Here is an 87,300-nt window from a genome sequence, read left to right on the forward strand (position 1 = left end):
GGGGACGCGGCGGGACCGCCGCAGATACCGCTCAACCTCGTCGGCGACTTCGGGGGCGGCGGCTGCTACCTCGTGATCGGCGTGCTCGCCGCCCTGCACGCCGTAGGGCGCACGGGAGTCGGTCAGGTGGTCGACGCGGCCATCGTGGACGGCACCGCCCACCTCCTCGCGAGCACCTTCGGGAAACTCGGGCGCGGGGTGTGGACGGACGAGCGCGGGACCAACCAACTCGACGGCGGCTGGCCGTTCTACGCCGTCTACGAGACCAAGGACCGCCGGCATGTCGCCGTCGGCGCCCTTGAGGCCAAGTTCTACCGGCGGCTGATCGAGCTGCTCAAGGTGGACGTAGATCCGGAGCTACAGCACGACCGGTCGACCTGGCCGGAGTTGCGCCGCCGCCTGGCGGAACGGTTCGCGGAACGCACCCGCGACGAATGGGCGGCCCTGTTCGAAGGCACCGACGCCTGCGTCGCCCCCGTCCTCGGCCTCACCGAGGCGGCGGCACACCCCCAACTCGCCGCACGCGCCAGCCTGTTCACCCGGGAAGGCGTCGTCCAGCCCGCCGCGGCACCCCGTTTCTCGGCGACCCCGTCGAGCCCCGGGCCGGCCGCACCACCCGTAGGCGCAGACACCCGCGCCGTGTTCCGGGACTGGAAGATCGCCGGCGTCGACGCACTCGTCGACAGCGGCGCCGCCGTCCAGTTCCCCCACTGACCGAAAGGACCCCGCCATGCCAGAGGCCGTCATCGTCGACGCCGTCCGCACCCCCATCGGCAAGCGCAACGGCTCCCTGGCCGCCGTGCACGCGGCCGACCTGTCGGCCCACGTGCTCACCGCGCTGGTGGAACGCACCGGCGTGGACCCCGGCACCGTGGACGACGTGATGTGGGGCTGTGTGACCCAGATCGGCGACCAGTCCAGCAACATCGCCCGGTTCGCGGCACTGGCCGCCGGCTGGCCCGAGCATGTGCCGGGCGTCACGATCAACCGGGCCTGCGGCTCCAGCCAGCAGGCCGTCGACTCCGCCGCGCACGCCGTCATGGCCGGACAGTACGACCTCGTGGTGGCCGGTGGCGTGGAGACCATGACCAGGGTCCCGCTCGGCTCGCACCGCACCACAGGGCAGCCGTACGGGCCCGCCGTCCTGGCCCGTTACGACGGGTTCCAGTTCAGCCAGGGCGTCGGCGCCGAGATGATCTCCGAGCGGTGGGGCCTCAGCCGCACCCGGCTCGACGAGTTCGCGTCCGAGTCGCACGCCAAGGCCGCCGCGGCGATCGACTCCGGGGTCTTCGACGACCACATCGTGCCCATCGAGGTCGACGGCACCAAGTTCACGGTCGACGAGGGCCTGCGGCGCGGCACGTCGGTCGAGACCCTCGCCAAACTCAAGCCGTCGTTCAAGGACGACGGAGTGATCCACGCCGGAAACTCCTCCCAGATATCCGACGGCGCCGCCGCACTCCTCATCACAACTCCCGAACGGGCAAGGGAGTTGGGGCTCAAGCCGATCGCGCGCTACCACTCGGGCGCGGTCAGCGGCGCGGACCCGATCATGATGCTGACCGGGCCGATCCCGGCGACTGAGAAGGTGCTGCGCCGGTCCGGTCTCGCCATCGGGGACATCGGCGCGTTCGAGGTCAACGAGGCGTTCGCACCGGTGCCGTTGGCGTGGCTGGCGGAGACCGGAGCCGACCCCGAGCGGCTCAACCCCCTCGGTGGCGCGATCGCGGTCGGCCATCCGCTCGGCGGGTCCGGCGCCATCCTGATGACCCGCCTGCTCGCCCGCATGCGGCAACGGAACCTCCGCTACGGACTCCAGACGATGTGCGAAGGCGGCGGCACCGCCAACGCCACTATCGTCGAACTGCTTTCGTAGCCCCGGTCAGCGGCGGTCAGCGGGGCTCGCGCGGCAGCCCGAGCCCCCGCTCGGCCACCTGGGTGCGCAGCACCTCGTTCGCCCCGCCGGCGATCGTGTAGGCCCGCGAGTACAGATGCGCGTCCTGCCACCAGCCGTCCGCCACCACGTCCTCGTCGCCCTCGACGAGCAGCCCGTCGGTGCCCTGCAGACTCAGGCCGAAGTCGACCAGGTCGTGGTTGAGTTCGCTGAAGAAGATCTTGCCGAGCAGGGCGTCGGCGGGCCCTTCCGTGTCGTGCAGCATCCGGGACTGGGCGAGACCCAGCATCGCGGCGTTCACCTGCACCCGGGTGGCCAGTTCGCCGATCGCCTGCCGGGTCGCCGAGTCGTCGAGCGCGGGTCCGCCGCCGACCGAGGTGCGGGCGGCGAGGCGCAGCAAGTCGTCGAGTACGGCGACCAGTTCGACGCCGCGCGCGCCCACGCCGGACCGCTCGTGGCCGAGGCTGCTCATCGCCACCCGCCAGCCGTCGTTCACCCGGCCGATCACGTTCGCGGCCGGGATGCGGACGCCGTCCAGGAAGACCTCGTTGAAGTCGGTCGTCCCGGTGATCTCCCGCAACGGCCGGATGTCGACACCCGGGCTGCGCAGATCGAGGGCGAAGGCCGTGATGCCCTTGTGCTTCGGGGCCTCGCGGTCGGTGCGGGCGAGCAGATAGCCCATGTCGGCGTGCTGGCCGTTCGTCGTCCACACCTTCTGGCCGTCCACGACGTACACCGCGTCGTCGCCCTCGCCCTCACGGACCGCCCGGGTTCGCAGTGCCGCCAGGTCGCTGCCCGCCTCGGGCTCGCTGAACAACTGGCACCACACGTCCTCGCAGGCCCGGATACGGGGCAGGAAGCGCGCCCGCTGGTCGTCGGTGCCGAACTCCAGCAACGCGGACGAGGCCAGCGAGGCGGCGCCGATCGGCTGCCAGGTGCGGGCGCGGGCGATCTCCTCGGCCACGACGGACGCCTCCAGCGGATGCGCGTCGGGACGGCCGCCGTACTCGGCGGGCCAGTCGATCCCGAGGAAGCCCGCCGCGTACAGCTTGGCGGTCCACTCCCGGATCGCCGGCATCAGTTCCGGCTCAGGTGCGCGCACCCCCGCATGGGTCTTGACGCCCGGGGCGTGCTCCGCGACGAAGGCGCGTACCTTCCTCCGGAACGCTTCGAGCTCGGGCGTGGACTCAAGTCGCATCGCTGTCGGCTCCCTGTTCTCGTGCCGCGGCCCATAAATGAGGTTACTTTAACCATGCCGATCACTCGGTTGCCAGGGCTCAGGTCCAGAAAAAGTGGCCTTATTTTGGTTCCAGGTGCCCGAACCGCACGCCTCCGGCCCAGGTGACCAATAGACTGGGGATCCGCAATATCCGCCCCAGAGGAGTTGGCCATGGCGACTGCCGTCGACCGCGAGCCCGCCGACGGCGAGACCGGTGTCCCGGTCGGCAAGCTGGCCGCGCAGACCGCCCGCCGTATCGAGTCGGCGGTGATCCGTCAGGGCTGGCCGGTGGGCGAGTCTTTGGGCTCCGAGGTGGATCTGCGGGAGCGCCTCGGGGTGAGCCGGGCGGTGCTGCGCGAGGCGGTCCGGCTGGTCGAGCACCACCAGGTGGCCAGGATGCGGCGCGGCCCGAACGGTGGCCTGATCGTCTGCGCGCCCGACGCGGGTCCGGCCACCCGCGCCATGGTGATCTACCTCGAATACGTCGGCACCAGCGTCACGGACCTGCTCCAGGCCCGCCTCCTGCTGGAGCCGATCGCCGCAGGTCTGGCCGCCGAGCGGATCACCGAGGAGGGCATCGAGACCCTCCGGACCACGCTCGACGCCGAACTCGACCACTGGGACGACCCCGGTGTCCACTCGCAGGACCCGCTCCACCCCGTGCTCGGCCAGTTGTCGGGCAACCCGGTGCTGCACCTGTTCGTCGACGTGCTCACCCGGCTGACCGCACGCTACGCGCACACCTCCCGCCGGGTCTCCAAGGCCGAGATGCACGCGGCCAAGGACACCTCGCACCGCGCGCACAAAGCCGTCGTCGACGCGGTGATCGCCGACGACGGAGCCCGCGCCCAGACGGAGCTGACCGCGCATCTGGAGTCGGTGGCCGGCTGGATCGAGAAGCACCGGGTGCGGCGCGGGCAGCGGATCGCGGGCCATGTCGTCGAGCCCGAACTGGTCGAGGGACCGCGGGCGAAACTCGCCGAGGTGGTCGCGGCCCGCATCCATGACGACATCGCCGCGCGCGGCTGGCAGACCGGCATGGTGCTCGGCTCGGAGGCCGACCTGCTCGCCCGCTACTCGATCAGCAGGGCCGTACTGCGGGAAGCCGTACGGCTGTTGGAGTACCACTCGGTCGCCCGGATGCGCCGCGGCCCCGGCGGCGGCCTGATCGTCACCGAGCCCGAGCCGCAGGCCAGCATCGACACCATGGCACTGTTCCTGGAGTACCAGGGCGTCACCGCCGACGACCTGCGGATCGTCCGCAACGCCATCGAACTCGGCATCGTCGCCCGGGTCACGGCCCGGGTCGCGGAGGGCGACACGGCGGTGGCCGAGCGGCTCGCCAAGGCGGTGCGCTGGAGCACGGAGGGTCCCGCCGACGACCCGCGCAAGGCCGACCTCTTCCACACCGAACTGGCCGCGCTCTCCGACAATCCGGTGCTGTCGCTGTTCCTGTCGATCATCACCGAGCTGTTCCGCCGCCATGCCTCCGGCCACGACCGGCCGCTGCCCGGCGACACGGCGGCGGACGAGGTGCAGCACGTCCACCAGCGGATTCTCGACGCGATCGTCGAGGGCGACGCCGGGGTGGCCCGGCACCGGATGCGCCGGCACCTGGACGCCCTCATCCCCTGGTGGCACTGATTCCCTGACACTCAACAGCGGATCGCCCCGTGCGGCCTTCGGGCTCACGGGGCGTTCTGCTGGATCGGGCTGTGTCGGGCGGGCCTAATTAGGTATACTGAATAGGTCGAGCCGAAGGAGATCCGATGCGCCGGACCCTGTTCGAAGAGTCCCATGAGGACTTCCGTCTGCTGGTCCGTGACTTCCTCGCCCGTGAGGTGGTCCCGTCGTACGAGGACTGGCGGCGCGCCGGACTCGTACCCCGGGACCTGTTCACCGCGCTGGGCAAGCTCGGGATCATCGGCACGGCCATCCCCGAGGAGTACGGCGGGGGAGGCCAGGACGACTACCGCTACAACGCCGTGATCCAGGAGGAGTGCGCCCGCGCCTGCGTCACACTCGGCGGTCTGCGCACCCACCTCGACATCGTCGTCCCGTACTTCACGGGCCTCGCCAACGCGGAGCAACGGGCGCGCTGGCTACCGGGGTTGGCCTCGGGCGAGCTGTACACCGCGATCGCGATGAGCGAACCCGCCACCGGCTCGGACCTCGCCGGCATCACCACCCGCGCGGTCCGCGACGGCGACCACTTCGTGCTGAACGGATCCAAGACCTTCATCACCGGCGGCCACCATGCCGACCTCGTGATCGTGGTCGCCCGCACGTCGGTGGACCCGGACAACCGGCGCGCCGGTCTCTCCCTCCTCGTGGTGGAGAAGGGCATGCCCGGCTTCACCGTCGGCCGCAAGCTGGAGAAGATCGGGCTGGCCGTCCAGGACACCGTGGAACTCTCCTTCGACGAGGTCCGCGTGCCCGCCGCCAACCTCCTCGGCGAGGAGGGAGCGGCCTTCACCCTCCTCGGCCGCAACCTCGCCCAGGAACGCCTGGCCATCGCGGTCGGCGCGGTCGCCCAGGCCCGTACGGCGATCGACCTGACCGTCGGCTACGTCCGCGACCGGACCGTGTTCGGGAAACCGCTGGCCCAGTTCCAGAACACCAAGTTCGAACTCGCCGCGCTGGACGCCGAGGTGACGGCCGCACAAGCCCTGCTCGACGCGGCGATCACCGCGCTCGTCGCGGGCGAACTGGACCCCGTGGACGCGGCGCGCACCAAGCTGTTCTGCACCGAGACACAGGGCCGCGTGGTCGACCGCTGTCTCCAACTGCACGGCGGCTACGGCTACATCCTCGAATCCCCGATCGCCCGCCTCTACGCGGACGCCCGGGTGACCCGCATCTACGGCGGTACAAGCGAGGTCATGAAGCTCATCATCAGCAAGTCCCTGGGCCTTTAAGACCATGAAGACCATGAGGAGTTGGGTGTGAACATCGACGGTTCAGCGGCACTCGTCACCGGCGGTGCCTCCGGGCTCGGCCTGGCCACCGCGCGCCGCATCATCGAACGCGGCGGACGCGTCGTCCTCGCCGACATCTCCGAGGAGCAGGGCGTCAAGGCGGTCGCCGACCTCGGCGAGGCCGCCCGCTTCGTCCGTACCGACGTCACCGACGAGACCCAGGTCGCCGCCGCCCTCGACGCGGCAGAGCAACTCGGCACCCTGCGCTGCGTCGTGCACTGCGCCGGACGCGGCGGCGACCGCACCCGGATCATCGACCGCGACCGCAAGCCCGGGGAACTCGACACGTTCGCCGAGGTCGTCCGCGTCAACCTGGTCGGCACCTACAACGTGCTGCGCCTCGCCGCCGCCCGCCTCGCCGGCAACGAGGTCGTCGACGGAGACCGGGGTGCCGTAGTACTCACCGCGTCGGTCGCCGCGTTCGACGGCCAGATCGGGCAGACCTCCTACACCGCCGCCAAGGCCGGCGTCCACGGCATCACCCTCGTCGCCGCCCGCGACCTGGCCAGTTGGCAGATCCGGGTGAACACCATCGCCCCCGGCATCATGGACACCCCGATGCTCGGCCGCCTCCGTGCCGACATCCGCGACGGCCTCGCCGCCACCGTGCCGCACCCCAAGCGACTCGGCGACCCGGACGACTTCGCCCGCCTCGCCGTGGAGATGCTGGAGAACCCCTACCTCAACGGCCAGACGATCCGTCTCGACGGCGCCATCCGCATGGCTCCGCGATGACGGATGACGAGACCGACGAGCGGTTCCGCGCCCGCCTGCGGGCCTTCCTGACCGAGCAGCACCCCGGCCGCCGCCCCAAGGACCCCGTCGAGCGGGTCGCCTGGCAGAAGAAATGGCTGGCCGCGCTCTACGACGCCGGATACGCGGGACCGAGCTGGCCGCGTGCCTACGGAGGCATGGAGCTGTCCTTCGCGCGCCAGGTCGTCTACCAGGAGGAGTACGCGCGCGCCCGGGTCCCCGGACCCCTGGGCACCGGACTGGGCATCGCCGCCCCCACCATCGTCAAGTACGGCACCCCCGAGCAGAAGGAGCGCTATCTGCGCCCCATGCTGCGCGGCGACACCGTGTGGGCCCAGGGCTACTCCGAACCGGAGGCGGGCTCGGACCTCCCCGCGCTGCGCACGACGGCACGGCGCGACGGGGCGGTGTACGTCGTCAACGGGCAGAAGGTGTGGAACAGTTCGGCCGACATCGCCGACATCTTCTTCACCCTCGTCCGCACCGGACCGCCCGACTCCCGCCAGGACGGCATCAGTTACCTGCTGATCGACGCGCACGCCTCCGGGGTCACCGTACGGCCCCTGCGCGACCTCACCGGCGACGCGCACTTCTGCGAGATCTTCTTCGACGACGTACGCGTACCGGTGGCGAACCGCGTCGGCGAGGAGAACGGCGGCTGGCCGCTGGTGCGGACGAGCCTGGGACACGAGCGCGCGGCCGGCGCGATGAACCAAGCGGCCCTGTACCGCCGGGTGTTGGACGAGTTGATCGAACTCGCCCGCGAACGCGGCGCGACCGCCGATCCCCTCGTGCGGGACCGGCTCGCGGACTTCGAGATCCGCGTCCGCGTCATGCGGCTCACCGGCATGCGGACCATCGCCGACATCATGGCCAAGGGCGAGCCGGGGCCCGCCTCCTCGACCGCGCGGCTGTTCATCGTGACCTTCGAGCAGGAGCTGCACGAGTTCGCGCTCGACCTGCTCGGGCCGTACGGCATCCTCGGCCGCCGCGATCCGCATGCCGTGCAACGCGGGCGCTGGGTATGGGGGTTCCTCCGTACCCGCGCCTCGTCGATCGGCGCGGGCACCGCCGAGATCCAGCGCAACACGATCGCCGAGCAGGTGCTGGGGCTGCCCCGGGACCCGGCGATGCCGACGACCACGGGAAGGACGTCATGAGGGCCGCACGCTGCACGGAGTACGGGCCGCCGAGCTCGCTCTCGGTCGTCGAACTCGACGACCTCCACCCCGGACCGGGCGAGGTCCTGGTCCAGGTCCACGCGGCGGCGGTGAACTTCCCCGACGTCCTGATCGTCGCGGACCGCTACCAGGTGCACGCACAGCCGCCGTTCACGCCGGGCAGCGAATTCGCCGGTGTGATCGCCGAGTTGGGGCCCGGAGTGGACGGCCCTCCCGTCGGCTCACCCGTGGCCGGGGCGGCGTTCACCGGGGCGTTCGCCGAACAGGTCGTGGTGCCCGTCGCGAGCCTGCGCCAGGTGCCCGAGGGCCTCGACATGGTGCACGCGGCCGCGTTCCACGTCACCTACGCCACCGCCTACCACTCGCTGGTCACGGTGGGACAGGGCCGCGCGGGGGAGTGGGTGGCGGTGCTCGGCGCCGCGGGCGGGGTCGGCTCGGCGACGGTGGACATCGCGACGCGGCTCGGGATGCGGGTGGTCGCTGCCGCTTCAAGCCAGGAGCGGCTGACGGTCGCCCGCAAGCTCGGAGCCGAGGCCGGAGTGGACTACGTCCACGAGGATCTCAAGCTCCGCACAAGGGAGTTGACCGGCGGCGAGGGCGTCCATCTCGTCATCGACCCGGTGGGCGGCGACCACGCGGAGGCCGCCCTGCGCGCGCTGCGCCGGGGCGGCCGGTTCGTCACGGTCGGGTACGCCGACGGACAGATCCCGCGGATTCCGCTGAACCTGGTGCTGCTCAAGGACCTGGTCGTGCGCGGCTTCGAGATCCGTACGGTCCGTCAGTACGCCCCGGACGCCGTGGCCGCCGCCGACCAGGCCCTCGCCGGGATGGTCCGGGACGGGATGAGCCCGTACGTCTCCCGCGTCCATGCCCTCGACGAAGTCGCGACCGCCCTGACCGATGTCGCCGAGCGCAGGACCACCGGCAAGGTGGTCCTGGACCTCACCTCGTAGCGAAGACCGGTCAGAATGTGGGGAGTTGGGGACGCTTGCGGACGTAGCCGCCGGCGTCCACCCGCATCTGCATGCCGGTGACGTAGCGGGACTCGTCGGAGACGAGGAAGAGCACGGTGTCGGAGACGTCCTCGGGCTCGACGTAGGGATTGCCCATGCCGGTCGTCGCGGGGAACGAGACCATGGCGTCCTCGCGGGTCGGGCTGTCGAGGTCGGGCCGGAACGACCGGTACATCAGGTCGTTGTGGAGCATGTCCGTGTTGACGTTGGTGGGGTGCAGCGCGTTGACGCGGATCCGCCGGGGCAGCAGCACCGTCGCCAAGTCGTGGACGAACGCGGCGACCTGGCGCTTGGCGAAGGAGTAGCCGAGCCCGCCGGGGCCGTTGGCCGGGTTGTCGACGGTCGCCGGGGTCAGGGCCGCGATGGACCCGGTCGCCACGATCGAGGCGCCGTCCGGCAGATGGGGCAGGGCGGCCTCGACGGCGTGCACGACACCGACGTAGTCGACGGTGACGGCGTCGATGAAGGCCTGGGCGCTCTGCGGCCCCAGCGGGGCGATACCGGCCTGCGCGACCACGGCGTCGAGCCGCCCCAACTCGGCCACCCCGTCCGCCACGGCGGCCTTCAGCGCCGCCGGATCACGTACGTCGGCCTTGCGCGCGACGATGCGCCGGCCGAGCTTCTCGACCTGGCGCGCGGTCTCGTCCAGGTCGTCCTGGGTGGCCAGCGGATACGCGTTGGTGGCGATGTCCGCGCACAGGTCGACGGCGATGATGTCGGCACCCTCCGCGGCCAGCCGCAGCGCGTGGGCGCGGCCCTGTCCGCGGGCGGCCCCGGTGATGAAGACGACCTTGTCCTGTACTCGGCCCATCGTGGGGCTCCTTCCGCCGGAAATAAAAGAGTAGCCTGAATAGTGTCCGATGGAACTGTTCGTGATCCATGATCGGTGTCAACTCCGCTGACTGTTGGCCGGTTTCCGTTCAGTGGGACGCGAACAGTGCACACAATCCGGCCGGTGCTAGAGAGTCCATGAGATCGAGGGAGCACATCGATGCCATTGCAGCCATGGATGAAGTTGCTGTCCACCGACGACCACCTGATCGAGCCGCCGCGCCTGTGGACGGACCGGCTCCCGGCGAAGTACCGCGACCTCGGGCCTCGGATCGTCGAGCAGCCGCGCGGTGAGGGCCAGGCCCCGGCCGAGGTGTGGAACTACGAGGACCGCATCTACCCCTACATCGGCCTGAACGCCGTGGCGGGCAAGTCGCCCGAGGAGTTCGGCCTCGAACCCACCCGCTACGACGAGATGATCCCGGGCTGCTACGACCCGAAGGCCCGGCTGCGCGACATGGACCTGGACGGGGTGTGGGGCGCGCTCTGCTTCCCGTCCTTCCCGCGCTTCGCCGGCACGGTGTTCCTGGACGGCAAGGACCGCGAGCTCGCCCTGCTGTGTGTGCGGGCGTGGAACGACTTCGTGCTCGACGAGTGGTGCGCCACCGCCCCCGGCCGGCTCATCCCGCTGGTCATCCTGCCGCTGTGGGACGTCGACGCCTGCGCGGCCGAGATCCGGCGCACGGCGGCCAAGGGCGCCAAGGCCATCTCGTTCCCGGAGAACCCGGCCCCGCTGGGCCTGCCGTCGTTCCACACCGACCACTGGGACCCGGTGTTCACGGCCGCCGAGGAGACCGGCATGCCGCTGTGCCTGCACTTCGGCACCTCGGGCTCGGCACCGAAGACCGCCCCGGAGGCGCCCTTCGCGGTGACCATCTCCCTGTTCGCCTGCAACTCCATGTTCGCCACCGCCGACCTGCTGTTCTCCCCAGTGTTCCACAAGCACCCCGACCTCAAGGTGGGGCTGTCCGAGGGTGGCATCGGCTGGATCCCGTACCTGCTGGAGCGGATCGACGGCACCTGGGAGCGGCACCGCTTCTACCAGAACGTCAACCAGTCCGTGCGGCCCTCCGACCTGTTCCACAAGCACATGCACGGCTGCTTCATCGACGACCGGTTCGGCGTGGACGTACGCCACCACATCGGCGTCGACAAGATCACCTGGGAGTGCGACTACCCGCACTCCGACTCGTACTGGCCCAAGAGCCGCGCCTACGCGGCCGAGGTCCTCGCCGACGTACCGGACGACGAGGTGCACAAGATCGTGGAGCTGAACACCCGCCGCCTCTACAACCTCCCGGCATGAGCAGGCGCCCGGAGTCCGAGCGCTCCGACTGGACCGATCTCGACCTGCTGACCCGCGACGAGGCGTACGGCCGCCTCCAGGAGGAGATCGGTCTCACCGCCCGCCGGCTGGCCGAACTCGGCGCGGACGACGCGGCCGAACGTGAACTCCTCGACAGGCGGCTGCGCGCCCTGCGCGAGGCCGCCGAGGATCTGAATGTCCGCTGAAAGAAAGGGAGTTGACGTGGGGCGTATGGAGGGCAAGGTCGCACTCATCACGGGTGCGGCCCGCGGTCAGGGGCGTTCCCACGCCGTGCGGCTGGCGGAGGAGGGAGCCGATGTCGTCGTGACCGACGTGTGCCACGACATCAGCGCCGAGCTGCCCTACTCGCTGGCGTCGAAGGAACAGCTCGAAGAGACCGCGGAGTTGGTGCGGGCGACCGGCCGGCGCTGTATCGCGATGCAGGCCGACGTGCGCTCGGTGGTGGAGCTGCGGGCCGCCGCCGACGCGGCCTGGGAGGAGTTCGGACGGCTCGACACCCTCGTGGCCAACGCGGGCGTGATGAGCATCGGTGCCGCCTGGGAGCTGTCCGAGGAGGCCTGGGACGTCAACATGGACGTCAACCTCAAGGGCCCCTGGAACACCGTGCGGGCCGCGGTCCCCAGGATGATCGAGGCCGGGGAGGGCGGCTCCGTCGTCATCACCAGTTCGGCCGCCGGCATCCGCGGTCATGTGCCGTACGCCCACTACGTGGCCAGCAAGCACGGCGTGGTCGGTCTGATGAAGGCGCTGTCCAACGAACTCGCCCCGCACCGCATCCGGGTGAACACCGTGCACCCCACCGGCGTCAGTGACACGGGCATCACCGTCGGCGTCCCGATCGAGCAACTCGCCGCGCGGGAACCGCTGTTCGCGCTGGTCGCGATGAACCCGCTTGCCCCGTACGTCGAACCGCGGGACGTGTCCAACGCGGTCCTGTTCCTCGCCTCGGACGAGGCGCGGTTCGTCACGGGACTCCAGTTCACCGTCGACGCGGGATCGACGAACAAGCCGTAGCGGAACGGAGAGACGGATGAAGATCACGATCGACTCCGCGCTGTGCTCCGGGCACGCGCGGTGCGCGGCGGCGGCGCCGGAGGTGTTCCGGCTCGACGACGACGGCTACGCGCTGCCCTTCGACGGTGAGGTGCCGCCGGAGCTGGAACAGGCCGCCAGGGACGGGGAGTCGGCCTGCCCCGAGCGGGCCGTCACCGTCGAGCGGTGACACGCGAGAGCCCCACGGCCGTGGACCGTGGGGCTCTGCTCATGCTTGCTCGGATCAGCCGGCGGGCTGCGGCGGCGGGGTGAAGTGGTGGCCCCAGAAGGCGCCGTCGGTGATCTCGTAGACGGGCACCGGCTCCGGCACCTGCAGGCCGTCCCAGCCGAACTCGACGGCGTAGTTCTCCGGCGACCACACGTAGAACGACAGCATGCGGTCGTTGGTGTGCTTGCCGAGCGAGTGCATCATCGGGACATCGAGCTTCGCGGCCCGGTCCAGGGCGCGGCCCACGTCGTCCAGCGTGTTCGCCTCGACCATGAAGTGGAGCAGCCGCCCGGGGCCCGGCGCCGGGGTGACTCCCAGGGTGTGGTGGCGGGGGTTGCAGCCCATGAACCAGGTCGTACCGCCGGGCGAGCGCATCGTGTTGCGCTCGATGAACCCGAGGACGTTGACATAGAAGTCGAAGGTGCCCCGGGCGTCCTCGGCGGAGACGATGGCGTGCCCGAAGCCCATGTCACCGGTCAGGAACCCGGAGACCAGCGGCGTCTGCACCGGAACATGGTCGAGGATCGTGCCGTAGAACAGCTCGACCGGGTTGCCGCCCGGGTCGTTGAACTTGACGAAGCCGGTGACCTTGCGTTCCGTGGCCTCGTCCTCGGTGCCGGCGGTCACCTTGATGCCGGCCTTCTCGACATCGGCGACAACCTTCGCCAGCTCCCGCTCGTCGAGCACCTCGAAGCCCAGGGCGGTCATCCCGTTCTGAGAACCAGGGGAGACCACGATGCGGGCGGGGTAGTCGTCCATCCGGAAGTACAGGGACTCCGGGTCGCCGCCCTCAACAAGCATCAGGCCGAGGAAATCAGCCCCGAACACCTTCCATTTCTCGATGTCGCTGGACTCCAGCCGTACATACCCGAGTGAGCGCACACCCATCAGGTTCTCCCATCACCGTTTGTCAAGACCTGGCGCTTCGACGCTAATCAGCGCGGCGGACCAGGGGCCGGCCACGTCCCACTGATCGGGAGGAGTGCGGCACCCGGCCCGGCCCCGGTGGCACGGTGACTGTCGCCTGTCACCCCGCGACCGGAGGCCACGCACCGTCATGACACTCACCGCTGAGGACACCCTGCGCGAACTGCGCACCGCCGAGGGCACGTTGCGCTACCACGAGGCGGGCGACGGGCCGCCGCTGCTGATGCTGCACGGCTCGGGTCCGGGCGTGACGGGCTGGCGCAACTACCGGGGCAACCTCCCCGTGTTCGCGAAGCACTTCCGCTGCCTCGCGCTGGAGTTCCCCGGGTTCGGGGTCAGCGACCCCACCGACGAGAACCCCATGATGGCGGCCCCGAAGGCCGTCCTGCGCTTCCTCGACGGACTCGGCCTCGACCGCGTGAACGTCATCGGCAACTCCATGGGCGGCTTCGTCGCCGCCGGACTCGCCGTCGCCCACAAGGACCTGTTCCGCAGGATCGTCACCATCGGCGGCGTCGGCCGCAACATCCTCTCGCCCGGCCCCAGCGAAGGCCTCAACCTGCTGGTCGAGTTCGCCGAGAACCCGACCCGCGACAACCTCCTCCAGTGGCTGCGCTCGATGGTCCACGACCCGGCCCTCCTCACCGAGGAACTCATCGAGGAGCGCTGGGCGAGCGCCACCGAGCCCGCGACCCTGGAGGCCTCCCGCCGGATCTACGGCCGCCAGGCCATGGCCGCCATGCAGGCCGCGCAGGCCCACTCCGACCAGCCCATCTGGGCCGCCCTCCACAAGATCACCGCACCGACCCTGTTGACCTGGGGCCGCGACGACCGGGTCACACCGCTGGAGAGCGCGCTGATCCCGATGCGTACGATTCCCAAGGCCGAACTGCATGTCCTGCCCGACTGCGGGCACTGGGCCATGATCGAGCAGAAGGAGGCCTGGGAGAGCACGGTCCTGGCCTTCCTGACCCGCCCCGAGGCATCCTGAGCGTCGGCGGGAGCACCGGACGACATGGGGGACGACGTGGCGAGACCCGCTGAGGGACGGCAACCGGCGGCACCCGTCTCGCGCGGCCAGATCGCCCGCCGGGTCCGCATCCTCCGCGCGGCCTCCGAACTCGGCGCCCGTGAGGGGCTCGCCAGCGTCCAGATGCACGACGTGGCCAAGGAGGCCGGCGTCGCCATCGCCACCCTGTACCGGTACTTCCCGTCCAAGCCGCACCTGTTCATGGCGGTCATGGAGTGGCACATCGAGCAGTTCCTCGGCGACCACGAGACCACCGCCGACGCGGCCGCCGACCCCGCCGCCGAGATCGCGGAACTGCTCATCGCGCTCAGCGTCAAACTGCTCGACAGCCCGCTGCTCGCCTCGGCGGTGGCGACATCGTCGTTCACCGAGTACACCAGCGTCGTCCCGGCCCGCATCGACATCGTCGACAGCGCCCTGGGCCGGACCATCCTGCGCCTCCTCGGCGTCCGCGAGGCATCCGAGACCGACCGCAGCAGGGCGCGACTGCTCATCTACGGCTGGTGGGGCCTGTTCGTGGCCATGCTCACCGAGGAGCTCTCCACCGAGGAGGCGGAGAGCAACATGCGCCTGGCCGCACGGCTGCTCCTCACGCCGTAGCCGCCGCAAGATATGAAGCATTTCTTACGTCCCCCGACAGCTGGGCCTCTTCGCGTATTCCGTAGGTAGGTTGGTTCCCGTCGGCGGCAGCCGGTTCCTATTGGCGGCGGCCTCCATGTCGGCCTCGCCGCAGGCGGCGAAGGCGGCCGACAGGACGGGGATGTTCGCGGGGCTCAACGGAAAGAAGGTGTCCGGCTCCGCGCAGGTGGGCGGTTCGGGCGTCACGCTTTCCGGGTTCTCCTCCGACGAGGGCCCGGACCTGCATGTCTACCTCACCGACGGCACGGACGAAGCAGCCGTCTCGGCGGGCAAGGAGATCGGGGCCGTCAAGTTCGACAAGGCGTCCCAGATATTCACCCTCAGTGGCGCCGACGCGTCCGCCTACAGCACCGTGGTCATCCACTGCGACAAGGCGAAGGCGGTATTCGGCGCCGCGAAACTGTCATGAAGTCGCCGAATTCGCGCATGACTCTGATCGCGGCGGCCCTCGCCGGCGCGATCAGAGTCACCCTGGGTGTGCTGTGGCTTCATGAGGGGACGTTGAAATACCGGGCGCATTTCGGTGCGGCTGACATCCTGCTGGTGGCGAACAGCGCGAAATCCAACAGCAGGGTTCCGGGCTACTTCAAAAGCTTCTCGGATGTCACTCTCGCGGAATGGCCGCATTTCTTCGGCTTCGCGATGCCCCTTCTGGAGACATCACTGGGCGTGGTCCTCGTCCTGGGGGTGTTCTCCCTGCCCGCGTCTTTCATGTCCGCATTCACCTTGCTGATGTACTGGAGCGCGGACCAGCTCATCACGGAGTATCCGATCATGGCCGTCCTCTCGACGGTGGTCGTCGCCTGGCCGCTGCCGGCCTCGCACTTCTCCGCGACGACCGTCGCGGAAAGGGTCGTAGGCAGAAAACGTCCGCATGTGGTGGTGTTCCGGGAGCCGTTCCGTCGCTGGCTCTGACGGGTCAGTCCGTGCCGCCCGCGATGTCCAGCACCGCCAGATAGGAGAACGCCACACTCGAACCGATCGGTGCCCCCGCGCCCGGGTACACGCGTCCCGTCATCGCGGCGGCCGTGTTCCCGGACGCGTACAGGCCCGCGATGGGCTGTCCGTCCGGACGCAGCACGCGCGCGTGCTCGTCGATCTTCAGTCCGCCCTTGGTGCCGATGTCGGAGGGGAGGATGGTGGCGACGTAGTACGGCGGGGTGTCCAGCGGCAGCAGCAGCGGGTTGGGCCGGCCGGGGGTGGGCGGCGCCGGGTAGTTGAGCTGGGGCAGGGCGGGGAAACCCAGGACGTGGAAGGCGATCTGGTCCCAGGGCGTCTCGCCGCGGTGGAACCGCTCGTCGACCCCGGTCTCCGCGTAGCCGTTGAACTCCTCGATGGTCGCGCGCAGGGTGTCGAGCGGTACGTCGATCAGCTTCGCCAACTCCTCAAGGGAGTCTGCCTTCTTGAGGGCGCCGGACTCGAACCACTCGGGGTCGACCGGCTGGTCGTGGGCGCCGCCGAAGCTGTCCCGGTCGAGCTGGCGCTGGTCGATGATCCAGTGGGCGGGGATGTGCGAGACCCCTGTGGTGGTGTGCAGGTGGACGATCTCGCGGCCCGCCTGGTCGTAGGGGCGGGTCTCGTTGACGAAGCGTTCGCCCGCCGCGTTGACCCAGATCCCGCCCCGGGTGCCGGTGTGGAAGAGCGGCAGGCCGTCCGGCCACACCAGGCCCGGCACGTACCAGGCGGCGTCGAGCAGGTCGGTGGCGGCGCCGACCGCGATCCCGGCCCGGAGCGCGTCGCCCGTGTTGCCCGGGCAGCCGTGGGTCCACTCGCTCGCGCGCTGGGGGACCGGCTGGTACTTCTCCCGCAGCTCCTGGCTGCGCTCGAAGCCGCCGGCCGCGAGGACCACCCCACCCGTGGCCCGGAACGTGACCCGCTCCCCGTCGCTGACCGCCTCCACGCCGACGACCCTGCCGTCCTCGACGACCAGGCTCTCCAACGCGGTGTCGAGACGCAGCGAACCGTGGCCCGTCTCCAGGAACGCAGCGAGCGTACGGCCGATCAGCGCGCGGCCACCGCTCAGCACCGGACCCTCCTCGCGCCCCCACCGCTCGGCGGGCAGGCAGGTCCGCACCAGCGGGGCGTGCTCGCCGAGTTCGGCGACGGTGACCTGCGGCGGGAAGATGGTGTGCCCCGTGGGGGAGGCGCCGGCGAGCGCCGGATAGTAGTCCGGCACCGGGGCGTACTCGAACGACCGGAACCACGGGTTCTGCTCCAGCTCGTCGATCACCTGGGCACCGGCCCGCAGATACGCGTCCTGGAGCCGCTCCCGCGACTCGTCGTCGACGGCGTTGCGCAGATACGTCCTGGCGTCCTCGACGCTCTCGTCCAGACCGGCCCGCCGCATCGGCGCCGAGCCCGGGTACCACAGACCGGCACCGGAGTAGGCGGTCGTGCCGCCGACCCGGTCGGTCTTCTCGATGACGAGGGTGCGCAGACCGCGTGACGCCGCGGCGTAGGCACCGACCAGACCTCCGCCCGACCCGACGACGATCACGTCGTAGACGTCCTCGTTGCTGGCCAAGATGACCTCCTCAGGGATGCTGACGTTCTCGACGGCCGAGCGCGGCTCAACGCCACAACCTTCAGCAGCAATGTGTGGGCGACGGTATAGAGCCGACTCCACGACTCCGGCCGGACATCTCGCTGAGCGAGACCGTTCGTCCACACCCGGACCGAGTCCCGGTGAGCGGAACGCGCGGGACCGTGATCGGGCACGGATGCCCAGGCTGGAGACCATCACGAGTTGAGGATGCGAATGACAGACGTATGGGAACCGAGGGCCGTGGCGGACCGTGAGGCGGCGGTGGCCGAGGCGGTCGCACGACTGACGCGCGCGGCCCGTGACCGTCAACCGTGCGCTCCGGTACGGGACTTGCTCGGCGCCACCGACATCAGCCTCGCCTACGCCGTCCAACAACGCGTCGTGGCCGACAGGATCGACGCCGGAGCACGGGTCGTCGGCCGCAAGATCGGACTGACCTCGGAGTCGGTGCAGCGCCAAGTCGGCGTGGACCGGCCCGACTTCGGGGTGCTGCTGGCCGACATGGACGTCAGCTCGCTGCCGGCCGTGCCGAGCGAACGGCTGCTGCAGCCCAGGGTCGAGGCCGAGATCGCGTTCGTCCTCGCCGCCGACCTCGACCGCGAAGACCTCGACATCGACCGGGTCCGGTCCGCCGTCGCGTACGCCGTCGCCGCACTGGAGATCGTGGACAGCCGGGTCGCCGACTGGGACATCGCGATCACCGACACCGTCGCCGACAACGCCTCCAGCGGATTGTTCGTACTCGGCGGCGAGCGGGTCGAGTTGAAGGCGTTCGAGCCGCGGGACGTGACGATGCGGCTGTACGCCGACGGGAAGCTCGCCTCGGAGGGCGACGGCACGGCCTGCCTCGGCGATCCGCTCGCCGCGCTGCTGTGGCTGGCGCGCACCGCCCGGGAGTTCGGGGACCCGTTGCGGGCCGGTCAGGTCGTGCTCTCCGGAGCGCTGGGTCCGCTCGTCCCCACTCCGCCGGGAGTCACCGTACGGGCCGAGATGTCGGGCCTCGGCACGGTGACCGCGACGTTCTCAACCGACTCATCGGACTCGTCGAAGGAAGAGGGATGACGAAGACCAAGGTGGCCGTCATCGGCTCCGGCAACATCGGGACCGATCTGATGATCAAGGTGCTACGGCTGTCCGACACCCTGGAGATGGCCGCCATGGTGGGCATCGACCCGGACTCGGACGGCCTCGCCCGCGCCGCACGCCTGAAGGTGCCCACCACCCACGAGGGTGTGGACGGGCTGATCCGCATGGACGGTTTCGACGACATCGAGATCGTCTTCGACGCCACGTCCGCGAAGGCGCACGTCGAGAACGCCAAGCGCCTGGCACCCTACGGCAAACGGCTCGTCGACCTGACTCCCGCCGCCATCGGACCGTATGTCGTGCCGCCGGTGAACCTCGACGAGCATCTCGCCAACGATGTCGACAACCTCAACCTGGTCACCTGCGGCGGTCAGGCCACCATCCCGATCGTGTACGCGGTCAGCAGGATCACACCGGTCCCCTACGCCGAGATCGTCGCCTCGATCGCCTCGAAGTCGGCCGGACCCGGAACCCGGGCCAACATCGACGAGTTCACCGAGACCACCTCCGCCGCGATCGAGAAGGTGGGCGGTGCCCAGCGCGGCAAGGCGATCATCGTGCTCAACCCGGCCGAGCCGCCGCTGATCATGCGGGACACGGTGTACTGCCTGATCGGTGACGCCGATCACGAGACGATCCGGGCCTCGGTGGAGGGCATGGTGGACGCGGTCTCCGAGTACGTGCCCGGCTACCGGCTCAAGCAGAGCGTGCAGTTCACCCCGATCCCCGCCGGTGATCCGGTGCACACGCTCTTCACCGGCGACGCCTCCGAGGTGACCACGAAGGTCTCCGTCTTCCTCGAAGTGGAGGGCGCCGCCCACTACTTGCCCGCCTACGCGGGCAACCTCGACATCATGACCTCGGCCGCCCTGCGGGTCGCCGAGCGCATCGCCCAGCGCTTCTCCACCGAGGTGACCCAGTGACCCCCAGGCTCTATGTGCAGGACGTCACGCTCCGGGACGGCATGCACGCCATCCGGCACCGGATCACACCCGCGAACGTGGCCGCCATCAGCGCGGCCCTCGACCAGGCCGGTGTGGACGCCATCGAGGTCGCCCACGGTGACGGCATCTCCGGGGGCAGCCTCAACTACGGGCCTGGCAGCCACACCGACTGGGAGTGGATCGAGGCAGCCGCAGGCGCCATCCACCGGGCGACGCTGACATCGTTGCTGCTGCCCGGTATCGGCACCATCGCCGAGCTCAAGCAGGCCTACTCCCTCGGCGTCCGCTCGGTGCGCATCGCCACCCACTGCACCGAGGCCGACGTGGCGGCGCAGCACATCGCCACCGCCCGCGAACTCGGCATGGACGTCTCCGGCTTCCTGATGATGGCCCACATGACCGACCCGGCCGAACTCGCCCGCCAGGCACGGCTGATGGAGTCCTACGGCGCGCACTGCGTGTACGTCACGGACTCCGGCGGCCGGCTCACCATGGACGGCGTGCGCGACCGCATCCGCGCCTACCGGGACGTGCTCGACCCGGACACCCAGATCGGCATCCACGCGCACGAGAACCTCTCCCTGTCGGTCGCCAACTCCGTGACCGCGGTGGAGGAGGGCGTGACCCGGGTGGACGCGTCCCTGGCCGGACAGGGCGCGGGCGCAGGCAACTGCCCCATCGAACCGTTCGTCGCCGTCGCCAACCTGCTCGGCTGGAAGCACGGTTGCGACCTGTTCGCGCTCCAGGACGCCGCCGACGACCTGGTCCGCCCACTCCAGGACCGGCCGGTGCGCGTCGACCGGGAGACCCTCACCCTCGGGTACGCGGGCGCCTACTCCAGCTTCCTGCGGCATGCCGAGACGGCGGCCGAGCAGTACGGCCTCGACGCGCGCACCATCCTCCAGGAGGTCGGCAGACGCGGACTGGTCGGCGGGCAGGAGGACATGATCGTGGACATCGCGCTCGACCTGACCCGCGGCTGCTGACCGCACTCTTCTCCAGCGCCGCTCCCCGGACCGCGCACCGGGGGGCGGCGCTTTCGCGTGTTGATTAGACCGCTCGTACCAATAAACTCGTGCACGCCTCTTGGCCTGCGTCCGACGCCGTTGTACGTTGACGACGGCGCCGAACTAGAATTGATTTCAGTTTTAGCAGAGAGGCATTGACGATGACGTCTGCCCTTCGCCTGGAACCGCGATACGAGGCCGACCGGCATGCGCTGCCACCGTCGATGATGGAGCGCGTGACGTTGATCATGGACCTCTTCGAGCGGCCCCAGACACACCTCACCCTCGAAGTGGTGTCCCGGCGGACCCACCTGCCGCGCTCCACCACCCACCGGATCCTCGACCAACTGGTGCGCCTGGACTGGCTGCACCACACGGTCGCCGGGTACGCGCTGGGACCCCGCGCGCTCGGTCTGGGCGGGCGGGAGATCGGGCACAGCACGCTGCGCGCGGCGGCCGCGCCCCAACTCCTCGACCTGGCCGTCCGCACGAAGATGGTCGTCCATCTCGCCGTGCTCGACGGCCCGGAGATCTACTACCTCGACAAGGTGGGCGGCCGGGCCGCGGTCGACATCCCGTCCCGGGTCGGCGGCCGGGCCGTGGCCCACTGCACGGGGCTGGGGAAGGCCATGCTCGCCTGGCTGAGCCCGGAGGAGATCGACGCCCGGTACCAGCAGTCGATGGAGTGCCGCACCTCACACAGCATCGGCCGACTCGACCTCCTGCACCGGGAGTTGAGCACAATACGTCGGCGCAACGGGCTGGCCATCGACCGCGGCGAGTGCTTCCCCGACCTCGGCTGCGTCGGCCTCGCGCTGCGCGGCCCCGACGGCCCGGTCGGCGCGATCTCGGTCGTCGGCGACGGACGGGCACCGCTGGAACTCGTCGCCCCGCTTGTCGTCAACGCCGTACGGGCCGTGTCTGAGGAGTTGTTCGGGGGCGGGGAGTCGTTCCGGCGGGAAGTGGTGGATGCGGTGGGGTAGTTGGGGGGCGGGCCCGCTACGAGGAAGCGCTAGGAGAAGCGGAGAGCCAGCCGTCGTGGTGCCGAGGTAGGTGACTGGTCCTACGGCGGACCACTCGGCGAGCGTCCTCTCGAAGGCATGTTCCGCGAGGCGGCGCGGAGCAGTTCGTTGCCGGCGATCACTGCCTCCCATGCGTAAGCCATCTCTGAGTGTTTCTCCAGGTCACGCCAACCCGCCGTTGGCGAACAGTACTTGGCCGTTGATCCAGCGGGCCGGCCCCGCCAGGAACGCCACCGACTCGGCGATGTCGGCCGGGGTGCCCAGGCGCTCCAGTGGGGCGGCCTTCGCCAGGATGTCGATCGTGGTGTCGTCCTTGCCGTCGAGGAAGAGCGGTGTGGCGGTGGGGCCGGGGGCGACGGCGTTGACGGTGATGTCCTTGCCGCGGAGTTCGCGGGCCAGGACGAGGGTCATCGCCTCGACCGCGGCCTTGCTCGCCACGTAGCCGCCGTAGGTCGGGAACTTCGTGCGGGTGACGGTGGTGGAGAAGTTGATGATCGCGCCGCCGCCGCGCACCCGGCGGGCGGCCTGCTGGGAGACGACGAACGTGCCGCGGATGTTGGTGCGGTGCATGCGGTCGAGGTCGTCGAGGTTCAGGGTGGCGATCGGGGAGAGGGTCATGATCCCGGCCGTGTTGACGACCACGTCGATGCCGCCGAACTCCGTCTCGACCGCGTCGAACGCGGCGGACATCGCGTCCTCGTCGGCGACGTCACCGCCGACCGGGATCGCCCTGCCGCCGGCCGCGACTATCGCGGCGACCGTCTCGTCGGCCTTCGCCTTGTTGCCGGCGTAGTGCACGCCGACCGCGATACCGTCCTTCGCCAGCCGCTCGGCGACCGCGCGGCCGATGCCGCCGGAACCGCCGGTGACCAGGGCGACGCGCGTGGTGGTGGCGGTGTCAGTCATGGTGAGGGCCCTTCCGTGTGGTGGGGATCTGCGTGAGCCACTGCCCGAGCAGGGCCGACTCCGCTGGGGTGAACGGTTCGGGGGTGAGATCGTCGAGCGAGGCGAGCAGTGTGGTGGCCGCCGCCGCGCGGGCGTCGTGGGCGGCCGGGTCCGAGGGCGGGTCGAGCAGGATCGCCCGTACCATCGCGTCACGGACCGAGGTCGACAGATCCGGGTCCGGATAGAGCTCGGGGCGGGTGATCAGCCCCAGCGCGACACCGGTGGTGGCGGTCATGACCATGCGCGCCGCGATCTCGGGCGCGATCCGCATCCGGCCCTGCGCGGCGAGCCGGTCCAGCACCTCGCGGAGGATCCGCAGGGCCTCCCGCGCCGCCTCCGGTGTGGAGCGCAGCGCCGGGGCGAACATCAACTTGTAGGCGTTGGGATGCGCCAGCGCGAACGCCACATGGCTGTCCCACCCGGCGAGCAGATCCCGCAACGGGTCCGCCGACTTCTCGGCGGCCCGCTTGGTCTCCAGGTACTGGTCCCAGACATGGTCGACCGTCGCCGCCAGCAGCCCGTCCTTGTCGCCGAACAGCCGGTACAGCACCGGCTGTTGCACCCCCGCCGCCTCGCACACCGCGCGCGTCGACACATCGCCGCTCGGCGACTGGGCGATCAGCTCCGCCGCCGCCTCGATTATCAGCGATCTCGTGTTCATGTAATCGACGATAACACCGATGCTTATCGCGCTGACAACGGGATGTTGTTAGCAATGAAAGCAGGGGCGCCTCCCACCGCGTCAGTGCGGTGGGAGGCGCCCCTGCGGTGCCGTGCGGTGGCTCAGGACTGCACGGCGAGTTGGAAGGCCTGCGCGGCAGAGCCGTCGCAGGTCCGCTGAGTGAGCTGGACACTGTTGGTGGCCGCCGCGGCGGCGGTCAGGCACTTGCCGCTGTGCCGGGCGACGAAGTGATAGCTCCCGCTGGTCTCACGTACGGGCTGCCACTGCTGGTTGGTGCCACCGGAGTAGGCCCACAACTGCAACGGCGCGTTGTCCGCCGTCGAGCGGTCGGTCACATCGATGACCTGTGCCGGGTTGCCGCGCGCGGTGATCTCCATGTACCCGCTGTCGGTGGAGCGGAACTGGTACTGCTGCGCCGCCGTACCGTTGCAGGCGTACTGCTGGATCGCCGTCCCGTTCGCGGTGGCCGCCGAGCGGGCGTCCACGCACGTGCCGTTGCCGCCGTTCTGCACGGAGTACCAGGCGGTCTCGGAGATCGGGTCGTCCGTCGGCGGGGTCGAACTGCCGCCCCCGCCCAGCCACTTGAGCCCGTCGAGCAGGAACCGGTTCTGAGTCGCGCTCGCGAACGTCGACGACAGCCGCGTGTTGGTCGTGTAGTTCATCGCGTTGTGGCCGAAGTTCGCGTACAGCATCTTGTACTTCGTGTTGGTCCACAGGATCGGGTAGTACCCGCTGTACCAGGACTGGTTGGGATCGGTGCCGACCGGGAAACTGCTCGGGTCGATCGACGCCAGGATCTTGATGTCCGGGTTCTGCCGCAGGTCGTTGGACCAGCTGTACCACTCGCTGACCGACGAGGTGAACGTGGCCGGCAGGTTCACCGTGGCCGGGTTCGTGTGGTCCTCCACCTTCAGGGTCACCGCGGTCGGGCCCCAGGTGTTCGACACGAAGTTCCCCGAGCCGAGGAACGTGTTGTGGTACCAGGACCAGCTCGCCGCGTTGGTCGTGAACGCCGAGACGTGGAAGCCCATGAAGCCGCCGCCACCCCTCATGTAGGCCTCGAACCCGGTGCGTTGGGCGGCGGTCTGCGGCAGGTCGTCGAGGAACAGGACGACCTGGTAGGCGTTGACCCCGCCGTTGGCGAGCAGGTCCCAGTTGGTGCTGGCCGTGTAGGTGAAGCCGTTCGCCGCCGCCTGCTGCGGGAACCAGACGTTCGCCTCCTTGTCGAAGTCGATGTGCGCCGCGTCGTAGGTCCCGCTGTAGAGCGCGAGGATCTTGAACGGGGTCGCCGCAGTGCTCGCGTGGGCGGCGGGCGGTACGGCCGCGAGGCCCAGCAGGGTCGCCAGCAGGAGCAGGACCCGCAGGAGCGCGCGGGTGGAACCGGATCTGATGGTGTTCATGTAAGTGATCGATCCCTTCCGCGCGGTCTACGGGTAGTTGGTGAGGTAGGCGACGTTGTTGCTGGAGTTGGACGGCCCGCCGGTGCTGTTGATGATGTGGCTGATCGTGCCGACCCCGCCCAGCGAGACGGTCACCATGTCGTGGAACTTGACCCCGGACACGCTCGGCACCTCGAAGGAGTGGTCGGCGACCACGCTGGAGTTGCTGCTGAAGTAGCAGTAGCTGCCAAGTCCCCATGCCTCGTGGGTGGTTACGCTGGCGGCGACCTTGTAGGCGGGGTAGCCCTTGCCGGAGCCGTTCATCCAGGAGGCCTGGTTCGGCGGGTCGTAGGGCATCTCGTTCTGGAAGAAGTACGTTCTGCCGCCGTTGCCGTTCCAGAGGACCTGGGTCTTCTGGAAGTGCTCGACGAACAGGCCGTACGCCGTCACGTTGGCGCCGTTGACGATCAGCCCGGTGTCCGCCGTGTTCGTCGTCCAGCCGACCGTGCCGGGGTTGCCGTGGTCGGCCCGCCAGATCCAGGTGTGGTCGATGATCGTGTTGGCGCTGTTGACCACCAGGGAGTTGGTCGCCTTGCCGACGGTCGCGCCGCCGATCCGGACGAAGAAGTCGGAGAGCTGGATCGGGTCCGCGGAGTGCGAGGCGGTCGAACCGGCCGGCCCGATCTGCACCAGCGTCGCGGAGTTGGTGGTGCCCGCGTCGATCAGCAGACCCGCCAGCTCGATACCGTCCACGTCGGCGGTGGAGATCGCGGTGATCCCGCCGTCCGGCATGAAGGTGGCCAGGCCCATGCCCAGCACCACCGTGTCGGGGCGCGTGATGTTGAGCGTCTGGTTGAGGTGGTAGACGCCCGGGGTGACCAGCAGGTTCTTGCCGGAGGCGAGCGCCGCGTTCATGTCGGCCGCGGTGGCGCCGGGCTTGACGATGTAGAACTGGTCGATCGGCAGGGACTTGCCCGCCGGGGTCTTCCCGCTCCACGTGGTGCCGACGGCGTTGGACTGCAACCCCGGTACGAACACCTGGTAGTTGCCCGCGCTGTCGACGTACAGGAAGGGCTTCTCGCGGATCGTCGGCGAGCTGGCGACGTTGGTGTACGTCGGGAAGGACTGGGCGGGTGCGCCCTGGTCGCCGACGAAGACCATGTTCCAGTTGGAGCCGGACCAACTGCCCATCTGGGAGTCACGGGTGAGGAACTGCTGCTGCGAGCCGGACTGGATCTGCCCGTCCACCTTGGTGTCGGAGATGAAGCCGCCGCTGGACCAACCGCCGTCGTCCAGCGCGAGGTTGCCGCGTACGTGCATGCGCCGGTACGGGGCGGCCTGCGAGACGGCCCAACGGTCCGTGCCACCGTTCGGGTTGACCGAGAGGTTCTCGGCGTCGCGCCAGAAGTTCTGGGTGGCGTTGCCCTGGAACCAGTCGGCCTCCGCGTGCACGGATCCGTTGATGGTCACGTCGTCCGGCGAGAAGCCGAGGCCGGCGACCTGGGTGTAGAAGCCCACGTTGGCGTTGGCGCTGTAGGTGCCCGGCTTGAACAGCAGCGCCTGGCGGGCCGAGCCGAACTGGTTGGTCTCCTGCTGGGAGAAGACCGAGTCCAGCTTGGACTGGATGCTGGACGCCGACATCGACGGGTCGAACACCGTCACGTTGGGGCCGAAGTCCGGGGTACCCGGCGGGTTGGTGGTGGCGCCGCCGAGCGTGAAGGACTGTGCGGCGGTTCCGTTGCAGGTGTACTGCGCGAGCTGCACGCTGTCGGCCGTGGACGCGCTCGGCACGTCCAGGCACTTGCCGCTGTTGCGGTTGACGAAGTGGTAGGCCCCGTCGGCCTCGGCGACCGGCAACCACTGCTGGTTGTTGCCGCCGGAGTACGTCCACAGTTGGACGGGCGCGGAGTCGGCGGTGGAGACATTGGTGACGTCCCACGCCTCGCCCGCGTTCAGGTTGCTGTTCACGCGGTAGTAGCCGCCGCTGGTAGCCACCAACTGCCAGTTCTGCGCGGTGGATCCGTTGCACGCGTACTGCTGGACGGCGGTGCCGTCGGCGCTCGCGGCCGAGCGGGCGTCGACACACTTGCCGCTGCCCTTGTTGACCACGGTGGTGTAGCCGCTCGGTATCGCGGCGGCGGCCGAGTTCGCCGCGCTCGCCGAACCCTGCGCGGCGAACTCGATGCCGGTCACGGTGGTCGCCACGAGCGCGACCGCCGTGAGCGCTCTCGGAACGCGGTGACGGCGGGTCAGCCTCTTCCGTCTGAACACGGATTCTCCTGTGGTGGTGATGGGGGGTGGGGTGGAAAGGTCGGAGGGGCGTCCGTCAGCCTGTGTACTGGGCGAAGATGCTGGTGAACTGCCAGTTGCTCTGGCTCACGCCCGAGCAGGTGTCGTCGTTCGGGTAGGCGCCGGGGCAGGGACGGTCACGGTTGGCCGACCAGAACGTCAGCCGCGCCAGGTGGTGCGCCTGCGCGTAGCCGAGGATGGTCTGGAAGTCGGCGGTGGTGACGGTCTCGTTGTTGTCGGTGATGCCGTTCATGGAGGAGATGCCCATGTCCCGGTAGGCCGCGTCGTCGCTGTAGCCGTACGCGTTCTTCAGCGCGGTCTTGAGACCCTCGGCCGCCCGCTGGGTGAGCGTGCCCATGTTCTGGCCGGCGCCGCCGAAGTCGAACGGCATGATCGTCCAGGCGTCCACGGTCAGCCCGGAGGACGCGGCACGGTTGATCAGGCTGGTGTCGGGCCCGCTCTGTCCGGTGCCGATGGTGACGTACACCTTGAGGCCCGGGTTGTTGGCCTTGACGGTCTTGAGCGCGTCCACGGTCCGCTGCTGGACGGTCGCGTTGCTGTACGCGTCGGCCTCGATGTCGATGTCGATGGCCTTGAGCGAGTAGGCGCTGATGACCTTCTGGTACGCCGCCGCCAGCTCACCGGCGCTGGAGCAGGAACTCTCCAGCTTGTTGCCGCTGTAGCCGCCGAAGGACGGGACCACGTCACCGCCGTTCGCGCGCACGGTGTTGATGGTCTGCTGGTCGACCCCGCCGGTCAGCGCCCGGCCGCCGTCCCACTGCGGGTTGCAGTAGCCGTTGCTGAGGACGAAGGCGAGGGTGAACCACTTCACGCCGGTCGCGTTCATGACAGTCGTAGGGCTGGGCGGGTTGCCCCAGCCGTTGTACAGGTAGGGCGCCACAGCCATCGGCGCGGTCGCGGGCGGGGTCGTGCCGCCGTCGGCGGCGGGCGCGGTCCACTTCTGGTTGGCGGCGCCGGAGCAGGTCCAGATCTGGGTGCGGGTGCCGTTGGCCGAGGTGTTGCCGGTGACGTCCAGACACTTGTCGGCGGCCGGGTTGACGATGTCGTGCGCGGCGGTGACGGTCCACTTCTGGTTGGCGCTGCCGGCGCAGGTCCACAGCTGGAGCTGGGCGCCGTTGGCCGTCGAATTGCCGGTGACGTCAAGGCACTTGCCCAGGGCTCTGATGGTGCCGTCGGAGCCGACCGTCCACTGCTGGGCGGCGGTGCCGTTGCAGTCGTAGATCTGTACGGCCGTGCCGTCGGCCGAGTTGGCGCCGGCCACGTCGAGACACTTGCCGCCGAGTCCGGTGATGGTGCCGGTGGCGGCCGAGGCGGAGGGGACGGCGAGGGTGCCGACGGCGGTGAGGCCGAGGGAGAGCGCGAGGGCGCAGCGCAGGGCGAGGCGTTGCATGGGGAGGGGGCCTTTCGTCCTGGGGTGGGGGGTGGACGCCGCCGGCTTGAGGGCGGTGAGAGGTGAACACGGATGTTCACGTATGTGAGCGCGGGAATGCATTCATGGGAGGTCTGTTGGCTGGTGAACCTAAAGGTCTGCACCAAAGCCGTCAAGAGGTGCGACCGGAGAAGTCCCGCACGACCTGGGTGAGTTGAGAAGTTGTAGGCGAAGGAAAAGAAATCACCAGGACCATTGAGCGGCCGGTTCGCACAGGTCACACTGTGCAGGATTTGTGATGATCGCCAGGGTGCGTGTGCCGGAGGAACCATGAACACAGCGGGGACCGCGCAGGTCGAAGTCCGACACATCCTCAGTGACAAGGTCACGGGCGGCGTCCTCAAGCCGCGTACGCGCACCATCACCTGGGCCGCCGCCCGCTATGTCGTCAAACGGCCCCCGTCCGGCAAGCACACGGTGGACCTCACCTGCACCGAGTGCTCGGCGTCCCTGCTGGCCGAGGTGCGCAACGCGTCCTCCACCCGCACCATCGCGACCGTGCTCCGCGTCATCGCGGCACTGTGCCTGGTCACCTTCGTCGCGGCTCTCGCCTACGTCGTCCACGAAGGCGGCAAGACCCTTCCCGAGGGGCAGTCGCTCCCGGTCCTCTTCCCCATCAGTGTCGTCGCCGTGATCGTCACCTTCGTCGCCGCGCCCACGCTCCACTTCCGCGGCCGGTACTACAACGGCGTCAGCATGCTCGACGCCCCCAAGCCGCGACGCCGGCACAGGATCATACCGGTGCGGGCGGCGAGACGGGTCGTACGAACTCGGCGATGAGCCGGGCGAGTTCGGCGGGCCGGTCCAGCGGGAGCAGCGTGTAGGAATCGGCCACCTCCACCAGCCGTCCCCGCGGCAGGAGTTCGGCCAGTCGGCGCCCGTGCTCGGGCGGCATCACCCGGTCCTCGCTCGCCCAGACCACGAGGGCGGGGCGGTCGAACTCCCGCAGCCGGTCGGCGGTTTCCACCAGGAGGCGGCGCCCGCCGGCCGACGCGGCGCGCAGTGCGCGTACGGCGTCACGGCGGATCTCCGGCCGCTCCTGAACCGGCCGCGTCCACCGCTCGGTGACCGCGTCCCCGCGCTTCGTCAGCCACCCGAACGCGAACGGCAGGCGGCGCAGCGCCCGCAGCCGCATCTGCCGCATGAACAACCCGAACCACCACGGCGAGAGGCGCCCCGCGAGCACCAGCGTCCGGCCCGTCAGACCCGGCGGGAAGTTGTCGAACGCCTCGCAGGACACGAGGACCACCCGCTCCACCCGCGCGGCCCCCTCCGCCATCAGCACCTGCACCAGCGCCCCACCCGTGTCGTTCCCGACGAGCGTGACGTCCCGCAGATCCAGCCGCTCCATGAACTCGGCGACGAGCCGGGCGATCCCGGGCAGCGACAGATCGGCGTCCGCGCGCACCGCGCGGCGGTGGGCGCCGAGCGGCAGCGTGGGGGCCAAACACCGGTGACCGGCGGCCAGTTCGGCGATCGGCTCGGCCCACAGCGAGGCGTCCATCAGCAGCCCGTGCAACAGCACCACGACGGGACCGTCGCCGCCGGTGTCCTCGTACTCCAGGGTCCCGGCCGAGAGTTCGATCAGCCGTTGTCCGGTGGTCGCGGCCGGTTCGGTCCTGTTCATGAACGCCTCCCGTGAGTGTCTGCACTCAAGAGGGCCGGCGGCGGTCCGAGTGTGACACCCGGACGGGAATTCCCGCCGAGTGGCAGAATCGACGGCGTGGATGGGGGGATCCTCGAACGCGAGCCCGAGCTGGCGCGACTGGCCGCGGCCGCACGCGAGGCGGCGGACGGGGCCGGCTCCGTGGCGCTCGTCTTCGGCGAGGCGGGTATCGGCAAGTCGAGCCTGGTGAAGGCCATGCCGGACCGGCTGCCCGCGCGGTCGCGCATCCTCCTGGGACAGTGCGACGACCTCGCCACCCGCCGCCCCCTCGGCCCCTTCCGCGACCTCGTCGGCAGCGTCGGCGCCGAACTCGCCCACGCCGTCGTCGAAGGCGGCGACCGCCAGCGCGTCTACGAAGCACTGCAGAAGGAGCTGGCCGGGATACCGCATCCGACGGTACTCGTCGTGGAGGACGTCCACTGGGCAGACGAGGCCTCGCTGGACGCCCTACGCTTTCTGGTGCGGCGGATGGAACGGCTGCCCGCCGTACTCGTCCTCACCTACCGGGACGACGAGCTGAGCCGCGAGCATCCACTGCGCCACCTGCTCGGCCAGGCCTCCCGCGCCGACCGCGTGCATCGGCTGCCGCTGGCCCGCCTCTCCAAGTCCGCCGTACGCACGCTCAGTTCGGCCAGCCGACTCGACGCGGCGCAGGTGTACGAGGTGACCTCGGGCAATCCCTTCTTCGTCACCGAGGTCCTGGCGGCCGGCGGCACCGGGGGAGTGCCGCCGACCGTCGTCGACGCGGTGCTCGCCCGGCTGCGCGGACTCGACGGCCGCACCGTGGACGCGCTGGAGCAGCTCGCCGTCCTGCCCTCGGCCGTCGAACGGCCCCTGGTCGACGCCCTGTTGACGGACGGCGTCGCCGGGCTGGCCGTGGCCGAACAGCGCGGACTGCTCGCCGTGAGTCCCGAACGGGTCGCGTTCCGCCACGAGTTGATTCGGCGCGCCATCGCCGACTCCCTGCCCGCGGCCCGCCGCATCGACCTCAACCGCGCCGCCCTCACCGCGCTCGTGGCCCGGCCCGGCTCCGACCCGGCCCGCATCGTCCACCATGCCGCCCAGGCCGGCGACCAGGACGCCATCGCCCGCTACGGCCCCCACGCGGCCCGGGACGCCACCGAGGCCGGCGCCCACCGCGAGGCCGCCGCCCATCTCCGGCTCGTCCTGCGGGAACGCCACCGCTACACCACCGCCGAACTCGCCGACCTCCTCGAACGCTATGCCGTGGAGTGCTACACCATCGCCGACTCCGTCGAGGCCGTCACGGCCCAGCGGGACGCCGTGGCCCTGCGCCGCTCGCTCGGCGACACCCTGGCGCTCGGCGCCGACCTGCGCTGGCTGTCCCGCATCCACTGGTGGGCGGGCCACGCCGACGAGGCCCAGAACGCGGCACGGGAGGCCATCGCCGTCCTCGAACACGCCGGTGACGACCGGCTGTTGGCCCTCGCGCTCAGCAACACGGCCCAACTGCGGATGCTGTCCGACCGCTACGCCGAGGCCGTCGAGCACGGCGAGCGGGCCATCGCCCTGGCCCGCCGCGCGGACGACGCGGCGATCCTGGCCCACGCCCTCAACAACGTCGGCGCCGCCCGCTGGCGCAGCGGTGATCCCGACGGGCGACGACAGTTGGAGGAGAGCCTCGCCGTCGCGCTATCCGCCGGCGAGGTCGAGCACGCCTGCCGGTCCTACGCCAACATCATCTGGTCCCTGCTCGACAACCTCCGGTACACCGAGGCCGACCGGTATCTGCCCCCGGCCATGGAACTCGCCGACCGCGCCGAGCACTTGGGGTTCCTCAACTACCTGCACGTCGAGCAGGCCATGCGCCGCCTCGCCGCCGCCGACTGGGAGGAGGCCGAGCGGCACGCCGAGTACGGGATGCACGACTTCGTACCGGCGCGCTGTCCCGCGCTGACCGTCCTGGCGCGCGTACGGGTCCGGCGCGGCAGGCCCGGCGCCGACGAACTCCTCACCCAGGCCTGGGAGATCGCCGTACGGACCCGGGAGCTGCAGCGCACCGGACCGGTGGCCGCCGCACGGGCCGAGGCGGCCTGGCTGCGCGGCGATCACGCGGCGGCGGCCGAGGCCGCAGGGCCGGTCCACACGCAGGCGGGCCGGCTGGACTACGGGCCGTACCGGGCCGAACTCGGGTACTGGCTCGCGAAGTCCGGGCATCCCGTGACCGGCGACGACAGCGACCACCCGTACGCGCTCCAAGCCGCCGGTGACTGGAAACGGGCGGCGGACCGGTGGCAGCAGGCCGGCTGCCCCTACGAACACGCCGCCGCGCTCGCGGAGAGCCCCGACCCGGCCGACAAACTCACCGCGCTCGCCCGCCTCGACGCACTCGGCGCCGAACCCCTCGCCCGGCTCGTCCGCACCGAACTGCGCCACCTCGGCGTCCCCCGCATCCCGCGCGGCCCGCACGCGGCGACCCGGGGCAACCCGGCCGGTCTCACCGAGCGCCAACTCCAGGTCGTACGACTGCTCGTGGACGGTCTGACCAACCCGGAGATCGCCGACCGCCTCGTCGTGTCCGTCCGAACCGTCGACAACCATGTACGGGCCGTCCTGGAGAAGCTGGGCGCACCGACCCGACGCCAGGCCGCCGCCCGCGCCACGGAACTCGGCCTGCTGCCGGACGGCGAAACGTAGGTACCCGACGGCGCCGAGCTGGGTGACGCGCACGGATGACCGTGCGGTTCCGGGCGAAATAGAACAAGCAGGTCATCCAGAGCAGCACGAAACGGGGGACCGCATGTCCAGCACACCCGCACAGACCGCTCGCCGCGAACTGACCGACTTCACCGGGGAGTTGATAGGCCCGGACGACGCCGCCTACCCGGAGGCCCGCGCCGTCTACAACGCGATGATCGACAAACGGCCCGCGCTCATCGCGCGCTGCGCCGACGCGGACGCCGTGGCCCGCACGATCGCATTCGCCCGTGCTCACGACCTGCCCCTCGCGGTGCGCGGCGGCGGCCACCACGGAGCCGGACTCGGCACCATCGACGGGGGAGTGGTCGCCGACCTCTCCCCGCTGAAGGCCATCCACGTCGACCCCGAGGCCCGTACCGTCCGGGTCGGCGGAGGCTGCGTCTGGGGCGAGGTGGACCGCGCCACCAACGCGCACGGACTCGCCACCCCCAGCGGCATCATCTCCACCACCGGCGTCGGCGGCATCGCCACCGGCGGCGGACTCGGCCACCTCACCCGCAAGTGCGGGCTGACCATCGACAACCTCCTGGAGGCCGACCTCGTCCTCGCGGACGGCAGCCGGGTACGGGCCAGTGCCGACGAGAACAGCGACCTGTTCTGGGCGGTCCGGGGCGGCGGCGGCAACTTCGGCGTCGTCACCTCGTTCCTGTTCCGCCTGCACGAGGTGAGCACGGTCGTCGCCGGACCCACCTTCTGGCCCGTCGAGATCAGCGCCGAAGTCCTCACCGCCTACCGCGACTTCCTGCCGAACGCGCCCCGCGAACTGAGCGCCTTCTTCCTCTACGGCAGCGTCCCGCCCGCCCCGCCGTTCCCCGAGGAACTCCACCTGCGCAAGACGGCCGGCGTCGTCTGGTGCTACACCGGCGGTGACACCGAGGCCGCCGCACGCGAGATGGCACCGTTGCTCGACGCGCTGCCCGCACCCCTGCTGCACGCGGCCGGACCGATGCAACACCCGGACATGCAGGCGATGTTCGACGGGCTCTACCCGCCCGGCGACCAGTGGTACTGGCGCGCCGACTTCGTCAACGACATCCCCGACGAGGCCGTGGAACTCCACGCCAAGTTCGGCGCCGAGGTCCCCACCCCGCAGTCGACGATGCACCTCTACCCGATCGACGGCGCCGCCCACGACGTCGGCAACGACGAGACCCCGTGGGCGTATCGCGACGCACGCTGGGCGTCCGTGTTCGCCGGTGTCGACCGGGACCCCGCCAACGCCGGCCTCGTCAAGAGGTGGACCATCGACTACCAGGAGGCCCTGCACCCGTACTCGGCGGGCGGCGCCTACGTGAACATGATGATGGACGAGGGGCAGGAACGCGTCCGGGCCAGCTACCGCGGCAACTACGACCGGCTGTCCCGCATCAAGGCCGACCGCGACCCGGACAACGTCTTCCGTCTGAACCAGAACATCCACCCGGCCCCGAAACCGCGCTACGAGACACGCCCGTGACACCAGCTCCGAGGCCGGGCCGGCATCACGCGTTCGGATCGAACGAGATGCCGGACGGCTCGGCGATGGAGAGCGCGTAGTTGAAGTCGCTGTCCCTGATCTTCAGCGTGGCCGAGCCGAAGTCCGCGGCCAGGAGCTTGTCCTTGAGGCCGGCCGGGTAGCCGTTCCAGCCCACCAGGCGCGGGTAGAACCAGCCGCCGGTGGCGTTCTCCGGGGGTTCGTCGTTGGTGTTGGCGAAGCGGAAGTCGTGCGAGCCGATGCCGTCCTTGTGATAGACGATCTTGGGGTGCGTGCCGTCGAAACGCACCCCCGAGGCCGCGGACACCTGGTACGCGGAGTGCTGTGACACCGACACGTACTGAACCGTGTTGTCCTTGATCCACACCACGACGTGCTCCCAGTCGTGGGTGTGACCGATCGCCGCCGGACCCAGGGTGACCTGGTCCTTCTCGAAGTAGCTGGCGTACATCACCGCACACCAGTCGTTGTTGCACTTCTCGCGGGAGTACGTGTTGGCGTTGTTCAGCTGCGCGAGGTCGTGGCAGTGCCCGTTGACGTCGCCACCGAGCTTGAGCCCGGGGTTGATGGTGCCGTCCAGGCCGATGGCGGCTGTGGCGTAGCAGCCGTCGCCGTCGTAGTCGTAGGCCGGGGAGAAGGTCTGCTCCAGACCGTCGGCGTTCTGCGGGAGCAGCGTCAGTACGTCGGCCTGGGCAGCCGTCGCCTGCCCGATCACGAGGGCGAGCGCACCGAGGACGGTGACGACGGCGGACCGGCGAAGGCGCCGGTTCCGGGGCTTGGGGGCTCTGGCGGGGTGTGCGGTGGGGGGTGTCGGAAGAGGCACGCCAACTCCAGTTCTTGGCTGTGGGGGCGCTACTGGCTGCGCCAGGTCCAGACCATCGCAGTCCGGTGTGTGCACGTCAACACCTGTGCGGTGTACGGGTTTTGGCGAGGCACTGAACTCTCCTACCTGTGTCTTCCCTATGTCTTCCGCGTGCCTCTGTGGCTCTCGACGCGACCATGGCCCTCGGCGAACAGGTGCGCTAATTTGAGATCCAGGGCACAGGTGGATGGGCACCCGTGGTGAGTGCGGGAGGTTCTGATTGACCCCGGCGCAACTACGGGCCTTCGCGGCGACCGTCCGCCTTGGTTCGGTGAAGGCCGCCGCTGCCGATCTCGCCGTCACCGAGTCGGCCGTCTCGATCCATGTCGCACATCTGCGCCGGGAGTTGGGCGACAAACTCTTCGCCCGTACGGCCAACGGGCTCGCCTTCACTCCTGGCGGGCTGCGGCTGGCCAGCCGGGCCGCCGAGCTGCTGGGACTCCAGGATCAGACGATCCTCGAAGTCAAACAGGCCGGCTCCGGCCGCCGACTGCTGCGCGTCGCCGCGTCCAGCCTGTTCGCCGAGCACGCCGCACCCGGCCTGATCGAACTGTTCGCGGGCCGCGCCGACGACCTCGACGTCGAACTCAGCGTCCACACCCCGCAGAAGTTCGCCTCACTGCTCCTGACCCGCTCCGTCGACGTGGCCATCGGCCCCCGACCCGCCACCCTCGACGCCGCCCTGACCTGCACGCACTTCCTCAACTACCAGCTCATCGCCGTAGTGGGACCCGACCACCCCCTCGCGTCCACCGCGAACGCAGGTACCGCCGAACTGCGCGCCCAAACGTGGCTGTTGGGCCCTTCGGCGGTCGGACGGACGGGCATCGTGCCGTCGATACTCCGCCGCCTGGGCATCCCCGAACACAACCAGCGGATCTTCCAGAGCCACGCCGCCTCCGTCGACGAGGCCAAGCGAGGCAGGGGAGTCGCCCTCGCGGTCGCCTTCGCCGTGACGAAGGACCTCGCGGAAGGCGACCTCCGCCGACTCACGGGCCCCCAACTCCCCGCCCGCGGCTCCTGGAACCTCCTCACCCTCCCCGACCGCGAAGCCCCGCCCGCCGCAGCGGAGTTACGCCGCTTCGTCACCACACCGCGCGCCACCCAGGCGATGCTGCGCGGCACGGGGGTCACGGCGGGGCGGTTCCGGCCGGCGATCCACGTGACGTTGTGGAGTTAGCGGCTGCGTCGTCTTGCGAGTCGTGAGATCTGGCCCGGCGCGCGCAGCAGTGTGCCGAAGCGGAAGGCTGGCAACAGGGGGTCGATGTTCGGTAGGCCGCTGTCATTGTTGTGGTGCGGGGTGTGAAGCCGGGGGAGTCAGCGCCCGCGTCGTCTCCCGAGCCGCGCGATCTGGTCCGGCACCCGCAGTAGCGCGCCGAAGCTGTCGGCCGGCAGCAGCAGGTCGACGTACGGCAGCGCTGCCGCCATCGTCGTCGTGCGGGGTGCGAAACCGGGCGCGGCGGCCCGGGGGTTGAGCCAGATCACCGTATGGGCGCGGCGTCGCAGTCGGGCCATGGCGGCGGCGAGCCGGTCCGGTGGATCGGCGTCCCAGCCGTCGGAGCCGATCAGTACGACGGCGCCGCGCAGGGTGCCGCCGTGGTGCGAGGCGAGGAGCGTGCCCAGGCAGTGGGCGATGCGGGTACCGCCGAACCGGTCGGTGACCCGCAGTGTCGCCTCCTCGAACGCCTCCTGCGCCGAGCGGTGCGCGAGCACCGGAGTGAGCCGGGTCAGCGACGTGGCGAACGCGAAGACCTCGGCGCGGGTCGTCAGCGCGAGCGCCCGCATCAGGTACAGATACGCCACCGCCTGCGCCTGCATCGACCGGCTCACGTCACACAGCACCACGACCCGGCGCGGTCGGTCCACCGGTCCGGCCCGGACCAGCCGTACGGGTTCCCAGCCGGTGTGCCGGGCCTGGGCCATCGTCTCCCGGACCGCCACTCGATGGCCGTCTGCCCGCACGGCCTGGCGCCGGGTTCGGCGCAGCGGCCACTCCTGGAGCCGCGCCTCCAGCCAGCGACCTAGCAACTCGGCCTGCTCCGGGCTCAGTTCACCGAACGGTGTGTCCACCACGGCCGCCAGATCGCTCGGCAACCGCTCCGGCACGGTCAGCGCGCGGTCCGTACGGTGTTCGGCGGTGTCCACGGCGGGCGGCAGGGTCACCCAGGGCAGGCCGGCACCGCCCACGGGGGCGGCGTCGGCACGAGCCCCGTCCTGCCCCTCGGGGCCCGCGCCGTACCCATCGCGCCGGGTATTGGGGTCGAGCGCGAGCACGGCCTGCCCGAAGACCGCGTCGAAGACCTCGTCGAAACGGGCAAGTTGAGGGTGATCGCGTACGAGGGTGACGCGAGCCGTCCAGTACAGCGCCGTCCGTGTCCTGGGCGGAGCCGCGGCGAGCGCGTGCACGAAGTCCCGGGCCGCGGTCGGGCCCACCGGCACGCCGTGTTCCCTGAGCCGGGTGGCGAGCGCGGTGGCGAAGGCGGCCCGGTCGACGGTGGGCAGCAGGGGACCACCCGGTGTCATCGGACCAGCAGATAGACCACCACGGCGATGACGACGGCAGCGAGGAGGGCGGGGATCAGCCGCCTGTACACGGAGGCACCGGCCACCCGCATCAGGTCCAACGGCTCGGCCTCCGGCACCGGTTCCACCGCCTCCGCCTCGGGCTCGGTCTCCGGCAGGTCCCGCGTCGTCAGCAACCGTGTCTCCACGTTCGCCACGAACTCCGCGAACAGCTTCTCCGAGATCTCCTTGATCATGCCGCTGCCGAACTGGGCAAGCCTGCCACTGATGTTGAGGTCCGTACTGACCGTCACAACCGTGACCGCGCCCTCGCCACGCAGCCGTGCGTCGACCGTCGCGGACGCGTTGCCGCCCCCGCGCATGTCCTTGCCTGCCGCGCTGATCACGGCGTGATGCGCGCTCTCGTCCCGTTCCACGAAGCGTGCCGTCCCCGCGAACTGGCTGACCATGGGCCCGACTTTGACCTTGACCTTGCCCCGGTGGACGTCGCCGTCGACGCCGGTCAGTTCGGCGCCGGGCATGCACGGGGCGAGAGCCTCCAGATCGGTGAGCGCCTGCCAGGCCCGCTCGACCGGCACACCGACGCTGAACTCGTTGTCGATCTTCATGGTGTCCTCGCTTCTTCGGGATAGCCGAGCGCGTCGAGGGCCCCGACCACGGCGGTGCGGTCGTCGGGGCTCTTGGCGACCGTGCTGAGCGTGCGGACGATGTCCTCGCGGGCCAGCCGCGCGACCCGCAGCGCCGCCAGCGCGGAGACCCAGTCGATGGCCTCCGCCATACCGGGCGCCTTGTCGAGATCGAGCCCGCGCAGGTGGCCGATGAACTCGGTCGTGGACGCGATCAGCGGCTCGTTCGCGGCCGGCACCGTACGGCGCAGGATCTCCGCCGTGCGTTCGGGCGTGGGGAAGTCGATCCAGTGGTAGAGGCAGCGCCTGCGCAGCGCGTCGTGCAACTCCCGGCTGCGGTTGGAGGTGAGCACCACGACGGGCGGCCGTACGGCGGTGAAGGTGCCCAACTCCGGGACGCTGATGGACCGTTCGCCCAGGAACTCGAAGAGCAGCGCCTCGAACTCGTCGTCGGCCCGGTCGATCTCGTCGATCAACAGCACGGGCGGCAGCGGGCCTTGATGGCGCACCGCCCGCAACAGGGGCCGGTCCAGCAGGAATTCCTCGCTGAACAGGTCGCCGTCGGACAACTCCCGCCCGTGCGCCTCGGTCAACCGGACGGCGAGCAGTTGGCGCTGGTAGTTCCACTCGTACAGCGCCTCGCCCGCCGTCAGCCCCTCGTAGCACTGCAACCGGATCAGCGGCGTGTCCAGGGCCTTGGCGAGGGCCTTGGCCGCACTGGTCTTGCCCACGCCCGGCTCGCCCTCCAGCAGCAGCGGCCGGTCGAGCAGCGTGGCGAGGAGGAGGGCGGTCGCTGTCCCGTCGTCGACGAGGTGGCCGACCGCGTCGAGCCGCCGCCGTACGTCTTCGGTGTCCGCGAAGAGTGCGCTCACCCGGTGGCCCGTCCACCCGTGGACCAGCGGTCCCGGCAGCCCGTCCCGCAGAACCAGAACTCGCCGTCCCCGGTGGTGAGATGAGGTGTGTCGGCGCGCACGGTCACGGTCATCCCGCACACCGGGTCCACGGCTTCGACCGGGCGCTCGGGGACCGGCAGGGGCGCCTTCGACGCGTGGACGACCCGCACCACGTCCGCCAGGATCGACAGCGCGATCTCGGACGGGGTCCGGGCACCGATGTCCAGCCCGGCCGGAGCCTGGACACGGGCGCGCTCTGCCTCGGTCAGGCCGAGTTCGTCGAGGAGGGCGGCGGCACGGCGGTGGCTGGCGACCAGCGCGATATGACCGACACCCGCGTCGAGGGCGGCGCGCAGGGACTCCGCGTCGCCCCGGCCTTGCCCGGCGACGATCACCGCCGCAGTGTGGTCGGCGGGCGGGCCGTCGGGCAGCGAGCGGGCCGTGGCGTAGCCGAGCAGGGCGGCGAACGCGACGCAGGCCTCCGCGACCGGTGTGGTCCCGACGATCTCGATCAGCGGCGGCGGCAGCACCGGCTCCAGGAAGATCTCCAACGCGCCGCCGGACAGGCATGGGTTGACCACGACCCGCGCCCCGGGTGTGTCGGGGAACTCGGCGTCCCCCTGCGGCAGGACGCGCAGCAACAGCGGTCCGCCGTCGTGCAGGGCGCCGAGCGCGGCCGTACGCACCGAGCCCTCGGCGCACTGGCCGCCGACGAAGCCGTCGATGGTGCCGTCGCCATGGACGATGGCCTCGTCGCCGGGGTGCGCCGAGGCGGGTGCCTGGGCGCGCACCACGCGTGCGTGGACGAACGGCACGCGCCGCTCGGTGAGTTCGAGGGCCCGCGCACTCAACTTGCCGGTCATCGCGACCACCTTCAGATCGGCGGAGCCGGTCGGCCCCGCATCGCCTCCCACACCCGCGAGGGGGTGAGCGGCATGTCCGCGTGCCGGATGCCGTACGGCTTGAGGGCGTCGACCACCGCGTTGACGATCGCGGGCGGCGATCCCACCGTCGCGGACTCGCCGACCCCCTTCGCGCCGATGGGGTGGTGCGGAGAGGGTGTGACGGTGAACCCCGTTTCCCAGTCCGGGACTTCGAGCGCGGTCGGGATCAGATAGTCCATCAGCGAACCGCTGAGGCAGTTGCCGTCCTCGTCGAAGGAGATCATCTCCATCAGTGCCATGCCGACGCCGTCGGTGAGCCCGCCGTGCACCTGCCCCTCGATGATCATCGGGTTGATCCGGGTGCCGCAGTCGTCGACCGCGACGAAGCGGCGGACGGTGACCTTCGCGGTGCCCGGATCGATGTCGACTACGCAGATGTAGGCACCGTGCGGATAGGTGAGGTTCTCCGGGTTGTAGCAGATCTGCGCCTCCAGACCGCCCTCCACCCCCTCGGGCAGATCGCCCGCGCCGTGCGCCCGCATCGCGATGTCCTGGATGGTGACCGAGGCCTCCGGGTCGCCCGCGACACGGAAGGAACCCTTCTCCCACTCCAGGTCGGCGACCGACACCTCCAGCATCGACGAGGCGATCAGCCGGGCCTTGTCCCGCACCTTGCGGGCGACCAGCGCAGCGGCGGCGCCCGAGACGGGGGTGGAGCGGCTGCCGTAGGTGCCGAGGCCGAAGGGTGTCTGGTCGGTGTCGCCGTGCACCACGTCGATGTCCTGCGGCGGGATGCCGAGTTCCTCGGCGACGATCTGCGCGAACGTCGTCTCGTGCCCCTGCCCCTGCGTCTGCACGGAGAGGCGTACGACCGCCTTCCCCGTCGGATGCACCCGCAGCTCACAGCCGTCGGCCATGCCCAGGCCGAGGATGTCCATGTCCTTGCGGGGTCCCGCGCCGACCGCCTCGGTGAAGAACGACACGCCGATGCCCATGAGTTCACCGCGCGCCCGCTTCGCGGCCTGCTCCGCACGGAGCGCGTCGTAGCCTGCGAGTTCCTTGGCCAGTTCCATGGTGGGCGCGTAGTTGCCGGAGTCGTAGACCCAGCCGGTCTTGGTGCGGAAGGGGAACTGCTCGGGCCGGATGAAGTTCTTCATCCTCAACTCGACCGGATCCATGGCCAGTTCGTACGCGAGGCAGTCGACGATCCGCTCGATCAGGTATACGGCCTCGGTGATGCGGAACGAGCAGGCGTAAGCCACCCCGCCGGGCGCCTTGTTGGTGTAGACGGCGGTCATCCTGCAGTGGGCGGCCTCGATGTCGTAACTGCCGGTGAAGACGCCGAAGAAGCCGGCCGGGTACTTCACGGGCGCGGCCGTGCCGTTGAACGCGCCGTGGTCGGCGAGGACTTGGGTGCGGACGGCGAGGATGCGTCCGTCGCGGGTGGCCGCGATCTCGCCGCGCATCACGTAGTCGCGGGCGAAACCGGTGCTGATCAGATTCTCCGCGCGGTCCTCCATCCACTTCACCGGCTTGCCGGTCAGCAGCGAGCCGACGATCGCGCACACATAACCGGGGTAGATCGGCACCTTGTTGCCGAAGCCGCCGCCGATGTCGGGGGAGACGACCCGGATCTTGTGCTCCGGCAGCCCGGCGACGATCGCGTAGAGGGTGCGGTGGGCGTGCGGTGCCTGGGTGGTGGACCACAGGGTGAGCCGGCCGTCGACCTGGTCGTAGTCCGCGACCGCGCCGCACGTCTCCATGGGCGCCGGGTGCACACGCGGGTACACGATGTCCTCGGTGACCACGACGTCCGCGCGGGCGAAGACGGCCGCGGTCTCCGCCTCGTCGCCGGTCTCCCAGTCGAAGCAGTGGTTGTCGGCCTTGCCCTCCAGGTCGTCGCGGATGACGGGCGCGTCGGGGGAGAGGGCGGTGCGGACGTCGATCACCGGGTCCAGCGGCTCGTACTCGACGTCGATCAACTCCAGCGCGTCCCGGGCCGCGTAGCGGTCCTCCGCTACGACGAAGGCGACCTCCTGCCCCTGGAAGCGGACCTTGTCGGTGGCCAGGACCGCCTGCACGTCGTTCGAGAGGGTCGGCATCCACGCGAGGCCCTGCTCGGCGAGCATCGCCCCGGTGACGACCAGCCGGACCTTCGGATGGGCCTCGGCGAGGGAGGTGTCGACGGACAGGACGCGGGCGTGCGCGAACGGCGAGCGCAGGATCGCCAGATGCAGCATGCCGGGCAGGTCGAGATCGTCGACATAGCGGCCCTTGCCTCGTACGAACCGCGGGTCCTCCTTGCGCAGCATCCGGCCGTGGCCGCAGGGCTTCTGGTCGTTGTCGACGAACGCGGTGCGATGCCCGTTCTCGGAGACGGCGGTCATGACGTGCTCCCCGAAGCCGAAGTCGCCTGTGTTTCCAGGGCAGTTCGGGTCCCTGCCTCCTCGGCCGCCGCCCACCGGATCGAGCGGACGATGGTGGCGTAGCCGGTGCAGCGGCAGATCTGCCCGGAGATCGCCTCCCGGATCTCCTGGTCGGAGGGGTCGGGATTACGGTCCAGCAGCGCCCGCGCCGTCATCATCATGCCGGGCGTGCAGAAGCCGCACTGGAGTCCGTGGCACTCGACGAACCCCCGCTGCACCGGGTCGAGTTCACCGTTCTGCTCCAGCCCCTCCACGGTGCGCACCTCGTGGCCGCCCGCCATCGCCGCCAGCACGGTGCAGGACTTGACCGGTTCGCCGTCCAACCACACCACGCACGTACCGCAGTTGCTGGTGTCGCACCCCCAGTGGGTGCCGGTAAGCCGGAGATGGTCGCGCAGGAAGTGGACCAGCAGCAGCCGCCCCTCTATCTCCCGGGTGACCTCTTCGCCGTTGACGACCATGCTGACCTGCACGATCACACCTCCAGTCCGTCGACGCGGGCCACGGCCCGGCGCAGCACGCGCATGGTCAACTCCCGTGCCAGATGGCGCTTGTAGTCCGCACTGCCGCGCCGGTCGGTCACCGGCGAGCAGGCCTCGGCGGCGATGTCCCCGGCCTGTCCGTACAGTTCCTCGCTCGGGCGCCGGCCGCGCAGGGCCTCGGCGATACCGGGGATGCCGGCCGTGTTCGGTCCTACGGCGGCTAGCCCCACCCGGGCGTCGGCGATCAGCCCGTCGCCGTCCAGCCACACCGCCGCGCCGGCCGACACCACCGCCCAGTCACCGGCCCGCCGTTCGACCTTCTCGTACGCGCTGGACCCATGCGGGCGGACCGGGAAGCGGACCTCGGTGAGGATCTCCGCGTCGCCGACGGCGGTCTCGTACGGCCCCCGGTGGAAGTCCTCCATGGACACGACCCGTTCGCCGTCCCTGCCCTGGATCACGCAACTGGCGTCGAGGGTCGTGCACACGGCGGAGAGGTCCTCGGACGGGTCGGCCTGGCAGAGGGAGCCGCCGAGCGTGCCCCGGTTGCGTACGACGGGATCGGCGATGACGCGTTCGGCGTCCCGGAACACCGGGAAGGCGGCGGCGAGTTCGTCCGACTCCAGCAGCTCGCGGTGGCGGGTCATCGCGCCGATGCGGATCAGCCCGGGTTCGGCGCGGATGTAACCCAGCTCGTCGTGCAGGTCGTTGATGTCGATCAGGTACTCGAAGTTGGCCAGCCGCAACTTCATCATCGGGATCAGACTGTGCCCGCCGGCCACCAGCCGTGCCGTGTCGCCCAGCCGGTCGAGCAGCGCGACCGCCTCGCCGACGCTGCCGACCCGCTGGTACTCGAACGGAGCGGGAACCTGCATACCCCAATCCCCCTGTCTCGTACGGCACTTGGCCGGTCGGCCGGGCGCCGCGTCCGGGCCTCATTGGGCGCCCGGCGGACAGGGGTGTCAACGGCTGGTTAACCGTTCACTTAAGTTGCTCGGCCGGGGGAGGCGGGCAGGTCGTCGAGGAAGTCCGCGGACGGCACGAAGAAGAGGCTGCCGGTGACGGCCGTGGAGAAGTCCAGGATGCGGTCGTGGGACGCGGAGTCGGTGCCCAGGAACATGTTGCGCAGCATCTGCTCGGTGACCGAGGGCGTGCGGGCGTACCCGATGAAGTAGGTGCCGAATTCGCCCTGTCCCGCGCTGCCGAACGGCATGTTGTCGCGCAGGATCTTCCGCTCGGTGCCGTCCGGGCCGGTGATGACGTTGAGCGCGATGTGCGAGTCGGCCGGCTTGACGTCGTCGTCCATCTCCATGTTGGTCAACTTCGTACGCCCGACGACCCGTTCCTGCTGCTCCACCGACAGCGCGTTCCAGGCCGCCATGTCGTGGAGGTACTTCTGCACGATCACATAGCTGCCGCCCGCGAACTCCGGGTCCTCGCCGCCGACCACCACGGCTTCGCGGGCCGTCTGCCCCACGGGGTTCTCCGTTCCGTCGACGAAACCCAGCAGATCGCGCACGTCGAAGTACTGGAACCCGGACACCTCGTCGCGCACGGACACCGCTCCGCCCAGCCGGCCCATGATCTCGGCGGCCAGCTCGAAGCAGAGGTCGGCCCGTACGGCCTTGATGTGGAACAGCAGGTCACCGGGGGTGGAGACAGCGGTGTGACGGTCGCCGGCGAGTTCGCGGAAGGGATGCAACTCGGCGGGGCGCGGACCGTCGAACAGCCGGTCCCACGCGTCCGATCCGACACCGGTCACACAACTGAGGCGACCGTCCGGCGCGCGGAACCCGATGGACCGCGTCAACCCGCCCAGATCGCCGAGGAGTTGACGTGCCGTCTCCTCGCCGCCGGGCTCCACGGTGACGACGAGGAAGGTCGCGCTGGGAGCCAGGCTCTCCAGCACGGCCTGCGTGGTCGGGACGATCCCGTCGTCGATGCTGCCGTCCGTGCGTTCGACCGAGCCGTCAACTGTCATGTACTCCACGCCTCCGCGGGTGTCCTGGGGTTGCCGGCCGTGGCGGCCGGCACCTCGACGCTCAGCCGAGTTTCCCAGTACGCGCGTCCTGCCACAGATCCACCCCGCCGTCGACGGCGTACGAGTCGATCTCGGTCAGCTCCTCGTCGCTGAAGCCGAGGTTGTCCAGCGCGGCCACGTTCTGTTCGAGCTGCTCCGTGCGGGACGCGCCGATGACGAGCGAGGTGACCCGCTCGTCGCGCAGCGCCCAGGCGAGCGCCATCTGCGCCAGGGTCTGACCGCGCCGGGCCGCGATGTCGTTCAGCGCGCGCAGCCGGCGCACCATGTCCTCGGTCAGCCAGCCCGCGTCGAACGAGGTGCCCGCGGCGGCCCGCGACCCCTCCGGGATCCCGTCCAGGTACCGCCCGGTCAGCAGCCCCTGCGCCAGCGCCGTGAAACCGATGACCCCGAAGCCCTCGTCCCGCGCGGCGTCGAGCAGCCCGTCGTGCTCGATCCACCGGTTGACCATGCTGTACGACGGCTGGTGGATGAGCAGCGGAGTGCCCAACTCACGCAGGATCGCGGCCGCTTCACGGGAGCGCTCGGCGTCGTAGGAGGAGATGCCGACGTAGAGCGCCTTGCCCTGGCGCACGGCGGTGTCCAGCGCACTCATGGTCTCTTCGAGCGGGGTGCCGGCATCCAGACGATGCGAGTAGAAGATGTCCACGTAGTCCAGGCCCGTGCGCTTGAGGGACTGGTCGAGCGAGGCCAGCAGGTACTTGCGGGAGCCGCCGCCCTGACCGTAGGGGCCGGGCCACATGTCCCAGCCCGCCTTGGTGGAGACCACCAACTCGTCGCGGTACGGCGCGAGATCCTGCTTCAGCAGTCGGCCGAAGTTGACCTCGGCGGCGCCGTAGGGCGGACCGTAGTTGTTCGCCAGGTCGTGGTGGGTGATCCCGAGGTCGAAGGCGCGCAGCGCGATCTCCCGCTGCGTCTCGAACGGCCGGTCGTCACCGAAGTTGTGCCAGTAGCCCAGCGACAGCAGGGGCAGGTCGAGCCCCGAGCGGCCGGTGCGGCGGTAGCGCATGGTGCCGTTGTAGCGCTCGGGGTCTGCGACGTGGTTCATCGGGGGTCTCCGCAAAGTGCATGGGTGCGTGAAGGGGCGTGCCGTCGGGGTGACCGACGTGCCTACTGTGCCGCTGCGTGATGGGTGAGTCCAACCGTTCCTGTGCATCGGATTCAGCGGTGTCGTCGCTGAATCCGATGGACCCCGGGTGTGACGGAGCGATCACTTCCGGATTGCTTTCCGGAAGGTGGTCTTGGGCAGGGATGCGGGCGTTTGGTTGCCTCCCCCACGAGGAGAGAAGCCCCGATGAACGCTCCCACCACGTCGCCCGCCGACACCCCCACTCCCGTTCCGACCGCTCCCGGTGCCCGGCCCCTGATCGGCCACGGGCACCGGCTGGCCCGTGACCCGCTGCCGTTCATCACCTCGCTGCGCGAGCACGGCGGTGTCGTCCGCATACGCATCGGCCCCACCCCCGCCTATGTGGTCACCGACCCCGCCCTGACCCGGCGGGTCCTGGTGACCGACGCCGCGGACTTCACCAAGGGCGGCAGGATCATCGACGCGCTGCGGGTCTTCTTCGGCGACGGGCTGGCCACCGTCGCCGACGGCGACACGCATCTGCGCAACCGGCGCCTGATGCAGCCGATGTTCAACAAGGCGCACATCGCCGAACGCGGCGACGCCATGATCGAGCAGGTGCGGACGCTGGTCGCCGCCTGGCCGGGGGAGCGGCCCCGTGATGTGTACGCGGACATGAACGCGATCACCCTGGCCGCGTTCCTGGTCGCCCTGTTCGGCGCGGATCTGCCCGGACATCTGGCGGGCGAGTTCACCGCGCTCATGCCGGCCATCATGGAAGGAACGATTCGGCAGACCATCCTGCCGGGCTGGGTGACGCGCCTGCCCCTGCCCATGAACCGCTCCCACGCCGCGCGCGTCGCCCGGCTGCGCGCGCTGATCGACCAGGCCATCGACCACCACGGAACCGCGGGCGCGACGGCGGGCTGCCCACACGCGTCCGCGACCCGGGCCGACGAGAAGCCCGGCCTGTTCGCGACCCTGCTGGCGGCGGAGGACTCGCTGGGCCGACAGCAGCTCCAGGACGAGGCCATCACCCTGCTGACCGGAGCGATCGAGACCACCGGCACCACACTCGCCTGGACGCTGTACGAGCTCACCCGGAACCCCGGCATCGAGCGACGGCTGCGCGAGGAACTGGAGTCGGTGTGCGGCGACCGGCCCCTGCGCTACGACGACCTCGACCGACTCCCTTACTCCCGGCGGGTGTTGCAGGAAGCCATCCGAAAATACGGGCCGGCCTGGATGGTCACCCGGACCGCCGCCCGTGACGTCGATCTGGGCGGCCACCGCATCCCCCGGGGAGCGGACGTGGTCTGGAGCCCCTACCTGCACCAGCACGACCCGGACCGCTTCCCCGACCCCGACGCCTTCGACCCGGACCGCTGGACACCCGAGCGCGCCCCGGCCGGGCGCGACTCCTTTCTCGCCTTCGGTGACGGCCGTCGCAAGTGCATCGGGGAAAACTTCGCCTGGGCCGAACTCCAGATCATCCTCGCGACCGTCCTGCGGACCTGGCCCCGTTTCGAACTGACTTCCCGGCCGCCACGGGCCCAAGCCGTCGTCACCGTGAAGCCCGACACGATGACCATGGTGTTCCTCGCGTAGCCGGGACATGGCCGGAATCGCGGTGCCCGCGGCCTTTCGGTCGCGGGCACCCGCACGCTCCACACCCCCCACTCCGGCCCGACATCAAACTTGAACCATTTGTTTTCTTGAATCACTCGTGTTTATGGCTGTAGGTTGAACGCCATGACCGCATCCCAGACACCGACCACCGCCGAGGAGCTGCGCGGTGCCGGCCTGCGGGTGACGGCAGCCCGCGTCGCGCTGCTGGAGACCGTTCGGCACGGTGACCACCTCGATGTCGAGGCGGTCGCATCCGGGGTCCGTGACCGCGTAGGACACATATCGCTCCAGGCCGTCTACGACGCCCTCCACGCGCTGACCTCGGCCGGACTCATACGCCGTATCGAACCGGCCGGCAGTCCCGCCCGCTTCGAAGGACGCGTCGGCGACAACCACCACCACCTCATGTGCAGGTCGTGCGGTGTCGTCGCCGACGTCGACTGCGCGGTCGGCGAGGCACCCTGCCTGACCGCCTCCGACGACCACGGCTTCGCGATCGACGAGGCCGAGGTCATCTACTGGGGCCTGTGCCCCGCCTGCACCACCGCCCCCAGTTCCTGAGCAACGTGATCCACCCAGTTCGGAAGGATTCCCATGTCTGAGAACCACGACGCAATCGTCACGGACGCGAAGTCGGAGGACGCCGGGGGCTGCCCCGTCGCGCACGGGCGCGCCCCGCACCCGACGCAGGGTGGCGGCAACCGCCAGTGGTGGCCCGAGCGGCTCAACCTGAAGATCCTCGCCAAGGACCCGGTCGTCGCGAACCCCCTCGGCGCGGACTTCGACTACGCCAAGGCGTTCGAGGCCCTCGACCTCGCGGCCGTCAAACAGGACATCGCCGAGGTACTGACCACGTCGCAGGACTGGTGGCCGGCCGACTTCGGCAACTACGGCCCGCTGATGATCCGCATGGCCTGGCACAGCGCCGGCACCTACCGCATCAGCGACGGCCGCGGCGGTGGCGGCCGCGGTCAGCAGCGCTTCGCGCCGCTGAACAGCTGGCCGGACAACGGCAACCTCGACAAGGCCCGCCGTCTGCTGTGGCCGGTCAAGAAGAAGTACGGCCAGTCCATCTCCTGGGCCGACCTCATGATCCTCACCGGCAACGTCGCGCTGGAGACCATGGGCTTTACGACCTTCGGCTTCGGCGGCGGCCGCGCGGATGTCTGGGAGGCCGACGAGGACGTGTACTGGGGTCCCGAGACCACCTGGCTCGACGACCAGCGCTACACCGGCGACCGCGAGCTGGAGAACCCGCTCGGCGCCGTCCAGATGGGCCTCATCTACGTCAACCCCGAGGGCCCCAACGGCAACCCGGACCCGCTGGCCGCGGCCCGCGACATCCGTGAGACCTTCCGCCGGATGGCGATGAACGACGAGGAGACCGTCGCCCTCATCGCCGGTGGCCACACCTTCGGCAAGACCCACGGCGCCGGCCCGGCCGAATCGGTCGGCAACGACCCCGAGGCCGCCTCCATCGAGCAGCAGGGCCTGGGCTGGAAGTCCACGTACGCCTCCGGCAAGGGCGGCGACGCGATCACCTCCGGCCTCGAGGTGACCTGGACCACCAAGCCCACCCAGTGGAGCAACGACTTCTTCGACATCCTCTTCGGCTACGAGTGGGAGCTCACCCAGAGCCCCGCCGGCGCCAACCAGTGGGTGGCCAAGGACGCCGAGGCGGTCATCCCCGACGCCCACAGCGACTCCAAGAAGCTCCCCACGATGCTCACCACCGACCTCTCGCTGCGCTTCGACCCGATCTACGGCGAGATCTCCAAGCGCTTCCACGAGAACCCGGCCGAGTTCGCGGACGCCTTCGCGCGCGCCTGGTACAAGCTGACCCACCGCGACCTGGGCCCGAAGTCCCTGTACCTCGGCCCGGAGGTCCCGGCGGAGACCCTGCTCTGGCAGGACCCGCTGCCGCAGGCCGAGGGCGCGGTCATCGACGCCGCCGACATCACGGCCCTCAAGGCCAAGATCCTCGCCTCCGAGCTGACCGTCTCGCAGCTCGTGTCCGTCGCGTGGGCGTCCGCGTCCACCTTCCGCGGCAGCGACAAGCGCGGCGGCGCCAACGGTGCCCGCATCCGCCTGGAGCCGCAGCGCGGCTGGGAGGCCAACGACCCCGACCAGCTCGCGCAGGTGCTGCGGGTCCTCGAAGGCATCCAGCAGGAGTTCAACTCCGGCGCCAAGAAGGTCTCCCTGGCCGACCTGATCGTCCTCGGTGGTGCCGCCGCGGTCGAGAAGGCCGCCAAGGACGGCGGCGTCGACGTGGAGGTCCCCTTCACGCCGGGCCGTGTCGACGCGACCGAGGAGCACACCGACCCCGAGTCGTTCGCCGCGCTGGAGCCGACCTCGGACGGCTTCCGCAACTACCTCGGCAAGGGCAACCGCCTCCCCGCCGAGTACCTGCTGCTCGACCGGGCCAACCTGCTCACGCTGAGCGCCCCCGAGCTGACCGTCCTCGTCGGCGGCCTGCGGGTCCTGGGCGCCAACCAGGGCCAGTCCGCCCACGGTGTCCTCACCGACAAGGTCGGCACGCTGACGAACGACTTCTTCGTCAACCTGCTCGACATGGGCACCACGTGGTCGTCGACCTCCTCGGACCAGCAGACCTTCGAGGGCCGTGACGCCTCCGGCGCCGTCAAGTGGACCGGCACCCGTGCCGACCTGGTCTTCGGCTCGAACTCCGAACTCCGCGCGCTCGCCGAGGTGTACGCGAGCGACGACGCGAAGACGAAGTTCGTGAACGACTTCGTCGCCGCCTGGGCCAAGGTCTCCGACCTGGACCGGTTCGACCTGGTCTGAGCACTCCGCGCCACCTGACGTCCGGGTCGGCCCACACGGGCCGGCCCGGACGTTTCTCGGTCACCGAACACCCGGCACAGCCATGCACGTTCGTCACATAAGCTCCTCCGCATGAACGAGGGGGAGACCGACAGACGGGTCGTCGACGGCCGCTTCGAGCTGGAGTCCCGGCTCGGCGGCGGTGGCATGGGCACGGTCTGGCGCGCCCGCGACCTGCTGCTGCACCGCTACGTCGCCGTCAAGGAGGTCCGGCCGCCGGACATCGACCTCGCGGAGTACGACCCCGGCGCCGCGGAGATGCTCCGCCAGCGGGTCCTGCGCGAGGCGCGGGCCCTGGCCAGGGTCGAGCACCCGAACGTGGTGACGATCCATCACATCGTCGACGGCGGCGAGGGCACCTACCCCTGGCTCGTCATGGAACTCGTCCAAGGCGGCTCGCTAGCCGACCGGTTGGGCCGCGGACCCATGGCACCCGCCGAGGCCGCCCGGCTCGGCTCCGGAGTGCTCGACGCCCTGCGCGCCGCACACGAGGCCGGCGTCCAGCACCGCGACGTGAAACCCGCCAACGTCCTGCTGCGCACCGACGGCCGCCCCGTCCTCACGGACTTCGGTATCGCCGCCATCCGCGACGCCACCGCCCTCACCGCCACCGGTTCGATCATCGGCACGCCCGACTACATGGCCCCGGAACGGATCTCCGGCCACCACGGAGGCCCCGCCGCTGACCTGTGGTCGCTCGCGATGATGCTGTACGTCGCCGTCGAGGGGCACCATCCGCTCCGGCGCGGTACGACCCTGGCCACCCTGGCCGCCGTACTCCAGGAGGAAGTCCCGCCACCGGTGCGGGCCGGATCGCTGATGCCGGTGCTGTCCTGCGTCCTGGTCCGCGACCCCGAGGCGCGGCCGGACGCCGGGACGGTCGCCCGGATGCTGGCCGCCGCCGCGGGCCAACCGCCGGCCCACGATCCCGGTACCACCTCGTACCCGCTCGCACCGCCGGTCCCGCCACCGCTGCCGGCCACCGACGACATGCAGGCGGCACACTGGCCCGAGCGGAAGACGAAGCGGTCCCCGGGCGTCGCGGTCGCCTCCAGCGTCGTAGGCGTGCTGCTGGTGGGGACGCTGGCCTGGAAGGTGCTGCCGGGCGGGAACGACGACAACAACGGCTCTACGGAGACTCCGGGCGCCACCGGGCAGATACAGCAGACCTCGCCCACGGTCACCTCCAGCGGGACGTCCGCGAAGACCACGGACCTTCTCACCCCGAGCGGTATCCGGACCGCGATCAAGGCCATCGAGAAGGAGACGGGGCGCGACAGCTTCGGCGGCATCACCGTCTACCCCGATTACGTCTCGGCAGATGTGATGGTCAAGGGCAGCCGGACCGAGTACGACAACTACACCTACCGAGCCGACGGAGGCGTGGAAAAGGGCATCATCCAGAGCACGTTGGGGAGCGGATACGAGCCCGTGGACGTGCGGGACTTCCAATGGGACACCGTTCCCGCCTTGTTCACGCGTGCAGAGAAGGAGCTCAAAGTGAAGAACCCGACGCTCCGCTACCTTGTGGTCCAGCTACCGTGGAAGACGTTCAACACCCCTGCCTACATGTCCGTTTACCTGAGTGACTCGTACGGGACGAGTGGTTACCTGTCGGCCACCCCTCAGGGCAAGGTGACCAAGGTGGTTCCCGCCAACGGGTAGGTTCGCCCCGTGCCCACCTTGCTGATCGTGCATCACACCCCCTCGCCCAACTGCCAGGCGATGTTCGAGGCCGTCGTCTCCGGAGCGACGACTCCGGAGATCGAGGACGTGCGGGTCGTTCGGCGTGCCGCGCTGTCGGCGACCGTGTCGGACGTGCTCGCCGCCGACGGGTATCTGCTGGGCACGCCCGCGAACCTCGGCTATGTGTCCGGTGCCCTCAAGCACTTCTTCGACCAGGTCTACTACCCCTGCCTGGACGAGACGCGCGGCCGGCCCTTCGGGTACTACGTGCACGGCGGGAGCGATGTGACGGGCGCCGTGCGCGGCATCGAGTCGATCACCACCGGGCTGGGCTGGCGGCGCGTGGCGGATCCGGTGACGCTGACCGGCGAGCCGGACAAGGCCGGCACCGAGGCCTGCTGGGAACTCGGGGCAACGGTCGCCGCCGGTCTCACCGCCTGAGCGGGCGGCCCGGGAGAAGGGCCGCCACCCGTTCGGACGCCGAAGAATGTCGTGACCCCCCGGAGCACCCTCAGCGTGGAGGGACATGCCCCTCCGAGTGACAGGAGTTCTTCATGAGCAAGCGTCTGACGGCCGTGTTGGGTCTGGCGGGTGCGGCGTTGCTGCTGTGTGCCGGCACGGCGAGCGCCGACCCCGGTCCCGACCCCGTCGGTGTCGCCGTCGACAGCCCGGGTGTGCTCTCCGGAAACGTTGTCCAGATCCCGGTCGACCTGGACCTCAACGTATGCGGCAACACGATCGACGTCCTCGGTCTGCTGAACCCCGCGACGGGCAACCACTGCCAGAGCTGACCGGCCGTACCGTGAACGAGCCGCGGGCCCTGTGCCCGCGGCTCGTTCCGTGTGTCAGGGGACGTCGGTAAGGCGGTGCAGCGGGGTGCCGTGGGCCCAGCGCCGTAATCGTGTGCCGTCGATGAGCTGGACGCCGCCCTGTCTGCGGGCCCACTGGACGTCACGTCGGCTGAAGGTGCCCCGGTGCACCACGAGACGGAGATGCGGGCCTGAGCCGGCCGAGCGTGCGGTGCGCGTCGGGGTCTCCTCGTCGGGCAGTGGTTCGGCGACCGGCCGGAAGGCCACGTCCAGACGGTGACCGAGCCGGTTGCGCGCCCGCACCCGTGGCTGGCCCAGCGCGTCCGGCCGGGCGAGGGCCCGCCAGCCGTCCCGGCGCAGCATCCGGGACACGGCCAGGGCGAGACCCTCCACATCCAGGTCGGCGATCTCCTCGGGCGTGTAGTAGCCCAGGCGGCGCCGGGCCAGCGGGCGATGGTGCCGGACCACGGCCGCGGCGACCAGGGCGAGCAGCGCCAGCCCGCCGGCGAGCGCGCCGGTGCCGAGGACGCGGTAGGCCACGGCGAGGCCGGCCACGGTCCCGCACACGACGAGGGCCACGACCAGGAGAGCGGGCAGCACCTCGTGCAGCCCGGGGCCATAGCGTCCCTGGGCGCGCAGCGCGCGGATCGTCTCCCGCCTCCGGAAGCGCGGCGACTCGTGCTGCTGGTGCCCGTGCTCCCTCTGCGTCACCAGGGTCAACTCCCCCCACCCTCGCGCGCGTTGGCGCCTGCGGTAGGGATACCCGCCGGGGGCGGTCCATGTGCGCGGGGAAGGGAACCGGCCACCAAACCGGCCGAACTGTTTCGGCGGGCACCACGCCACTTTCGGGCGGCGAACTCATACCCGCCGACCTCTGGCCCCCGGGACTTACCGACCGGTATACAAGGCCAGTTGAACAAGAGACGATCGCTTCGGGCCGGACCCGTCGCGCCGTCTCGTACCTGGGGGAGGAACTTCATGAACCGTGAGACGCATCCGGCCACGACGGCCCATCACCGAGGCAGGGCCGTGGCGGTCGCGGCGGCGGTCAGCGGCTGTGCACTCGTCGTCGCGTCCGCGGCGCCCGCGGCGGCGCACGGCGGCTCGGGTCACAGCCACGACCGCACCACGCAGTACGTGGCGCTCGGGGACTCCTACACCTCGGGCCCCTACATCCCGACCCAGGTGGACGCCAACTGCGCCCGCTCCGACCACAACTACCCCTCGGTGGTGACGGCGGACCAGAGAGGGACCGTCCTCAAGGACGTGAGCTGCAGCGGCGCGACCACCGAGGAGATGTGGAAGGCGCAGGGCACCAACCCGCCCCAACTCGACGCCGTGCAGCGGGACACGGACCTGGTGACCGTCCAGATCGGCGGCAACGACATCGGTTTCAGCACCATCATCGGCACCTGCGCCAAGCTCAGCGCCACGGACCTGACGGGCAACCCGTGCCAGCGCTACTACAACTCCTCCGGAGCCGACCAGTTGGCGCTCACCGTCCTCAACACCGCGCCGAAGGTGGCCAAGGTGCTGCGCGCGGTCCACAAGAAGGCACCGCACGCGCGTGTGCTCGTCGTCGGCTACCCGGACCTGCTGCCCGACGACGGCAGCGGCTGCTACCCCTCGGTGCCGTTCGCCGCAAAGGACTTCCCGTATCTGCGCGACACCGGCAAGCGCCTCAACCTGATGCTCCGTCTGGTGGCCGCGCTCAACGGCGCGGAGTACGTCGACACCTACGGTCCGACCGTCGGCCACGACATGTGCAAGGCGCCCGCCGACCGCTGGATAGAGCCGCTGCAGCCCGCCTCCCCGGCGGCTCCGGCGCATCCCAACGCGAAGGGCGAGGCGGCCATGGCGGGCGCCGTGCTCAAGCAACTGGACCGGCACAGCCGGTACTGACGGACAGCGGCGGCGAAGTTATCCACAGGCGGAGGTGGTGTACTCGCGAAAGTCGGCCCTGACGAGGAAAGATGGGGCCGTACGCGAAGTCGGTCGATACGGAGGAGCGGGCACATGCCACACGAGCGAGCGGGCGAACAGGCCCGCGCAGAGGATCTCGTAGACGTGGCCCGACTGGTCACCGCCTACTACGCGCTGCACCCGGACCCCGCCGAGCCGGGGCAGCGCGTGGCGTTCGGCACCTCGGGGCACCGCGGGTCGTCCCTGGCGACGGCGTTCAACGAGGACCACATCGCCGCCACCAGCCAGGCCATCTGCGAGTACCGGGCCGACCAGGGCACCGACGGCCCGCTCTTCCTCGGCGCCGACACCCACGCGCTGTCCGAGCCCGCGAAGGTCACCGCGCTGGAGGTGTTCGCCGCCAACGGGGTCACGGTCCTCATCGACAGCGCGGACGGCTACACGCCCACTCCGGCGGTGTCCCACGCCATCCTCACCCACAACCGCGGCCGGACCTCGGGCCTCGCGGACGGCGTCGTGGTGACCCCCTCCCACAACCCGCCGGCCGACGGCGGCTTCAAGTACAACCCGCCCAACGGCGGCCCGGCGGGCTCCGAGATCACCTCGTGGATCCAGGACCGCGCCAACGAGATCATCGCGAGCGGTATGAAGGACGTCCGTCGCATCCCCTACACCCGCGCGCTCGCCGCGCCAGGCACCGGGCGCTACGACTACCTCGGCACCTACGTCGCCGACCTGCCGAGCGTCCTCGACCTGGACGCGATCAGGACGGCCGGTGTGCGGATCGGCGCCGACCCGCTGGGCGGGGCGTCCGTCGCCTACTGGGGCCGGATCGCCGAGGAGCACCGGCTCGACCTGACCGTGGTCAATCCGCTCACGGACCCGACCTGGCGCTTCATGACGCTGGACTGGGACGGCAAGATCCGCATGGACTGCTCCTCGCCGTACGCGATGGCCTCGCTGATCGCCCAGCGCGACCGGTTCGACATCGCCACCGGCAACGACGCCGACTCCGACCGGCACGGCATCGTCACCCCGGATGCCGGCCTGATGAACCCCAACCACTATCTGACCGTGGCCATCTCCTACCTCTACGCCCACCGCGAGCGCTGGCCCGCCGACGCGGGCGTCGGCAAGACACTGGTGTCCTCGTCGATGATCGACCGGGTCGCCGCCGACCTCGGGCGCCGGCTCGTCGAGGTGCCCGTCGGCTTCAAGTGGTTCGTGGACGGCCTGGTCGACGGCTCGCTCGGCTTCGGCGGCGAGGAGTCGGCCGGCGCGTCCTTCCTGCGCCGGGACGGCTCCGTGTGGACCACCGACAAGGACGGCATCATCCTGGCGCTGCTCGCGAGCGAGATCACGGCGGTCACCGGGAAGACGCCGTCACAGCACTACGCCGCCCTCACGGACCGCTTCGGCACTCCGGCCTACGCCCGGATCGACGCCCCCGCGAACCGCGAGGAGAAGGCGCTGCTCGGCAAGCTCTCGCCCGCGCAGATCACCGCCGACACCCTGGCCGGTGAGCCCGTCACCGGCGTCCTCACCGAGGCACCCGGCAACGGAGCGGCCCTCGGCGGTATCAAGGTGACGACCGCCAACGCCTGGTTCGCCGCGCGGCCCTCCGGCACCGAGGATGTCTACAAGATCTACGCCGAGTCGTTCCTCGGCCCGGACCACCTCGGCCAGGTGCAGGAGGAGGCGAAGGCCGTGGTCGGGGCGGCGCTGGGCGGCTGACCCGGACCGCCTCGCCGTAGGAATGAATGGTGCGGCAGCCGGTGTTGGGCGACACGAGAGTCACGACGCCAGGTGAAAGTGAACCCCGAATGTCCTTGGAAGCCACCGACTACATGGGGCAGACGTCGTGCGGTGACGACACGCGTTCCCCGCTCCGTGACTTTCTGCGGACCGAGACCGGCAGCGCCGCCGTCCTGGTGGTGGCGGCGCTCGTCGCGCTCGTCTGGGCCAATGTCGCACCCTCGGCGTACGAGTCGTTCTGGCAGACCCGCCTCGCCGTCCGGCTCGGCTCGCACGGGGTCTCCCTCGATCTACGCGAGTGGGTCAACAGCGGGCTGATGACGCTGTTCTTCCTCGTCGTGGGCCTGGAGGCGCGCCGCGAGTTCGACATGGGCGAGCTGCGCGACCGCAGACGGCTGGCGCTGCCGATCGTCGCGGGCGCCAGCGGCATGCTCGTGCCGATCGGCATCTACCTGGCGATCAACAGCGGGCACGGGACAGCGCACGGCTGGGGCGCGGTGATGTCCACCGACACCGCGTTCGCGCTGGGCATGCTGGCCGTCGTCGGCCGCCAAATGCCGCCCGGGCTACGGGTGTTCCTCCTCACGATCACCGTCGTCGACGACTTCCTGGCGCTCGTGGTGATCGCCGTCTTCTACAGCGACCACCTCGTCGTACCGGCGCTCCTCGTCGCCGTGGGCACGTTCGCCGTGATCGTGCTGCTGATGCGGTACAGGGTGCGCCGGGGGCCCGTGTACGCGCTGCTCGGGGTGGTGGCCTGGGTCGCCCTGCTCGAATCGGGTGTGGACCCCGTCGTCATCGGGCTCGCCATGGGGCTGATCACGTACGCCTATCCGGCGGGACGCGACGACCTCGAACGCGCCACCGGCCTTTTCCGGCTGTTCCGCGAGCAGCCCACACCCGAGCTGGAACGCGACGTACGCGCCGGCATCGCCGCGTCGATCTCCCCGAACGACCGCTTGCAGCGCATGTACCACCCGTGGGCGAGCTATGTCGTGGTCCCGCTGTTCGCGCTGGCCAACGCCGGGCTCCAGATCAGCGGGGAGCAACTGACCAGGGCCTTCACCTCACCCGTCGGGCTGGGCATCCTCATCGGGTACGTCGTCGGCAAGCCGCTCGGCATCGTCTCCTCGACGGCGCTGACCAGCGTCCTGTCCCGGGGCCGGATCCGGCCGCCGGTCGGCTGGGGGGCCGTGACCGCGGGCGGCACCCTGGCCGGCGTCGGCTTCACGGTCTCCCTGCTGATCGCGACCCTCGCCTTCGACGGCACCACCCTGGAGGACGCGAAGACGGGCATCCTCAGTGCGGTCATCGCCTCGTTCCTGGTCGGCCGCCTGGTCACCGGCGCGATCGGACTGCTTCCGCCGCAGGTCCGGCCCAGGCTGCTGTTCGGCAAGGTGGAGACCATCGTCGACCTGTCGGTCCCCGTCGACCCCGACCGCGACCACGTGCGCGGACCGCGGCACGCCCCGGTGACCGTCGTGGAGTACGGCGACTACGAGTGCCCCTTCTGCGGGCAGGCCGAGCCGGTCGTCCGCGAACTGCTCGGGTCCTTCGGGGACGAGGTGCGCTATGTGTGGCGGCACCTCCCGCTCACGGACGTGCACGTCCACGCCCAGCTCGCCGCCGAGGCCGCGGAGGCCGCCGCGCTGCAGGGCGGCTACTGGGCCATGCACGACCTGCTGCTCGGCCACCAGGGAGCCCTGCGCCTCAAGGATCTGCGGGGCTACGCCGAACAGATCGGCCTCGACACCGCCCGCTTCGAACGGGACATGCGGGCCCACGCCGGGGCGAGCCATGTCGCCGAGGACGTCGAGTCGGCCGACCTCAGCGGCGTCGCGGGCACCCCGACCTTCTTCGTCAACGGGCGCCGCCACTATGGCGCGTACGACATCGACGGCCTGTCCCAGGCCGTGCGGGCGGCCCGTGAGCGGGCGGCGGTGGCGGCCGTCTAGAGCCGGGAATGCGCCGAGGGGTGCCGGTGTTGGAACGCATGTAGCTGACATGCTCGGGACAAAATCCCGGGATGTGGGCGGAAGGAGGTCCTCATGGCACGCACCACGACCCGTCCTGTCGTCACCCTGAAGTCGACGGCCGGGACCGGCGTCACCTATGTGACGCGCAAGAACCGTCTCAACGACCCCGACCGGCTCGTCCTGCGCAAGTACGACCCGGTGGCCGGAGAGCACGTCGAATTCCGCGAGACACGTTGAACCCAGCACAGCGGCCGTCCCTCCGTGGACGGCCTGAGGAAGGAAGCACCATGAGGTCTGGCATCCACCCCGTATCCCGTCCGGTCGTCTTCCGCGATCGCGCGGCGGACACCGCGTTCCTCACCACCTCGACCGCGCACTCGGCGCGCACGATCGAGTGGGCGGACGGCAACACCTACCCGCTGATCGACGTCGAGATCTCGTCGGCCAGCCACCCGTTCTACACCGGCAACACGCGGGTCGTGGACACCGCCGGCCGCGTGGAGCGCTTCGAGCGCCGCTACGGGAGGACGTCATGAAGGTCCGCAATTCCCTGCGCTCGCTGAAGGCCAAACCCGGCGCGCAGGTGGTGCGCCGCCGAGGCGTCACGTTCGTGATCAACAAGAAGGACCCGCGCTTCAACGCCCGCCAGGGCTGACGCGGCGCGTACGACCGGTCGGCCCGGCCCCGCTTTGTCGCGGTGGCCGGGCCTTCGTCGTTCCCGCTCGCACGTTCCGGAGGGAGAAAAATCGGTTCTTTATGCTTATAGCGGTACCAACCCCTTGGAGTGGTGGATGTTCCGGAAGCGCCCCACGGACGACGGCGACGAGCTGCTGGCCAGGCTCGGGACGCTGACCGCCCAGGCACGCGAGCGCGCGGAGCTGCAGCGCTCCCTGCTCCAGTTGGCCGTCGCCCTCCAGCGCGGCATGCTGCCCGGCGACATGCCCGTCACCCCCCGGTTCCACCTCGCGGTCCAGTACTCACCCGCCAACCACGGCCTCAACGTGGGCGGCGACTGGTACGACGCGTTCACGATGCCCGACGGGCGCATCGGTCTGTCCATCGGCGACGTCCAGGGCCACAACATCGAGGCCGCCGCCTTCATGGGCCAGGTCAGGGTCGGCCTGCGCGCACTCGCCTCGGTCACCAGCGAACCCGGCGAACTCCTCAGCCTCACCAACGACCTGCTCCTGTCCCTCGGCACCGAACTCTTCGCCACCTGCACCTTTGTCCGGCTCGACCCGGTCACCGGAGTGCTGGAGAGCGCACGGGCCGGACACATACCCTCCGTGTGGGCCACGGCGGACGGCCGGTGCGGCATCACCGACGACGAGGGCGGACCGCCCCTCGGCATCGTCGCCGGACAGCGTTACCCGGTGACCGAGCACCGGCTCACCACGGGCGGCGTCTTCGTCCTGGTGACCGACGGCGTGGTCGAGGGCCCCTCGATGAGCGTCGACGAAGGCCTCGACCAGGTGATGCGCCTCGCCGGAGTCGCCGCTGTGGCGGGCATGGAGGCGGGCTCGCTCGCCGCCGCCGTGATCAAGGGAGCCGAACGGGTGGGCCACGAGGACGACGCGGCCGTCCTGGTCGTGGGCCACGACGCGCCCGACACCGGGCCGTAGGCCGTGTCCGCGAAGTCCCGCGACGGGATTTCACGGACGCGACCCGGGCCGTTCCCGCTCCGCCCCTCGCCTCGCCGACCCGGCCGGGTCGGTGTCTGATGGCAGCTGTGGTGGGTTTCGATGATCTGCGGCGACCGGCCGGGTACGCCCTCCTGACGCTGGCCGTCGCCGGCGGCTACTTCGCGGCGGGACGGCTGGGCCTGCTGCGGCAGCTGGTCGTCGAGGGCGCCGTGTTCACACCCATCTGGCCGCCCACCGGCGTCGCGGTGGCCTGTCTGCTGCTCTTCGGGCTGCGGGTCCTGCCCGGGATCGCCCTCGGCGTGCTCCTCGTGATCATGTCCCTCACCTCGCTCCGGCCCACGGTGCTCGTCGTCCTGGCGGGCAACACCCTGGCCCCCGCCTGCGCCTACCTCATGCTGCGCCGGGTGGGCTTCCGCACCGATCTCGGCCGGCTGCGGGACGGCCTCGCGCTGGTGTTCCTGGGCGCCCTGTCCGCCATGCTGATCAGCGCCTCCTGCGGGGTCGGACTGCTCGTCATCACCGACAAGCTGGAGGAACACTCCTTCTGGCCGGTCTGGCTGGGCTGGTGGGTCGGCGACGCGATGGGCGTCCTCATCGTCACCCCGCTCCTGCTCATGCTGAGCACCGTGCGCCGGCCACTGGACCTGCACCGCTGGAAGGAGGCCCTGCTGCTCGCGGCGACCGTCGCCGTGATCGTCCCGCTGGTCACCCACAGCCACGTCAGTCTGCTGTTCCTGGTCTATCCGCTGCTGATCTGGGCGGCACTGCGGTTCCGCCTCGCGGGCAGCATGCTGTGCGCCCTGTTCGCCTCCGTCATGGCCACCATCGCCGCGACCCAGGAGTCGGGCCCGTTCGGCCGGCTCACCCATGTCGAGGTGATGATGAAGCTCCAGGCCTTCAACGGCACGATGGCCCTCACCGCCCTGCTGCTGTCCGCCGTCATCACCGAGCAGCGCAACACCAGACTCTCGGTGGAACGGGCCTGCCAGGAACTGGCCGAGGTCCTCGAACACCTCACCGCGGGGGACCCCCGCCAGGGCGGCCGTCCGTGACCGGCCCGCTCCGTCACAGGAGGCCCGCGTCACCCCTCCGGCGCAGCACCAGCAGCGCGGTGTCGTCCCGGGGCGTGCCCGCCGTGTGGCGGCGCAGGTCGCCGTAGAGGGTGGCCGGCACATCCTTCGGGAGGACCTCGCCCCAGGCCGCGGCGCGCTCCTCCAGCGGATAGAACGCGCCGGACGGATCACGCGCCTCGGTGACGCCGTCCGTGCAGAGCAGCAGGGTGCCGTCCGGCGGGAACACGAACCATTCGACGGTACGAGGCTCAGGGGCCAGCGCGTCGAGGCCCAGCGGAACGCAGGGCTCCTGCCGGAGCACCGGCTCGGCCCGCTCCTCGTGGAGCAGCAGCGGCGCCACATGACCGCAGTTGATCGCCTGGACCTCCCGCTCACCGTCGACCCCGAGGACGATCGCCGTCACGAACCGCTCCCGCTCACCGGTCTGCGCCGCGAAGGAGTTGTGCCGCAGCACCGCCTCCTCCAGGGCGTCGACCACGGCCGTGAGCGTGGGTTCGGCGACGGCCGCCTCGCGGAAGGCGCTCAGTACGGCGAAGGCCGCGCTGATCGCCTGGAGGCCCTTGCCCTGGACGTCGGCGATGAAGACGCGGGTGCCGTACGGGGAGGCGACCACCTCGTAGACGTCGCCCCCGACCCGGCTGTCCTCCTCCACCGGCCGGTACAGACCGTGGACCAGCAGCTGGTCGGTCATCAGCGGAAACGGGCGCAGGATCTGCCGTTGCAGGGCCGCCGCCGCGGACCGCAGCCGGGCGATCTCGCCCTCCCAGCGGATCCGCTGCGCCGCCCGGGCCACGCTGAGGCCGTTGAACACCAGAGTGAAGGCGATGACCGCCGCGTCCGCGCCCGCCGTGCCCAGCGGGCTGTCGATGAGGGAACCGACGATGACCAACGTCACCCACACCGAGGCGACGGTGGTCTGCCGCACCGTCCCACGCCCGGCGATCAGCGCGGGCAGCACCACCAGAAACGGCGCCGGGCGGGTGTCCCGGCCCAGGACGATGCCGGTCAACGCCACCAGTGCCGTGACGCTGACGAGCCAGAACACCACCACGGCCCAGGAGAGCGGAGGCGTGGTCCGGTGCCCGGCGTCGGCCACGGTGGAACCGGCCGGATCTCCAGATCTGCGCACCGGCCCTCCCGCTGCCTTCACTCGTCGGACAACCGTCGGGATCGCTTCCCACTCTTCAATATCGGCCCCATGCGTACCGTCCGCGAGCTGCGCCGACAGTTCCGGACCGACCAGGGACGCGCCCGACCCGGTCGGGGGGCCGGATTCCGAACCGTATGGTCCACCGATGGTGGGGGAGTGAGGGGACAGTGCTCATCTGGCGCACGTTGCGGGGGGAATGGCAGGGCATCGTCGTCGATCCCGTACGTCAGTTGCTGCGGCGTGGACTGCCGGGTGTGTCCCTGGCGTTCGTCGCCGCCTTCGGCGTCATCTTCTTCCACGCGCTGGCACAGCGGCCGGGCGGTGAGACGGTGGTGCGGCATCTCGGTGGCGTCCAGGGCGACCTGCCGCTGTGGCTCGCCCTGCTGCGCACCCCCATATCGCTGTACGTGCCCGCCCTCGACCTGCCCGTGTGGGCCGGCATCACCCAACTGTTCCTCGCCTTCGCGCTGGCCGAGCTGGCACTCGGCCGGGCCCGGACGCTGTTCGTCGCCTACGCGACCACGCTGGCCGGCACCCTCACGGTCCGCGTGATGCTCCTGATCGGGCCCGGCTGCGGGGGCATCGGGCTGCGGCCCGAGATCGGACATGTCCTCGACACCGGACCGTCCGCCGCGGTCGTGGGCCTCTTCACCTATCTCGCCGTCGTCCGCCGCGCACCGGTCGTGTTCGTCCTCACCGGCGGATCGATGGTGTGGGAGTCGATCGTGAGACCCAACCTGGCGGGCCGCGAACATCTGGTCGCGGTGGGTACCGCCCTCGTCATGGGCCTGTTCCACGAGCTGCGCCACCGGCGGGCGACCGTCACGGCGCTGCTCCCGCAGTTCGGGACGGGCCGGCCGGTCAGGGCCGAGACGGGCTGCCCATCTCCGCGGTGAACCCCACCGGCTCGCTGTCGAACCCGCGCACCATCGAGCGGAACTCCCACGCCCCGGAGGCGTCCTTGGTGAACTCCCCGACCGTCGCGGCGGTGGACCCGGCCACTCCGGCGAAGTCGTCCGACAGCAGCTCCTTGTACCCCTCCACGACCAGCGCCCTGGCGTGCGACAGATCACCGAAGGTCCTGGGCCCGCCGCTCTGATGGATCGCCACCCCTACGACCACCCGCGCGAAGGAGGACGCGAGGCGGTCGAGTTCCAGCACCATCACCTCGATGTACCCGTACCCCTGACCCGTCTCGCTGTGCCGGCTCATGTTGATGGTGCCGTCCGGCGAGCGGCTCTCGGTGTGGACGACGTACACCGGACGACCGTACGGGGCGTCGGCGGAGTAGGTTGCCGCGACGATGTCCAGATGGCGCGGTGGCTCACCGAAGGGACTCGGATCCCAGCGGAGCCGCACCTCGACCTTGCCCTCGACCTTGCTGATAATGCTCACTGGATGCCGCTCTCCCCGTATCAGGCCATCACGGGACGATCCCCCGCATGGTCAAGTATGGCTCTTCGGTGGCTTGTTGGTGCCGTCCGAGCTTGTCTGACCTGCCTGGGGCCGGGAGTCCTGGATCACATTCACCAGCCCGGCGACGAGGTTCGCCCGCTCGGCCATCGACCCGACGAGCAGATACTCGTGGTCGGCGTGGGCCCCGCCCCCGACCGCTCCCAGCCCGTCGAGCGTCGGCACCCCCAGCGCTGCCGTGAAGTTCCCGTCGCTGCCACCACCGACCGCCCTGCCTTCGAGACCGGGCAGCAACCGCCGCGCCACCGCGAACAGTTCGGCCGCCGCGGACTCGGGCATGGGAGGCCGGCCGACCCCTCCCCGTACGGTGATCACCGCCTCGTCGAGACGCGGGGACAGGGCGGCGAACGCGGACTCGATCCGCTCCTTCTCGTCGGCCGACTCGACCCTGACGTCCACGACGACGGTCGCCTCCGCCGGTACGACGTTGTCCAGCGTCCCCGCCGACGCGACGGTCGGGGTGACCGTGGTGCCGATCTCGGGCCGCGCCAACGCCGCGACGGCCAGCACCTGGTGGGCCGCCTCGACCAACGCGTTGACCCCGGCGGCGGGTTCGAGTCCCGCGTGCGAGGCCCGGCCCGCGACGGACACCTCGAAGGTGCCGCAGCCCTTGCGGCCGGTCTTCACGGCCCCGCCGTCGGCGGCGCCCTCGACCACGAGAACGGCACCGCAGGCGAGGGCGCGTTCCTCGATCAACGCCCGGGAGAAGTGGGAGCCGACCTCTTCGTCGGCGGTCACCAGGATCTCGACCCCGGACCGGTCGGTGAGCGTCGCCAGCCCGTGGACCGCCTGCACCAGACCGCCGAGCATGTCGAAGACACCGGGTCCGTACGCCCGGCCGTCCTCGACCCGGAAGGGGCGCAGTTCCAGGGTGCCGAGCGGGAACACCGTGTCGTGGTGACCCAGGATCAGCACGCGCGGTGCGCCACCGCCCGACCAGTGGACGTGCGGCCCGCCGTCGCTGTCGACGACCGCGGCATGCCCACCGAGCCGCCCCTCGATGACCTCGGCGACGGTCTCGGCCGATTTCCTCAGGGCGTCCAACTGGCGTGACGGTGACTCGACCTGGACGAGGGTCCTGAGGTCGTCGATCATCGCGTCGACATTCACGTCGACGGCTTGGCGCATGCTGGTCATGGCCCAAGGCTACGTGGGCGTCGGCGCAGGCCGGATCGGCGAAGGGCCGCCTCGACGGTGTGTGTCGAGGCGGCCCTTCGGCGGTGCCGGTGTGTCCCGGAGCCGGTCAGTCCGTGCCGGACTCCATCGCGGCGCGGTCCAGCAGCGCGTCGTCCTCGTCGACCTCGCCCCGGGAGGCGATGGCCTCGGCGCCGCCCTCGGGCATGGAGCCGATGAGGCCGGTCGCGGCGGCCTGCGCGGCGCCGATCGCGGCGTTTCCGGCGCCGATCAGACCGAGCCCGGCGTACTGCTCCAGCTTGGCGCGCGAGTCGGCGATGTCGAGGTTGCGCATGGTGAGCTGGCCGATCCGGTCCACCGGGCCGAAGGCCGAGTCCTCGGTGCGCTCCATGGACAGCTTGTCCGGGTGGTAGCTGAATGCGGGGCCCGTGGTGTCGAGCAGCGAGTAGTCCTCGCCGCGCCGCAGCCGCAGGGTGACCTCGCCGGTGATCGCCGAGCCGACCCAGCGCTGGAGGGACTCGCGGACCATCAGGGCCTGCGGGTCCAGCCAGCGGCCCTCGTACATCAGGCGGCCCAGGCGCCGGCCCTCGTTGTGGTACTGGGCGAGGGTGTCCTCGTTGTGGATCGCGTTCACCAGGCGCTCGTAGGCGGCGTGCAGCAGGGCCATGCCGGGCGCCTCGTAGATGCCCCGGCTCTTGGCCTCGATGATCCGGTTCTCGATCTGGTCGGACATGCCCATGCCGTGGCGGCCGCCGATCGCGTTGGCCTCCATCACCAGGTCGACGGGGGAGGCGAACTCCTTGCCGTTGATCGTCACCGGGCGGCCCTGGTCGAAGCCGATCGTCACGTCCTCGGTGGCGATCTCGACCGACGGGTCCCAGAAGCGGACGCCCATGATCGGCTCCACCGTCTCCACGCCCGTGTCCAGGTGCTCAAGCGTCTTGGCCTCGTGGGTGGCGCCCCAGATGTTGGCGTCGGTGGAGTACGCCTTCTCCGTGCTGTCCCGGTAGGGCAGCTCGTGCGCGAGCAGCCACTCCGACATCTCCTTGCGGCCGCCCAGCTCGGTCACGAAGTCCGCGTCCAGCCAGGGCTTGTAGATCCGCAGGTGCGGGTTGGCGAGCAGGCCGTAGCGGTAGAACCGCTCGATGTCGTTGCCCTTGAAGGTCGAGCCGTCGCCCCAGATCTGGACGTCGTCCTCAAGCATCGCCCGGACCAGCAGGGTGCCGGTGACGGCACGGCCCAGCGGGGTGGTGTTGAAATAGGCGCGCCCGCCGGAGCGGATGTGGAACGCCCCGCAGGTGAGCGCGGCCAGGCCCTCCTCGACCAGCGCCGCACGGCAGTCCACCAGACGCGCGATCTCGGCGCCGTAGGCCTGCGCGCGGCCGGGCACCGAGGCGATGTCGGGCTCGTCGTACTGGCCGATGTCGGCGGTGTAGGTGCAGGGGACGGCACCCTTGTCGCGCATCCAGGCGACCGCGACCGAGGTGTCGAGTCCGCCCGAGAAGGCGATGCCGACGCGCTCGCCGGTGGGAAGAGAGGTGAGGACCTTAGACATAGGAAGATTATGCACGCTCGCGCATGGTCATGCAAAGTCCCCTTCCGGAATCAGTTCCGCCGGGTGCCCGCGGAAGAGCGGGACACCCGGCGGAACCGGTCGCGTCGGTCGGGTCAGCAGCCGGCCTTGTAGAAGTACTTGCTGATCTCGGGCTGACCCATGTTCGCCTTGGTGATGGCGACCATGTTGGTGCCGATCGACTTCTGGACGGTCTTACCCTCGAAGGCCGCGGCCAACTGGTCGACCGCCTCCTTGCCGATCGCCGCCGGATCCTGCGCGACCAGGACCTGGAGGGTGCCCGCCTTGAGCGAGGCGACCTCGTCCGGCTCGGCGTCGAACGCGGCGACCTTCACCGCGCCCTGCTTGCCGGCCTGCTTGAGACCGGTGGCGATGCCCGTACCGGTGTTGGTGTTGCCCGCGAAGACACCGCCCAGGTCGGGGTGGGCCGCCAGCGTCGACTGGATCTGCGAGGCCGCGGTGGCCGGCAGGTCGTTGTCGTACAGGGTCGGCAGCAGCTTGATGTTGGGGTACTTCCCCATCTCCTCGGTGAAGCCCTTGATGCGGGCGTCCGTGGTGGAGACACCGGGCTTGACGCTGATGACGATCGCCGAGCCCTTCTCGTTCATCAGCTTGGCGAGCGCGTCGGCCGCCACCCGGCCGCCCTTCTCGTTGTCGGACGAGATCCGGGTGATGCCGATCGAGGAGTCGGAGACCGTGGTGTCCACCAGCGCCACCTTGGTCCCGGCCGACTGGATCTGCTTGAGCGAGGGGGTGAGCGCGCTGGTGTCGACCGGCGAGATCAGCAGCCCGTCCGGCCGGGAGGCGGCCACCGAGTCGAGGAGGGGCCGCTGCACCGACACGTCCCACTGCGCGGAACCGTCCGCGGAGAAGTCCATGCCCTTGGCCTTGGCCTCGGTCTGCGCCGCGCAGGTCATGGTGATGTAGAAGGGGTCGCTCTTCACGCCGGTGATCAGCCGGACCTTCTTGCCCGAGGCGCCGCCCTTCGACCCCGAACCGCCGCTGTCGCTCGACGAACTGCAGGCGGCGGCGCCGGTGAGGGCCAGCACGGTGCCCGCGGCGACCAGTATTTTGCGGGAGACGCGGATGCTCGACATAAGGGTGTCCTCCTGGGTCGTGCGGGGGTCGGTGCGGGGTTCTCTGATGGACTCGCTGCGGGGGTCAGGCACGCTCTCGGGTCTTCCTGCGCATCTGGTCGATGTAGACCGCCACGACCAGGACGACGCCCACGGCGACGTCCTGCCAGTACTGCTGAACGCCGATGACGATCAGCCCGGTGGTGAGCACGGCGGGGATGAACACACCGATCACGGTGCCGAGCACGGAACCCCGCCCGCCGAACAGGCTGGTGCCGCCCAGGACCACCGCGGTGATCACCTTCAGGTTGTCGGTGGAATGCCCGGCGATGGACGTGGTGCCGTACGAGGCCAGCCACATCACCGCGCCCAGACCGGCGAGCAGGCCCATCAGGCCGTAGACCAGGACGAGATGACGTCCCACCGGGATGCCCGCACGGCGAACGGCGGTCGGGTTGGAGCCGATCGCCAGGGTGTGGCTGCCGAAGCGCGTGGCGCCCAGCACCGCGCCGAACAGGGCGGTGACCACCGCCGCGAGGATCACCATCCACGGGATGCCGAGCAACTTGCCGAAGCCCAGGCTGTTCTGGAGGTGGGTGGCCGCGGCACCGGCCGGGTCCTGGCCTCCGGTGGCCAGTTCGGCGATACCCAGGGCCGCGCCCAGACCGCCCAGGGTCACGATCAGCGGCGGCACCTTGCCGGTCGCCACCACCGCGCCCTGCAACGCGCCCCAACCCGCGCCCACGGCAAGGGCGATGAGGACGCACACGGTGACCGTGCCCCAGCCGGCGGTGGGTCCGCCGTGGTGGAGGTTGTACTCGCCCGCGGCGACCGCGGCCAGGACCAGCACCGAGCCGATCGACAGATCGATGCCCGCGGTGATGATCACGAACGTCATGCCGACGCCGAGCACCAGATAGATGGCCGCGTTCACGGCGATCTGCGTGATGTCGTACTGCGTGAAGAACTTGCCCGGCGCCGCGATCGTGAAGAACGCGACCAGCGCCACGAGGATCACGAACGTCCACAACTCGCTGATCCCGGCGGCCCGTCGCAGCCACGGGGGTATCGCGAGGCGTCCGCCGTCGGCCGGGGGCGGCGGCTCCTGCGCCGGGGCGGCCGGCTTGATGTCCTGGCTGTTGGCGCTCATCGCCCGTCCTCCGCTTCCGTCGCGCCGGCCGGGGCGTGGTTCCCGCCCGGCGCGGGCTCGTCCAGCGATCCGGTCATGGCCCCGACGAGTTTCTCGATCGTGGCGTCCGCCGCGGTGAACGAGGCGACCCGGCGCCCCAGCCGCAGCACCTCGACCCGGTCCGCGACCGACAGCACCTCGGGCATGTTGTGGCTGATGAGCACGACGCAGATGCCCCGGTCGGCGACCCTGCGGACGGTCTCCAGGACACGGGCGCGCTGGACGACGCCCAGGGCGGCGGTCGGCTCGTCCATGAAGATGACCTTGTTGGCGAAGGCGACCGCCCGCGCGACTGCCACGGACTGCCGCTGCCCTCCCGACAACGTTGTCACAGGAGCCGTCACATCTTTCAGCTCGACGCCCAGTTCACCGAACGCCGCGACCGCCTCCCGGCGCATCGTGGGCCGGTCGAGCACGCCCAGGCGGCCGAGGAAGCCGCCGCGGACGAGTTCCCTGCCGAGATAGAGATTGGCCGCCGCGTCCAGATCCGGCGCCAGCGAAAGATCCTGGTAGACGGTCTCGACACCGTGCTGTTGCGCGTCCATCGGCCCGCTGAACCGGACCGGCACCCCGTCCAGGCGTACCTCGCCCTCGTCCGGGGTGAGCACGCCGGAAAGGACGTTCACCAACGTCGACTTGCCGGCACCGTTGTCACCGATCAGTGCGACGACCTCACCGGCGTACGCCGTGAAGTCGGCGCCCTGGAGCGCCTGGACATGGCCGAAACGCTTGACCACACCATGTGCCGCGAGAAGTGGTTCCCTTGCAGAGGCCATGCTGTGCTTTCTGGTTGGTATCGTTAACAGTTCGTCGATTCTGGGAGGCCCATGAGTGGGCGTCAAGGGTCGGGTACGAACGGAATCGGGCGGGCATCATCAGCCCGTCGGTCCGGGCGTGCCGGACGGGATCTGGAGGACGCGGCGTGGCCAGTCGTCCCAGGATGAAGGACGTAGCCGCGGCAGCCGGCGTGAGTGTGATGACGGTGTCCCGGGTCGTCAACGGCGAGACGGGCGTGGCACCGCGAACGGCCGCCCGGGTGGAGGCCGCCGTCCGCCGGCTGGGCTATCAACGCGACGACGTGGCACGGCAGTTGCGCCGTACGGACCGATTGAGCCAGACCATCGGACTGATGGTGGACAACGTTGCCGACCCCTTCATGGCCGCCGTCGCCTCCGCCACCGAGGACATCGCCCACCGGCGCGGCAACATGGTGCTCATCGGCTCCAGCCGCGCCGACCCGCACCGTGAACGCGAGGTCGTCGCGGCCTTCACCGCCCGCCGCGTCGACGGGCTGATCCTGACCCCGGTCGCGGGCGACCACCGCTTCCTGCGCTCGGCGCAGGCACGGGGTACGAAGATCGTGTGCGTGGACCGGGCGGCGCCGGGTCTGGACGTGGACACCGTGGTGGTGGACAACTTCGGCGCGGTGGAGCGGGCCGTGCGCCATCTGATCGCGCACGGCCATCGCCGGATCGGCTACCTCGGCGACAAACGGGAGATCTGGACCTGCGGCGAGCGCCACCGCGGCTATCTGGCGGCCCTGAGCGCGGCGGGTATCGACGCCGATCCGGCGCTCGTACGGCACGGGGTGGGCTCCGGCGCGGACGCCGCCCGGGCCGTCACCGCGATCCTCTCCGCGCCCGAGCCGCCCACCGCCGTGGTCGCGGGCAACGAGGTCCTCGCGTTCGGTGTGCTGGCCGTGCTGCCCGCCACGATCGCGTTCATCGCCTTCGACGACTTCGCCCTGGCCGCGCGGTTGACCCCGCCGGTCACCGTCATCGCGCAAGACCCGGTGGCCCTCGCGACGAGCGCCGCGCATCTGCTGTTCGCCCGTATCAACGGGGACACGTCACCGCCCCGCCGGGTCGTCATGCCGACCGAGCTGATCCCGCGCGGGTCGGGGGAGATTCCGGGACCCGGCACGCCGCCCGCCGCTCCTCGGCGCTGACGACTCCCAGCCCCCGTCCCGCGCACGGCACCGGTTTGTTACGCGCGGGGCCGCTCGAAGGTGAGGAGGAGCCCCTCGACCGCGCCGGGACCGATGCGGCCCTTGACGTCGGCGGCGGTGATGGCCTTCAGGCCCCAGCCGTCCTCGGCGTGCTTGTTGAGGACCTTCTCCAGCTTGTCGCCGTCCAGCGCGTCGCCGATCAGCGACTCCCGGAAGCTGACGACCTTGTACTCGAACGTGTAGGGGTTGCTCATGGCTGCGATGTCCTCCTGTGCGTGCACGGTCTGCGGTGGCCGGGGTCAGCCAATCACGGGGAGACGCTCACGCGCAGGCCGGGGGTGGTTTCGCGGCACCGGCCGCCAACTGGGTCCGGAACGGCGGGTGTTGTCCGGAGCGGGCGTCGAGGGGGAGCGCCGGGGTATGTCATCACGGCACGGTACGGCCGTCGTGTCACGCCGGACCCGGCGGGACGGAGCCGTAGCGTGACCGGTGGTGGACCAGGAGGACGCGGACCGATCCCGTGGGGGAGCGATGTGCTGGAGTGCGCAAGCGGATCTCGTCGCGGGCGCGGGCGTCCTCGCCATCGGGACGGCCTGTGTGGCCATGACCCGCAGGCCCGCCGATCTCCCGTTGGCCGCGCTGCCGGTGCTGCTCGGCGTCCATCAGATCGTGGAGTCCCTGGTGTGGGCGGAGGGCGGAGGCACCGGCGCCGCCACCCTCACCTGGGCGATCATCGCCCTGCCGTTGCTCGCGGTGTGGGTTCCGGCGGGCGTGTGGTGTGCCGTGCCACGGCGGGCACGGCCCCGGATCGGTGTGCTGCTCGCGATCGGGGTGGTCACGGCGGCGGTCCTCGCCGAGGCCCTCGTCGCGCACCCGGTGTCCTCCGAGATCCGCGGCCACACCGTCGGGTACGTCGTCGACCTTTCCCACCCTCAACTGGTCATCGCCGGCTACCTCGTGGCGACGGTCGGCTCGTTGCTCGCGTCCGGCGACCGCGGGCTGGTGCTGCTGGGCGTCCTGGTCGCCGTCGGCGCGGTCGTCTGCTGGGCGCTGTGGGAGCTGGAGTTCGTCTCGACGTGGTGCGCGGTCGCCGCGGTGACTTCGGTGGTCCTGTTCTTCTGGGTTCGTGGGCGGGGTCAGGGGACTTGGCGGTATGTGGGTGTGTCGCGGGGTGGGGCGGCGGGCTGAGGCGCGCGTCGCGAGTGAAGCGCCAGGCTCCGCAGGTTAGGTAGGCAGGGGAACCCGGTGGGCGCAGGTTCCGTCCGGTCACGCTGCTCGCCGGTGTCGCGGGCCCCCTCCGCCTTGGGGAAAACCAGGCTTGCTTGGGGAAGACCCGACCGCCCATTCCGGGCGTGTTCACACATGTGCCGCTTCCGGTACACAAGGCGCGACTCTGATGAGCCCCGCCCGCGCAGCCCCGCCCCGAACACCCGGGAGACAACAGATGTCCAGACGTCACGTCAGATCCGCAGCCGTTCTCGCCGCCGCCGGAGTCCTGACCGGGGTGACCGCCGCTCAGCCCGCCGCGTTCGCCGCCTCCCCCCGCCCGGCCGCCGCCAAGCATGTCCTGCTGGTCTCGGTCGACGGACTGCACCAGTCGGACCTGGCCTGGTACATCGCCAGACACCCGAAGTCCGCGCTGGCCCAACTGGTCGGCGGCGGCGTGGAGTACACCCACGCCAGCACCACCACGCCGTCCGACTCCTTCCCCGGCATGGTCGCCCAGGCGACCGGCGGCAGCCCCGGCACCACGGGCGTCTACTACGACGACACCTACAACGCCGCGCTCCTCCCGGCGGGAACCACCAGTTGCAAGGGCGTCAAGCCCGGGGTGGAGGTGGACCTCACGGAGGACCTGGACAAGAACCAGGCCTCCATCGATGCCGGTCAGGGCATCTTGGGCCTGCCGGACAACATCCTCTCGATGACCGGCCACCCGGCGAGCCTGATCAACGCGTCGAAGCTGCCGGTCGACCCGAAGACCTGCCAGCCGGTGTACCCGCACTCGTACCTCAAGGTGAACACGATCTTCGAGGTGGCCCGCCAGGCGGGTCTGCGTACCGCCTGGTCGGACAAGCACGCCGCCTACGAGATCCTCAACGGCCCCTCGGGCACCGGCGTCCAGGACCTGTTCACCCCGGAGATCAACAGCGACGCGCTCGGCTACGCCGCCGGCAACGACTGGACCACGGACAACAAGGCCACCGAGCAGTACGACGGCTACAAGGTGAAGGCCGTCCTCAACGAGATCGACGGCTACGACCACAGCCGCTCCCACAAGGTCGGCACCCCGGCGATCTTCGGCCTCAACTTCCAGTCGGTCTCCACCGCCCAGAAGCTGCCCACCTCGGACGGCCTCACCGGCGGCTACACCGCCAAGAACGTCCCGGGCCCGCTGCTGGTGAAGAACCTGGACTTCGTCAACACGGAGATCGGCGCCCTGACCGCCGAGATCGCCAAGCGGCACCTTTCCGGCAGCACCACCGTCATCCTCTCCGCCAAGCACGGCCAGTCGCCCACCGACCCCGCCGCGCTCACCCGCGTCGACGACAGCCCGCTGCTGGACGGCCTCAACGCCGCCTGGAAGAAGCTCCACCCCGGCGCCGCCGACCTGGTGACGCACGCGGTGGACGACGACGCCATGCTGCTCTGGCTCTCCGACCGCTCCGCGGCCGCCACCGCCTTCGCCAAGAAGTACCTGCTCGCCCAGAACGGCACCGGCACCGACATCAACGCCAAGCCCAAGGCCTACACCCGCAGCGGACTCAGCAAGGTCTACGCCGGCAAGGCCGCGGCCGACTACTTCCACGTCAAGGCCGGCGACGCCCGCGTCCCGGACCTCCTCGGCGTCGCGCAGTACGGCGTCGTCTACACCGGCGGCACCAAGAAGATCGCCGAGCACGGCGGCGGCCACTCCGACGACCTCGCCGTCCCTCTCGTCGTGTCAGGTGCCTCCGTCCCGGACGGCGTGCGCGACTCCGCGAGGGTGCAGACCAAGCAGATCGCACCGACGATCCTGAGCCTGCTCGGCCTCGACCCCCGTGCCCTCCAGGCGGTGCGCGAGGAACACACCAACGTGCTGCCGGTCCGCTGACCCTGCCGGTGCGTCTCGGCCGCGTCAGGCCCGAGGCGCACCGGGTTGGCCGAATCGGGTGGGCACGTCAGCGGACTCGGACGAGCATGACGTCGTAGCCGCTGTTCGTTTCGCGGGTCTTGCTGTGGGCGTCCTCGTTCGCACCGCCGGTGTCGGGGTTGCCCGTGTTGCCTTCGACGGTTGCGAAGCTGGAGCCGTTCACCGTCCGTACGAAGCCGATGCGATCGTGCCGCCGCCCCTGTAGCCGTCGCTTGTCTTGGCCGAGGGCCTTGGTCTTTCGGTTGGGCGTCGGGCAACTGCCCGCGTCGTGTTGCCGGCTTGATCAGGGGGTTGCGCCGGTCAGGGCGAGGAATTCGCTGCGGGAGCGGCCGTCGGTGCGCAGCAGGCCGAGGAGGGTGGAGGTCATGGTGCTGGAGCCGGTGGCCTGGACACCGCGCAGGGTCATGCAACTGTGCTCGGCCTCGATGACCACGCCGACTCCCTTGGGCTCCAGACGGATCTGCAGCCAGTCGGCGACCTGTTTGGTCAGCCGCTCCTGGACCTGCGGTCGGCAGGAGAAGTGCTCGACGACGCGGGCCAGTTTCGACAGGCCAAGGATCCGGCCGCCGGGCAGATAGCCGACGTGGGCGGTGCCGACGAACGGCAGCAGATGGTGCTCGCAGATAGACCGGACCGGGATGCGGCGGGCCAGGACGAGTTCGTCGTAGCCCTCGTCGTTGGGGAAGGTCGTCAGGTCGAAGGGGCGAGGGCTGAACAGTTCGGCGTAGGCGCGGGCCATGCGGCCCGGTGTTCCGCGCAGGCTTTCCGAGGAGGTGGAGATGCCGAGGGCGTTCAGGAACTGACCGGCGGCGCGTTCGGCGGCGGCCAGGTCGATGCCGTCGGGCTCATGGACCGCCCGCAGGGCAGGGCCTGCGGGGGGCGGGTCTTCCTGGTCGGTGGGACGTATTCGTGCGGTGGTGTGGTGCGAGGGGTCGGTCATGTCAACTGCCGCCGATACCGAGGGCAGTGAGCAGGACCAGGACGAGGGTGACGACGGCGAGCAGGCCGTGTGCCAGGACCACGGGCAGCGGGAAGTGCCGTTCGGCGGGGACTGTCCCCTCTGCTCCCGGAGCTGCCGCGGCGGGGGTGGCCGTGGCGCGGTCGCGGTAGACGGGGATCCAGCGGGCCAGCATCGTGAAGCCGAGGAGAGCGACCGGCAGTAGCAGGCCGAAGGCCGTCCAGGCCAGGGCGTCCTTGTCGGCCACGACGTAGATGATCCATACCACCAGGCCGATCGCGGCCAGGGCGAAGTGCACGAAGATCACCGGTGCGGGCAGGCGGCTGGTGCCGGACTGCTGCTGGCGAATTCCGCCGCGTTGAATCCAGGTGCCGAGCAGGTAGAAGCCGCCGAGGGCGGTGACCACCCAGGCGATCAGTGCCGCGATGTCCATGAGGAACTCCCCAACGATGGATAGGTGGAAGACAGCCGGCGGGCACCGGCCGTCGAGAGAGGTGCGGGGGCGGGCGTCACGAGGTCCGGCCGGCGTCGCCCGGCGCGTATCCCTCGGCCTGGGTGCTCTCGTCGGCGACCCGTACGCCGTAGCGGTAGGCGAGCTTGCCGCCCAGGAATCCCGAGACACCTAGAGCCGCCAGGCTGACCGCGGACAGGACGAGCTTGCCGACGCCGACGCTGCCGCCGTCGGTGTAGGTGCCGTAGCGCCACAGGAAGTTGACGACGTAGGCGACGGTCACCCCCAGGTTCAGCGTCATGTGCACCAAGCCGGTGCGGAACGCGCGGGTCCCGGCAGGAATCGCGAACAGGTCGAGGAAGCCGACCATGGCGGCCAGCAGTGCGCCGATCACCCCGACCGCGATCAGCCACTCCGAGCCCTGGGTCAGGAACGCCGGATCGTCCACCACATGCGAGGCGATGTCGAACACCAGGCTCGCCACCCAGGCGCCGATCGGCACCGTCACGAGGATCGGGTGGAAGGGGTGGCCGTACGGGCCGGCGAGAGTGGCACTGACCGGCCGCTTCGCCTGAAGCTGAGACTCACTGACCATCGCGACGACCTCCGTAGTTTCACCAACAAATCTTGGTCTTATTAGGGCTGCGCGTCAAGTTGCCCAGGTCCTGGCGCCCAGAGCGCACGAGTGACCACGCAGGCAGGGGTTATCGTGGGCCCGTGGCTTCCGATCCGATACCGCCGACCCGTGCGGCCGACGCCGCCATCGACTCCGTGAGCGTCCTGGGCGAGGACTCCCGGCGACGCATGTTCGCCTTCATCCGGCGCGCCCGGCGGGCGGTCACCCGCGACGAGGCCGCCGCCAGCGTCGGCATCTCCCGCAAGCTCGCCGCCTTCCACCTCGACAAGCTCGTCGACGCCGGCCTGCTGCGCGCCCGCTACGAGACGCCCGGCGGGATCCGCAAGGTCGGCCGGCAACCCAAGGTGTACGAGCCCACCGACGCCCAGCTCACCGTCAACATCCCCGACCGGCGCCACGAACTCCTGGCGGACCTCCTGCTGGACGCCGTCCTGGCCGAGGGCCCCGAAGAGAACGCCACGCAAGCGGCGACACGCACCGCCGGAGTACGCGGACGACAGATGGGCGAGAGGGAACGGGAGCAGACGCGCCCCGGCCGCCTCGGCGCCGAACGCGGGCTGACCACCTGCGAGCGCATGCTCGAGGAGCACGGCTACGAACCCGTCCGGGAAACCCCCACGCACATCCGGCTGCGCAACTGCCCCTTCCACCCTCTCGCGGCCAAGGCCCCCGACCTGGTGTGCGGCATGAACCACGCCTTCCTCACCGGCTACCTCGACGGCCTGCGGATCAGCGGAGTCCAGGCTGTCCTGGCGCCACAGCCCGGAGAGTGCTGCGTCCAGCTCACCCCCGCCGGTACGGATCCCGACGACGGGACGGACGAGACCGCTGACGCCGCGCCGCAGCCAGACTGAGGCCATGGGCTGGGTCCGGCGTCGTGCCGGCTCGCTGAGAGGTCGTTTTCTCCTGTTGTTTCATCCCGGTATGCGGATTTGATCCGGTGATGCCGGGTCGCGCCAGGAGATGGTTGTTTCGCCGGTGAGGCGGCGGGCCATGAGGTCGGTCATGGCGAGGTGGATCATGGCTTCGGAGCGGGCCGGGAGGGTCTCGTAGTCGCGGGCCAGGCGCCGGTGGAGCATCAGCCAGCCGTAGGTGCGCTCCACGGCCCAGCGTTTGGGTATCGGGGTGAATCCCCTGGTCCCGGGGGTGCGGGCGCTGATTTCCATGTCGATGCCGAGGGTGGCGGCGTGCTCGACGAGGTGTTTGCGGTAGCCGCCGTCCACCCAGGTCTTGCGGATCGTGGGGTGGTCGGCGGCGACCTGGTCGAGCAGGCGGGTGCCGGCGTTGGAGTCCTGGACGCTGGCCGCGGTGGCCAGGACCGCGAGCAGGAGGCCGAGCGTGTCGGTCACGATGCTCCGCTTGCGGCCCACGATCTTCTTGGCGTTGTCCGTGCCCTGGCTCGTGGCGGGGACGCTGGTGGAGGTCTTCACGCTCTGCGCGTCGATCACGCAGGCTGAGGGCTCGGGGTTGCGGCCCGCCTGCTCGCGGACCAAGTCCCGCAGCAGGCCGTTGAGCTGGGCGAAGATGCCGTCCTTCTGCCACTTGGCGAAGTAGCCGTAGACGGAGTTCCAGTGCGGGAAGTCGTGCGGCAGGTAGCGCCACTGCACCCCGGTGCGGTCCACGTACAAGATCGCGTTCATGATCTCGCGCAGGTCGAGCTCGGCGGGTCGGCCGAAGCCCAGTGCCCGGCCGTGGCGCTCGTAGCGCCAGGCGGCCAGGACCGGCTCGATCAACTCCCAGCGGGCATCGGACAGATCACTCGGATACGGGCGACGGTCAGCCATGACCTGGAGATATCGCCGTTCAGGGGCGTGCGCCCAGTCGTGCGTGCGGCTGTATCGAGGCACGGGACGGACCTGGGCGTCCTGGAATGAGACAGGCGCAAGCCGCCCTCCGCCCCAGGTGTCACACCATTCGTCTCGGCATTCACCACCAACCCGACAGCCTCACCAGCACCAGACCACCGAACATCATAAACACCTCTATAACCTCTTACTTCAGGTGAAAACGACCTCTGAGAGCGCGTTTTCGGCTGAATGGAATTCTGGAATCGGCGGCGAGCGGCGATGAAACCGCGCCCAGAGCGCCCGCCCTCACCAATCGGTCATCGACACGCTGGGATCTCCGGGTTCCCGGTGGCCGGGCCCACGCACTGCGGTGCGGGGCGGGCGAGACCTTCGGCCAGGCATTACGGCGCCCGTCTGCGCGGGCGCGTTCATGGCATCCGTCAGCGGATCCGGCCCGTGTACACGACCGCCTTCATGACCGTCTTCATCAACGAGTGGGGCAACCTGACGCAGATCACCATTGCCAACCTCGCCGCCCCGAACGGCACATGGCCGACGGCCATCGGCGCGGCGGCCGCCCTGATGTCCGTCTCCGCGCTCGTGCTCGTCGCGGGACGGTTCATCGCCAAGCGGGTGTCACTCAAGACCGTCCAGCGGATCGGCGGTCTCTGCATGCTCGGGCTCGCCATCTGGTCGCTCATGGAGATCTTCACCGGCTGAACCGGGCCGGCAGCCTCTGGGTGAGCCAGGAGGCTGCCCAGGAACGGGCGCCGCCTCCGTGACCGCGCTCGCGACACCAGGTGCCGCCACCAGCGTCTTGTGCGGGATTCCCGGCGGCGCTGACGGACGGACCGAAGGCGCGCCCAGCAGGCTGGACGGTGACCCATCGCCGCACCCGGACATGGGCGGCATCGAGCGAGGCCAGGGATCTTGAGTGCCGTATCACTCGTGCCGTTGCGGACAGAATTGTTCTGTCACATGTCGAGGCTGCCCTCTCAGGCCGGTCACGGCTTGGGAGGGCAGCCCCGTGTGTTGACACGTCAGGTCAGACCAGCGGCCACAGGGCTGCGGTGAGGGCGAATCCCGCGCAGCCCATGACGGTCGTCAGGACCGTCCAGGTGCGCAGGCCCGCGGCCACGTCGAGGCCGGCGAGCTTGGTGAACATCCAGTACCCGGCGTCGTTGATGTGGGACAGCGCGAGAGCGCCCGCGCCCATCGCCAGGGCCACCAGCGACAGCTGACCGGTCGACAGGTCGGCGCGGTGCAGCAGCGGGGTGAGGATGCCGGCGGTGGTGATGAGGGCGACGGTCGCCGATCCCTGGGCCGCGCGCAGGGCGAGCGATGTCAGGAAGGCCAGCAACAGTGCCGGCAGACCGGTGGTTTCCAGGACGTCGGCGATGGCGTTGCCGATGCCACTGGTCACCAGGACCTTGCCGAAGACACCGCCGGCGCCGGCGACCAGGATCACCATGGCGACGGGCGGCAGTGCGGAGCCCATGACCTCGGCGATGTGTGCGCGGTTCCAGCCGCGGCGGGCGCCCAGGAAGTAGCCGCAGAGGGTGACGTCGATGAGCAGTGCCACCATCGGGGCGCCCAGGACGGTGAGCACGGCGCGCAGCGTGGAGCCCTCGGCGAGCGTGTTCTGGCCGATGGTGCCGAGGAGGATCAGCAGGATGGGGGTGACGATCAGCGCCAGGACCATGCCGAAGGACGGCGGCCGGACCTCCGTGCCCGAGGGTGCGGGCTTGGTCAGTACGGCGGTGGCGTGGCCGCCGTCGGAGGAGGCGGAGCCGGTCTCCGCGGGGGCCGGCGCGGTGCCGTCCCCGGTCTCCGGTGCGCCGTACACCTCGGCGTGCACCGCCGGGTCCATCGGGTACTCGCGGCGGGTGAGACGGCGCGCGACGAGGTAACCGATCAGGGCGACGACGGCCGTGACGGGGATGCCCAACAGCAGCACGAGGCCCTGGCTGGCGCCGATCGCCTCGGCGGCCGCGACGGGGCCGGGGTGCGGGGGCAGGAAGGCGTGCACGGTGAGCATCGCGGCGCCCATCGGCAGCGCGTAGATCAGCAGCGGCTTGCGGGAGGCGCGGGCGACGCCGTACGCGATCGGCATCAGGATGATCAGGCCGACCTCGAAGAAGACCGGGATGCCCAGGACGAACCCGGCGACCGTCAGGGCGAGCGGGGTGCGTCGGGAGCCGAATCTCTCGATGAGGGAGTGCGCGAAGGCGTGGGCGCCGCCGGAGAGTTCGATGATCCGGCCGATCATCGCGCCCAGCGCGATGATGGTGGCGATGTGGCCCAGAGTGGCGCCCATGCCGTCCTCGATGGTCTTCACCAGGTCGGCGGCGGGCACTCCCGCGACCAGCGCGACGCCGATGCTGACGACGACAAGGGCGACGAACGGCTGGACCCTGGCCTTGAGGATGAGCAGGAGCAGCGTCGCGACACCAGCGACCGCGATGGTGAGCAGAGTGGTGTCGCTCATCGTCCCTCTCCTTCCGGGGACTTGGGAGACAGGACGGTGACGACGGAGGAGTCGTCGCGGGCGCCCAGTCCGGCGCGCTCGCCGAGCAGGTAGAGCTGTTGGGCCGCGGCGGCCAGGGGCACCGGGACGTGGGCGTCCTTGGCGATGGTGGTGACGATGCCCATGTCCTTGACGAAGATGTCGAGCCGCGACCTGACCTCGGGCTCGGGTCCGTCGTCGTACGTCTGGGCCATGCGCGGTCCGCGGTCGGCGAACATGAAGGAGCCTGCGGCGCCGTGCTTGAGGCTCTCGACGACGGTGGCCGGATCGAGCCCGAGTGCGCGGGCGAGTGCGACGGCCTCGGCCGCGGCCGCGATGTGCACACCGGCCAGCAACTGGTTGACGGCCTTCATCGCCTGGCCGTCGCCGGGGCGCGGGCCGACGACGGTGAGCGTCGAGGCGAGCAGGTCCAGGACCGGTCGGGCCGCCTTCAGTGCCGCGTCCTCGGCGCCGACGACGATCAGCAGATCGCCGTCGCCGGCCCGCACCGGGCCGCCGCTGACCGGCGCGTCGACGGTCAGCACACCGCGCTCGGCGAGCCTCAGGGCGGTGCCGCGTGCTGCCTCGGGGCCGACCGTGCTGGTGAGGATCACGACCGAGCCGGGGTGGAGGGTTTCAGCGGCGCCGTGCTCGCCGAACAGCGCGCCTTCGACCTGCTTCTGGTCGCGTACGGCGAGCACGATGACGTCGGCGCCACGGACGGCGTCGGCCGGGGACACGGCGTCGCGGGCGCCCTCGGCGGCCAGGGCGGCCCGCCGGTCGGCTGCGATGTCGTAGACGGAGAGGGGCAGTTGGCCGGCCAGGCGGTGCCCCATGGGGAGTCCCATGGCGCCCAGGCCGATGACGGCCGTCTGGGGACGGGGGTGCGGAGACATCTTTGTCCTCCTGGGGAGTGAAGAGGAGAGGTGCGGATGGGCTGCCCGGGGGTGGGGAGTCCCCGGGCCCGGGGTGCGGTGGATGCGCGCGGACGCGGCTTGCGCGGGGGGAGGGCGCGGCGGCGCTCGCGACGGCTTGCGAAGGTGACGCGACGCGGGGGGCCTTCGTACGGCGGTCTTGTGCCGTACGGCTGGTACGGCGCGGCTCTTGGTCAGCGGGGCTGGTGTAACCTCACGCGTTTTCTCCCTCGGTGCGGGGGCTCAGGCGGCCGATGACCTCCAGGGCTGTGTTCCGGACCGCGTCGCGGCCCGCGGCCCACAGGGAGACGACGTCGGAGCCGGGCAGCGCGGACGGGAGGGCCGTGCGGACGGCCTCCAGGTAGGCGCGGCGCAGTTCGGCGTTGACGTTGACCTTGGCGACGCCTCGGGCGAGGGCGCCGTGCAGCTCCTCGACGGGCAGACCGCTGGCGCCGTGCAGGACGAGCGGGACCGGTACGGCCTCGTGGATCGTGGCCAGCCGTTCCAGGTCGAGGCGGACCGGATCCTTGGTGAAGCCGTGGACGTTGCCGACGGCGACGGCGAGCGCGTCCACGCCCGTCGCGGCCACGAATTCCGCCGCCGGCACCGGGTCGGTCATCGCCGAGGCTCGGGCGACGGCGTCGGTGGAGACGTCCTCGTCGCCGGGCAGGGCCCCGAGTTCGGCCTCCACCCAGGCACCGTGGTCGCGGGCCCGCCGGACCGCCTCCTTGGTCAGTGCGATGTTCTCGGCGAACGGCAGGTGGGAGCCATCGACCATGACGGAGGTGTAGCCGGCCTCGAGGCAGGCGGTGATCTCGTCCAGGTCCCGGCTGTGGTCGAGGTGCACACCGAGGCGGGCGGGGGAGTGTTCGGCGGCGTCCAGTGCCAGTCGCATCAGGGCCTGGCGCCCGGCGTGCTTGAAGGGGCTGGAGCCTGCCTGGATCAGGACCGGGCGTCCGGCGGTCTCGGCGGCGGCCGTGATGCCCTGGACGGTCTCCAGGTTGTAGGCCACGAACCCGGGCAGGGCGTGCCCGGTGGCCGCGGCCTCCTTGAGGGCGTCGGTTCCGTGCAGCAGCATCAGGCGCTCCGGAGCAGGTGGAGTGCGTCGGCGAGGGCGTCGGCGCCGCCGACGTTCCCGGCGAAGACGATGTAGGGGATGCCGGCGGCGGGGCCGTCCACGGGTTCCCAGAGGGAGACGATGCCGGGCAGCAGCGTGCCCCGGGCCCAGGCGCGGCGGATCCGAAGGCCGTGGGTGGCGGTGTCGCTGGAGGTGATGCCGCCCTTCGCGACGACGAACGCCGGTCGGCGGATGGCGTTGACCTGGCGCACGGCCTGAACGAGTGCGGCGGAGACTCGGCGGGAGATCGCCAGACTGTCGTCCGCGTCGGCGCCCGTCACCAGGGTGCGGGAGGTGCGGATCACGGCGTCCGCGGAGTCCAGCGCGCCGGCGGCCGCGGCCGCGACCTCGGCGATGTGGGCCTCGCGGCGCTCCTCATCGAGCAGGAGTGCCACGTCGAGTTCGTACTCGGCGATCCCGCCCCGCTCGCGCAGCCGGTCCAACTGCCGTGTCGTCAGGGAGACATGGGACCCCACGGCGATCAGGCCGTGCGCCGCGTCGCCGCGCATCCGGTGCAGTTCGGCCGGGGTGAGCGGTGGCCGTCCGGCCTGTCCGGCGCGGGCCCTGACGAAGGACGGACCGACCCGGTACAGCAACCGCGTGCCGTTCTGCTCCGCGTCCGCGAGGGCCAGGGCCAGCACCCGCAGATCGTCGTCGCAGACGGCGTCGACCACGGCCGTACGTCCGCCGCGCAGCGAGGACAGCAGGCGTGCCGTGTGTGCCGGGCCTCCGCCGCGCAGGTCGTCGAGGGTGATGCGCAGGACCTCGTCCGCGGGCACGCGTCCGCCCGTCTTCTCCTCGACCCAGTCGGGCAGCGAGGAGCTGCGGTAGCCGAAGGTGGCGTCGCGGGCGAACTCGCTCGCGCCGACCGGCAACAGTCCGTCCGCGGTCCGCATCCAGTGGAGGGAGTCGACGGTCAGCCGTCCCGCCTCGATATAGGCGGGGACCAGCACCACGCCGTGCGGCGCGCCGGCGCCCAGCTCGGTGAGCTCCTCGGCGAGGACGTCGGTCTCCAGCGGGAAGTGGCCGCGCAGGGTCGAGTCGCCGCGGCTGGCCAGGATGTAACTGGTTCCCTCGGCCGCCGACGCCGCGTGCAGGGCGCGGACCACTTCGCGGTTGCGGGCGGCGGCGTCCCCGGGCGAGAGACTGCGGGTGTTGGTGAGGACGAAGAAGGCGGCGCTGTCCTGGCGCAGCGCCCAGCGCAGGTCGTCCACCGTCCAGGAGGTCAGGACCGGGACGTCGGCGACCGTCTGGGTGCCGGTCGGATCGTCGTCGAGGACGACGAGACGGGGGCCGCCGGAGATGCGGGCGGCCACGTCGGCGGCGCTCACCTCGCGGACCGGGGGGAGCCCTTCCAGCACCGCGGCCTCGGGGACCGGCCGCGTCTGGGCATGGAGGGGTAGGGACATGGCGGATTCCTGCTCTGTGACGGGGAGTTGAAGAGAGCGTCAGTCGCGGTCGCGCTTGATCACGTGGGTGCGCAGGTCGTCGGCGGTCTGGTTCATGTGGCCGTCCATGGCGGTTCGGGCGGCCTCGGGGCTGCCGGACACGAGCGCGGCGAGCACCGCCTCGTGGTGCGCGATGGCGTTCGTACGGATTTCGGGGACGGCCGAGGTCTCCCGGCGCCCTTCGACGAGCAGTGGGCCGAACGGTTCGAAGAGCAGCGGGACGAAGAGGTTGCCGGTCGCCCGCATCACGGTGTCGTGGAAGTCGATGTCGGCCTGCACGAACTGCTCGGTGTCACCGGCGTCGGCCGCCTCGCGCATGACCCCCAGGTGCTGGCGGAGCATCTCCAGGTCCTCCTCGCTGCGGCGGGAGGCGGCGAGCTCGCACGCGCCGTTCTCGATGAGCCGGCGAGCCTCGATCAGCCGTTCCGATAGGGCGCCGCCCGACGTGCGCGAGGCCGCCCGTACCACCGGCTCCAGGGCGGTCCACCGGTCCGGCGGGTTGACGTAGGTGCCCCGGCCGCGCACCACCCTGACGACGTTCTGGGCGCGCAGATGCTTGACCGCCTCACGCACCGTCAGACGGCTCACTCCGCCCTGCTGCGACAAGTCTCCCTCGGGTGGGAGGGCGGAGTCGGGCGGGTAGTGGCCGTCGATGATCGCGGTCAGCAACTGCTCGGCGAGGTCGTCCGAGAGCGACATGGCGGGAACCTCTTCGTTCGGCGATGACATCAGACATCTGATGTCTATGTGCCGGAAACGATGACACCATAAGAAGGGAGCGTCAATACCCTGGTCGTAAGCCGTTCGGGCATTGCGGGAAATGGTGGTGCGACGGCCTGCTCACGCCCGTTGACGGGCGGCGGCCTGGGCCGGATGGGCCGGCGCGGATCGCGCACGACGCCCCGCGGTCTGTCGGTGCTCACTCTGCACCGCGGCCCGCGTGGCCGTGGCAACCGGCGTCGGCCATCAGGAGCCGGTACTGGTGCTTGGTCGTGCGGTCTCGGTCAGGCAGGTGCTGTCCGATCGGGACCTGCGGGAGGAGAGCATGTTGGTCGGCAGCGGGCTGGGTTCAAACTGGCCATCTGTCCGGTGAACCGGGCGGGGCGTCGCTCCGGCGAGCGACGAGAGTGGGATGGCTCCGGAGAAGAAGACGCCGCCATCCTTCTGCGTGGCGCCCCCGGCAGGACGCGTGGCAGAAGGATGGCGGCCTGAGCTTGGGGTTTCGGTAGGGAAGCTCGTTGTTGAGGGGAGCTTTTATCCTACGGTGTGGGGGAGGGCTGGGCGGTGAGGCGGCCCGGCGTGCGGCTTGGGGCTGATCCGGATGCGTGGGTTCGGCGCATGGGTGCGGTGGTGGTTGCCGGGGTGGCGGCGTATGCCTCGTATCTGCATCAGCGGGAGTTCGCGGTGCAGGGTGGGGCGGATCGGACCAGTGCGTCCTTGTGGCCGTTGTCTGTTGACGGGTTGCTTCTGCTGGCGACGGTCGGTGTCCTGAAGCCGTCCGGTGAGCAGGACCGTCGGGGGCGGTGTGTGGTGTGGCTGGCGTTTCTGCTCGGTATCGGTGTCTCTCTTGCGGCGAATATTGCTGCGGCGCCTGTGTTGTCGTGGAGGCCGGTGTTGGTGGCGGGGTGGCCGCCGGTGGCGTTGTTGCTGGCGGTGGAATTGCTGGCTCACCGCTCCCGCGATCACGGAGAGATTGCTGCTGGCCGTGAGGCAGATGAAGGCGGTGGTGGTGATCCGCTGCTGGAGCAGGCCCGGCGGGTGGATGAGCGGCATTGGGAGGTGCATCAGCGTCCGGTCTCGGCTGAGTCGCTGCGTAAGGAGTTGAGGATCGGTGCTGGACGGTCGAGGCAGTTGGTGGCCGTGGTGCGTGGCGGCCGTAACGGCGGTGCTCAAGGTTGAGTACCTGGCGTATGGCCTGGCTCGTCTGTCGGCGGGGCTCTGACCTGGCCTTATGGGCTGGTCGGAGTCCTTTCCTGTGTCTGGGGGCGTCCCGCTTCTACCTGGGAGTTCCTGGGAGTTCCTGAGAGTTCCCGTGGAAGTGTGCACGGCTTGTGCACTGGTGGAGGCCGTTGGCGCGTTGGTTCCCGCCGGTGTGCACTGCGGGAAAAGAGGCGGCCGGAGGCGAGTTCTGACGTTCAGAGGGTGGCGGTGGTGTCGATGACTCAGGGCACCGAGGCCCAGCAGGAGACACCCTGGATCAAGCGATTCGATCTTGATATATGGGTTCGATCTTTTTGCGCGTTTGTGGTCGCCGGAGTTGCCGCGTATGCCTCTTACATTCACCAGAGGGAGTTCGCGCTGCAGGGTGGAGCGGATCGTGTCAGCGCGTCGTTGTGGCCGATGTCTGTGGACGGTCTGTTGCTTTTGGCGACCGTCGGCCTGTTGAAGCCCGCCGGGGCTCGTACGCGACGTGCGCGAGGTGCGGTCTGGTCGGCGTTTTTCCTGGGGACCGGGGTCTCGCTGGCGGCCAACATCGCGGCGGCACCGGCTCTGGAATGGCAGCCGGTGCTGGTCGCCGGATGGCCTCCGGTGGCTCTGATGTTGTCCGTCGAACTCTTGGTACACCGCCCGGCCGATCGGAAGGTCGAGGAGACCGAGGTGGAGCAAGAGAGCGGTAGTGATCAGCACGGAGATGATCCGTTGCTGGCTCAGGCCCGACTGATCGATGCCAGGCATCGGGATCGGTATCAACGGCCTGCTTCGGCAGAGACGTTGAGGAAGGAACTGCGTGTTGGCGCCGACCGGTCGAGGCGGCTTGCCGCTCAGGTGCGGGGGAGTCGAGTCGAAGGCGAAGGTGCTGACGAGCTTCGTCGTCGGGGCGAGACGCACGGCTGAGAGGCTCGTCTGATAATTGTTTTGATGAGACGTCAGATCGGCGCGGAGCGAGTCGACGGTGAGCGCGATGCCGGCGGCCGTCCAGAACTATCTCGGTTGGCGCGGAACGCGCGGTTCTGCAGAGAGGAGACATTCTGGTCCAGCGAACTTCCCCCACTGGCGCGGTACGAGGGAGTCTCATGTTCAGGCGGCGAGCCGCAGGCCGAACTCCCCCGGACGAGTGCCCAGGCGTCCACTACATCTCGGCCCGCGGAGAACTACCCCCGCTGTGGCTAGGGCGGTGTTCTTCGGGGTCTGGCACAACTTCCGTGAAGCGTGCACGGTGAGCAATCGGTTGGAGGCGGCAGTCCCGACTGGCTAGGCTCCGACGCCATGAGTGGACCGGTGTTGGTGATCGAGTTGGCGGAGGCGGTCCCGCACTCGGCGATCCAGCGACTTCGCGAATTCCTGGTTTACTCATCGGCGCGTTTTGAGAGGGCGTTAAGTCCGTTTCTGGTAGCGGCCTCGTCCGGGCTGGGTGAGGAAGCCTTGGCGAGTGAGGCGTCCGAGGCGAGCGCGGGTGACGTT

Annotated in this window: 84 protein-coding genes and 1 pseudogene (1 of these 85 only partly in view); 46 read left to right on the top strand and 39 right to left on the bottom strand. The window is 70.3% G+C overall.

Annotated elements, in window-relative coordinates; genetic code table 11:
* Together AB0M63_RS39795 and AB0M63_RS39800 are read left to right on the top strand one after the other, a co-directional pair.
* A protein-coding gene (locus AB0M63_RS39795; protein WP_366022810.1) for a CaiB/BaiF CoA-transferase family protein crosses the window boundary here: on the top strand, nucleotides 1–714 show its 3' portion. The gene continues 435 nt to the left of window position 1, outside the view; the window shows 714 of its 1,149 coding nt (coding positions 436–1,149); its start codon lies beyond the left edge, outside the window; it ends in the stop codon at nucleotides 712–714.
* Nucleotides 715–730: 16 nt separating this feature from the next.
* Nucleotides 731–1,876, top strand: a complete 1,146-nt coding sequence (locus tag AB0M63_RS39800; protein ID WP_366022811.1) for a thiolase family protein — start codon at nucleotides 731–733, stop codon at nucleotides 1,874–1,876.
* Between the two features lie 16 nt (nucleotides 1,877–1,892).
* On the opposite strand, the gene AB0M63_RS39805 is transcribed toward AB0M63_RS39800, so the two are convergent.
* The gene (locus AB0M63_RS39805; RefSeq protein ID WP_366022812.1) at nucleotides 1,893–3,092 is read right to left on the bottom strand and encodes an acyl-CoA dehydrogenase family protein; all 1,200 of its coding nucleotides are present in this window, start codon (nucleotides 3,090–3,092) and stop codon (nucleotides 1,893–1,895) included.
* A gap of 192 nt (nucleotides 3,093–3,284) precedes the next feature.
* On the opposite strand from AB0M63_RS39805, the gene AB0M63_RS39810 reads away from it, so the two are divergent.
* From AB0M63_RS39810 to AB0M63_RS39830, 5 genes are all read left to right on the top strand, one after another.
* A complete protein-coding gene (locus AB0M63_RS39810; RefSeq protein WP_355913589.1) occupies nucleotides 3,285–4,757 on the top strand; it encodes an FCD domain-containing protein in 1,473 nt (490 codons plus the stop codon).
* A gap of 125 nt (nucleotides 4,758–4,882) precedes the next feature.
* Nucleotides 4,883–6,031: an acyl-CoA dehydrogenase family protein gene (locus tag AB0M63_RS39815; RefSeq protein ID WP_355913586.1), complete on the top strand. Its 1,149-nt coding sequence runs from the start codon at nucleotides 4,883–4,885 to the stop codon at nucleotides 6,029–6,031.
* A 27-nt stretch (nucleotides 6,032–6,058) separates the two neighbouring features.
* Nucleotides 6,059–6,826, top strand: coding sequence for an SDR family NAD(P)-dependent oxidoreductase (locus AB0M63_RS39820; protein WP_355913583.1), 768 nt, complete (start codon nucleotides 6,059–6,061; stop codon nucleotides 6,824–6,826).
* Nucleotides 6,823–8,004 (top strand): acyl-CoA dehydrogenase family protein, encoded by a 1,182-nt coding sequence (locus AB0M63_RS39825; RefSeq protein ID WP_366022813.1) that lies wholly within the window; start codon nucleotides 6,823–6,825, stop codon nucleotides 8,002–8,004. The genes AB0M63_RS39820 and AB0M63_RS39825 overlap by 4 nt, the downstream gene beginning before the upstream one ends.
* Nucleotides 8,001–8,978: an NADPH:quinone oxidoreductase family protein gene (locus tag AB0M63_RS39830; protein ID WP_366022814.1), complete on the top strand. Its 978-nt coding sequence runs from the start codon at nucleotides 8,001–8,003 to the stop codon at nucleotides 8,976–8,978. Before AB0M63_RS39825 ends, AB0M63_RS39830 begins: the two co-directional genes overlap by 4 nt.
* A 10-nt stretch (nucleotides 8,979–8,988) precedes the next feature.
* On the opposite strand, the gene AB0M63_RS39835 is transcribed toward AB0M63_RS39830, so the two are convergent.
* The gene (locus AB0M63_RS39835) at nucleotides 8,989–9,849 is read right to left on the bottom strand and encodes a mycofactocin-coupled SDR family oxidoreductase (RefSeq protein ID WP_366022815.1); all 861 of its coding nucleotides are present in this window, start codon (nucleotides 9,847–9,849) and stop codon (nucleotides 8,989–8,991) included.
* A 180-nt stretch (nucleotides 9,850–10,029) separates the two neighbouring features.
* Here AB0M63_RS39835 and AB0M63_RS39840 point away from each other — a divergent pair, with 180 nt between their 5' ends.
* From AB0M63_RS39840 to AB0M63_RS39855, 4 genes are read left to right on the top strand one after another with little or no spacing between them, the layout of a single operon-like run.
* Nucleotides 10,030–11,175, top strand: a complete 1,146-nt coding sequence (locus tag AB0M63_RS39840) for an amidohydrolase family protein (RefSeq protein ID WP_366022816.1) — start codon at nucleotides 10,030–10,032, stop codon at nucleotides 11,173–11,175.
* A complete protein-coding gene (locus AB0M63_RS39845; RefSeq protein ID WP_366022817.1) occupies nucleotides 11,172–11,381 on the top strand; it encodes a hypothetical protein in 210 nt (69 codons plus the stop codon). Before AB0M63_RS39840 ends, AB0M63_RS39845 begins: the two co-directional genes overlap by 4 nt.
* Nucleotides 11,382–11,397: 16 nt before the next feature.
* A complete protein-coding gene (locus AB0M63_RS39850; RefSeq protein WP_366022818.1) occupies nucleotides 11,398–12,210 on the top strand; it encodes a mycofactocin-coupled SDR family oxidoreductase in 813 nt (270 codons plus the stop codon).
* A gap of 16 nt (nucleotides 12,211–12,226) precedes the next feature.
* Nucleotides 12,227–12,418 (top strand): ferredoxin, encoded by a 192-nt coding sequence (locus tag AB0M63_RS39855; RefSeq protein WP_355915870.1) that lies wholly within the window; start codon nucleotides 12,227–12,229, stop codon nucleotides 12,416–12,418.
* 54 nt (nucleotides 12,419–12,472) lie between these two features.
* On the opposite strand, the gene AB0M63_RS39860 is transcribed toward AB0M63_RS39855, so the two are convergent.
* Nucleotides 12,473–13,345 (bottom strand): VOC family protein, encoded by an 873-nt coding sequence (locus AB0M63_RS39860; protein ID WP_366022819.1) that lies wholly within the window; start codon nucleotides 13,343–13,345, stop codon nucleotides 12,473–12,475.
* 169 nt (nucleotides 13,346–13,514) lie between these two features.
* On the opposite strand from AB0M63_RS39860, the gene AB0M63_RS39865 reads away from it, so the two are divergent.
* The 4 genes from AB0M63_RS39865 (at nucleotide 13,515) to AB0M63_RS39880 (ending at nucleotide 15,968) form a co-directional block, all read left to right on the top strand.
* Nucleotides 13,515–14,375 carry an alpha/beta fold hydrolase gene (locus AB0M63_RS39865; RefSeq protein ID WP_366022820.1) on the top strand — a complete coding sequence of 287 codons (861 nt, stop codon included), beginning with the start codon at nucleotides 13,515–13,517 and terminating at the stop codon, nucleotides 14,373–14,375.
* Between the two features lie 36 nt (nucleotides 14,376–14,411).
* Nucleotides 14,412–15,014 (top strand): TetR family transcriptional regulator, encoded by a 603-nt coding sequence (locus tag AB0M63_RS39870; protein ID WP_355915861.1) that lies wholly within the window; start codon nucleotides 14,412–14,414, stop codon nucleotides 15,012–15,014.
* A gap of 115 nt (nucleotides 15,015–15,129) precedes the next feature.
* Nucleotides 15,130–15,462 (top strand): DM13 domain-containing protein, encoded by a 333-nt coding sequence (locus AB0M63_RS39875; protein WP_366022821.1) that lies wholly within the window; start codon nucleotides 15,130–15,132, stop codon nucleotides 15,460–15,462.
* A 17-nt stretch (nucleotides 15,463–15,479) separates the two neighbouring features.
* Nucleotides 15,480–15,968: a hypothetical protein gene (locus AB0M63_RS39880; RefSeq protein WP_355915855.1), complete on the top strand. Its 489-nt coding sequence runs from the start codon at nucleotides 15,480–15,482 to the stop codon at nucleotides 15,966–15,968.
* 4 nt (nucleotides 15,969–15,972) lie between these two features.
* On the opposite strand, the gene AB0M63_RS39885 is transcribed toward AB0M63_RS39880, so the two are convergent.
* Entirely contained in the window at nucleotides 15,973–17,577 is a 1,605-nt protein-coding gene (locus tag AB0M63_RS39885) for an FAD-dependent oxidoreductase (protein ID WP_366022822.1), read from the bottom strand.
* A gap of 234 nt (nucleotides 17,578–17,811) precedes the next feature.
* On the opposite strand from AB0M63_RS39885, the gene AB0M63_RS39890 reads away from it, so the two are divergent.
* The 4 genes from AB0M63_RS39890 (at nucleotide 17,812) to AB0M63_RS39905 (ending at nucleotide 21,618) form a co-directional block, all read left to right on the top strand.
* Entirely contained in the window at nucleotides 17,812–18,660 is an 849-nt protein-coding gene (locus AB0M63_RS39890; RefSeq protein WP_366022823.1) for a fumarylacetoacetate hydrolase family protein, read from the top strand.
* Nucleotides 18,657–19,607, top strand: coding sequence for an acetaldehyde dehydrogenase (acetylating) (locus tag AB0M63_RS39895; protein ID WP_355915846.1), 951 nt, complete (start codon nucleotides 18,657–18,659; stop codon nucleotides 19,605–19,607). Before AB0M63_RS39890 ends, AB0M63_RS39895 begins: the two co-directional genes overlap by 4 nt.
* Nucleotides 19,604–20,614, top strand: coding sequence for a 4-hydroxy-2-oxovalerate aldolase (dmpG, locus tag AB0M63_RS39900; protein ID WP_355915844.1), 1,011 nt, complete (start codon nucleotides 19,604–19,606; stop codon nucleotides 20,612–20,614). The genes AB0M63_RS39895 and dmpG overlap by 4 nt, the downstream gene beginning before the upstream one ends.
* A 245-nt stretch (nucleotides 20,615–20,859) precedes the next feature.
* Nucleotides 20,860–21,618 (top strand): IclR family transcriptional regulator, encoded by a 759-nt coding sequence (locus AB0M63_RS39905; RefSeq protein WP_355915912.1) that lies wholly within the window; start codon nucleotides 20,860–20,862, stop codon nucleotides 21,616–21,618.
* Between the two features lie 201 nt (nucleotides 21,619–21,819).
* On the opposite strand, the gene AB0M63_RS39910 is transcribed toward AB0M63_RS39905, so the two are convergent.
* The 5 genes from AB0M63_RS39910 to AB0M63_RS39930 all read right to left on the bottom strand — a co-directional run bounded on the left by AB0M63_RS39910 (nucleotide 21,820) and on the right by AB0M63_RS39930 (nucleotide 28,363).
* Nucleotides 21,820–22,563, bottom strand: a complete 744-nt coding sequence (locus AB0M63_RS39910; RefSeq protein WP_366022824.1) for an SDR family oxidoreductase — start codon at nucleotides 22,561–22,563, stop codon at nucleotides 21,820–21,822.
* Nucleotides 22,556–23,263 (bottom strand): TetR/AcrR family transcriptional regulator, encoded by a 708-nt coding sequence (locus AB0M63_RS39915; protein ID WP_366022825.1) that lies wholly within the window; start codon nucleotides 23,261–23,263, stop codon nucleotides 22,556–22,558. The genes AB0M63_RS39910 and AB0M63_RS39915 overlap by 8 nt, the downstream gene beginning before the upstream one ends.
* Before the next feature lie 122 nt (nucleotides 23,264–23,385).
* Nucleotides 23,386–24,684, bottom strand: coding sequence for a ThuA domain-containing protein (locus tag AB0M63_RS39920; RefSeq protein WP_366022826.1), 1,299 nt, complete (start codon nucleotides 24,682–24,684; stop codon nucleotides 23,386–23,388).
* Between the two features lie 27 nt (nucleotides 24,685–24,711).
* Complete coding sequence (locus tag AB0M63_RS39925) at nucleotides 24,712–26,868, bottom strand: RICIN domain-containing protein (RefSeq protein WP_366022870.1); 2,157 nt, start codon at nucleotides 26,866–26,868, stop codon at nucleotides 24,712–24,714.
* 121 nt (nucleotides 26,869–26,989) lie between these two features.
* Nucleotides 26,990–28,363 carry a lectin gene (locus tag AB0M63_RS39930; RefSeq protein WP_366022827.1) on the bottom strand — a complete coding sequence of 458 codons (1,374 nt, stop codon included), beginning with the start codon at nucleotides 28,361–28,363 and terminating at the stop codon, nucleotides 26,990–26,992.
* Nucleotides 28,364–28,672: 309 nt separating this feature from the next.
* On the opposite strand from AB0M63_RS39930, the gene AB0M63_RS39935 reads away from it, so the two are divergent.
* Nucleotides 28,673–29,182 carry a hypothetical protein gene (locus AB0M63_RS39935; protein WP_355915827.1) on the top strand — a complete coding sequence of 170 codons (510 nt, stop codon included), beginning with the start codon at nucleotides 28,673–28,675 and terminating at the stop codon, nucleotides 29,180–29,182.
* On the opposite strand, the gene AB0M63_RS39940 is transcribed toward AB0M63_RS39935, so the two are convergent.
* Entirely contained in the window at nucleotides 29,136–30,029 is an 894-nt protein-coding gene (locus AB0M63_RS39940) for an alpha/beta hydrolase (protein WP_366022828.1), read from the bottom strand. The genes AB0M63_RS39935 and AB0M63_RS39940 overlap by 47 nt on opposite strands.
* A 96-nt stretch (nucleotides 30,030–30,125) precedes the next feature.
* Here AB0M63_RS39940 and AB0M63_RS39945 point away from each other — a divergent pair, with 96 nt between their 5' ends.
* Complete coding sequence (locus tag AB0M63_RS39945; RefSeq protein ID WP_366022829.1) at nucleotides 30,126–32,726, top strand: AAA family ATPase; 2,601 nt, start codon at nucleotides 30,126–30,128, stop codon at nucleotides 32,724–32,726.
* A 103-nt stretch (nucleotides 32,727–32,829) separates the two neighbouring features.
* Nucleotides 32,830–34,245 (top strand): FAD-binding oxidoreductase, encoded by a 1,416-nt coding sequence (locus AB0M63_RS39950; RefSeq protein WP_366022830.1) that lies wholly within the window; start codon nucleotides 32,830–32,832, stop codon nucleotides 34,243–34,245.
* Nucleotides 34,246–34,270: 25 nt separating this feature from the next.
* On the opposite strand, the gene AB0M63_RS39955 is transcribed toward AB0M63_RS39950, so the two are convergent.
* Nucleotides 34,271–34,978 carry an NPP1 family protein gene (locus tag AB0M63_RS39955; protein WP_355915906.1) on the bottom strand — a complete coding sequence of 236 codons (708 nt, stop codon included), beginning with the start codon at nucleotides 34,976–34,978 and terminating at the stop codon, nucleotides 34,271–34,273.
* 367 nt (nucleotides 34,979–35,345) lie between these two features.
* On the opposite strand from AB0M63_RS39955, the gene AB0M63_RS39960 reads away from it, so the two are divergent.
* Nucleotides 35,346–36,305 (top strand): LysR family transcriptional regulator, encoded by a 960-nt coding sequence (locus AB0M63_RS39960; RefSeq protein WP_366022831.1) that lies wholly within the window; start codon nucleotides 35,346–35,348, stop codon nucleotides 36,303–36,305.
* Nucleotides 36,306–36,442: 137 nt separating this feature from the next.
* On the opposite strand, the gene AB0M63_RS39965 is transcribed toward AB0M63_RS39960, so the two are convergent.
* From AB0M63_RS39965 to mgrA, 9 genes are all read right to left on the bottom strand, one after another.
* Nucleotides 36,443–37,648 (bottom strand): VWA domain-containing protein, encoded by a 1,206-nt coding sequence (locus tag AB0M63_RS39965; protein WP_366022832.1) that lies wholly within the window; start codon nucleotides 37,646–37,648, stop codon nucleotides 36,443–36,445.
* Nucleotides 37,645–38,256 (bottom strand): SRPBCC family protein, encoded by a 612-nt coding sequence (locus AB0M63_RS39970; protein ID WP_366022833.1) that lies wholly within the window; start codon nucleotides 38,254–38,256, stop codon nucleotides 37,645–37,647. Before AB0M63_RS39970 ends, AB0M63_RS39965 begins: the two co-directional genes overlap by 4 nt.
* A complete protein-coding gene (locus AB0M63_RS39975) occupies nucleotides 38,253–39,146 on the bottom strand; it encodes a MoxR family ATPase (protein WP_366022834.1) in 894 nt (297 codons plus the stop codon). The genes AB0M63_RS39970 and AB0M63_RS39975 overlap by 4 nt, the downstream gene beginning before the upstream one ends.
* Nucleotides 39,143–40,030, bottom strand: coding sequence for an XdhC family protein (locus tag AB0M63_RS39980; RefSeq protein ID WP_366022835.1), 888 nt, complete (start codon nucleotides 40,028–40,030; stop codon nucleotides 39,143–39,145). Before AB0M63_RS39980 ends, AB0M63_RS39975 begins: the two co-directional genes overlap by 4 nt.
* 11 nt (nucleotides 40,031–40,041) lie before the next feature.
* Nucleotides 40,042–42,438 carry an aerobic carbon-monoxide dehydrogenase large subunit gene (locus AB0M63_RS39985; protein WP_366022836.1) on the bottom strand — a complete coding sequence of 799 codons (2,397 nt, stop codon included), beginning with the start codon at nucleotides 42,436–42,438 and terminating at the stop codon, nucleotides 40,042–40,044.
* A complete protein-coding gene (locus tag AB0M63_RS39990; protein ID WP_366022837.1) occupies nucleotides 42,435–42,950 on the bottom strand; it encodes a (2Fe-2S)-binding protein in 516 nt (171 codons plus the stop codon). Before AB0M63_RS39990 ends, AB0M63_RS39985 begins: the two co-directional genes overlap by 4 nt.
* Nucleotides 42,951–42,952: 2 nt before the next feature.
* Nucleotides 42,953–43,834, bottom strand: coding sequence for a xanthine dehydrogenase family protein subunit M (locus AB0M63_RS39995; RefSeq protein WP_366022838.1), 882 nt, complete (start codon nucleotides 43,832–43,834; stop codon nucleotides 42,953–42,955).
* A gap of 110 nt (nucleotides 43,835–43,944) precedes the next feature.
* Nucleotides 43,945–44,949 (bottom strand): Dyp-type peroxidase, encoded by a 1,005-nt coding sequence (locus AB0M63_RS40000; protein WP_366022839.1) that lies wholly within the window; start codon nucleotides 44,947–44,949, stop codon nucleotides 43,945–43,947.
* A gap of 52 nt (nucleotides 44,950–45,001) precedes the next feature.
* Entirely contained in the window at nucleotides 45,002–46,045 is a 1,044-nt protein-coding gene (mgrA, locus tag AB0M63_RS40005; RefSeq protein WP_355915792.1) for an L-glyceraldehyde 3-phosphate reductase, read from the bottom strand.
* 246 nt (nucleotides 46,046–46,291) lie between these two features.
* On the opposite strand from mgrA, the gene AB0M63_RS40010 reads away from it, so the two are divergent.
* The 6 genes from AB0M63_RS40010 (at nucleotide 46,292) to AB0M63_RS40035 (ending at nucleotide 53,016) form a co-directional block, all read left to right on the top strand.
* Nucleotides 46,292–47,674, top strand: coding sequence for a cytochrome P450 (locus AB0M63_RS40010; protein WP_366022840.1), 1,383 nt, complete (start codon nucleotides 46,292–46,294; stop codon nucleotides 47,672–47,674).
* A gap of 144 nt (nucleotides 47,675–47,818) precedes the next feature.
* Nucleotides 47,819–48,256 (top strand): Fur family transcriptional regulator, encoded by a 438-nt coding sequence (locus tag AB0M63_RS40015; protein ID WP_355915786.1) that lies wholly within the window; start codon nucleotides 47,819–47,821, stop codon nucleotides 48,254–48,256.
* 33 nt (nucleotides 48,257–48,289) lie between these two features.
* Nucleotides 48,290–50,500 carry a catalase/peroxidase HPI gene (gene katG, locus AB0M63_RS40020; protein WP_366022841.1) on the top strand — a complete coding sequence of 737 codons (2,211 nt, stop codon included), beginning with the start codon at nucleotides 48,290–48,292 and terminating at the stop codon, nucleotides 50,498–50,500.
* A 111-nt stretch (nucleotides 50,501–50,611) separates the two neighbouring features.
* On the top strand, nucleotides 50,612–52,204 hold the full coding sequence (locus AB0M63_RS40025) for a serine/threonine-protein kinase (RefSeq protein ID WP_366022842.1): 1,593 nt from the start codon (nucleotides 50,612–50,614) through the stop codon (nucleotides 52,202–52,204).
* Nucleotides 52,205–52,213: 9 nt separating this feature from the next.
* Nucleotides 52,214–52,666: an NAD(P)H-dependent oxidoreductase gene (locus AB0M63_RS40030; RefSeq protein ID WP_366022843.1), complete on the top strand. Its 453-nt coding sequence runs from the start codon at nucleotides 52,214–52,216 to the stop codon at nucleotides 52,664–52,666.
* A gap of 113 nt (nucleotides 52,667–52,779) precedes the next feature.
* Complete coding sequence (locus AB0M63_RS40035; protein WP_355915774.1) at nucleotides 52,780–53,016, top strand: chaplin; 237 nt, start codon at nucleotides 52,780–52,782, stop codon at nucleotides 53,014–53,016.
* Nucleotides 53,017–53,070: 54 nt separating this feature from the next.
* Here AB0M63_RS40035 and AB0M63_RS40040 read toward each other — a convergent pair whose 3' ends face one another.
* Nucleotides 53,071–53,745: a hypothetical protein gene (locus AB0M63_RS40040; RefSeq protein ID WP_355915771.1), complete on the bottom strand. Its 675-nt coding sequence runs from the start codon at nucleotides 53,743–53,745 to the stop codon at nucleotides 53,071–53,073.
* A 267-nt stretch (nucleotides 53,746–54,012) separates the two neighbouring features.
* Between AB0M63_RS40040 and AB0M63_RS40045 the strand changes: the two genes are divergently transcribed.
* The 8 genes from AB0M63_RS40045 (at nucleotide 54,013) to AB0M63_RS40080 (ending at nucleotide 61,383) form a co-directional block, all read left to right on the top strand.
* Nucleotides 54,013–54,936 carry an SGNH/GDSL hydrolase family protein gene (locus AB0M63_RS40045; protein ID WP_366022844.1) on the top strand — a complete coding sequence of 308 codons (924 nt, stop codon included), beginning with the start codon at nucleotides 54,013–54,015 and terminating at the stop codon, nucleotides 54,934–54,936.
* Between the two features lie 114 nt (nucleotides 54,937–55,050).
* The gene (gene pgm, locus AB0M63_RS40050) at nucleotides 55,051–56,691 is read left to right on the top strand and encodes a phosphoglucomutase (alpha-D-glucose-1,6-bisphosphate-dependent) (protein WP_366022845.1); all 1,641 of its coding nucleotides are present in this window, start codon (nucleotides 55,051–55,053) and stop codon (nucleotides 56,689–56,691) included.
* An 89-nt stretch (nucleotides 56,692–56,780) separates the two neighbouring features.
* The gene (gene nhaA, locus AB0M63_RS40055) at nucleotides 56,781–58,667 is read left to right on the top strand and encodes a Na+/H+ antiporter NhaA (RefSeq protein ID WP_366022846.1); all 1,887 of its coding nucleotides are present in this window, start codon (nucleotides 56,781–56,783) and stop codon (nucleotides 58,665–58,667) included.
* A 93-nt stretch (nucleotides 58,668–58,760) separates the two neighbouring features.
* Nucleotides 58,761–58,925 (top strand): 50S ribosomal protein L33, encoded by a 165-nt coding sequence (gene rpmG, locus AB0M63_RS40060; protein ID WP_355915759.1) that lies wholly within the window; start codon nucleotides 58,761–58,763, stop codon nucleotides 58,923–58,925.
* A 50-nt stretch (nucleotides 58,926–58,975) separates the two neighbouring features.
* Nucleotides 58,976–59,224 (top strand): type B 50S ribosomal protein L31, encoded by a 249-nt coding sequence (locus AB0M63_RS40065; RefSeq protein ID WP_366022847.1) that lies wholly within the window; start codon nucleotides 58,976–58,978, stop codon nucleotides 59,222–59,224.
* Nucleotides 59,221–59,343, top strand: a complete 123-nt coding sequence (gene ykgO, locus AB0M63_RS40070; protein ID WP_366022848.1) for a type B 50S ribosomal protein L36 — start codon at nucleotides 59,221–59,223, stop codon at nucleotides 59,341–59,343. Before AB0M63_RS40065 ends, ykgO begins: the two co-directional genes overlap by 4 nt.
* Nucleotides 59,344–59,479: 136 nt before the next feature.
* Nucleotides 59,480–60,310 carry a PP2C family protein-serine/threonine phosphatase gene (locus AB0M63_RS40075; RefSeq protein ID WP_355915752.1) on the top strand — a complete coding sequence of 277 codons (831 nt, stop codon included), beginning with the start codon at nucleotides 59,480–59,482 and terminating at the stop codon, nucleotides 60,308–60,310.
* Between the two features lie 98 nt (nucleotides 60,311–60,408).
* The gene (locus AB0M63_RS40080) at nucleotides 60,409–61,383 is read left to right on the top strand and encodes an MASE1 domain-containing protein (RefSeq protein WP_366022849.1); all 975 of its coding nucleotides are present in this window, start codon (nucleotides 60,409–60,411) and stop codon (nucleotides 61,381–61,383) included.
* Nucleotides 61,384–61,396: 13 nt separating this feature from the next.
* On the opposite strand, the gene AB0M63_RS40085 is transcribed toward AB0M63_RS40080, so the two are convergent.
* On the bottom strand, nucleotides 61,397–62,533 hold the full coding sequence (locus AB0M63_RS40085; RefSeq protein ID WP_355915746.1) for a PP2C family protein-serine/threonine phosphatase: 1,137 nt from the start codon (nucleotides 62,531–62,533) through the stop codon (nucleotides 61,397–61,399).
* A gap of 188 nt (nucleotides 62,534–62,721) precedes the next feature.
* Between AB0M63_RS40085 and AB0M63_RS40090 the strand changes: the two genes are divergently transcribed.
* Complete coding sequence (locus tag AB0M63_RS40090) at nucleotides 62,722–63,450, top strand: hypothetical protein (protein WP_355915743.1); 729 nt, start codon at nucleotides 62,722–62,724, stop codon at nucleotides 63,448–63,450.
* On the opposite strand, the gene AB0M63_RS40095 is transcribed toward AB0M63_RS40090, so the two are convergent.
* From AB0M63_RS40095 to AB0M63_RS40120, 6 genes are all read right to left on the bottom strand, one after another.
* Complete coding sequence (locus tag AB0M63_RS40095; protein ID WP_366022871.1) at nucleotides 63,416–63,970, bottom strand: TerD family protein; 555 nt, start codon at nucleotides 63,968–63,970, stop codon at nucleotides 63,416–63,418. The genes AB0M63_RS40090 and AB0M63_RS40095 overlap by 35 nt on opposite strands.
* Before the next feature lie 30 nt (nucleotides 63,971–64,000).
* The gene (locus AB0M63_RS40100; RefSeq protein WP_366022850.1) at nucleotides 64,001–65,164 is read right to left on the bottom strand and encodes a M20 family metallopeptidase; all 1,164 of its coding nucleotides are present in this window, start codon (nucleotides 65,162–65,164) and stop codon (nucleotides 64,001–64,003) included.
* Between the two features lie 106 nt (nucleotides 65,165–65,270).
* On the bottom strand, nucleotides 65,271–66,716 hold the full coding sequence (argG, locus tag AB0M63_RS40105) for an argininosuccinate synthase (protein ID WP_356054113.1): 1,446 nt from the start codon (nucleotides 66,714–66,716) through the stop codon (nucleotides 65,271–65,273).
* Between the two features lie 113 nt (nucleotides 66,717–66,829).
* The gene (locus AB0M63_RS40110; protein ID WP_366022851.1) at nucleotides 66,830–67,903 is read right to left on the bottom strand and encodes an ABC transporter substrate-binding protein; all 1,074 of its coding nucleotides are present in this window, start codon (nucleotides 67,901–67,903) and stop codon (nucleotides 66,830–66,832) included.
* Nucleotides 67,896–68,960 (bottom strand): ABC transporter permease, encoded by a 1,065-nt coding sequence (locus AB0M63_RS40115; protein WP_355915731.1) that lies wholly within the window; start codon nucleotides 68,958–68,960, stop codon nucleotides 67,896–67,898. The genes AB0M63_RS40110 and AB0M63_RS40115 overlap by 8 nt, the downstream gene beginning before the upstream one ends.
* Nucleotides 68,957–69,775 carry an ATP-binding cassette domain-containing protein gene (locus tag AB0M63_RS40120; RefSeq protein ID WP_366022852.1) on the bottom strand — a complete coding sequence of 273 codons (819 nt, stop codon included), beginning with the start codon at nucleotides 69,773–69,775 and terminating at the stop codon, nucleotides 68,957–68,959. Before AB0M63_RS40120 ends, AB0M63_RS40115 begins: the two co-directional genes overlap by 4 nt.
* Nucleotides 69,776–69,921: 146 nt before the next feature.
* Between AB0M63_RS40120 and AB0M63_RS40125 the strand changes: the two genes are divergently transcribed.
* Nucleotides 69,922–70,947 carry a LacI family DNA-binding transcriptional regulator gene (locus AB0M63_RS40125; RefSeq protein ID WP_366022853.1) on the top strand — a complete coding sequence of 342 codons (1,026 nt, stop codon included), beginning with the start codon at nucleotides 69,922–69,924 and terminating at the stop codon, nucleotides 70,945–70,947.
* A gap of 38 nt (nucleotides 70,948–70,985) precedes the next feature.
* Here the strand turns inward: AB0M63_RS40125 and AB0M63_RS40130 are convergent, their stop codons facing one another.
* Nucleotides 70,986–71,201, bottom strand: coding sequence for a DUF4177 domain-containing protein (locus AB0M63_RS40130; protein WP_355915722.1), 216 nt, complete (start codon nucleotides 71,199–71,201; stop codon nucleotides 70,986–70,988).
* A 277-nt stretch (nucleotides 71,202–71,478) separates the two neighbouring features.
* Between AB0M63_RS40130 and AB0M63_RS40135 the strand changes: the two genes are divergently transcribed.
* Both AB0M63_RS40135 and AB0M63_RS40140 read left to right on the top strand, forming a co-directional pair.
* Nucleotides 71,479–72,135 (top strand): DUF6629 family protein, encoded by a 657-nt coding sequence (locus AB0M63_RS40135; RefSeq protein WP_366022872.1) that lies wholly within the window; start codon nucleotides 71,479–71,481, stop codon nucleotides 72,133–72,135.
* A 256-nt stretch (nucleotides 72,136–72,391) separates the two neighbouring features.
* Nucleotides 72,392–74,041: an alkaline phosphatase family protein gene (locus AB0M63_RS40140; RefSeq protein ID WP_366022854.1), complete on the top strand. Its 1,650-nt coding sequence runs from the start codon at nucleotides 72,392–72,394 to the stop codon at nucleotides 74,039–74,041.
* Nucleotides 74,042–74,108: 67 nt separating this feature from the next.
* Here the strand turns inward: AB0M63_RS40140 and AB0M63_RS40145 are convergent, their stop codons facing one another.
* From AB0M63_RS40145 to AB0M63_RS40160, 4 genes are all read right to left on the bottom strand, one after another.
* Entirely contained in the window at nucleotides 74,109–74,243 is a 135-nt protein-coding gene (locus tag AB0M63_RS40145) for a hypothetical protein (protein WP_355915716.1), read from the bottom strand.
* A 120-nt stretch (nucleotides 74,244–74,363) separates the two neighbouring features.
* On the bottom strand, nucleotides 74,364–75,020 hold the full coding sequence (gene folE / locus AB0M63_RS40150; protein WP_366022855.1) for a GTP cyclohydrolase I FolE: 657 nt from the start codon (nucleotides 75,018–75,020) through the stop codon (nucleotides 74,364–74,366).
* 1 nt (nucleotide 75,021) lies between these two features.
* Complete coding sequence (locus AB0M63_RS40155) at nucleotides 75,022–75,471, bottom strand: hypothetical protein (RefSeq protein ID WP_366022856.1); 450 nt, start codon at nucleotides 75,469–75,471, stop codon at nucleotides 75,022–75,024.
* A 76-nt stretch (nucleotides 75,472–75,547) separates the two neighbouring features.
* On the bottom strand, nucleotides 75,548–76,084 hold the full coding sequence (locus tag AB0M63_RS40160) for a DUF2231 domain-containing protein (protein WP_355915708.1): 537 nt from the start codon (nucleotides 76,082–76,084) through the stop codon (nucleotides 75,548–75,550).
* Nucleotides 76,085–76,206: 122 nt separating this feature from the next.
* Here AB0M63_RS40160 and AB0M63_RS40165 point away from each other — a divergent pair, with 122 nt between their 5' ends.
* Nucleotides 76,207–76,980 (top strand): transcriptional regulator, encoded by a 774-nt coding sequence (locus tag AB0M63_RS40165; protein ID WP_366022857.1) that lies wholly within the window; start codon nucleotides 76,207–76,209, stop codon nucleotides 76,978–76,980.
* Between the two features lie 60 nt (nucleotides 76,981–77,040).
* Here AB0M63_RS40165 and AB0M63_RS40170 read toward each other — a convergent pair whose 3' ends face one another.
* Nucleotides 77,041–77,910: an IS5 family transposase gene (locus tag AB0M63_RS40170; RefSeq protein ID WP_366022858.1), complete on the bottom strand. Its 870-nt coding sequence runs from the start codon at nucleotides 77,908–77,910 to the stop codon at nucleotides 77,041–77,043.
* 456 nt (nucleotides 77,911–78,366) lie between these two features.
* Between AB0M63_RS40170 and AB0M63_RS40175 the strand changes: the two are divergent.
* Nucleotides 78,367–78,633 (top strand): annotated as a pseudogene (locus AB0M63_RS40175) (TMEM165/GDT1 family protein); the annotation flags it as partial.
* A gap of 325 nt (nucleotides 78,634–78,958) precedes the next feature.
* Here the strand turns inward: AB0M63_RS40175 and AB0M63_RS40180 are convergent.
* The 5 genes from AB0M63_RS40180 to AB0M63_RS40200 form a co-directional block, all read right to left on the bottom strand.
* Nucleotides 78,959–80,401, bottom strand: coding sequence for an SLC13 family permease (locus tag AB0M63_RS40180; RefSeq protein ID WP_366022859.1), 1,443 nt, complete (start codon nucleotides 80,399–80,401; stop codon nucleotides 78,959–78,961).
* The gene (locus AB0M63_RS40185) at nucleotides 80,398–81,315 is read right to left on the bottom strand and encodes an NAD(P)-dependent oxidoreductase (RefSeq protein WP_366022860.1); all 918 of its coding nucleotides are present in this window, start codon (nucleotides 81,313–81,315) and stop codon (nucleotides 80,398–80,400) included. The genes AB0M63_RS40180 and AB0M63_RS40185 overlap by 4 nt, the downstream gene beginning before the upstream one ends.
* A 232-nt stretch (nucleotides 81,316–81,547) precedes the next feature.
* Nucleotides 81,548–82,411, bottom strand: coding sequence for a class II fructose-bisphosphate aldolase (locus AB0M63_RS40190; protein ID WP_366022861.1), 864 nt, complete (start codon nucleotides 82,409–82,411; stop codon nucleotides 81,548–81,550).
* Nucleotides 82,411–83,859, bottom strand: coding sequence for a four-carbon acid sugar kinase family protein (locus AB0M63_RS40195; RefSeq protein ID WP_366022862.1), 1,449 nt, complete (start codon nucleotides 83,857–83,859; stop codon nucleotides 82,411–82,413). Before AB0M63_RS40195 ends, AB0M63_RS40190 begins: the two co-directional genes overlap by 1 nt.
* A 39-nt stretch (nucleotides 83,860–83,898) precedes the next feature.
* Nucleotides 83,899–84,597: a FadR/GntR family transcriptional regulator gene (locus AB0M63_RS40200; RefSeq protein WP_366022863.1), complete on the bottom strand. Its 699-nt coding sequence runs from the start codon at nucleotides 84,595–84,597 to the stop codon at nucleotides 83,899–83,901.
* A 639-nt stretch (nucleotides 84,598–85,236) separates the two neighbouring features.
* Between AB0M63_RS40200 and AB0M63_RS40205 the strand changes: the two genes are divergently transcribed.
* The 3 genes from AB0M63_RS40205 to AB0M63_RS40215 all read left to right on the top strand — a co-directional run.
* Nucleotides 85,237–85,797, top strand: a complete 561-nt coding sequence (locus AB0M63_RS40205) for a DUF2637 domain-containing protein (protein WP_366022864.1) — start codon at nucleotides 85,237–85,239, stop codon at nucleotides 85,795–85,797.
* Between the two features lie 258 nt (nucleotides 85,798–86,055).
* A complete protein-coding gene (locus AB0M63_RS40210) occupies nucleotides 86,056–86,733 on the top strand; it encodes a DUF2637 domain-containing protein (protein ID WP_366022873.1) in 678 nt (225 codons plus the stop codon).
* Between the two features lie 372 nt (nucleotides 86,734–87,105).
* Nucleotides 87,106–87,300: DUF6368 family protein (locus AB0M63_RS40215; RefSeq protein WP_366022865.1), on the top strand; the 195-nt coding region annotated here is incomplete at its 3' end.

The organism is Streptomyces sp. NPDC051576, from assembly GCF_040681835.1.
Lineage (GTDB): Bacteria > Actinomycetota > Actinomycetes > Streptomycetales > Streptomycetaceae > Streptomyces.

Bases quoted from the DNA above. Each gene is read 5' to 3' on its own strand.
- AB0M63_RS39865 (WP_366022820.1), top strand. From the start codon at position 13,515: ATGACACTCACCGCTGAGGACACCCTGCGCGAACTGCGCACCGCCGAG.
- AB0M63_RS40185 (WP_366022860.1), bottom strand. From the start codon at position 81,315: ATGTCTCCGCACCCCCGTCCCCAGACGGCCGTCATCGGCCTGGGCGCC.
- AB0M63_RS40205 (WP_366022864.1), top strand. From the start codon at position 85,237: ATGGGTGCGGTGGTGGTTGCCGGGGTGGCGGCGTATGCCTCGTATCTG.
- AB0M63_RS40100 (WP_366022850.1), bottom strand. From the start codon at position 65,164: ATGACCAGCATGCGCCAAGCCGTCGACGTGAATGTCGACGCGATGATC.
- ykgO (WP_366022848.1), top strand. From the start codon at position 59,221: ATGAAGGTCCGCAATTCCCTGCGCTCGCTGAAGGCCAAACCCGGCGCG.
- folE (WP_366022855.1), bottom strand. From the start codon at position 75,020: ATGACCGACCCCTCGCACCACACCACCGCACGAATACGTCCCACCGAC.
- AB0M63_RS39950 (WP_366022830.1), top strand. From the start codon at position 32,830: ATGTCCAGCACACCCGCACAGACCGCTCGCCGCGAACTGACCGACTTC.
- AB0M63_RS40115 (WP_355915731.1), bottom strand. From the start codon at position 68,960: ATGAGCGCCAACAGCCAGGACATCAAGCCGGCCGCCCCGGCGCAGGAG.
- AB0M63_RS39965 (WP_366022832.1), bottom strand. From the start codon at position 37,648: ATGACACCGGGTGGTCCCCTGCTGCCCACCGTCGACCGGGCCGCCTTC.
- AB0M63_RS39970 (WP_366022833.1), bottom strand. From the start codon at position 38,256: ATGAAGATCGACAACGAGTTCAGCGTCGGTGTGCCGGTCGAGCGGGCC.
- AB0M63_RS39825 (WP_366022813.1), top strand. From the start codon at position 6,823: ATGACGGATGACGAGACCGACGAGCGGTTCCGCGCCCGCCTGCGGGCC.
- AB0M63_RS40120 (WP_366022852.1), bottom strand. From the start codon at position 69,775: ATGGCCTCTGCAAGGGAACCACTTCTCGCGGCACATGGTGTGGTCAAG.
- AB0M63_RS39845 (WP_366022817.1), top strand. From the start codon at position 11,172: ATGAGCAGGCGCCCGGAGTCCGAGCGCTCCGACTGGACCGATCTCGAC.
- rpmG (WP_355915759.1), top strand. From the start codon at position 58,761: ATGGCACGCACCACGACCCGTCCTGTCGTCACCCTGAAGTCGACGGCC.
- AB0M63_RS39880 (WP_355915855.1), top strand. From the start codon at position 15,480: ATGACTCTGATCGCGGCGGCCCTCGCCGGCGCGATCAGAGTCACCCTG.
- AB0M63_RS40195 (WP_366022862.1), bottom strand. From the start codon at position 83,859: ATGTCCCTACCCCTCCATGCCCAGACGCGGCCGGTCCCCGAGGCCGCG.
- AB0M63_RS39930 (WP_366022827.1), bottom strand. From the start codon at position 28,363: ATGCAACGCCTCGCCCTGCGCTGCGCCCTCGCGCTCTCCCTCGGCCTC.
- AB0M63_RS39940 (WP_366022828.1), bottom strand. From the start codon at position 30,029: ATGAACAGGACCGAACCGGCCGCGACCACCGGACAACGGCTGATCGAA.
- AB0M63_RS40075 (WP_355915752.1), top strand. From the start codon at position 59,480: ATGTTCCGGAAGCGCCCCACGGACGACGGCGACGAGCTGCTGGCCAGG.
- pgm (WP_366022845.1), top strand. From the start codon at position 55,051: ATGCCACACGAGCGAGCGGGCGAACAGGCCCGCGCAGAGGATCTCGTA.
- AB0M63_RS40155 (WP_366022856.1), bottom strand. From the start codon at position 75,471: ATGGACATCGCGGCACTGATCGCCTGGGTGGTCACCGCCCTCGGCGGC.
- AB0M63_RS40010 (WP_366022840.1), top strand. From the start codon at position 46,292: ATGAACGCTCCCACCACGTCGCCCGCCGACACCCCCACTCCCGTTCCG.
- AB0M63_RS39875 (WP_366022821.1), top strand. From the start codon at position 15,130: ATGTCGGCCTCGCCGCAGGCGGCGAAGGCGGCCGACAGGACGGGGATG.
- AB0M63_RS40080 (WP_366022849.1), top strand. From the start codon at position 60,409: ATGGCAGCTGTGGTGGGTTTCGATGATCTGCGGCGACCGGCCGGGTAC.
- AB0M63_RS39800 (WP_366022811.1), top strand. From the start codon at position 731: ATGCCAGAGGCCGTCATCGTCGACGCCGTCCGCACCCCCATCGGCAAG.
- mgrA (WP_355915792.1), bottom strand. From the start codon at position 46,045: ATGAACCACGTCGCAGACCCCGAGCGCTACAACGGCACCATGCGCTAC.
- AB0M63_RS40200 (WP_366022863.1), bottom strand. From the start codon at position 84,597: ATGTCGCTCTCGGACGACCTCGCCGAGCAGTTGCTGACCGCGATCATC.
- AB0M63_RS40035 (WP_355915774.1), top strand. From the start codon at position 52,780: ATGAGCAAGCGTCTGACGGCCGTGTTGGGTCTGGCGGGTGCGGCGTTG.
- AB0M63_RS39840 (WP_366022816.1), top strand. From the start codon at position 10,030: ATGCCATTGCAGCCATGGATGAAGTTGCTGTCCACCGACGACCACCTG.
- AB0M63_RS39815 (WP_355913586.1), top strand. From the start codon at position 4,883: ATGCGCCGGACCCTGTTCGAAGAGTCCCATGAGGACTTCCGTCTGCTG.
- AB0M63_RS39935 (WP_355915827.1), top strand. From the start codon at position 28,673: ATGAACACAGCGGGGACCGCGCAGGTCGAAGTCCGACACATCCTCAGT.
- AB0M63_RS40065 (WP_366022847.1), top strand. From the start codon at position 58,976: ATGAGGTCTGGCATCCACCCCGTATCCCGTCCGGTCGTCTTCCGCGAT.
- AB0M63_RS40015 (WP_355915786.1), top strand. From the start codon at position 47,819: ATGACCGCATCCCAGACACCGACCACCGCCGAGGAGCTGCGCGGTGCC.
- AB0M63_RS40180 (WP_366022859.1), bottom strand. From the start codon at position 80,401: ATGAGCGACACCACTCTGCTCACCATCGCGGTCGCTGGTGTCGCGACG.
- AB0M63_RS40170 (WP_366022858.1), bottom strand. From the start codon at position 77,910: ATGGCTGACCGTCGCCCGTATCCGAGTGATCTGTCCGATGCCCGCTGG.
- AB0M63_RS39910 (WP_366022824.1), bottom strand. From the start codon at position 22,563: ATGACTGACACCGCCACCACCACGCGCGTCGCCCTGGTCACCGGCGGT.
- AB0M63_RS39855 (WP_355915870.1), top strand. From the start codon at position 12,227: ATGAAGATCACGATCGACTCCGCGCTGTGCTCCGGGCACGCGCGGTGC.
- AB0M63_RS39805 (WP_366022812.1), bottom strand. From the start codon at position 3,092: ATGCGACTTGAGTCCACGCCCGAGCTCGAAGCGTTCCGGAGGAAGGTA.
- AB0M63_RS39890 (WP_366022823.1), top strand. From the start codon at position 17,812: ATGACAGACGTATGGGAACCGAGGGCCGTGGCGGACCGTGAGGCGGCG.
- AB0M63_RS39985 (WP_366022836.1), bottom strand. From the start codon at position 42,438: ATGACCGCCGTCTCCGAGAACGGGCATCGCACCGCGTTCGTCGACAAC.
- AB0M63_RS40025 (WP_366022842.1), top strand. From the start codon at position 50,612: ATGAACGAGGGGGAGACCGACAGACGGGTCGTCGACGGCCGCTTCGAG.
- AB0M63_RS39995 (WP_366022838.1), bottom strand. From the start codon at position 43,834: ATGCAGGTTCCCGCTCCGTTCGAGTACCAGCGGGTCGGCAGCGTCGGC.
- AB0M63_RS40190 (WP_366022861.1), bottom strand. From the start codon at position 82,411: ATGCTGCTGCACGGAACCGACGCCCTCAAGGAGGCCGCGGCCACCGGG.
- AB0M63_RS40140 (WP_366022854.1), top strand. From the start codon at position 72,392: ATGTCCAGACGTCACGTCAGATCCGCAGCCGTTCTCGCCGCCGCCGGA.
- AB0M63_RS40160 (WP_355915708.1), bottom strand. From the start codon at position 76,084: ATGGTCAGTGAGTCTCAGCTTCAGGCGAAGCGGCCGGTCAGTGCCACT.
- AB0M63_RS39920 (WP_366022826.1), bottom strand. From the start codon at position 24,684: ATGAACACCATCAGATCCGGTTCCACCCGCGCGCTCCTGCGGGTCCTG.
- AB0M63_RS39895 (WP_355915846.1), top strand. From the start codon at position 18,657: ATGACGAAGACCAAGGTGGCCGTCATCGGCTCCGGCAACATCGGGACC.
- AB0M63_RS39810 (WP_355913589.1), top strand. From the start codon at position 3,285: ATGGCGACTGCCGTCGACCGCGAGCCCGCCGACGGCGAGACCGGTGTC.
- katG (WP_366022841.1), top strand. From the start codon at position 48,290: ATGTCTGAGAACCACGACGCAATCGTCACGGACGCGAAGTCGGAGGAC.
- AB0M63_RS39915 (WP_366022825.1), bottom strand. From the start codon at position 23,263: ATGAACACGAGATCGCTGATAATCGAGGCGGCGGCGGAGCTGATCGCC.
- AB0M63_RS39835 (WP_366022815.1), bottom strand. From the start codon at position 9,849: ATGGGCCGAGTACAGGACAAGGTCGTCTTCATCACCGGGGCCGCCCGC.
- AB0M63_RS39860 (WP_366022819.1), bottom strand. From the start codon at position 13,345: ATGGGTGTGCGCTCACTCGGGTATGTACGGCTGGAGTCCAGCGACATC.
- argG (WP_356054113.1), bottom strand. From the start codon at position 66,716: ATGTCTAAGGTCCTCACCTCTCTTCCCACCGGCGAGCGCGTCGGCATC.
- AB0M63_RS40045 (WP_366022844.1), top strand. From the start codon at position 54,013: ATGAACCGTGAGACGCATCCGGCCACGACGGCCCATCACCGAGGCAGG.
- nhaA (WP_366022846.1), top strand. From the start codon at position 56,781: ATGTCCTTGGAAGCCACCGACTACATGGGGCAGACGTCGTGCGGTGAC.
- AB0M63_RS39980 (WP_366022835.1), bottom strand. From the start codon at position 40,030: ATGACCGGCAAGTTGAGTGCGCGGGCCCTCGAACTCACCGAGCGGCGC.
- AB0M63_RS39905 (WP_355915912.1), top strand. From the start codon at position 20,860: ATGATGGAGCGCGTGACGTTGATCATGGACCTCTTCGAGCGGCCCCAG.
- AB0M63_RS39830 (WP_366022814.1), top strand. From the start codon at position 8,001: ATGAGGGCCGCACGCTGCACGGAGTACGGGCCGCCGAGCTCGCTCTCG.
- AB0M63_RS40210 (WP_366022873.1), top strand. From the start codon at position 86,056: ATGACTCAGGGCACCGAGGCCCAGCAGGAGACACCCTGGATCAAGCGA.
- AB0M63_RS40135 (WP_366022872.1), top strand. From the start codon at position 71,479: ATGTGCTGGAGTGCGCAAGCGGATCTCGTCGCGGGCGCGGGCGTCCTC.
- AB0M63_RS40130 (WP_355915722.1), bottom strand. From the start codon at position 71,201: ATGAGCAACCCCTACACGTTCGAGTACAAGGTCGTCAGCTTCCGGGAG.